The organism is Arthrobacter sp. PvP103, from assembly GCF_017833075.1.
Taxonomy (GTDB): Bacteria; Actinomycetota; Actinomycetes; order Actinomycetales; family Micrococcaceae; genus Arthrobacter.
The window spans coordinates 857,182-972,524 of record NZ_JAFIBQ010000001.1 but is presented as its reverse complement, the minus strand read 5'-3'; the positions used below and the strand labels follow the sequence as shown (position 1 = coordinate 972,524).

Below are 115,343 nucleotides of genomic sequence, written 5' to 3'. Positions count from 1 at the left end.
ATATTCGGGGACCGCGGCCGCAGATGCAGTCCTCCTGCCGGACCTGGCCGATGTGGGCAGCGACTGGGCGGATTTCCCCGGCGGCTGCGAAGGCTTCCATGACCCGAACGGCATCCGTTGCAGTAACGGCGACGTGGAGTCGCCCAAGAAGACAATCGTGGTGTGGGGAAGTTCGCACGCCGGCGTATGGGCGACCCCGGTCATGGAACTGGCCAAACGCTACAACTGGTCTGTGGTGACGTTCGTCAAGGCGCTGTGCCCGGTCACCCAAGGGGCTGATCCCGCCATCCCGGAGGATTGCGTGGATTTCAATAAAGCGGTCTCAGCCGAAATTGCCAAGATCCAACCCGATCTGATTTTCACCACCAGTACAAGAGTCAGCCACGGTGAGCCCCGGACCGAATTCATGGATCCAGGCTGGGCCGGGATGCTGGAAGCCGCTGCTGGTCCCAACATTCCCGTCGTATCCGTCCGCGACACGCCACGGTTTACCGGCTCGGTTCCCGAATGCCTGACCCAGCACGGCGACGACGAAGCCGCCTGCGCGATGCCGCGGACGGAAGCCTACCCCGGCGAGTCTCCGGCCAACGCCTACCCGAGCGTGAAGAATCTGGACTTTTCGGACTACTTCTGCCCGATGGACACGTGTCCGGCAGTGATCGGAAACATCATTGCCTACCTGGACGATAATCACCCGACCGCCACCTACATGAAGACCCTCACACCGATATTCGAGGAACGTTTCATGGCGGTGACGGGCTGGAAGGAACAATGACGAGCCACGCACTGAGGGGATCCACGCACACCAGCCCGAACAAGGCGGCCAGGAAGGGGTACCGCCCCGAGGTCCAAGGCCTCCGGGCACTCGCAGTACTGATGGTGGTCACGTACCACGTCTGGCTGGGCCGGGTATCCGGCGGCGTGGACATCTTCCTGCTCATCTCCGCGTTCCTGCTCACCCTCTCCTTGGTGCGGAAAGTGGAAAGCGGCAGCCCGCTCAAGCTGGTAAGCCACTGGCTGCACCTGTTCAAGCGGCTGCTGCCTGCCGCCGTCGTCGTTATCCTGGGTGTGCTGGCCGGCACCTGGGCACTTCTTCCGCAAAGCCGCTGGCCGGATGTCCTGGACCAGGCGTGGGCCGCACTGCTCTACCGGCAGAACTGGCTGCTTGCGGACTCGGCCGTTGACTACTACGCGCAGGACCACTCCGGCGCGAGCCCGCTGCAGCATTTCTGGTCACTGTCCATCCAGGGGCAGGTCTTTATCCTGTGGCCCCTGGTGTTTGCGGGAATCGCCCTGCTGCACCGGGTCCTGCGCCGGCCCGGGATCAGTTACCGCATGCTTTTGGCTGTGGCCTTCGGCGTGATTTTTGCGGCGTCGCTGGCCTTTTCCATTGACCAGACGGCCACCAACCAGGCCTACGCCTACTTTGATACCAGGACCAGGCTGTGGGAGTTTGCATTGGGCTCCCTGCTGGCTCTCGCACTTCCTTACCTGAAGCCGGGAAAGGTCCTTCGGATCATCCTGGGCTGGGCGGGCGTGGTGGCCATGGTGTCCTGCGGCCTGCTGCTGACAGTAGACCGGTCCTTCCCGGGTTTCGTGGCGCTCTGGCCCACGCTGTCGGCGGCGGCAATCATTGTGGCCGGCCAGAGCGGCAGCCGCTTTGGTGCCGACCGCCTCCTGAGCTGGAAACCCCTCGTGTCACTCGGTGACAACTCCTACGCGCTGTACTTGTGGCACTGGCCGCTGCTGGTCCTGGCCCTCGCGGGCACGGGTGTTGTCTCGCCGAACCTCGTCCAGGGCCTTGCCATCGTGGCAGCCTCCGTGGCGATGGCAGTCCTCACCACCCGGTTCGTGGAAAAACCGCTGCGCGAATGGCACTGGCCGCAACGGCGGATCTGGCGGAACGCCGTCGTAATCGTGGCGTGCGGAGCCCTGCTCGCGGGCCCGGTGTCACTGTGGCAGACCAAACTGACGGCCGAGGAAGCAGCCGCCGCGGCGCAGCCCAGGGAACTGACGCCGGGTGCCGCCGCACTGACTCCCGAAAACGCGGGAAAGCCGACGCCGGAAGCCAGGATCATTCCGGCGCCGGCTGCCATGAAGAACGAGTGGGCGGATATCGACGGCCTCTGCACCGACGGCAATGTGCCCAGTGACCCGCTGCTCTCGGGCTGTCTGCAGAACAGCAAGCCGGACGTTGTCACCAAGCGGATCGTGGTGCTGGGCGACTCGCACGCGCAGCAGTACATGGCCGCGCTGGGTCCGATCGCCAAGGAGCACGGCTGGGAGGTGGTCACGCTCCTCAAGGGCAGCTGCCGCTTCGGCGCGGAGTCGGCCGAGCGTGATGCTGAGTGCAATGCCTTCAATAAGGCCAGCGCTGCATATGTGCTTGAGCACAAGCCGGACGCCGTGTTCACCGTTGCATCCCTGACGCATGTCGAAGCGCCGTTCGAAACGGAAGTGCCTGGTTACCTGGAGGGCATCAAGCCGTTCACGGACGCCGGGATGGACGTCGTGGGCGTCCGCGACAATCCGCGGTTTGGGTTCAACATGCCGGAGTGCGTGCAAAAGAGGGGGGCCGCCGCGGAGGAGTGCAATCCGCCGCTCGGTGAAGCGCTCGCCGACTCGTCACCGCTGGGCCAGTACCGCGGCAAGGTGGCCGGCCTCCACCTGATGGACATGAGCGACTTTATCTGCGCCGACGGAATCTGCCCGGCAGTGGTGGGCAACATCTACGTCTACAAGGACGACAACCACCTGACGAAAACGTATGTGCAGAGCATGATTCCCATGTTCGAACAGCGGCTGCTGGCCGCCACCGGCTGGACCTGAGCCGGCGTGACCTGCGGGCACGTGCGGTTGCTCACATTACCGCCGCGGAATATGGGGATCGCCGCAGAGGTTCTAGAATTTATTCAACACTTCCGCACCAAGGCACCACCATCTGCACAGGCCAGTCCCGTAATGACGGGCTGGTCATCAGCTGCAACCCCTACCCGTGAACCCCGGAATTAAGGTAAGAGGCGCACTCATGACCCAGCCCGAACACAACCCGTTCGGCTTTATCGGCCTGACCTACGACGACGTCCTGCTCCTGCCCGGGCACACCGACGTCATCCCGTCAGAAGCAGACACGTCCTCACGTATCTCCAAGCGCATCACCGTCCAGACGCCGCTGTTGTCAGCTGCCATGGACACCGTCACCGAGTCCCGCATGGCTATCGCCATGGCCCGCCAGGGCGGCCTGGGCGTGGTCCACCGCAACCTGTCCATCCAGGACCAGGCCGACCAGGTGGACCGTGTGAAGCGCAGCGAATCCGGGATGATCACCAACCCGCTGACCATCGGGCCGGAAGCTACCCTGGCTGAACTGGACGAGATCTGCTCGCACTACCGCGTGTCCGGCCTGCCGGTGGTGGACGAGGGCATGCGGCTCCTCGGTATTGTCACCAACCGCGACACCCGCTTCGTGCCGGAAGCGGATTTCCCCATCCGCCTTGTCAGCGACGTTATGACCAAGATGCCCCTGGTCACCGGGCATGTGGGCATCAGCCGCGAGGAAGCGTCGCACAAGCTCGCCACCAACAAGATCGAAAAGCTTCCGCTGGTTGACGACCAGGGCCGGCTCAAGGGCCTCATCACCACCAAGGACTTCACGAAGGCCGAGCAATACCCGCTTGCCACCAAGGACGACGAAGGCCGGCTGCGCGTCGGGGCCGCCATCGGATTCTTCGGTGACGGCTGGGAGCGTGCCATGACCCTCGTTGACGCCGGTGTGGACGCTTTGTTCGTTGACACCGCCAACGGACACTCCCAGGGTGTGCTGGACATGATCCGCCGGCTGAAGTCCGATCCCGTGGCCGCGCATGTGGACATCATCGGCGGGCAGGCTGCCACCCGCGAAGGCGCCCAGGCGCTCATCGACGCCGGCGCCGACGGCATCAAGGTGGGCGTTGGACCGGGCTCCATTTGCACCACGCGTGTTGTGGCCGGCGTCGGAGTTCCGCAGATCACCGCCATTTACGAGTCCGCGAAGGCGGCCATCCCGGCCGGCGTCCCGCTGATTGCCGACGGCGGCCTGCAGTACTCGGGCGACATCGGCAAGGCGCTGGTTGCCGGCGCCGACACCGTGATGCTCGGTTCGCTGCTGGCCGGTTGTGACGAATCACCGGGCGAGCTCATCTTCGTGAACGGCAAGCAGTTCAAGAGCTACCGCGGCATGGGTTCCCTTGGGGCCATGCAGACCCGCGGAAAGAACACGTCCTACTCCAAGGACCGCTACTTCCAGGCCGACGTCTCCGGCGACGACAAGCTGATTCCGGAAGGCATCGAAGGCCGCGTGGCCTACCGCGGCCCGCTGGCGTCCGTTGCGTACCAGCTGGTGGGCGGCCTCCGCCAGACCATGTTCTACACCGGTGCTCCCACGGTTGCCGAGCTGAAGGCACGGGGCAAGTTCGTCCGCATCACGCCGGCCGGCCTGAAGGAATCCCACCCGCACGACATCCAGATGACGGTGGAAGCCCCGAACTACGGCTCACGCTAAGTCCGCCGGTCCGAAGGGGATGGGGAGTCTTCCCCATCCCCTTCGGGCTGCCGAGTCTGTATATTCGATGGAGTAAATACTTCACCGGCCTTGGGGGATGGTTTGGCAGGCGGATTCCACGGGGCCGATGTGGCGCAGCTGAGGCAGCTCGCCGCCACGATGCGGTCGGCCGGTCGAATGCTGGACGGGCAGCGGCTTTCCTTCAATGCCGGCGTGGCCGGAACCCCGTGGCCCGGCCCTGATGCAGAGAGGTTCCGCCAGGACTGGAGAGGAACCCATAGCCGCTCGATGAGGGCAGCAGCCCTTTTCCTTGACCAGGCCGCGGACACGCTGCTGCACCAGGCAAACGAGCAGGAATCGGCTAGCTCGGCCGCCGGAGGTGCGGCTGTGTCCGGGCCGTCCGGCGGCAGCTCCGGAACGCCCGGCCCGGGGAATATCGCCGGCAAGTCCGCCCCCGAGGTCCGGGACTGGTGGCTGAGCCTCACCGACGCCCAGCATCACGACTTCATCCGGGACCACCCGGACCTGGCAGGGAACACGAACGGCATACCGTTCAATGTGCGGGTCGAGGCCAACCGACTGAACGCCCAGGAACGGATTGCCTGGCTCCAAACAAAGGATCCGGAACCGGAATTCAACCCCTGGAACATGGATTCGACCTATCCGGTGCGTTTCGCCGCCGAGCACGAGGCCTGGCGGGAACGGCAGTCCGGACTGGCGTATCTCCAGCGGGCGGTCGACGGGAAAATCCAGCTCGCCGCCTATGATCCCGGTGAACAGTCCATCGTGGAACTCATCGGCAGCTATGACGGGCACACGACGTCGATGATCACGTATGTTCCCGGCACCACCACCAACGAAGCGTCGTTCTATGGCGGCGGCCCGCAACAGCTGGCCAACCGCTTGGTTGAGGCGGACAAGTCGGGCGGGACCGCGGCGTTTGTGTACAAGGGATCGGAGTTTCCCGACGGTGGCTTTGTTGAGGCATTCCTGGTGGAGGCCAAGAGCGATGAGTTCGTGGCCGATTCGGCTCCAGTCCTGCGGGCCTTCCAGGCCGCTGTCGACCTTGAGTTGCCGTCCGGGGCCCAGTCGGTGGGCATGGGCCACAGCTGGGGACTTCGGAACCTCACCGGGGCGGAGATCGAAGGAGCCCACTTTGACAAGCTCGTAGCCCTGTCCGGCGCTGCCATGCCTCCTGGCTGGGAGCCTGACCCCGGCACCGACTATTCCAGTTTCACCTACCCCGATATCCTGCTGACCGCCGAAGCAAACGGGCTTGTAGGGGAGAATTACCCGATGAAGGAGCCCGCCTTTGAAAAGCACGTTTATGAGCCGCCGGGGGGCTTCGAATGGACACAGGCCTACAGCATCGACAACCACAGCCTCATCGCCACCACGGATCCCTGGAATGAAAAGGCCATCAACGACGTCCGTACGGAACTCCGTGATCGGTAGGGCCGGACACGGGTGGACAACCGCCTGGCGGGTAGCCGGGGCAATAGCACTCACTGCAATGGTGGCCTCATGCGGGCAGGCCGGAAACGGAAAAGACATGGACATCAGCCTCGAATCAGCCAAATCCAAGGTCATGTCGATGGAAAAGGAAATCGTGGCGCTGCTGCCCGAAGACGCGGTCGTGTCAACGTGGGCAAACGACACCTCAAGCCTGCTGCGTTGCGACGGCGAGCGGAAGAAATGGGCCGGTGATGCCGAAGCCGAATTGATGCCGGGAGTGGACCGCGACGGGTTCCTGGATGAGGTGGCCGCTGCAGTGTCCGGCCGGGCAGGGTGGAAGGTTTCAGAAGACAAGACCCTCAACGGGGATCGGTCGCTCGATCTCCTGCACGAGGACGGCACCCACCTGTTGGTCTCTTTCGAGGAGCCACCGGAAACGCTTCGGATTGCGGGCTACAGTGCATGCTTTGATCTCCCTGAATACCAGTACGGTGAGAAGTACTGACCCTGCCGCCAGGCCGGTTCCGCAGCACTAGGCTGGATGCATGTCCCAACCACGCCATCCCGCCGAACTGAACCCAAAAAGGGACCCTCAGCGGCGGCTTGCCGTGCGGCCGTACGCGCGGGCTGTGGCGCAGGTTCTGCGGGTCAGCTTCCGGGCCTCTCCTGCCGCCGTCGTGATGAAGGTGGTCGGCTCGCTGATCTCGGCGCTGCTGCCCCTGGTCACCACCTACTTTGCCGCCCTGACCACCACGGCCTTGGCGGCCGCGTACGCCGGCGACGCCGCCGAGGGCCAGCGGGCGATCGTCTACGTCATCATCACCGCCGCGCTGGGTCTGTTCTGGGGTGCCTTCAGCAGTGTGGACCGCTACATCCAGCAGCTCATGAGCTTCAGGGTGGGGGCCATCGTGGGGGACCTCATGTACGAGCGGTTCCTGGCCCTCGATTTCTGGCGCTATGACGACAAGGAGACGGTGGACCTGTACGACCGCGCCAAGCGGTTCTCCGATTCCTATGCCCGGGTCCTGGACCGGATCGCCGCGATCTTTACCCAGCTGGTCTCCGTGATCCTGGCCGTGGGAGCCCTTCTGCTTGTGAGCTGGTGGATCGCCGTGATCGTCCTGGTGGCCATCGTTCCCAGCGTGTACCTGCAATTCAAGCTGTCCCGGGAACAGATCGCCCACTGGAATACGCAGGTGGATTCCCGCCGGCAACGCCGGATGATCGAAACCAACCTGCTGCGGCCGCAGCACATTGCCGAGATGCGGCTGTACGGAATCGTCGGCTACCTCATGGGGTTGCGCTCCCGGCTCCGGGACGCCGACGAGAAGCGGCGGCTTGATTTCCAGAAGCGCTACATTCCCAAGCAGCTGGCAGCGGACGCCCTGCAGTACGGCGCCGAGGTTGTTTCGCTGATCTGGGTGGTGGGCCAGATCATCGCCCGTGCCCAGCCGGTGGGCCAGTTCCTGTACGTCCAGCAGATCGTCAGCCGGGCGCTGTCCACGGCCAACAACCTCGTCTCTTCGCTCAGCTCCATCGACGAGGACCTGGCGAACCTTAAGGACTACGAGCTATTCATGGCGCTGCCCGTGCACTCCGAGCACGCTCCGCCGCTCCTGCAGGCTCCGAAGACCGTGGAGTTGAGGGACATCCGGTTCACGTACACGGGCAGCGACATCGAGGTTATCCGCGGCATCACCATGACCATCCGCGAGGGCCAGCACATCGCCATCGTGGGGGAGAACGGCGCCGGGAAGTCCACCCTGATCCGGATTCTCGCCGGCCTCTACCGCCCCGATTCGGGGCAGGTGATGCTCGACGGCGTCGACCTCGCCGCCGTCGACGTCAAGTCCTGGCACCGCCATCTGGCGGTGCTGAGCCAAGAATTCCTCAAATATGAGTTCGCCACGGCAGCGGAGAATATTCTCTTTGGCGACGTCGATTCGCCGCGGGACGATGAGCGGATCCGGCGTGCGGCCTCCGATGCCGAGGCCCTCGAATTCATCAACAAACTGCCCAACGGCCTGGACAACCACGTCAGCAACTGGATGGAAGACCCGCGCGGGCGCAAGGGCAGCGGACTGAGCGGCGGCCAGTGGCAGCGGCTCGCCATGGCACGGAATTTCTACCGGAACGCCTCTTTCATGGTGATGGACGAGCCGACGTCGGCGATCGACGCGCTCGCCGAACACCGGATCTTCACCCGCCTCTTCGCCGACCGAAGCAGCACCATCATCGCCATCAGCCACCGGCTCGCAACGATCGAGAAGGCGGACATCGTTTACATGCTGGAAGACGGCAGGGTCGTGGAACAGGGAACCCACCGCGAACTGGTGGCTCTCCGTGGCCGGTACTTCAGGATGTTCGAATCGCAGCTCACGGTGGACGAGGCCGAGGGGATCTGACCTTTCCGCCGGGGCGTAGTCGGCGGTGTTCGAGCTTTGTCCAAGGACCGGACCGCCGGCCGCGCAGGAGCGCGCGGCCGGCGGTTCGGTCTTTATTGGAGTGGAGAGCTAGGACGTGGTCACGGACGTGTCATCAAGGTAGAAGTACGTCGACAGCGATGAATCCTCGACACCCAGGAAGCGCAGGGTCACGCTCTTGCCCTTGTAGGCGGAAAGATCCAGCTGCTTCTGCACGTAGCCCGTGGACTCGTTGAGGTTGGAGTACGTGGCCAGCGTGGTGGTGGTGCCGCCGCTGATCATCTGGACTTTGAGGGTGTCATAGGCCGAGCTGGCAGTCGTTTCGTCGGACTGCACTTTCAAGTAGAAGGACAGCGACGCGGCGGACACGGTGGAGGGGACTGCGAAAGCCTGGTCCAGCTTGTAGGACGTCGCCTGGCCCCAGCCGTTGAGTCCGGCGAAGCGGGAACCGGTCCGGGCATTTGTACCGGTTTCGAAGGTATCGGCGTGGTCAGAGGTCCATGAGGCGGCGCCCTCTTCGAAGCCGGGGTTCAGGAGGAGGTTGCCTGACGGCGGGGGAGTGGTCCCGCCCAGCAGTCCCATGGTCTTGGTGGCGTCAGAGAGGCCGGCGCCGCAGCCGGTGGTGCAGCCGCCCGGCATCGCGCGGGTTCCCTGCTTGAGCGTGGACTCGACCTGGGCCGGGGTGAGGGAGGAGGTTTTGGATTTCATAAGTGCAGCTAGCCCGGCCACGTGCGGGGCCGCCATGGATGTCCCTTGGTAGTTGGCGTAGCCCGCCGAAGACGGCGTGGTGGTGCCGGTATTGATGGTGGAGAGGATCCCGCCGCCGGTCACCCTGACGTCTCCGCCCGGTGCGGTCAGGTCAACCGTGGCGCCGTAGTTGGAGTAGTAGGAGAGGCTGCCGCCCGGGTTGCTCGCGGCCACACTCACAACGTTGTTGCAGTTCGCCGGGCGGAAACCGGAAGCATCCTGGTTGCTGTTGCCGGCGGCAACCACCACGGTGGCTCCCCGCGAAACTGCGGAATCGATGGCCGCTTGGTAGGTGGTGCCGCAGGAGCCGGATCCGCCCAGGCTCATGTTGATGACCTTTGCCGGGTTGGCGTTGGCCGGGATGCCCGAGACGGTTCCGCCGGCTGACCAGATGATCGCGTCGGCGATGTCGGACAGGGAACCGCCGCACTTGGCGAGGACGCGGACCGGGACCACTTTGGCATTGGGTGCCACGCCGGCCACTCCGGTCGCGTTGCCGGTCACGGCTGCCACGGTGCCGGCCACGTGGGTGCCGTGCCAGGAGCTGTTGCCGGCCGTCGTCTGGCCGCACTCGCCGGCGGCGTACCAGTCGCCCTGGTCCTGCGCGTTGGCATCGCGGCCGTTGCCGTCCCGTGCAGCGGTGGCGTCCGAGACAAAGTCGTAACCGGGGAGCACGTTGGCGTCCAGGTCGGGGTGGGCAGTGATGCCGGTGTCGATGACGGCCACTGTCACGCCGGTGCCGGTGGCGACGTCCCACGCACCGGGAATCCGCATGCCGTTCGTGGCGGTGAAGTCCCACTGCTCGCCATAGCGCGGGTCGTTGGGTGTGAGCGCCACTGTCATCCGCGCGTCGGGCTCTACGGATTCGACCGACCCCGAGACCGCAATCCCGGCCATGAAGTCCTTGGCCGCCTGCCCGGCCAGGGCCTTGTCCGCCTCGATCAGCGTTCCGCCGGTGGCCAGGGTGCGGACTTCCTTGACTGTCACGCCCTGCGCGTTGGCTGCCTTGCCCCAGGCGTTGGCGCGGCCGTTAGGCGTGGAGTTGGCCGCACTTTCCTTGTAGTCCACGATGAACTTTGTATAGGCCTCGCCTGCGGCCACAGCCTGCCCCTGGGGGCTCTGGGCCGCGGCGGCTCCTGGGGAGGAACCGTCTCCGGTTCCAGTGGTGGCGAAGACCGGTGAACTCGCGAAGGCCAGGGTGCCGACTGCTGCCGCGAGCGACAGCGCCAATATGCGATGGCGCCTGATTGGTGCACTTGCTGCTTTTGCCAAAAGGAGCTTCTTTCTCGGATCGGGCATAGGTGTGGCCCGGATGGTGGGGTGATGGACGGTCACGTGGTGTATCAGGTGGTAACCGAGAGTAAACGTAAAGGTATTTTCACAACTTGTAAATGGTTGACAAATCGTGTCAATAAAGTGTGGACTATCAGTTTTCCTGGCGACGGCGGGGAGTCGCCCCGCCGTATCCGGCGTGGTCAAGTAAAGTGGTCACGTGACTTATGAGATTGAGCTTGGCCGTGGCAAGCGTGGGCGTCGTGCCTACTCCCTGGATGACATCGCGATCGTCCCCAACCGTCGGACGCGTGATCCCAAGGACGTTTCGGTCTCGTGGCAGATAGATGCCTACAAGTTCGACATGCCGGTCATCGCGGCGCCCATGGATTCAGCGATGTCCCCCGAGACCGCCATTGCCCTGGGCCGCCTTGGCGGACTGGGCGTGCTCGACCTCGAGGGACTGTGGACCCGCTATGAGGACCCCCAGTCGGTACTCGACCAGATCGGGGCGCTGGATGACGAGACCAACAGTCCCGCCGTCACCCGCCGGATGCAGGAGCTCTACCAGGCTCCCATCCAGCCGGAACTGATCACGTCCCGCCTGGCCGAAATCCGTGCCGCCGGTGTGACCGTTGCCGGCTCGCTGACTCCGCAGCGCACCCAGGAACACTACAAGACCGTCGTCGCCGCCGGCGTGGACATCTTCGTGATCCGCGGAACCACGGTGTCCGCCGAGCACGTCTCCAAGGACCATGAACCGCTGAACCTCAAGCAGTTCATCTACGAACTCGATGTTCCGGTGATCGTGGGCGGCGCGGCCGGCTACACGCCTGCCCTGCACCTCATGCGCACCGGCGCCGCCGGCGTTCTGGTGGGATTCGGTGGCGGTGCGACCACCACAACCCGGCGTGCCCTGGGAATCCACTCGCCCATGGCTTCGGCGATTTCCGACGTCGCCGCCGCACGCCGCGACTACATGGACGAGTCCGGCGGCCGTTACGTTCACGTGATAGCCGACGGCGGCATGGGATCCTCCGGCGATATCGTCAAGGCCATCGCCATGGGCGCTGACGCCGTGATGCTCGGCAGTGCGCTGGCGCGCGCCGAAGAAGCGCCGGGCAAGGGCTGGCACTGGGGCCAGGAGGCGCACCACCTGGAGCTGCCGCGTGGCGACAGGGTCAACGTCGGCACCGTGGGTCCGCTGGAGGAGGTCCTCTTCGGCCCCGGGCACCACACCAACGGCACGTCCAACCTGATCGGCGCCCTCCGCCGCTCCATGGCGACCACTGGCTATTCGGACCTGAAAGAGTTCCAGCGGGTCGACGTCGTCGTTTCCCCGTACTCCGGAAACTGACGGGCACCCTGAACTAAGCCGGTCCCGGCCCCCGGGACCGGCAGAAATTGAGCCCTGCCCATCCGCATGCCTAGGAAGTAGTCTGTTCACCTACGAGGTTTGATGCGGATGGAGGCGTGAAATGAACAGTTCTTCCGGAGGTTCGTCCTTTCAACAGGGGGCACTCGGCCCCGCCGCGAGGGAAGCGTCGCTGGCGGCCCTCAAGGCGACAATGGAGCCTGGCAAGGAACTCGACATCCTTATTGTCGGCGGTGGCATCGTAGGCACCGGCGCTGCCCTGGACGCTGTGACCCGCGGCCTGAGCGTGGGCATCGTGGAGGCCAATGACTGGGCGGCAGGTACGTCCTCACGCTCCTCCAAGCTCATTCACGGCGGACTTCGCTACCTTGAAATGCTCGATTTCGGGCTGGTGAAGGAAGCGCTTCACGAACGCGGACTGCTTCTTTCGGAGATCGCACCCCACCTGGCCCGGCCCGTTCCCTTCCTCTACCCACTGACCAAGCCTTTCTTCGAACGGCCCTATGTCGGCGCGGGAATTGCCCTCTACGACGTCATGTCCATTTCCAGCGGCCACCAGCGGGGCGTTCCGTTCCACAAGCACCTGTCCCGCCGCGGCACGCTGCGGGCTGCGCCAAGCCTGAAAGACGACGCCTTCGTCGGGGCCATCCGCTACTACGACGGCCAGGTGGACGACGCCAAGTATGTGGCCAATCTGATCCGCACGGCCGCGTACTACGGGGCCCATGCAGTCAACCAAACGGCCGTGGTGGACTTCCTGCGCGAAGGCGAGCGGGTGGTCGGCGCCAAGGTGGTCAACCGCGAGGACGGCTCCACGTTCAGCATCCGGGCCAAGCAGGTTATCAACGCAACCGGGGTCTGGACCGACGAAACGCAAGCCATGGTGACGGACCGCGGGCAGCTGAAGGTGCGCGCCTCCAAGGGCATCCACCTCGTGGTGCCGCGCGACCGGTTCCAGTCAACCGTCGGCCTGATTCTGCGGACTGAAAAATCAGTGCTGTTCGTCATTCCGTGGGGCCGACACTGGATCATCGGCACCACGGACACTGACTGGCATCTGGACAAAGCTCATCCGGCAGCGTCCAGCAAGGACATCGACTACATCCTTGAACACGTCAACAAGGTGCTCAAGCGGCCCCTGACCAGGGAGGACGTCGAGGGCGTCTACGCCGGGCTCCGTCCACTCCTGGCGGGAGAGAACGACTCCACGGCCAAGCTTTCGCGTGAACACGTGGTGGCCCACCCGGTGCCGGGCCTCGTGGTGGTGGCCGGCGGAAAATGGACCACCTACCGGGTCATGGCCAAGGACGCCGTCGATGAAGCGACGCGCAGCATGGACGAGCGGGTGGCGCCCAGCTGTACGGATTCCATTCCCCTGCTGGGAGCCAGCGGGTTCAAAGCGGCTTGGAACCGGCGTAACCGGACCGCTGAAGAGTCCGGCGTGCACGTAGCCCGGATTGAGCACCTGCTCAACCGGTACGGGTCGATGGCCACGGAGGTCCTGGCGCTCATCAAGGAGAACCCGGCCCTGGCCGAACCGCTGCCGGGCGCCGACGACTACCTTCAAGCCGAGGCGGTTTACGCGGCCACCCACGAAGGCGCACGTCACGTACACGACGTATTGACGCGCAGAACCCGGATTTCCATCGAGTCCTGGGACCGTGGTGTGTCCGCTGTCCCGGTAGTCGCTAAGCTGATGGGAGAAATTCTTGGCTGGAGCGACGCGCAGCGCGAAAGCGAAATCAAGCACTACCTTGCCCGGGTGGAAGCCGAACGGCTGAGCCAGGAGCAGCCGGACGATGAATCTGCCGACGCCGCACGCCTGGGCGTCGAGGACATCGTTCCGTTGCGCTGAGGCAAGGCGGATGCCTGACGCGCACCTCCTGCCTCACTGAAGGGACAACTCTTGGCGGAACCACTGGACCGGTACGATGCCGAACTCACCACGCCGGAAATGGTGATTCTTGAACTTGATGCCAAGGACAAGACCGACGCGGCGACCCAGTTGGCTGAACGGCTCTATGCGGCGGGGCGGGTCTCGGACCTCGAAGGCTTCCTGAAGCACGTCAACGCCCGGGAGCACCAGCTGGCCACCGGCCTGCCCGGGGGAGTCGGGCTGCCGCACGCCCGCAGTGAGTTCGTTTCGCGGACGTCAATTGCGGTGGGGATCACCAAGTACGGCAAGGCCCTGGACTTCGGGGCAGCTGACGGTCCGGCGACGGTCATTATCCTGATTGCGACGCCGGCAAGTTCATTTTCGGACCACCTCGAAGTCCTTGCCACCCTGGCCCGTTCGCTGTCAAAGGAATCGTTCAGGGAGTCCCTTCGCCGGGCCTACGACCCCGAAGTGATCGCTGAGCTCATCAACTCCAGCCTGGTGTTCTTCGACCACTAGGGACAGCGCCCGTTTCGTTGTTCTACGCGAGGACGAAGTACGGTTAAGGTGTGTTGAAAACTGCCCTCAAACCCCGCTGGATCGCAGGACTGGTGTTTGCGATCGTCATTTCCGGGGTTTTTGTGCTGCTCAGCCAATGGCAGTTCGGGCGCTCCACCCAGCCGGAAGCACCGGTTTCGTCCGGCACGGAAGACACCAAGCCGCTGGTCAAAGTGCTGCAGCCGGGTGAATTCTTCCATGGCTCCGTGGCGGACCAGATGGTCACCGCCAAGGGATCCTACGATCCCGACAAGCAGGTGCTGGTCCCGGGCCGCCTTCATGATGGTGCCACCGGGTTCTGGGTCGTATCTGCGTTTTCGGTTCAGGACGCTCCTGTCCTCAGCGGCGTCGGAGCGACGCCCCGGACATGGATTCCGGTCGCCCGCGGATGGGTGGCCGACGCCGCGAAAGCCACTGCGCCGCCGTCGGGCACCATTGAACTCACCGGACGGCTCCTGCCGTCCGAAGCCCCGCTGCCCGGCATTGCTCCCGAACCCGGTCGCGCCACGGCAGTGTCCGTGGCGGAACTGATCAACGCCTGGGAAGTCAGCAGCTACCCGGGATTCGTGGCGGCAACCTCCGAAATGGCCGCCGGTACCGACGTCAGCGCCGCGGCCGTCAACGGTAACCTGAAGCCCCTGAACATCGGCCCGCAGCCCCCGGCCCAGCAGGTGAACTGGCTCAATCTCTTCTACTCGGTGGAGTGGATAGTCTTCGCCGGTTTCGCGCTGTTCATCTGGTGGCGGATGGTGAAGGACGACTACCGCCGGGACCTCGAGGACGAGCTCGACGACGAACACGACGAAAACGGTGCACACCGCGAAGGCGCAGCAGAACCTCCGCATGCCGGACCGCACCCCGGCTCATCAGAAACCCCCAGCCCGACCGAACAAAAGGTACAGCCATGATCGATCCCAAGCCGGCCATCCAGCCCCAGCCGTCCCAGACCGGTGGATCGGGCACCGTCAAGAAGCGCAGGTTCGGCGGGACTGAAGCCCAGATCCGGTCCGCCCTGAAGTTCTACAAAGTCATGGCATACCTGACGGGCGGAATGCTCCTCCTGCTCTGCGCCGAACTGGTTGCGCGCTACGCCTTCGGCCAGTACCTGTTCGCAGGCGGCACCAACGCGGTGACAGGCCAGCCGTTTGGCTTCGGGTTCGCAGACGCCGAGCCGCAGGGCGTCCTCGGGGGAGTGAACGTCTCCGTCACGGTGCTGATTGTGCACGGCTGGATGTATGTCGTGTACCTGATGTCCAACTTCCGGCTGTGGTCGCTGATGCGGTGGCCGTTCGCCAAACTGATCCTCCTGGCCCTGGGCGGTGTGATCCCGTTCCTGTCCTTCATCGTGGAGAAGAAGTTCCACGCCGAGGTGGAGGCGGAACTCGCCGCGAATCCGCAGGCGTCCAAGCGCTACTGAGCGGGCGGTTCGCGTCCTGTGAGTTCGCTTACCCGGAGCTTCTCAATGTGCGGCCGGACGGCGGTGCCAAGTAGGCTAGTACGGTGACTACTCCCACTGCATCCCAGACTTCCCAGAAGCCGGTGCTGGTTGTTGACTACGGTGCCCAGTACGCGCAGCTGATTGCCCGCCGCGTCCGGGAAGCAAATGTGTATTCGGAAGTGGTTCCGCATACCTACAGCACCGAACAACTGCTGGCCAAGAACCCCGCCGCCATCATCCTTTCGGGTGGCCCTTCCAGCGTGTACGCGGAAGGTGCACCGAGTGTGGGTGCCGACCTCTTTGAAGCCGGGATCCCGGTCTTCGGCATCTGCTACGGCTTCCAGGCGATGGCCAACGCACTGGGCGGCACGGTCGCCCAGACAGGCCTGCGCGAATACGGCGCCACGGAAGCCACCACAGTGGGGGAGGCCCGGTCCATCCTGGACGGCCTGCCGCACCACCAGAACACCTGGATGAGCCATGGCGATTCCGTGCAGGAAGCACCGGAAGGCTTTGAAGTCCTGGCTACCACCGCCGGTGCTCCCGTGGCGGCATTCGCCAACGAGGAGAAGTGCCTTTACGGCGTGCAGTGGCACCCGGAGGTAAAACACTCCGCGTACGGCCAGCAGGTGCTCGAGAACTTCCTGTTCAAGGGCGCCAAGCTCGAACCCAACTGGACCACGGGGAACATCCTCGAGGAACAGGTGGACCGCATCCGCAAGCAGATCGGAGACGCCAGGGTCATTTGCGGCCTTTCCGGCGGAGTCGACTCTGCGGTTGCGGCTGCCCTGGTCCAGCGCGCCGTGGGCGATCAGCTGACCTGTGTGTTCGTGGACCACGGACTGCTCCGCGAAGGCGAGGCGGAGCAGGTTGAACGCGACTTCGTGGCAGCCACGGGCGTCAAGCTGTACGTTGCCAACGAGCAGGAGAGGTTCCAGGCGGCACTGGCCGGGGTCAGCGATCCCGAGACCAAGCGCAAGATCATCGGCCGCGAATTCATCCGTGCATTCGAGGAAGCGGAGCTTGCCATCATCGCCGAGGCGGCTGCCCACGGTGAGAAGATCAAGTTCCTGGTCCAGGGGACCCTGTACCCGGACGTCGTCGAATCCGGCGGCGGCGAAGGTGCGGCCAACATCAAGAGCCACCACAACGTGGGCGGCCTGCCGGAGGACCTGCAGTTCGAACTCGTCGAGCCGCTTCGTGCGCTGTTCAAGGACGAAGTCCGTGCGGTGGGCGCCCAGCTGGGGCTGCCGCAGGAGATCGTGGGCCGCCAGCCCTTCCCGGGGCCAGGCCTCGGCATCCGCATCGTCGGCGAAGTGACCAAGGAACGCCTGGACCTGCTCCGCAAGGCCGACGCGATAGCCCGTGCCGAGCTCACTGCGGCCGGCCTGGACAACGAGGTGTGGCAGATGCCGGTCGTGCTGCTGGCGGATGTCCGCAGCGTCGGTGTCCAGGGTGATGGCCGGACCTACGGCCATCCGATCGTCCTGCGTCCCGTTTCGTCCGAGGACGCCATGACCGCCGACTGGTCACGGCTTCCGTACGAGTTGCTGGCAAAGATCTCCAACCGCATCACCAATGAGGTGGAAGGCGTCAACCGGGTGGTGCTGGACGTGACCAGCAAGCCGCCGGGAACCATCGAGTGGGAATAGCACTTTGAGTGGCCGGCCTCAGCGATGAGGCCGGCCACTTTGTTTTATTCTCCCCAAATCCGGCGCAATTTTGGCCCGCTCCAGTGTTGCGGTCTCTCACTGGGCCCCGATACGGGCTACGCTCGAAAGTATGCCGGTATGGTCCAGGGCGTCACGTGCAAACGCAGAAAAGAAGGCAGAAGTGTCAGTTGTTCAAGGCCTCCCAGAGGGCTCCGAGGAGCTCAGGAAGTGGCTGTCGGGGCTTAAGCCGGTCACCGGAGCAGACACAATGCTGCGTTTCACCAAAACGCCGGAAGGTTCCATCGACATCACGCATGCGCATCCGTCCGGATTGGCGCAGCTTATGGCGGGGCGGCGCACGCGCCTGTCCACGCTGATCCGCGACCACGATCAGTACGTCGTTGCGGCGAGGGCTTCGCGCAACCTCCGCTCCAAGATTTTTGAGCTCAGCAACGACCGCGGCATCGACGCCGGGTATTTTTCGGCCGGAACGGTGTCTTGGACGTCCGCTGTGGGCGGAAAGCCCCAGCGCGTGTCTGCGCCGGTAATGCTGACCGCCATTTCCCTCACCGTCCGTCCTGGCGAGGACGACTACGAACTCCAGCTGACGGAGCAGGCCCAGATCAATCCTGCTCTTATCAGGCACCTGAAGACCATCCACGGCATAGTTTTCGATGTCAACGCTGTGACCCGGATGGCCTACAGCACGGCACGGTTCGATCCCCAGCCCGTCCTGGACCGCCTGGGGACGCTCATCAAGCCCATCCACGGCGCCGAGGTGGAGCACAACCTCCTCGTTTCCACGTTCGCGGACCTTTCCGGCAACCTCGATGATCCGTGGATCAACCAGAACAACCCCATCGTGGCGGCCCTGGCCCGTGCTGCGGCCGGGGATGCCGTGGAAGTGGCCCAGCTCGCCGAGGACCGCTTCCAGGATATTGACCAGCGGGACCCCGCTGATGAGCTCTTGCTTCTCGACGCCGACGCCGACCAGCAGTATGTGGTGGACGCCGTGCGCGCCGGCGACTCCCTCGTCGTCAGCAGCCCGCCAGGCACAGGGCAGACCCAGACTGCCATCAACACCATCGGGGCCCTGGTGGACGAAGGAAAGACCGTGCTGGTGGTGGGCGACCGCCGGGCAAGCCTCAGCGAGATCGGGGGCCAGCTGGAGACGCTGGGCCTGGAGTCCATCTTGTTTGCGCTCTCCGGTACGGCGACGCCTCTGCAGCTCAAGGGCCAGCTGGTGCGCGCCATTGTCCGGAATGAGAAGTCGCTTCAGCCCCAGCTCGACAACCTGCACACCACGCTGGCGGAGCACCGGCATGCCCTCATGGACCACGTGGCGTCGCTCCACAACGTCCGCCAGCGGTGGGGCTGCTCGCCCTATCAGGCCATGCAGTCGCTGGCCGAGCTGACCTCCATCCAGCCGACGCCGCCCGCCACCACTGTGCGCCTGAAGCGTAGTGTGCTGGACAATATCCGCGACCGCGAGGAACTGGCCGGACGCCTTCGCCGTGCAGCCGAACTGGGCAGTTTCAGCCGGGCTTCCACGGCCAGCCCCTGGCACGGCGCGCGGCTCCTGACCCGCAAGGAGACCGAAGAGGCGCAGGACGTTGCGCGCTCGGTTGAGAAGAACCTGCCAGTGCTGCGCCACCGCATGAACGAAGTAGCCGAGCACGCCCAGATCCGCCTTGGTACCACCTTCCACGAATGGGGTGCCCAGCTCGAGTTGCTGATGGCAGTCAGGGAGAGCCTGGACAAGTTCACCCCGGACATCTTCGACCGGCCGGTCCACGACCTCATCTCCGCGACAGCCACCTCCCCGTGGCGCCGCGAACGCAACATCGACATGCCATCCATGCAGCGGTCCCGGCTGCGCCGCGTGGCGAAGGAATACGTCCGTCCCGGCGTGCACATCGCCGACCTCCACAGTTCGCTGGTGCTCGTCCAGGAGCAGCGGGCTCTGTGGGCGGACTACGCCACAACGCAGCGGCACCCCGCAGTGCCGTCCGGCCTGGGCGAAGTGAACGTGATGTACCGCAGCCTGGACCGTGAACTTGCCCAGCTGGGTGCGGCCATTAAGCACACCGAGGCGGGCGGAGACCTTCAGCACACGCCCTACGAGGAACTGATGGAACGCCTGGAGCGGCTGGTTGCCGACACCCGGACGCTCAAGACGCTACCGGAGCGGACGCTTCTTATCGAGAACATGCGTGAGCACGGACTCGGGGAACTGCTCGCGGACCTGGCGGAGCGGGAAGTGCCCGCCGAATCAGTCGCGGCAGAGCTGGATCTTGCCTGGTGGCAGTCAGCCCTTGAAGCGATGATCAGCGGGGACGACTACCTGGCGATGTCCGACGGCGATGCCCTGCGCCAGCTCGAAGCCGAATACCGCCTGGCTGACAACGCCCACATCGCCAGCGGCGCGGCACGGCTGCGGTGGACACTGTCCGAACGGTGGCGTGCCGGCATTGCCGAGAACCCGCGGCAGGCGGACCTGCTCCGGAGCCTCCTGAAGGACGGCCGGGTTACCCTTGCCGCCCTGACGGCGCAGGCGCCGGCGCTGGTCCCCATGCTGGTGCCGGTGTGGTCGGTGAGCCCCTACCTCATGACCGGCCTGCTGCCGGCTGAGCAGAAGTTCGATGCCGTAGTTATCCTCGACGCCGAAGCGACCTCCCTGCAGGCAGTCCTTCCGGCCATTGCCCGGGCCAGGCAGGTGATCGCCTTCGGCGACGACAAGATCGCCAGCCCCCGCACGTTTACGGTCGGCGTCGAGCGGTTGGCTGCCGGCGAGACCGCCCACCAAAGCGTGGAGAGTGCCTACACGGCACTGTCCTCGGTGTTGCCGACGCGGCGCCTGACTTGCGCGTACCGGGCAGTCGACGAGGACCTCGTGCTGCAGCTGAGCAAGAGTTTCTATGACGGCCAACTGCACCGGCTCCCCGAGGGGCAGACCGCCACCGGGCTGGACCGTGCCCTGCTGGTGGAATACCTGCCGGACGGCACCGGTCTGCCGAGCGCCGACCAGGAAGGCGTGGAGTCCGCCGTGGCCGAGGTCAACCGGGTGGTTGAGCTCGTGTTCGAGCATGCCCGTCTGCGGCCAAGAACCTCCCTCGCCGTGGTCACGGCCAGCCTCCGCCACGCCGCACGCATCGGCGAGGCCATTCGGTTGCAGCTGCCTAACTACCCGCTGCTGGCAAGTTTCTTCACAGCCGGCCCCGAATCCTTCCGGGTGGTTGACCTGGAACGGGCCCAGGGCCTGGTCCGCGACCATGTGATCTTCTCCCCGGGTTACGGCCGCACGCCGCACGGCCGCGCGCTACACAACTTCGGGCCGCTGTCCGCCGAAGGCGGCCGGGCGAAGTTTGCGCTGGCCATGACCCGTGCCCGGCGTTCGCTGCATGTGCTCAGCTGCTTTAAACCCGAAGACCTGGACGTCAGCCGCCTCAGCCAGGGCGCCCTCGACTTCTATGAACTGCTCGACCGCGAGATTGCCGGCAACACCGACCTGGGCACGCCCGCGTCCCGCGCCGCGGCGAGCGAGCAGGCGCTTGGGGCCGACCCCCTCGTGGCAGACCTGGCTGACAGGCTGCGTGCCCGCGGAGCCCGGGTCTGGCATCAGTATGACGGCGTGCTTGACGTTGCCGCTGCCGCCGATCCGGTGAATTCAATTGGCCATGATGACGCCGAAATCCCCCGGCCCGTGGCAATCGAGTCCGACGGAACTGAGCAGTACCGGCGCATGAGCGTCCGGGAACGGAGCAGGCTCCGGCCACAACTGCTGGAACGGCTTGGCTGGCGCTACATGCCGCTGTGGACGATCGAGGTCTTCACCGACCCGTCCGCCTGCGCCGACCGCATCGGCGGATACCTCGGGCTGGAGAAGCCGGTTGTCACCGGCTACTCGTCCACCTCACAGGCGTTCTTCGAGGACGACGTCGACAACCTGACGCTGAACAGCGCCGACCGTGGCAACAACGGGTCAATCGGAGGAGCCGAATCCGAAAGTGGCGACTCCGGCAGTGTGGCTGACGGGGACACGCACTCGGTATCCTTGGAGCAGCGCGACGCATCGCCGGATAAGCCCCGCGGCGGCGGCACTGAAGCATCGGAAGGCATCAACGAAAACGTCATGGATACAAACAGCAGTGCAGCGGACCGGCAGGAGGCCCCCCACAGCGGGGCTGACGATTCAGCCGCGGACAGGTCCCGTCAGCCGGCCAGTGTCGGCGCTCCATCAGGAGTGCTGCCGAACAAGGCCGCCGAGGATGACCCGAAGCGCTGGGGCGATCACGCTTCTGACTACGACCACGACGCCTGGCTTCAGGAGCAGAAGCCGCCGCACTGGGGCTGAGCAGCCCGCAGCGGGATGGCGACGGGGCGGCCGGGCAATCAAGCCAGGTGCCCCTAGCCCGGTGACCCCACCAGCACAAAAAAGAGCTTTCCCTGGGTTGAGGAGCCGGCGAGGCGGCGCGCCTGGTCCGGATCCGCTGCGACCACTATGAGCCCCTCGGTTTCTCCGGTTCCCAGCCATTGTCCGGTTTGGCCGCCCTGACCCGAGGTCCAGAGGACCGGCACGGCAGCTGCGAGTACTTGCGATTCCGCAGTCTTGCCAAAGCCGGTTCCGTTGGTCATCACGATGTTGACCAGCTGGCCCGGCGCCACGAGCTGGATGGACGACGGATCCGCCATCCTCAGGGGCACCGCTGCAGACCCGGGTTTCGTGCCTGCGAGCAGCCCCGGTCCGAGTAGCTGCGTGTCGGAGATCAACTGGCCCTTGCGCAGCGGGGCTGCCAGCTGTTTGCCCTGGATGGAGGAGACGTCCGCGACGGCTCCGGAGGGCACCATTCCCGGCGGCACCTTCACCTGTACCACCTCATTGCCCGACAGCGCAGTTCCGGCGGCAAGGTCTCGGGCAGTGGCCAGGGCAGTGACGGTGTGGGCCGGCGCCGGTGTCAGTTGCTGCACGGCGATGCCCGCGGCAGCACACAGCAACAGCGCGACGACGAGCCTCCGGTTGCGGTTAAGCCACGATGAAAAGCGCCGCACGCCGGATGGCCCCGGGCGGACCGGGCGTCCGGTCCCAAAGCTCTGCCGGGGCGAGGAAGGTGCGTTGGCGCGAAGGATGGAGGGCATACCGACAGGCTACGGAGGCCCCGCATGGCGGGAAAGCACAGCCAGGTCCTATGTGGAAAACCGGCCATGGCAGGGCACAGCCCTGTTACCGCTACTTCGCTGGAGGAACCTGACTGGAACCGGAAACGCCGGCGTTATTTCAGTTGGCGGCGGCAGTGGCAGGCGCCGGGGCGGCTGCCGGGGCAGGTGAAACACTGCTGCCCTTGGCATCGCGGGAGTCCGTCCGGTAGAAGCCCGAACCCTTGAAGACGACGCCTACGCTGTTGAACTTCTTGCGCAAGGTCCCCTCGCACTCAGGGCAGGAAGTGAGGGAGCTGTCGGTGAACGACTGCACGATCTCGAAGGCGTGGCTGCAGTCCTTGCAGGCATATGCATACGTGGGCACTGGAAATCCTCCTCTGGGACAAACGAGCAGGTCCCGTGCTGCCTGGGGGAAATCACCGCCGAGGTGTCTCGGCAGGTTTCGTCCTTTAGCAGTCGCAGGGCCTGAGTGCTAATTCTATCATCCGCAACGGGCGGGCTTCACATTAGCTGCATGAGGCGTGACGGGGTGACTGCAACCGGGACCTTACGGTCAAAGGACTCTGCTGGGATGGTGCCGGCGGTCAGGATTTCGCCGTCGAAGACCACCGCGGCGGCAGGGACGGGCCGGCCCGCAGCCTCCAGTCCGGCGAGGAACTTGTCATAGTAGCCCCCGCCCTGCCCGATCCTGTTCCCCGACAAGTCGACGGCCGTGGCAGGGACAAAGATCCCGGCAACTCCGTCCATCGCCTCACTGCCGTGCTGTTCCCCCACGGGTTCCTCGATGGGTGCATAACTGCTGCGGACGAATTCGGTTGCCGGAGTCCAGTAGACCCAGGAGAGGGTCCGGTCAGGTCCGCAGACCGGCAACAGCACGCGATGCCCGGTGCCGTGCAACGCGGTAATGAGGGGCAGGGTCGGGGGTTCGAAGCCCACCCCCAAGTACACCGCAAAGGTACTTCGCTCACCGGCTGCAACCATGGCGGCCCACTGGAGTCCGTGCCGGGCGATGCCGGCGCCGGCAGCATCCAGGGCAGCGGGAGAGAAGGTGGCACGCTGGCTTCTGTGGGCCGAGCGGATCTCTTCCTTCGATGGCATCGATGCCGTCCTTCCAAGTCAAGAGGCCGTGACCGGAGGCCCCGTGCGGGGCCAGCCATGGCGGTTCAGGCAATTACCCAATGTTTGGTCCCTGACGTTAGATTAGTCCAGTGACTACCACCAATACCTCCGTCCGCAAGGCTGTCATTCCCGCTGCCGGCCTCGGCACCCGGTTCCTTCCGGCGACCAAGGCCATGCCCAAGGAAATGCTGCCGGTTGTGGACAAGCCCGCGATCCAGTATGTCGTCGAAGAAGCCGTTAACGTAGGCCTCACCGACATCCTGATGATCACCGGCCGGAACAAGCGCGCCCTCGAAGACCACTTCGACCGGGTCCCTTCGCTGGAGGCCACCCTTGAAGCCAAGGGGGACACCGCCAAGCTCGAAGCGATCCAGGCCGCGAGCAACCTCGGCGACATCCACTACGTTCGCCAGGGCGACCCCATGGGCCTCGGCCACGCCGTGCTGCGCGCGAAGCAGCACGTCGGCCATGAGCCCTTTGCGGTGCTGCTTGGCGATGACCTCATCGACGCGCGCGACGAACTGCTAAGCAAGATGATCGAAGTGCAGGCCAAGACCGGTGGCTCCGTGGTGGCACTCATCGAGGTGGAGCCTTCCCAGATCAGTGCCTATGGCTGCGCGGACATCGACGAGACCGACATGAACGGCTTCGTGCGGATCAGGAAGCTCGTGGAAAAGCCGGACGCCGCGGAGGCGCCGTCCAACCTGGCCGTGATCGGCCGCTATGTTCTCCACCCCGCGGTCTTCGATGTCCTCGAACGAACCGAACCGGGCAGGGGCGGGGAAATTCAGCTGACGGACGCCCTCCAGGAACTTGCTGCAGGGGAGGGCGAAGGGTATGGCGTTTACGGCGTTGTGTTCCGCGGCCGCCGCTACGACACCGGCGACAAGCTCAGCTACCTTAAGGCCTGCGTCCAGCTGGCCTGCGACAGCGACGACCTCGGCCCCGGGCTGCGGGAGTGGCTGCCGGAATTCACCTCCTCCCTGGCCAAGTAACGTCCGATGCGGGGCAGCATCTGGCCGGTGACGCTGGAATGCGGCGACATTGTTCTGCGCCCCATCCGTTACCGTGACCGCAAGGAATGGATGGCCGTCCGGTCCCGCAATTCCGAATGGCTGGCACCATGGGAGGCCTCGAACCCGGCCCCGGGAGGGGCGCTGCCGGACTACCGGCAAATGGTCAGGTCCCTCAACGCGCAGGCTGCTCAGGCCACGGCACTGCCCTTTGTGATCACGGAGCGCATGCCGGCACGGCGCGACCCCGTCATCGTTGGGCAGCTCACAGTGTCATCCATCGTCTGGGGCTCGGCGATGATGGCGACGCTTGGATACTGGGTGGACAAGTCCTGTGCCGGCAGGGGGATCGCACCCACGGCTGTGGCCATGGCCACTGATTACTGCTTCGGCACCCTCGGGTTGCACCGGATGGAGATCAACATCAGGCCGGAAAACGGGCCCAGCCTGCGGGTGGTGGAAAAACTCGGATTCCGGGACGAAGGCTACCGGCCGCGGTTCCTGCATATCAACGGCGAATGGGCGGACCACCGGTCTTTCGCCTTGACGTCCGAGGAAGTTCCCGAAGGGCTGCTGGCCAGGTGGCTGCGAAGCCGCCCGGCCTGACCTGCGGCCGGGCTTCGCGGCCACGCCCCGGGTTTCCAATGGTGTGTCTTCCGTCATAAATCCATTGATTTGCCACCAGCCCTGCGACACACCGGAGCTAATGCCAGAGCTGTCGGCCAATTGCTCATACGGTTTTGATTGTGGACTTCCCCCTTAGCAGCTCAGTGATCCTTGTTGTCGCTGTTGCGCTCTGGATTGTGTGGGTGGCCCCTTATGTACTCAGGAACCGCCGTCATCAGCTTCAACCCGCAGCCGAACTGATGGCCGAAATAAACTTTGCCGAACCCGCAGACCCCCAAGCCGGAAACGTCATGAAAATGGCCGCCCAGCAGGAGAAATCAATGGTAACCAAGCAGGCCACCGGATCCGCCCAGGGGTCCGTGACAACCGCAGTCGGCTCCGGGCCGGCGACGGCGCGACCGGGTGCACTGAGGATCCGATACGGACGGTGCGCGATCGCACTCGTTGGAGTGGCAGCCCTGCTCACCGGGGTGGTGGCCGGCATCTTCCGCGCTTTCGGTATGGGCTCATCCTGGTTGCCCGTTGGTTCATTCCTCGCAGCTGTCGCGGCCGTCGCTTTGCTGCGACGGCTGGCAGTGCGTGACCGGCGAGCCAAAATGAACGCTGCATTCCGTGCTGCCATGACGGCACCGGACCGGCAGATGCGCGCTGCGGTGCCGCGTCCCAACCGGGAACCGGCCGTGGATGCCCCGGATATACCCCTCTTTGACGCCGAAGCGGGAAACAAACCCCAGGTAAAGCCGTTGACGGCCCAGGAGCTGCGTGAAGCGGCCCTCGCAGAGGCAAAAGCCTCCGGAGACACTGCGCTCCGCACCGCCACCGCCCCAGGCTCAGCCGCTGGCGCGGACTCCAGCTGGGAACCCGTCGACGTGCCCAAACCGACCTATGTGGAAGCTGCCAAGGCGGAACGTGCCGCTCCTGATCCGCTTGACCTGCCCGAAGCTCCGAAAGCTGTAGGCAAGCCGTCCCTCAAGCAAGGTCCGGCAGCGGCGCCGGCAGCCGGCGGTGCCGCCCCCAAGCCCCTGACCAAGGCACAGAGTGCCTTGAGCAACCTGGACGACGTATTGCAGCGCCGCCGGGCCTGAGCCTGTAGCCTCTGGAGCATGACCCGCATCTGTGTTGCCGGCGGAACCGGCCAGGTTGGCCGTGAGGTTGTCCGCCAGGCCCTGCAATTGGGCCACGAAGTTTCCGTTGTCAGCCGCAACCCGCCCGCCCCCGGTGCCGAAGGGGCGGACGACGGCGCGGAGTACTACCGCGCGGACGTCACCACGGGTGAAGGGCTGGCCGCCGCCCTGGCCGGTGCCGCCGTCGTGATTGACTGCCTGGAGGGCAGATCTGGAAGGGCCCTCAGAGACTTTGCCGACGGCGGTGCCCGCCTTCTCAGCGCCGCGCACGCCGCGGGTGTACGCAAGGCTGTCCTGCTGTCCATCATCAACTGCGACCAGGTGCCCCTGCGCTTTTACCGGTCGAAGGCGGCTAAGGAAGGCCGCTATGCGGCGTCGGCCCTGGAGACCGTCACGGTGCGCGCCACCCAGTTTCACAGCCTTCTGGTACAGCTGTTCGCAGCCGGTGCGAAGGTGGGACTCGTCCCGGTGATCAAGGGCGCGCGGTTTCAAACCATCGCGCCGGGCGAGGCTGCCTCGGCACTGCTCGAAGCAGCCTTCGAAGAGCCCTCGCAGGAGCTGCACCGGCTCCGGACTGTAGGCGGGCCGGAAGTCAACGGAATGGTGGAACTGGCCGAAACCTGGAAGCGCCTTAGCGGATCCCGTGCGCGCCTGGTCCGGTTGCCCTTGCCCGGAGCCGTCGGCAAATACCTGCGGGAAGGCGGGAACCTGGTCCCGGAACACCGGTACGGAAGTGAGACATTCGGAAGCTGGCTGGCGAAGCATTAGAGTGCAGCCAGCCGCCTCAACGTTCTCCGGTCGGCGGCGTTGCCGTGTACGGCCGGGGCCAGGGACCGCCCGCCTGCTGCCACTGCGGGTAGCTCATGAGGATGTCCTGCCCGTCCGGCGCCCGGTAGTAGATGTTCCCGGAGTTCACAGGTTTCCAGTAGAAGGAAAAGGGCACGTATTCGTCGACGACAGGAGTGGGTAACTGGGCCGCTGACCATTCCGCGTAGTTGATTGGCCGGCTGCCTTCGACCTTCACATTGGCGTTGTAGTAGACGGTTCCCATCCACGAGGTCTTGAAATATCCGCTGACCAGCCTACTAGGCGCAGGGCGGCCGGCCGCAGACCACTCGTCGAAGGTGAGTTTGTGCAGCACGCCGTCTTCGCCGCGGGCAAAAACCTCGCTGGAGTACTGGTGCTGGTAATAAGAGGTCCCTTGGATAAACCCCGCGATCCGCGCCGCTGGCTGCCCCAGCTGGAGCCAATCAGCGTAGCTGAGCCGTTTCCACAGCCAGGCCGGGCTGGCGAACTCCACTGAATAGATTGAACTCGACCAGGGATACCGGACGAAGCTGCCGGCGGTCCGTTCCGGTTGCCTGAATCCCATGTCCTGCCATTCGCGGGAGGTCAGCAGGTGGGTCACGCCGTCCGGGGACATGGCATAGATTTCCGGTGCCGGGGCAAAGGTAAACACCCTCGTGCCCGCGATCCAGCCAGCCAGGCGGGGCCGGGGGAAACCAGCGGCCTCCCAGTCGGCATAGCTCAGCTTTTTCCAGATCATCCCGCTCGGTGCATAACTGACGGAGAAGATGGCAGGCGACCACGAGTAGTTCACATAGTCCGTGGGGTAGGCTGTGGCGGACTTCTCAACGAGCACTTCGTACACGTACAGGTTCAACCCGGTCCGGAGGGCAGCGATGCCCACCTGGCCGTACTTCGGGTCACGCATGGTTACGGCGTTGGCGGAGCCGTAGTTGCTGACGAGCTTGGCATGGAGCTGCTGAACAGTGGGCCCCGTGGGGGAGTACATTGTTTCGGCGATCCGGCCGTAAGCAGCCCCGGCTGGCAGTGCATCTTCCGGGACCGGCGTCGCGGAAGGGAAGTCCAGCTGGGCAAGCGCCCACTGCTGCGCCGCCGCGCTGACGGTCGGATCCAACGTGACGGCGGGTGCCCCCTGCGACTGGCGGTATTCGTTCAGCAGCGTGAAGAACCCGTTGATTTCCTGCGCCGAGACCGGTTCCAAGGCTTCAAGGGCCGGCCCCGGAAGCGGGCTGGAGGGTTCCGGCGTCGTTGTCGCTGTTGCTGACGGTGCTGCGCTCGGCTCCGGCGCCGGCTCCGGGGACACTGAGGGCGCCGCTGTTGCTGCCGGGGACGCTGACGGCGTAAAGCTCGGCTCCGGGACTGTGGCCACCGCCGCAGTGGGAAGTGACAGCATCGCCGCCATCATGAGCACCAAGCCTGCGCTGAGCTGCCGGGCAATCGGATTATTCATCGACGTTCTTTCGGGAAATGGCCAGGGAACCGCGTGGGCGCGTGAACCGGTGGACAGCCAGGGCGGTGCCGCCGAGAATGAGCAGCAAGAGAGCGGGCAGCAGCGGCGAAACGATGGCGCCGGTGTCCGCCATGGGCTGTTCGTTTGGCACGGCGGCCAGATTGCCTGCAGGACCAAGGGGCTCGGGCGGAAGCGGCGCCGCAGTCAGGATTGAGACAGATATGTCGTCGCTGGTCGCAGTGCCAAACGTATTCGCGGCCACCGCATAGTAGCGGGCGCCATTAGTGACGGCGTCCGGACCGATAACCAGCGTGGTATCCGTTTCTCCGGCCACTTCCGCCCAGGGCGCGCCCGGGGCCTGCTGCCGGAACCAGGTGACGGCGGGCCGGGGTGACCCGGTCACCGTTACGCGAAGGTCAATGGGTTGGCCGGCAACCGCTGCGGCGTGGGCGGCTGACGCGGAGACGGCAGGGGCCGCGCCCGCGTTGACAGTGGCTGCGCTGCTGAAGACGCGCGCTCCCAGCGCATTGCTTGCCACGATTCGGAACTGCTCGGAAGGGAGCGCGGATCCTTCACTGAAGGAGACCGCCAGCTCGCTCGTAGTGGCTCCGGCAACGTTCCGCCAGCTCAGGCCGCCGTCGGTGCTGCTTTGCCATTGGAGGCGTTTGCCGGCGCCGGTCACGGCTGCCGCCAGTTTCCCCCGGTCGTGCCCGGGCAACGCCAGGTACAGGTCCTCCGGTTGGCTGGTGACGGCCAGCGGTTCCTTCCTGACTGTGAGCGTCGCAGCGGGGGAGACGTTCACTTGCTCGGAACCAGCGGAGACGGTTACGGCCCGGAAACGGTCGCCGTCGTCGGCAGCCTGTGCCGACGGGACCGTCAGGGTGGTTCCAATGGCGCCGGAAACGTCCTGGAATGTTGCTCCCGCGTCGTCGCTGCGCTGCCACTGGAGCCGGTGCCCCGGCCACCCCGGTGCTGTCGCGGTGAACGTGGCAGGGTTCCCCTGGTCGACCGTCCGGTCTTCGGGGGCACCGGGCGCCGTGTTGCCCGGCCCGAAAACCTCCACTTCCGAGAGGGACAGGGAATTGTCGGGACCGTTGTCGTCGGTGGCAACCCTGAGGAACCTGGCGTCCACGGGGCTAAAGGAGACAATTAGCGGTGAACCGGCAACGCCGCTCCGCTGGGCGATGGCACCCGGTGTGGTCCACTTCGCTCCGTCAATGGAGACCTGCGCTCTCGGAGCGGAGGGCATTCCGGCACCCGCTTTGACCGGTTCCTCGCCGGCCGGTGTGGTCAAGGGATGGAGGTACACCGTGCCGAGGCTCCGCTCCTCCCCAAGATCCAGCTGGATCCACTGGGTGCCGGCCATTTCCGATCGGTATCCGCGGTGCAAAGCGGTGCTGAACGCCGCGGAGTCCACCAGGTTCGCCGCGCTCCAGCCGCCGGTCTCCAGCGAGGTGCTGGCTGAAACGGCGGCGCCGGCCGCGAGATTCCGGCCGCCGTGGCCGTACTCCAGCTTCACAGCGTCCAGGAAGAAGCCGGCTGCATCGGCCGTGGCAGCGGTCGTACGAATACCGACCCGCAGCTCCGACAGGTTGTTGAGGCCGTCCTCCACGGTGGGGAGGACCAGCTGGTTCCACGATCCTGGGGCAAGCCGGTGAACGGACTCCGCGGTGTGCCCCGCGCCGTCACTCGCCCAGAGCTTTGCTTCGTAAGCGGCGCCTGGCACGGGATCGGCCAGTTGGAGGGAGGCCATGAGCGCGGCGCCGTCACCGGTGCTGACGGGTTTCGGCAGCGAATAGGTGACTTCGCGCCATTGTGCCGAAGCTGCAGGCCGGACAGCCTTAACCCGTAGCGCCGCTGCCCCGAGGAACGAGCCGGTCCCGGCGTCGCCGGGCAGGGCGCCTGCGTCGACGCTGGCGCCCTGCCCGGCAATCCACCCGGTTGGCGCTCCGCCTTCGAAGTTTGCCAGGACCAGGCTGCTTTGTGGCAGGCACGATTCTCCGGTGGTGTCGGCCGTGCAGTCGGAGCTTCCACGTACCCTGGCCAGGGATTGCGTTTTTGCCAGGACGGTGCCGGCAGTAGCATCGGTCACTGACAGTTCCAGTGTCCCCCCGCGGGCGGTGGCTGATGCCGAGACGGGAACCAATACTGTGGTCTGTCCGCCGGCCGGAACGACGGCCTGAACCGCGCGCTGTTCCTGCCAGCCCGCCGGCAGGCCGGTTGCCGCGACCTGCACGTGGCGGTCGGCGGACGTTTGGAGGTTGCTGAGTGTGACCGCCGCGAAGCCGGTGCCGCCGGGCTCAAGGATCTGCGGCGTCAGGCCGCCGCTGGCAGCCGTGAGGTCGGTTCCCACCCCGATGGTGAAGCCGCTGCTCAGCGTAGCCGTGTCCTCACCGCGGGTGAAGGACACGGAGCCGCGGGCCGGGTAACTCGCCGCAGGGCTGCCGGCCGGGGCCGTCACGCTGTAGATGGCACGTGCCTCTCCGCCAGGTTCCACGTGCTCCGGGAGGCGGGCTGTGGGCCTGGTCGACCAGCCCTGCGGAAGCTCGATCGCCGGGCTCAGCCGGCCAAGGGCGGTAAGGCCTGTGTTCTTCACCGTTACTGTGACGTCCATGCTGCCGCCGGGTGCCAGGTGCTCTTCGGCGGCGGCCGCCGAGACGACCACACCTCCGGCGTCAACTGCTGCGGATAGCTGGTGGACAGCTGAGGCAGCGTGCAGGGCCAGGTCGCCTGCAGTGGCCGGAGCCAGGCCTTCGCCGCGGGCCAGGGAGACCTCCGCGGTGAAGGAACGGGCCGCCGTGATGGCACTGCGCAGTTCATCGGGTGCCCTGCCCTCCTGCTGCAGGTAGGTGCGGAGCGCCTGGCTGGTGCCGGATTCCATGGCGGCTGCCGTTTCCCGCAGGGCTGCAAGCCTGGGCGTGGAAGCTCCGAGGGCGGTAACAGCGGTACTGATGGTCGCGGACGTGTTCGAGGCTGCCACAAGTTCGGTGAGTGCGGGGTCCGACGTGAAATGGTAGGTGCCCGATCCCAGCGTAAGCAGGGTGTCGGGGCCGCCCGCGCTGACTGATTTGATCCCGTTTCCAGCCGCAGCCAGCTGTCCTGATTCAGAGACAGCGGAGGGTGCGGTGTCCCGCAGCGTGACCTTACCGGTGGATCCCACGGGAACGGTGATGTTGTAGGTGATCCTCCTGTCCGCCACTTTCCAGTCAATTCGGGCCTCGCCGAAGGGTGTGTGGACGCTTCCGGCGGCGGAGGGGAGGCTAGGCGTGGTGCGGGGGTCGAAGATGATCTCGCGGTAGCCGCCCGCCTCCGACGGTGAAATACCGGCCACTGATTTGTACAGCCAGTTGTCAATGAAAGTGAACATGGGGTGGTTCAGGGACGGGGAGCCCTGCCACTCTTCCCAGATGGAGCCCGGCCCGTGCGTCAGCATGTACGCCCAGCCCGGACTGTCAGTGCGGGACACCACAATGTTGACGATGTCGGAGCGGTCCATCAGCTCGAGCGCGTCGACGATGTATTTTGCTCCGGGCAGGCCGCCCCGGACATGTCCTCCGCCGATGACCATGACCTGGTTAACGAGGGTCTCTGTGACGTCGCCGGCCCTGCCTTCGGGGACAATGCCCAGAGTCAGGGGCAGCGCGTTCGAGAACTGGCTGTTGCCGTAGCTTGCCTTGCCCGCATCGAAGTAGCGTGCGTTGAAGGCACTGGCAATGTTGTTTGAGAGGGTTTTGTACTTTTCCGCCGGGCCGGCCTTACCCAGTTCGGCTGACATCTCCGCCATCAGTTTGGCAGTGAGGTAATAGAACCCGGATTGGAAGAGCTTGCTGTCCGTGTCCTCTGACGCCACCCAGTCCTGCCCCCACGTATAACTGGGCCGGGTGATCAGGTAGCCGTCGGTGACGGTGGCGGTGTAGCTCATCCAGCGGTCCATCGAACTGTAATGGCGGCTGAGGAGCCTTTCGTCGCCGTAGGCTTTCCAGACGTAGTAGGGGATGAGCACGGTTGCCGCTGACCAGGCGGGGTCGGACTGCTGGCTCCAGAACGGGTTGTGTTCGACGGGCACGATATCGGGCACGAAACCGGTGGGCTTTTGTGCATCCTCCATGTCCTGGACGAACTTGGTATAGAAGGCAGCCACGTCGTAATTGTTGATCGTTGCCTCCGCCGCGAGGTGCGCATCGGCCATCCAACCGCGTTTCTCGCGGGTGGGGGTGTCCTCAGGGATGCCGTGCATCCCGTTGACCTGAGTCTGCCGGTTGGCCTCGTGCAGGGAGTTCAAAAGCGGCGTCGAGGCCGTGAAGGTTCCTGCGTTGCCCACGTCGTTGCGGATTTCCTGGGCCACCATGGATCCATTGGCGGGCAGGGCATCCAGTCCGGAGATTTCCGCCCACCGGAACCCGGCGTAGGCGAACCGGGAACTGAACAGGGAGGTTTTGCCGTCTCCGATGAACGTGCTGGTCTGTGCGGCCATGATGACGGAGTTGTTGACGCGGCCGTTGAGCAGCCGCTCACCGTGCTTGATGGTCACGGTCCTGCCGGCCGGGATCACCTGGGACAAGGACACCGTCCCGGAGATGTTTTTGCCAAAGTCGGCCACGAACACTGCCGGAGCGGGCTGGGTCACCTTGACCGGAGTGAACCTGTCCACCACACGCATGGGCTCATTCGGTGATGCGCTCAGGGTGCCGCGGGTGGTGTTGGCTCGAACCGGGCTCCAGCCCACGTTGCTGATCGGAGCGGTGTCCCAGCCGGAAATCTGTTTGCGGGCATCGAAGGTCTCGCCATGGAACCTGTGTGCGCGGGTGACCGGGCCGGGCCGGGAAGTCCATGTGCTGTCCGTGGTCACAACGGTGGCCGGGCCGGAGGGCCATTCGACCTGGATCTGGAGGATGACATCGGAATCTTCGCCAATGAGGAATCCGACGGCGTTGTCCCCCGCCTTGAGCAGGGATGTCACGTCCCAGGTCCGGTACAGGGACCTCACCCGGCTGTCGGTCGGCTGTGCCTCGAGTTCGGCGTCGCCCACCTTCTTCCCGTTGGCGGTCAATTCATAAATGCCCCTGGCCAGCGTTGCCGTCTGGAGGCAGCAGTAACCCTGATAGTCCGGGGTGCGCTCGAAGGTGCCCCGGCCTGAAACGAAGGCCGTCGCGCGGAGCGGCTTTTCGGGCAGGCTGAACGATTTCCTGAGATAAGAGCCGCCGGCATCTGTGGACGCCGGGCTGATCCAGTCAGCCTTCCAGTCGTCCGGAGCTAGCAGGCCTGTGGTCCAGGTGGCGATGGAGCTCCAGGCGGATTCCGTGCCGGCTTCGTCCCACACCCGGACTCGCCAGTAGTACGGCGTCGCGGAGGACAGCGGCGGTCCGGCGTATGCCACGAGGGACTGGGCGTCGCCGGAGACGCGGGCGCTGTCCCAGACATCGGGAGCATCAGCGGCCAGCGAGTCACCGTTTCGGGACACCTGTATCTGGTAGGCGGTCTGCGCCTTGTCCCTGCTTCCCGACGCCAGTTGCCAGCTCAGCCGGGGCTGCGCCGCTTCCACCCCCAGGGGATTGCTGAGATGCTCGACGCTCAGGGACGCGACGCTCAGTCCGTATCCCGGGACCGCATCCGACGGCTGTGCCTCAGCGCGGACCGATGACGGCGGTGCCTGGGCTGCCGTCGCGTCCGGAATGGCCGGCTGCAGGAACGGAGTTTGAACAGCGGCGTTGCCCGCCGGCGTGCTCGCCGCAAAGGACGCGTGTACCGGAGCGGGGGCAAGAAGGCTGACGGCGAGGCTCGCCACGAGCACGGTGATAACAGATCGGCAACGCTGCAGAAGGCACGCCAAGAAATTCCCCCAGGTCTTAAAGAAACAGGGATCCGTATCGGCAAGAATTTACGGCCGATGTGCGCGGCGGTGAACGGTGCAGGACGTGCTCCCGGTTCAGAGGGTACCAGTACCGGATGCGGTGTCCGACTTAGCGGTGGCAGTGCGTGGCGCCCCCGGTTTTTGAAACACGGGCCGATGCGGTTAGCCTATGAATGGTCGGGGGCTATAGCTCAGTTGGTAGAGCGCTTCGTTCGCATCGAAGAGGTCAGGGGTTCGAATCCCCTTAGCTCCACAAGAACAAGCTCCCTCATCCGGTGCCAGCATCGGGTGGGGGAGCTTTTTCGTTGCCGGTCCGGTAAACGGCCACGAACCACCCCTCGAGAGGACAGCAGCAATGAGCCTTGTCCGGCTGCAAGACGTCAGCGTGCGATTCGACAACACCCAGATTCTGCGGGAGGCGTTCTTCCGCCTCGAACCGGGCGACAGGGTGGGGCTCATCGGGAAGAACGGCTCCGGCAAAACCACCATGCTCCAGTTGATCCTTGACCGGATTACCCCGGACTCCGGAACGGTCACAGTGGATCCGGGAACACGGATCGGCTACTTTTCCCAGTTCTCCGAACTCAACGGGGCATCAACCATTACGGACGTCCTCGACGGGCTGTTTTCCGGGATCAAGGCCGTCGAAGCAGAACTGGCGTCCATAGACACAGCCATTGCCGGGGGCCCTGCGGGTGCAGAACTTGACCGGTTGATCGCCCGCCAGGCCGAACTGTTCGAGGAGATGGACCGCCTCGACGGCTGGGACTACCCCCGGCGGATCGACAAGGTCCTGACGACGCTGGGTTTCAGCGACGCCCACCGCGTGTGCGCCATTGACGAACTGTCCGGCGGCTGGCGCAACCGGGCCGCGCTGGCAAAGATCCTCCTGGAAGACCCGGACGTGTTGCTCCTGGACGAGCCCACCAACTTCCTGGACGTTGCCGGCGTTGAATGGCTCGAGAGCTGGTTCCGTGACTTCAAGGGCGCCGCGATCATCGTCTCGCACGACCGGAAGTTCCTCGACGCCGTCGTCACCCGGATCATTGAAGTGGAGAACTTCCACCTGCACGAGTACCCCGGAAACTTCGGCGAATACATCGTGCAAAAGCAGTTCCGCCTCAAGTCCCTCGAGCAGCAGTTTGTGCACGAATCCGAACTGCTGGCGTTTGAGGCTGAAGGGATCGCCGACCGCCGTGAAGCCGCCAAGGCCGCAAGCCGCGGTCTGGGAAACCAGCTGGCCAAAATCAAGAAGTCCCGCACACCCCGTCCGGTGGACCAGATCGTCACCGAGATCTACGGCGGCCTGCACGTCAAGGACGTCCTCTGCCGCGTCGAGGGACTGGGCAAGTCGTACGGGGACAAGGCGCTCTTCACCGGACTTGGCTTCGAGATCAGGCGCGGCAACCGGATCGTGGTCCTGGGAGCCAACGGCAGCGGCAAGTCCACACTTTTGAAGGTGTTGACCGGGGAAGAGGAAGCAGACGCCGGCGTCGTCTCCTGGGCCAAGGGGCCCGGCTTCGTGTCGTACAACCGGATGCTTGAGGAGCTCGACGACGCCGACACCGTTTCGCATGCAGTCAACGCGCTGCCGGACAGCCTGGCCTTTAGCGCCACCCGGAAGTCAGTCAACAGGTTCCTGGCGATGTTCCAGTTCTCCGAAGCGGACCTCAAACAGAAAATCGGAAACCTCTCCGGCGGCCAAAAAGCGCGCGTGGCCATGGCACAGTGCCTGCTGTCCGGCGCGTCGGTCCTGTTGCTGGACGAGCCCACCAACCACCTTGACTTGTCCAGCACGCAGGTCATGGAACGGGCGCTTATGCACTTCCCTGGGGCCGTGGTAGTGGTCAGCCACGACAGGTTCTTCAGTGAGAAGATCGCTAACCGATACCTGGTCTTCGGTGCCGATGCGGCCCTGCCCGGTGAGGTCGAGGTACGCGCCGCCTGACCGCCGGCGCCTGGCCGCTGACCGCCGGCGCCCTGCCGCTGCCCGGGACCTGCCCGCCTGCATGCAACATGCCTTGACGGCCGCACGCGCGGAGGAGCAGAGTTATGGTGCTGCGACTGGGGGGCAGATGTGTGATCCCCGGGAACCTGGCACGTCATGGTTCCTCCACCACATCCGCGATATATCTTCAGGCAATGATGAGGAGCACCCTCATGCGCAAAAGAATCCCCCCGCAGACCACGGCCCGCACCGGAGAAGGAATCTCCTCACGCTTCGGGCGCCGGCGCCGGCGATTAATGTCGCCGCTGCTGTCGGCGCTCTTCGCGGCAGTCCTTGCGGCATCCTCAGCCGCTCCGGCCCTGGCCGTCTATAACGGGGGCAGGGCGGACTCCGACGAGTACGCGTGGGCCGTCAGGCTGGAACTGGCCTACCCGGAAGGAGTTGCTTCCTGCACCGGATCTTTGATCGCGGAAGACACTGTGGTCACGGCGGCGCACTGCATCCGCAACAACGGACGCAGCCCGTCCGCCATCGCCGTGACATTCCACTATGGCCAGAAACGCTCCGAGTACACCGTCGGGGTGGCGACAGCCGTTCCCATGCCGCACTACGACCCCGCCAGGATCAAGGACGATATAGCCTTGCTCTTCCTCGAGTCGGCCGTGTCCGAGCCCACCATCGAGTTGGCGTCCAAGCCGGCTCCCGTCGGGGCAGAGGTCACCGTGGCCGGTTATGGCTGTACAGGCGACCCGTTCAACCTCGCGGTACAGTGCGATCCCGCGCCCCGGCTGGTTGAAACCACCCTCACAGCAGTCCCTGCTGAGGCGTGCCCGGATATCGCCGGACCCTGGCAGTTCTGCACGTATTCGCCGCACACGTCAGCGAACCGCGGCGACAGCGGCGGCCCCGTCATCTGGTCAGACCACGGCGACCAGAAGCTGATCGGGGTGACGAATGCGATAGAGCTGCCGCCGGCCCCCACCTACCTGAACCTGTCGGCTTCCGTTCCCTACGAACTGGAGTGGATCAGGGCTACCGCCGGCTTGCGGTGACCGCCTTGAGCACGCCGCGAACGGACATTCCCACGGCGCACACCACCGGGACCAGCCCCGCCAGAACCGCCAGCGTATTGGCGCGGAACACCACCCGGCCCTGCCCGTTCGTCAGGTAGGCGCCGAGCGGAAGCACGAAGCCCCCGCCCCCGCCGCCTTCCGCGGACGCGTTTGCGCCCTCCGGACCGGAGTCACCCCCGCCGCCGAAGCCGAAGGAGACCAGCGCCACGGGAATCAATTCCTCGCCCCCGATCTGCACCGGGGCGCCGTAAGCCCGCGCCACACCCACGTTCCTGAACGTCTCCACGAGGGAGGAAAATGCGTCAGCCATGGGACCCACACTAGGGACCCGGGCGTGGTGGCGGAAGGGTCTTAGGACAGGTCCGGCACTGGAAAAACCCGGCGTGGCCTGATGCCGGCGCGCGTGCCAGTATGTTGTGAATCAGGGGCTGCCGGGAAGGCCCGGCCGGATAGGAGGCACCGCGGTCATGGTTTACATCAATGATTTCAGCGAGGTCGGCCGGGAGGACGTCGCGACGGCGGGCGGCAAGGGTGCCGGGCTGGGCGAACTCGTTCGGGCGGGCGCGCCGGTACCCCCCGGATTCCTGATCAACACCGGTGCCTACGAGCTGTTCGTCCGGGACAACCAGCTGGCCGGGCGCATCCAGGAGTACGCCGCCTTGCCGGCGGCCGCCACGTCCCGCGACTACGAGGAAGCTTCCGGGCAGATCCGCGCACTCTTTGTTGCTGGCACAATGCCGGAGGCGGTAGCCGCCGAAACTCGGGATGCATACCGCCGGCTGGGCTCAGTCGCGGGCACCGGTCCTGGTCCAGGCACGGAGACAGCTGTGGCGGTGCGCTCCTCCGCCACCGCCGAAGACCTTGCCTCGGCCAGCTTCGCGGGCCAGCAGGACACCTACCTCAACGTCCGTGGCGCCGAGGCCCTCCTGGATGCGGTCATCAACTGCTGGGGCTCCCTCTGGACCTCCCGGGCGATGGCCTACCGTGCCCGGGAGGGTATCCGCCCGGACCAGGTCCGGCTGGCAGTGGTGGTCCAGCACATGGTGGCCGCGGACGCCGCCGGAGTTATGTTCACCGCCAACCCGGCCTCCGGCCGCCGCGACCAGATTGTCCTCGCTGCCGCATGGGGGCTTGGCGAATCCGTGGTCAGCGGAGCTGTGTCCACCGACGACGTCGTGGTCGAGGCTGCCACCGGTAAGGTGGTTTCCCGCCGGACAGCCGACAAAGCGGTCATGACGGCCTACGCTGACCGGGGCACGCGCGAGGAACCCGTCCCCGAATCCCGCAGGCATCAACCCGTGCTGGACGACGCTGCGGCGGCAACGCTGGCCGGCTATGGAACCCGCATCGCCCGGCACTTTGGCTCCCCGCAGGACATCGAGTGGGCACGGGCCGGCGGCGAATTCTTCATCCTGCAGTCACGACCCATCACTGCATTGCCCGAGCCCGCGGGGGAAACCCCGCGCGACTGGAGCGTGCCGTACCCCAAGGGGATGTACTTCCGGGCCAGCATCGTGGAGCAACTTCCCGATCCGCTTTCACCCTTGTTTGCCGACCTCATTGACGGTTCGGTGTCGCGGTCCCTGAACGCCCTGATGGACCAGGCGTTCGGTAAAAGCAGCCTCCGGGACGGCGATCTCGGCCTGCCTGCCATCAACGGATACGCCTATTACTACTACCGCACGGCTGCGTTGTGGCGGCTGATGGGAAAGACGCCCGCCGCTGTCCGCGCCCTCATCCGGGGCGAAGCGCACATGGGGGTCAAGGGCTGGCGGGACTATTCGCATCCGCGCTATGTGTACGTGGTGGAATCCTGGTCGGCGAAGCCGGTGACAGACCTGACCGGAGAGGAGCTTCTGGAGGGGGTGTCTGCCCTGCTCGATGCCGGCACGGTGTACTACACCGCCGTCCAGTCGATCATTCCGGTCGCGACGTCGAGCGAACTCGCCTTCCAGAAGTTCTATGACAAGTTTGTCCGGCAGGACGGCGACCCGCCGGCTGCCACGTTCCTGCTCGGCTATGAAAGCGAACCGATCCGGGCGGAAAAATCCCTCTTCGACCTGGCCGGGTGGTCCCGCGGAATCCCGGGACTCGCCGAGGCCATCCTGGCGACGCCGACAGAATCGCTGGCCCGGGCCCAGCTGTCAGGGACGCTTCCGAACGGGATGGATCAAAGCTTGTGGCAGCAGTGGGAACACCGGTTCCAGCTCCACCTGGACCGCTTCGGCCACACCGTATACAACCTGGACTTCATTAATCCCGTGCCGGCAGACGACCCGTCCCCGCTGCTGGACACGCTGAAGTTCTACCTGCGCGGGCAGGGCAACGACCCGCACCGGCGGCAGGAGCTTGCTGCCGCCCGCCGTGAGGACGCCACCGCCAAGGTACTGGCCCGGCTGCACCCGGCCCGCAGGGCGGCCTTTACGCGTCTGCTCCGGTGGGCGCAGGACCCGGCGCCGATCCGCGAAGACGCGCTCGCCGACGTCGGGCTCGGGTGGCCCCTCATGCGGCGGATGCTGCGAGAACTGGGCGAGCGGCTGCTCGCGGCCGGACTCATCGCGGACTCCAGCGATGTGTTCTGGCTTCGACACCAGGAAATCAGCAGCGCCGTCGAATTCGGCCTTGCGGCCCCGAACGGTCCGGCGGCAATTACAGGTGCCGGCCGGCCGGTCCTGGCGGAGGCAGTCGCTGAGCGACAGTTGCGCTGGCGGGGCCAGCGCAACGCCACCGCCCCGCAGATGCTGCCGGAGATCCGGTGGCTCCAGCGGGCGCTCGCCGGAATGATGCCGGAGGGGTCCCAGGACCAGCAGGGGAACACGATCAAGGGAGTGGGCGCCAGCCAGGGACGGGTCAGTGCGCCGGCCCGGGTGCTGTCCGGTCCCGAGGACTTCTACCGGATGCAGCCGGGGGAGGTGCTGGTGGCCCGCATCACCACTCCCGCGTGGACACCGCTGTTCGCCATGGCGTCGGCCGTGGTCACTGATGTTGGCGGCCCGCTGAGCCACGGCTCCATTGTGGCCAGGGAATACGGCATCCCCGCGGTGCTGGGCACCGGCGTGGCGACGCGCCGGATCGCGAGCGGGCAGCGGGTAGAGGTCGACGGCGCCGCCGGCACTGTAACCATTCTCCAGTCAGGGCGGGACTAGCATCCGGACCTGTGCTCCGCCGGAAGCTCTTCGTCGGATTCAACACGGAGCAATCGGGATAACGGGCTCTCCCGGCCGAACTCCGGCAGTGCCGGACCGATGACGAACAAGGTGACGTCCGCGGCAAACAGCAGGTCCACGACGTCCAGGAACTGCTGCCACTCCGGATAACCGGTGGCACCGGACCGGGACGGGAGCCCGTCCACCACCCACTCCCTGTACCGGCCGGCCAGGGAGGCGAAGTCCCGGGCGGGCGCTGCTGTGCCGGTGAGTTCGCGGAAACCTACCCACAAAAGGTCTCCTTCGGCGCTTTTGACCTCCAACGGCCTTCCGGCCACGTCCACGGTCCGTCGCTGGCCGGGGGCCGGGGCGAACAATCCGAACGTACCAAGCTGCCGGGCGGTGCCGGGGGTGATGATCCGGCCCGGCCGGAGGGGCCGCTGCGGACCGCCGGGCAGGGAAGCAGCCATGCCGGCGGCTCCTAGAGCCAGCCCTTCCGCTTGAAGATGGTGTACATCAGTGCTGCCGTCGCGGCCATCATGGCAATCGCCAGCGGATAGCCGAAAGCCCAGTGCAGTTCAGGCATGTGGTCGAAATTCATGCCGTAGACCCCGGCTACGAAGGACGGGGCGAAGAAGATGGCCGCCCAGGAGGAGATCTTCTTGACCTGCTCGTTCTGCTCGGCGCTCGCCTCGTTCTGCCGGTTGGCGGTAAGGGTGCCGTCGAGGGTGAGCGCATTCTGGAGGATGTCGCGGAAAGAGTCGGCGCGGGAGATCAGCCGCTCCACATGGTCTTCGACGTCACGGAGGTGGTGTTGCAGGTCCGTGTCCACATCGTATTTGTCGAAGCCGCGCTTGAGCAGCTGCATCATTCCAGGCAGCGGATGGATGGCGCGCTGGAACTGGATCACTTCGCGGGCCAGCTCATAAATCCGGCGCGAGACCGCGGAATCCCCGCTGAACAGCTGGTCTTCGATTTCATCGATGTCGTTTTCGAGGCCGGCAACAACCGGCACATAGTCGTCCACCACCTGGTCCATCAGGGCATAGAGCACGGCTTCGGGGCCGTGGCGCAGGAGTTCGGGGCGGCCTTCCAGCCGCTGACGTACCTGTGCCACGCCGGCTGTCTCCGCGTGCCGGACAGTGACCACGAAGTTCGTGCCGGTGAAGACGTGCAGTTCGCCGAACTCCACCGTTTCCGTTTCGTCCAAGTACCGGGCCGGTCGCAGCACGGTGAAGAGGACGTCGTCGTAGCGTTCCAGCTTGGGCCGCTGGTGGGCCGAGATGGCGTCCTCCACCGCCAGGAGGTGGAGTCCGAACTCCCGGGCCACTGCCGACATTTCAGCCTCGGTTGGCCGGTACAGCCCGATCCAGGCCATGCCGCCGTGGTCCGCGAGGGTCTCAAAGGTCTGCTCAAGATTGTGCGGTTCGGCGGTCCGGCGGCCGTTCACGTACACGGCGTTGTCGATAATGGTCACGCGCCATTATCCCAGTCTCTGGCGTGTTGCCGTCGGCGCCCCGCCTTGGGCTAGCCGGCTGATGAGCGGCTCGGTGCGGTAGGGGATGTGCGTGTGCAGCGCGAGGACAGTCTCCGTCCGGATGACGCCCTTGATCCTGAGGATTGATCGCAGGGCGGCCTGCAGGTTGTGGGTATCGGTTGCCACCACCCGGCACCAGACGTCGCCACGCCCGGAGATCTCGTGGACCTCCAGGACCTGCGGGATGAGGCGCAAGGCGCCCACCACACCGTCAAGCTCCCGGTGGCTGACCTCGATCGTCACGAAAGCGACGACGTCGTACCCCACCGCCTCGAGGTCAATTTCCCGTCCGCCGTCGTGCAGCAGGCCTGACCGGAGCATCCGGCGGATCCGTGACTGCGCGGTGTTGCGGGCGATGCCGAGCGCGTCGCTGAGTTCACCGATCTGGACCCGTGGATCCCGGATCAGTTCCAGCAGGATTTTGAGGTCCGTGTTGTCCAGGCTGTTCAAATCGTCACTCCGGTTCATATTTGCAAGGCAGCATTGACTGTTTTGCTCAATTTTGGCATGAAACTTGGGCCTTGAGGTCAGAAGTGCCCCATTCTGTTAATACCAAATTCTTTCGCTTGGCCCGCCGCGTTCCCACAAGGAACGGAAGCGGGCCGGCTCTGCAGGCAAAGGCACGCACATGACTGTCTTCAGTGAACTCCGCATGCGTCCGGCTACCGCCGGCGGCTGGGCATGGGACGCATCCACCACGGCACGGCTGGTAATGGCCGGCGTGGTGATTTTCACGCTCCTTGTCGGTGCGAACCTGGCAACCCCGCTGTACCCGCTGCTCCAGGCGAACCTGGGCATCGGGCCATTCGGAATCACTGTGGCGTTTTCCGCCTATGTCCTGGCGCTGGTGTCCACGCTCATACTGGCCGGACACTGGTCCGATCACATCGGCCGCCGGGCGGCGCTGCTCCTCGCCGTCGTCGTGGGCCTAATCGGCGGGATGATCTTTGCCAACGCGGACAGCCTGGCGATGCTGTCCGCCGGGCGCGCCCTTCAAGGCATCGCGGTGGCCCTGGCCACCGGAGCCAGCTCCGCTGCCCTGCGCGAACTGCTGCCCGCCCGCCCCGACTGGGCCTCGCGCTTCACCCTGCTGGCGTCCGCCGGGGGAGTCGCAGCCGGTCCGGCCATCGGCGGAATCCTTTCCCTCCTGCCGGGCGCAACCTCCACGCCGTACTACGTTCACTCAGTGGTTCTCATCGCCATGCTGGTTCCCCTCTACCTGCTCAAGGCGCGTCCGGCCATCACCTCCGTCGCCGGCCCGCAGCCCCTGAAAGTCCTGGCCCCCCGCCGTCCCTCCATCTCGAGTGAAGCCAGGGGTGCCTTCTGGCTGGCGTCCGCCGTCGGGTTCCTGAGCTTCACCGTCTTCGGCTTCTGCCTTTCCCTGGCCCCCGGCTACTTTGCCCAGATCGTCGGTGCCAATTCCCGCCCCCTCATCGGAGTGCTCGCCGGATTGACGCTAGGAGCTTCGGCCCTCAGCCAGTTGCTGGCCGTCCGCGGGAGGTTTGTGGTGCCTGCCGGCCTGGCCGTGCTGGCTGTATCGGTGCTCCTGATTGCCGCTGCCGCCGCCTGGAGGAGCCCGTGGCTGCTCATCGCTGCGAGCCTGGCCGCAGGTGTCGGTCAGGGAGTGTCCTTCCGGACCGTGTTCAACGATGTGGCCGGAAAAGTCGAGGCGTCGCGGCATGCGCAGATCATCAGCACCGTCTACGTGATCACCTACCTTGGCAGCGCACTACCGGTGATCGGCCTGGGAATTGCGACGGCGGTGTTCGGGCTGCAGGCGGCAGTGGCAGGATTCGTGGCGCTCTGCGCCCTCCTGGCGTTTGTTCTGGCCGCCGTGACGCTGGCCGCTGCCTTCCGCCAGCCGGCCTGAGCGGCCCCGACGCGACGTCGGCATGCCAAGAAACTATTGCAAACAAATCATTGCAAAGAAACTCTTGCAAAGGTTTCTTTGCAAGAGTAATTTTGATGCATGGATAGTTCACCGGACACCGCACCAACCCGGCCCCCTCGGGGTTCAGTGGCCGCGGCCTCCCAGGCTAAGCAGGATGCGCCATTTCCGGTTCGCCGGGTCGATACCGCGTCACTGAAGGCGCTTGCACACCCGCTGCGTGTGCAGATCCTCGAGATGCTCTCCCGCTACGGGGCGCAAACGGCCTGCAGCCTGGGCGAACTGCTTAACGAATCCAGCGGATCCACCAGCTATCACCTTCGGCAGCTGGCAAAGCATGACTTCGTCCGGGAGGTTGAAGGCAAGGGCACCGCCCGGGAGCGCTGGTGGGAACGCCCGCGCGGAGCCATCCAGATCACCTCCCCGGAACTGGCAACATCTCCGGCCACGGAGGAAGCCTCCCGGCTGGTCACCCGCGAGTTTGAACACAGCAGGCAGGCAGTCCTGGCGGACTTCATGGCACACGGCAGCGACAGCCTTGATGCCGCATGGCTCCACGCGGCCCTGATCAGCACTGCGAATGCGCGGCTCACGGCGGACCAGTTGGCGAGGTACACCACCGCCCTGGAAACCTACGGCCACCGCCTGCTGGAGGACATCAGGAATGAAGGCGAGCAGGAAGGCGCCCGCCCGGTCCAGATCCACCTGAACGCCTTTCCCATCCTCGGCGTTCCCGCATCAGCGGGAGGCCGCGCCCGCACGTCGCGGAACCCTGAACCTCAGAACACACAACCGGAAAGTCCTGAAAGGAAAGTGCCATGAGCACAGTATCCGCCACCGGATCAGCTGCCTGCAGCCTGTACCGCAGGCCCACCTTCGCCGAGTCGGCTGCGGCAGGATTGGGTACGGCGCTGGTCCGCTGGGCTGAACGCCGGCGGGTCATTCTCTCCGACTGGGCCGAACGTGAACGCGCTGCCACGCTCCGCCGGGAGCAGCTGGATGTCCTTCGCAGCGACGTCATGGGCGCCGCGCACTCGGGGCTCTACATCTGGCGCTAGCGGCGAGTTCCGCCGCCGGACCATGAAACCCGGCCGGACTGCCCGCTCGACGCGGTCAGTCGGGTAGCGGCCCGTGGTTGCCGGGGATGTGTTCGAACACCAATGTGGTTTCGGTGTGGCCCACCACGGGATCGGTCGCCAGGTTGTCCAGGACCCAGTCGCGGAGGTCCTCGGTAGTGGCCACGGCAATGTGCAGCAGGTAGTCCACTGACCCGGACGTGTGGAAGGTGGACAGTACGGCCGGGAGCCGGGGCACCCGTGACGTGAACCGGTCGATTTGTTCACGGTCGTGGGCGCGGAGCCGGACGGCGATGAGTGCCTGGACGGACCGTCCGATGGCGGACAGGCTCAGTTTCGCTTCGAAGCCCTGGATGATGCCGCGTTCGGACAGTGCGCGCGTGCGCATGAGGGCCGTGGACGGGGCAATACCCACGAGCTCGGCCAGCTGCTTGTTTGAGATCCGGGCGTCGTCCACGAGGGCTGCCAGCAACCGCTCGTCGATGGCGTCCAGCGGTTCGGTTCCCGTGCCCAGCCGAATATTCTTCGCACCGCTACTCACAGCGCCTCCTCGAATTGTTATGCGTTCATCATAAACTCCCCTTTCCGGCAGTTCCATTCGTAAGCCACATGAAACTCCGAATTATTGCCAGAGACTTGCCGGATTCTATGGCGAATAATTCAAAGGAGTCCCGTGCTTTCTCCCGATTCACTGGCTGTCCATGCAGGCCGGGCCGGCCTCACCGAACAAGGCGTGCATGCCGTGCCGATTGACCTCTCCACCACTGCGCCGCTTCCGTCGGTCCACGACGGCGGCCTGGCCTATGAACAAATGGCCACCGGCGGGATGCCCCTGGAAGGCCAGAGCACCGTCTACCAGCGTTTGTGGAATCCCACGGTGGCCCGCTTCGAGGAGGGCGTGGCCGTCCTGGAGGGTGCGCCCGAGGCGGTGGCCTTCGCCACCGGGATGGCCGCCCTTTCGGCTGTCCTGCTCGCGACTGTGGCTGCCGGCAGGAAGCACGTGGTGGCAGTCCGCCCGTTGTATGGCGGGAGTGACCACATCCTCGCCTCGGGCGTCCTGGGCACCGAAGTGACGTTCACGACGGCGGACGGTGTCCGCGATGCCCTGCGTCCGGACACGGGACTGGTGATTGTGGAGACGCCCGCCAACCCCAGCCTGGAGCTTGTGGACATTGCGCAGCTCGCCCGTGACGCTGACGGCGTCCCGCTCCTGGTGGACAACACCTTCGCAAGCCCGGTGCTCCAACAGCCCCTTGCTCACGGGGCCACGCTCGTGTTGCACAGCGCCACCAAATTCCTCGGCGGCCACGGGGATGCGATGGGCGGTGTGGTTGCGGCCCCGGTGGAGTGGACCACCAGGCTCCGCCAGGTCCGTGCCGTGACAGGCGGAATCCTGACTCCCTGGCCGGCCTATCTGCTCCACCGCGGGCTGGCCACCTTGCCGGTGCGCGTCCGGGCGCAGCAGGCAACCGCCCACAAGGTTGCTGCTGCACTGGCCGGACACGGGCTCGTGAAAGCCGTCCACTACCCGGGGCTTCCGGAGTGCGACCCGCTGGGTCTGGTGGGGACGCAGATGTCCGGCCCCGGCTCGCTGCTGGCGTTTGAACTGGCCAGCGCCGAGCACGCCGAACGGGTGCCGGCGGCGGTCCGGATGATCACCCACGCCGTGTCCCTGGGCGGCATCGATACCCTCATTCAGCACCCGGCCGGACTGACCCACCGGCCCGTTGCCGCCGGGGCCAGGCCGCGTGCGAGCCTGCTTCGATTGTCCGTGGGGCTGGAGGACGTCACGGACATTGTGGCGGACCTTCTGCAGGCAGTCGAAGGAACGCGCTAGCCGGCCGGATTCCCCTGCCCGGAGGCCTGCTGACGGGGGCCTGACGCAGGATGCACGACGGCGGTGATCACCGCCGTCGTGCATCCCAGCCCGATGACCGTCAGGGCGAGCGCCGTCCAGCCGAAGGACTGGAAGACCAGGCCGCCCGCCCACCCGATTGCACTGGAGCCAAGGTAGTAGGCAAGGTTGTACAGCGAGGCGGCCTGAGCCCGGCCGGTGGTGGCGATCCCTCCGGTCCAGCCCGCCCCGATGCTGTGCGCCGCAAAGAATCCTCCGGTGAAGACCACCAGGCCGGCCAGGATCAGGATCAGCAGTTGCGTCAATGTCAGCGCCAGGCCAATGACCATCAGCAGGATTCCGGCCAGCAGAATGGTCCGCCGTCCGAACTTAAGCGTGAGGGCGCCGGCCAGCCTGGAGGTCACCGTCCCGGACAGGTATGCCACGAAGATAAGGCTGATCACGGTGGCCGGCAGCCCGAACGGATCACCGGACAGCCGGAAGCCGAGGTAGTTGTACACGGCCACGAAGCCGCCCATGAGCAGGAACGCCTGCACATAGAGGGCCAGCAGGCGGGGACTGCGCAGGTGGCCCGCCAGTATCCTTGCGGCCCCGCCGAATCCGCTGGCTGGTGCGGGCGTGAAGCCGCGGGCCTTGGGCACCAGGACCAGGAACAGGACGGCAGCGACGGCGGCCAGGACGGAGACGGCCAATGTGGCCGCCCGCCATCCCCACAGCTCCGCGACGGGGCCCGCAACCAGCCGTCCCGCAAGGCCGCCGAGCGTGGTTCCCGCGACGTAGCTTCCGGCGGCCATGGCGGCGTGCGCCTTGTGCACTTCCTCATTCAGGTAGGCAATGGCGATCGCCGGTATCCCGCCGAGCGCCATGCCCTCGAGCAAGCGGAGCCCCAGGAGCATGGGAAACGTGGCGGCCAGGGGAACCACCAGGCCCAGGACGGTCGCGGCCGAGATGCCCAGGGTCATGGCCCGGACCCTGCCGATCCGGTCAGCCAGGAAGGACCACGGGATGACCGTGACGGCCAACCCCACCGTCGCCAGCGAGATGGTCAGCGCGGCTTCGGCCGCCGAGATCTGCAGGTCCGTGGCCATGATCGGCAGCACGGCCTGGGTGGAGTAGAGCTGGGCGAATGTCGCCACCCCGGCGAAGGCCAGCCCCGCGAGCAGCCTTCCGTAGGCGGCCGAGCCCTTCGGATGGCCCGCCCACAGTCCGGTTTGTGGCGTGTCCTGCGTTGACATCATGTGCACTAAGCCAGCGTAGATCGCCGAATGGCATGCTTCCAATGCATGATTTACATAGAACAAATGCTGAAAACGGATCAATCTCAGGGAGGCCGCGATGGATATCGAGCACAAGCAGCTGGCTCAGTTGCTGCCGTTGCTTCCCGTCCTGTCCGAACTTGGCCGGACGCAGCACGTGACGGAAACGGCGGAACTGCTGGGCATGCCCCAGTCCACCGTCAGCCGGGCTCTCGCCCGCGCCAGTGCCGTGGTGGGCACTGAACTCCTGATCCGGGACGGCAGGGGAGTGCGGCTGACACCGGCAGCCAAGGCGCTGCTGCCCTACATCGATGCGGCGCTGAACGAATTCCGGACCGGGCTGGACCTGGTGCGGCACGAATCCGAGGTGGTGCGGGGAAGGATCGCCGTGGCGTTCCAGCACACCTTTGGCGAGGCGACGCTGCCGCTCCTGATCAATGCGTTCCACCACCGCCACCCGCAGACCGCCTTCGACCTCAGCCAGGGAGCCCGGGACGGCTGCCTGGCGGAACTCGCGGCGGGAACCGCTGATCTCGCATTGACGGCGCCCGTCGCCCCCGCGGGCCGGAGCATCGGCTCGGCCGCGCTGTATCGGGAGCCCCTGAGGCTGGTGGTGCACCATGAACACCGCCTGGCCAGGCGGAAGAGCGCCCGGCTTGCGGACATCAGACAGGACCCGTTCGTGGCCATGGGGCACGGATACGGCATGCGCTCACTGACGGACGCACTGTTCCGCGAGGCCGGTTTCCGCCCGCGCATCGCCTTCGAAAGCCAGGATTCCCACACCGTCCGAGGGCTGGTATCTGCCGGACTGGGTGTCAGCATCCTCCCTCCGGGAGGCCAGGCTCCGGGCCGGACAGTGACTGAGCACACCGGCAACCTTGGCTGGGTGGAGGTGCCGTTGACATCAGGACTGGCATTCCGTGAAATCGGCCTGGCATGGCGTGAACGGCGCGGCGGCCACGAGGCCGAGGCCGATCAGGTCAGGCTGTTCAGGGAAATGGTCCTGACCGAGGGGCCGGGGCTGCTGGCGGGACTTATCCGCGCGCGTTCAGGGGGCTGATCTGATCCGCCCGCTTCCGAGGGGCCGATCAGTTCAGGAAAGGGCCGAACCCGCAAGTATCCCGTTGATGACGTCCGAGACCGGACCGCCGCCAGCCTTCCGCCATCCGGTTCCCGCCCACAGGTTCAGCCTTTCCGGATCACCCGCCGCGGCGGCTGCTGCACGGATCGGAGCGGTGAGATGGTGGAGGGCCGGGTACCCTTCCGGTGCGTCATCGTGGTCGCGGACGAACGAATTGACCAGGGCACGCGCCTGCCTGCCGGTGAACGCACGGGTCAGTCGTGTTTCCGTGAAGCTTTGGCTGGCGAGGGCGTCCTTGTGGAGCTGGCGGGCGCCGCTTTCGTCGCTGCGCAGAAAAGCCGTACCCAGCTGGGCTGCCGTTGCGCCGGCGGTCAACACCGAGTCGAGGCCGGCGGAATCCATGATTCCGCCGGCCGCCACGAGGGGTACGCCGACGGCGGTGCGCACAGCGGCGAGCAGCTCCGCCGTCGTCGCGGGGCCGGGGGAGCCCGTTGTGCTTTCCCGGGCCAGGAAGGCGGCGCTGTGGCCGCCGGCGCTGCCGTGCTGGACCACAAGGATGTCCGCTCCGCGCTCCACGGCCAGCGAGGCTTCCGCCGGGCTGGTGACCGTGGCAATGATCGTGGAACCGGCGCGCTGGAGCGCGCGCACTTCGGCCTGCTCGGGGAAACCGAACGTGAAGCTGACAAACTCCACGGGATCCGCCAGCAGGGCGTCGATCTTGCCCTGCCACTCGTCGTCGTCGTCGAGGCGCAGCCCGGGAAGGGCCACCCCGTACCGCCGGGCGTCCGGCTCGAGGCTCTGCCGGTAGTTCTCCAACTGTTCCCTGACAGCTTGCGGGGGATTGAGCTGCGTCCGGTCGGGAACGAAGAGGTTCATGCCGAAGCGCGCCCCGGCGGAGCGCACCTCGCTGATGTCGGACTGCATGGCAGCCACGGTTTTGTAGCCCGCGGCCAGGAAGCCCAACCCGCCTGCCCGGTGCGCGGCCCGCACAAACCGGGGCGTCGATGTTCCCCCTGCCATGGGTGCGGCGATGATCCGTGTACCGAAAATGGTGCCCGTCATTCCTGCTCCTTGTGGTGACTCAGTAGTCTGTTCATGTGACTAATTCTGACAACCTGCCGGCAACGGATTCTGTTCCTTCCCCCGGCGGGCTCCCCGCCGCGACGTCCGCGGCACCTCCCGCTACGATCCCCGGCGCCGTAATCGGCCTGGACATCGGCGGCACCAAAACGCGCGGCGTCCGCTTCGAGGACGGGAAGGCCGTGGCCGATGAAAGCGTTGGCAGCTCGAACGTGCAGAACGTCAGCCGTGAGGAAGCGGCACTGCACTTGGCGGAGCTGTTCGCAAAGATCGACGGAGGCGCGGTGTCCCAGGTCTACGCCGGGGCCGGCGGCATCGACACGGACGAGGACGCGGCCGCACTCTCGGCTCTGATCGCGCCCCATGTGCCCGGCGCCAGGATCACAGTGGTCCATGACTCCCGGCTGCTGCTGGCGGCCGGCGGGGCGAGCACCGGGGTAGCTGTCATCGCGGGGACCGGCTCTGCCGCCTGGGGAAAGAACGACCAGGGCGAGGAAGCGCGGGCAGGCGGCTGGGGCTACCTGCTCGGAGACGAAGGCAGCGGCTACTGGCTGGGCCGTGAAGCTGTCCGGCACAGCCTCCGCCGCATGAACCAGGGCTTGGAACCCGACGAACTCACCACTGCCCTGCTGCGGTCGTGCAACATAGACGACCCCAACAAGCTCATAGCGCTTTTCCACTCACCGGAGACCGGCCGGCGCTACTGGGCGCAACGAGCCCGGCTCGTGGTGGAGGCGGCGGACGCGGGCCACGCCGCCAGCCAGGCGCTTGTCGAGCAGGCAGGCAGGGACCTCGCCGGACTGGCCGCCCAGGCATTGCGGAAGCTGGGCATCCAGGGCCCGGTGATCCTGGGCAGCGGCCTCGGCATGAACGTGGCCAGGCTGCAGGATTCCTTTAAGCGGAGCCTGGCCGCCGATGGCGTCACGGATGTGCGGGTCCTGGAGCAGGATCCCGTCTTCGGTGTCCTGCAACTTGTGGCTGAACAGGGATAGCCCCTGCCCTCAGGGTTCAGTGCGCCAGTCAGGCGGGTCCGTCACGTGCATGGGGGCGTCACGAACGGGTGCGGGGCCGGAGCCGGACACCCGGCAGGGGAGGCGCCGGGATGCGCCCGGCCTCGACCCCCGCATCCGGTCCGTGACCGCGGACCAGTCCGAACCGGGAGCCCTCGGCTAACGCGTCCGGAAGGTCTGCCTGGTTCTCCCAGTCCTGGCGGGCCTGTGCAACCTCATCATGGGTCCTGCCCACGAAATTCCACCACATCAGCAACTCTTCCTGGAGCGGCTCCCCGCCCAGCAGGATGAAGCGCGTGTCGGGCAGGGCCTCGACTTCCAGCAGGCGGCGGCCGATCCCGAGGTAACCCAGTGGGCCGGGTGGCACATCCTGCCCGTCGAGGGTGAGGCGGCCGTCAAGGACCAGCACCGCGTGCTCGAACTCCGGGTCGAGCGGCAGGGCGACAGGCCCGGAGCAGCTGACGTCCACGCCGACAATCGGGGAATACATCGTGGCCGGTGAGGACTCTCCCGCGAAATTTCCCACCATTACCGTTGCGGTGAATCCGTCTCCGGTGACTTCCGGGAGATCGCGGTGCTGCTCGAAGGCCGGGTCCCTGTGGCGTTCGCCGTCCGGAAGGGCGACCCACAACTGGAGGCCGCGCTGAAGGGGCAGTTCCGCCCCGGCGCCGGAATCTCCCGCCGCAACGGTCCCGGCGCCGGACGGCCCGGCGCCCATCGTTTCACCGGGGGAAGGCCGGTGCGGCAGTACGGCGAACTCGGAGTGCGAGACGCCCCGGCCGGCGGTCATGATGTTGAGCTCTCCCGGACGCACGATCACATCGCTGCCCACGCTATCGCGGTGCCTGATGTTGCCGGCCAGCGGCCACGTCACAGTCTGCAGGCCGGTGTGCGGGTGCGGCAGCACGGACATGGCCACCCGGTCCGGGCCGAAGCTGTCCAGGAAGCACCAGGCGCCGACGGTGGGCAGGCCCCGTTGCGGAAGCGTCCGGAAGACGTTCATGGCCCGGACTCCGCCGAGCGGAACCTCCCGTGCGGGCCACAACTGGAGGCACGGACCGTTTCCGGCGGATCCTCCGGGCAGTCCCGGCGGGCACACTTCTTCAATGGGGCTTACTTCAAGGTTCGTCACAGACCAACTCTAGGCCGAACAACCGGTTGCCGGCAGGCGGGCAGGCAACCGTAGATGAACGCGGGACGGCCTGACCCCTAGCCAAGCCGGGCTGGACGGTTTAGCCTTGAAAAGCCGCCGGCAGATGCGCCCGGCGAAGCAGACGGCATGACATCAAGATTCATGACCGCGGACACTGGGAGGTGGAGACGATGACTGCAATAATCCTGCGCGCCAAGAGCGCCAGCAACGTCATTATTCCTGCCCCGGACACAAGCACGTCCTGACCCGCAGCAGCTGATTCAAGCAGCGGAGTCCGTGCCAACGGGGCCTCACCAGAGGTTCTTTAGTGAAAACAACTCCAGGTCACCTGCTGACCGCAAAAGATTCAACACCCACCCACTCAGTTTCAACGCTGGCCGGTCCCGTGCATTACGGTTTCACAGCTCGGACGGCAGCACTTTTCGACGCCCATCCCGCCCCCGGCGGGGAGAGCCCCGGACGGGTGGTCCGCGTTGACCGGAACCGGGTCCTTGTTGCCGGGGCTGCGGAGCTCCTGCACCTGCCCTACCCGGCCCACGGCGAGATCCCTGCCACCGGCGACTGGGTGTGGCTCGGCTCCAACACGGCGGGGGAGCCGGCCGTCATCGCTGTGCTGCCGCGTCAGTCGGCGCTGAGCCGCAAGCGCGCCTTCGAAGCGTCGTCGGAGGCCCAGGTCCTGGGCGCCAACGTCGATATGGTGGGAGTCGTGGTCCCGGTGGACCGGCCGCTCACCCACAACCGGCTGGAGCGGACGCTGGTGGCGGCCTGGGACTCGGGGGCCACCCCGCTGGTGATTGTCACCAAAGCGGACCTTGCCGACATCGCGGACGACGTCGTCGGAAAGGTCATCCTGCAGGCCGCCGGCGTAGCTGTGGTCACCACCTCGGCGGAACAGGGCGACGGCCTCGACGAACTGCTCGGACACGTGCCCGCCGGCGGGACGCTGGTCCTCCTGGGGCCCTCCGGCGCCGGGAAGTCCACGCTGATCAACGCCCTCGCCGGGCACCACGCGCAGGACGTCGGGCCCGTCCGGTCCGGCGACGGCAAAGGCAGGCACACCACCACCTCCCGCGAACTTGTCCCGCTGCCCGGGGGAGCTGTCCTCATGGACACCCCCGGCGTGCGCGGCTTCGCGCTTTTCGACGCCGACGACGGAATGGGGGAGATGTTCGGTGACCTCGAGGAGCTGTTCGGCCGGTGCCGCTTCGCCGACTGCGCTCATGATCGGGAGCCCGGCTGTGCTGTCCAGGCAGCGCTCGCCGACGGGACGCTGGAGATCCGCCGATGGGAGAGCTACCTCAAACTCCAAGGCGAACTGGCGGCGCTCAACCGCCGGCACGACGCGGCAGCCCGGCGGGCGTACCAGCGTGAATGGCACCAGAAGGTGGTAGTTGCCGGCAAGAGCCAACGGGCGGCCGAGCGCTACGGGCACGAAAAGGGCGCCGACCGCGCCGGCGGCGAGGGAAAACGGGGTAAACGGAAGCGCAGCTGACGCGCGGACGAGGGTCGACGGCGGTGCCGGGTCGCGGCGGATCGAGCAAGCCGGCGCCGCCACCCATCCAAAAGGCGCAGGTCACCGAATGCTTACGGTAGCCGCGGCACCGCTGACTTTGTCCGGGCCGCTGGTTACGCTGTGTATTACCTGCTTTACAGCCGAAAATCAGCAAGCTTATGATCTTCCGGCTTGACCGTCCGATGTTGCCGCCAACAGTTAGGTAAGCCCGGAAATGGCTGAAGCCATGATCGAATTCCAGAGCGTCACCAAGCAGTACCAGAGCGGGCAGCCGGCCGTGGACAACCTCACCATGTCCATTGACAAGGGCTCAATCACGGTCTTCGTCGGGCCCTCAGGCTGCGGCAAGACCACCTCCCTGCGGATGATCAACCGCATGGTGGAGCCCACCTCCGGCACCATCACCGTGGACGGTAAAGACGTCACCTCAGTGCCCGCCGCGCAGCTGAGGCGGTCCATGGGCTATGTCATGCAGTCCTCCGGGCTCATGCCGCACCGCTCGGTTCTGGATAACATCGCCACGGTCCCGCGGTTGAATGGCGTCCCCAAGGCCGAGGCTCGCAGGCGCGCCGAAGAACTGCTCGACGTCGTCGGGCTGGCGTCGGTGCTCGGCAGTCGCTACCCCTCACAGCTGTCCGGCGGACAGCAGCAGCGGGTCGGAGTGGCGAGGGCGCTGGCGGCTGACCCGCCCGTGCTGCTAATGGACGAACCGTTCAGCGCGGTGGACCCAGTGGTGCGGGACGAACTGCAGCAGGAGCTCCTGCGGCTGCAGCGCGACCTCGCCAAAACCATCGTTTTCGTCACCCATGACATTGACGAAGCCACCGTGCTTGGGGACAAGGTTGCTGTCTTCGCCACCGGAGGAAAACTGGCTCAGTATGCCACCCCGGAGGAGATCCTCAGGGCTCCGGCCAACGACTTTGTGGCCTCGTTCGTGGGCAAGGACCGCGGGTTTCGTCACCTGGCATTCAGCCCCTCCGACGCCGTCACCCTCCATGACGTTCCGACGGTCAGCCGCAGGGAACTGGAGGCCGGTGCTGCCGGATTGGGCGGCGACTGGCTGCTGGTACTGGATGCGGAGTCCCGCCCGCTCGGCTGGACAAGCCCCGGTGCCGGCTCCGTGCTGATACCCGGCGGTTCGCTTTTCCGGAAGGGGGACACGCTCCGGCGCGCCCTTGACGCAGCGTTGTCCTCACCCTCGGGTTTGGGCGTCGCCGTGGACGCGGACGGCAGGCTCGCCGGAGTCCTTAAGGCGGACGAGGTGCTCGCCGTCATCGAATCGGCCCGGCTGGTCCGGCAGGGTGCCCTCTGATGGAATGGTTCCTGGCCAACAGCGGACGGGTGTTCGAGCTCGCCGGCCAGCACCTCGTGCTTGCCATCGTGCCCATGGTCCTTGGCCTGGCGCTCTCGATTCCGCTGGCCCAGTTCGCCCGGCGAAACAGGACGCTGCGCTCCGTGGTGGTCACGGCCACGTCCCTGCTCTACACGGTCCCGTCCCTTGCCCTGTTCATCATTCTGCCGTCAATCCTGGGGACCAGGGTCCTTGACCCTGTCAACGTGATCGTGGCCCTCACCATCTATGCCGTGGCGCTGCTGGTGCGCGCCGCGCTCGACGCCTTCGATTCCGTGGACGAAGATCTCCGGCAGGCCGCCGTCGCCATGGGGTTCAAGCCGGGCGCGCGCTTCCTCCAGATCGATCTCCCGCTCTCCCTGCCGGTGCTGTTCGCCGGGCTGCGGGTGGTGTCCGTCAGCAACATCTCCCTGGTGAGCGTGGCGGCCCTCCTGGGAATCGGTAACCTCGGCATGCTCTTCACCTCGGGCCTCCAACGGGGCTTCATTACCGAAGTCGTGGTTGGGATCATTGCCATCCTGGTGCTGGCACTTTTGATGGACGCGCTCCTTGTGCTCCTGGAACGGCTGCTGACGCCGTGGACGAGGGCCGCCCGCAGAACGGACAAGGCTGCCCTCCCTTCGGCGGCCGAGCGGCTGTCCGACGTCCGGGCGGGAGGTGCGTCGGCATGAGCAACGTTTTCACGGACACCTTCGCCTGGCTGGGCGACCCCCTGCACTGGACTGGAAGCTCAGGCATTCCCGCAAGGCTGGCTGAGCACCTGCAGTACACGGGACTGGTGATGCTGATTGCCACCGCCATAGCCGTCCCCATCGGCCTCTATGTAGGCCACACCGGGCGCGGCCGGGTGGCGGTGGTTGCCTTGGCCGGCGCACTGCGGGCATTGCCCACCCTGGGCCTGCTGACCCTTTTCGTGCTCCTGGCCGGCATCGGCCTGATGCCTCCTATCTGGGCCCTAGTGATCCTCACGGTCCCCCCGCTGCTCGCGGGCACCTACGCCGGGATTGCCAGTGTGGACCGGAACGTCGTGGACGCAGCCCGGGCCATGGGCATGACCGAACTGCAGGTGCTGTTCCGGGCGGAATTTCCCAACGCACTGACGGTCATGTTCGGCGGATTCAGGACCGGTGTGCTCCAGGTGATCGCCACCGTCTCAGTGGTGGCCTACATCAACCTCGGGGGACTGGGCCGGTATCTCTTTGACGGACTGGTGTTGTCTGATTTTCCGCAGATGCTGGGCGGCTCGCTGCTGATAGCAGCGCTGGCCATCACCGTCGATCTGCTGCTCGCTGTTTTCCAGAGGCTGTTCCTGTTCCGGGGAGCCTCTGCCATGCCAGGCCGGAGCCAGCAGGCCCCGGTTGATCTCACAGGCCCCGTGCCCGCGGAGCCTGTTGTTCAAGGAGGTACATCATGAAGGAAACCAACCCTAGTATCCTGTGCCGCCGCGCTTTCGGCGGCCTGGCCGCCGGCGTCGGGCTGGCCCTGGCCCTGTCCGCGTGCGGCGGTGGTTCTGATCCGCTCGGAAGCGCTCCGGCCACGGGCGGTTCCGGCTCGGGTTCAGCGCTGGTGATCGGATCTGCTGACTTCCCCGAAAGCCAGATCATTGCTGAAATCTATGCCGGTGCCCTGAACGCGGCCGGCGTGACCGCAAGCACCAAGCCAAACATCGGCTCGCGCGAGGTGTACTTCAAGGCTGTCCAGGATGGCTCCGTGGACGTTATTCCCGACTACAGCGGTAACCTGCTGCTGCATGTGAACAAGGAAGCCACCGAGGTTTCGGCGGAGGACATTTACAAGGCGCTCCCGGCCAAGCTCCCGGAGGGACTGGCCGTCCTGGAAGCGTCCAAGGCCGAGGACAAGGACGCCATGGTGCTAACCAAGGCTACGGCGGAGAAGTACCAGCTCAAATCGATCGAAGACCTCGCGAAGGTCTGCAGCGAGCTTGTCGTAGGAGCTCCGGCCACCTTCGCAGAGCGCGCCTATGGCCTGCCGGGATTGAAGAAGAACTATAGCTGCGAACCCAAGAAGCTGGAACCGTTCAGCGACGGCGGCGGCCCGATCACCGTCAAGGCGCTGCTCGAGGACAAGGTGCAGGTCGCTGACATCTACACCACCACGCCGGCCATTGCCGACAACGACCTGGTGGTCCTGGATGACCCCAAGAACAACTTCATCGCCCAGCAGGTCCTGCCGCTGTACAACAAGGCCAAGATGACCGACAAGGCCAAGGAAGCGCTCAATTCCGTTTCCAAGATCCTCACCACGGAGGACCTGATCAACCTCAACCGCGCAGTCAGCGGCACGCAGAAGCAGAATCCGAAGGACGCAGCGGCGGCCTGGCTCAAGGACAAGGGCCTGGTTAAGTAGCTCAAACCAGCCAACACGAGTCCGACGGCGCCTGCCGGACCTCACAAGGTCCGGCAGGCGCCGTCGCCGTTCTCCGTGTGAGTCAAGTCTCAGCGGAAGTACATCCTCCATATGGCATATTTGATGGATGGCAGAATTCAAGCAGTCCACCAAGCTTCATAATGTCCTCTACGACATCCGTGGACCGATTCTTCAGGCCGCCCAGCAGATGGAGGCAGAGGGTCACCGGATCCTCAAACTGAACATCGGAAACCCGGCACCGTTTGGTTTTGAAGCGCCGGACGCGATCCTGGTGGACATGATCCGCCATCTGCCGCACGCCCAGGGCTACAGTGACTCCCGGGGCATATTCTCCGCCCGGACGGCAGTGTCCCAGTACTACCAGACCCGCGGTATCCAGAACATTCACGTGGACGACATCTACCTCGGCAACGGCGTCAGCGAGCTCATCACCATGTCGCTCATGGCGCTCCTCGACGACGGCGACGAGGTTCTGATCCCCACGCCCGACTACCCGCTCTGGACCGCCTCCGTCGCCCTCGCAAGCGGTCGCCCGGTGCACTACCTCTGTGATGAGGAGTCCGGCTGGCAGCCGGACCTGGAGGACCTCGAATCCAAGATCACCCCGCGAACCAAGGGAATCGTGGTGATCAACCCGAACAACCCCACCGGTGCGGTGTATCCCGAGGAGACCCTCAAGAAGATTGTGGCCCTGGCTGAGAAGCACGGCCTGGTCCTTTTTGCGGATGAAATCTACGAGAAGATCCTGTACGAGGACGCTGTCCACGTGAACCTGGCCGGACTCACCGGCGACGACGTCCTGTGCCTGACCTTCAGCGGGTTGTCCAAGGCATACCGCGTGTGCGGGTACCGGGCCGGCTGGATGGCGATCTCCGGGCCAAAGAAGGACGCGGCCGACTACCTCGAAGGCATCAGTCTCCTTGCAAACATGCGCCTGTGTGCCAACGTGCCTGCCCAGCATGCCATCCAGACGGCATTGGGCGGATACCAGAGCATCAATGATCTGATCCTGCCAGGGGGCCGCCTGCTGGAACAGCGGAACAAGGCCTACGACCTGCTCAACGCCATCCCCGGCGTCAGCACGCAGCAGGCCAGGGGAGCGCTGTACCTGTTCCCGAAACTGGACCCCGAGGTCTTCCACATCCGGGACGACGAAAAGTTCGTCCTGGACCTGCTCCGTGAGCAGAAGATCCTCGTTTCCCACGGCCGCGCCTTTAACTGGGTCCGTCCGGATCACTTCCGGATGGTCACCCTGCCCAACGTGAAGGATATAGAAGAAGCAATCGGCCGTATGGGGGACTTCCTGAGCCGGTACCAGGGGAACTAGCCTGATGGCAGCAGCGCCGCCCGGGTTTCCCGGGCGGCGGCAGCCGGACGCGGCCGCGAGGAAGCGGAGCTCCGGACTGGCGGAACATCGGCGGAAGGCTTCACATGTCAGGACTCGAAACGTTCAACGAACACCCGTCAGGAACCCTCGCGGCCGGTGACGGATTCAGGCTGTCCGACGTCGATCCGGATTCCACGCCGGGGTACCCTGGCGGCAAATCCGACGGACAGGCCCTCCTGGCCGAACTCGACGGCAAACTTGCCACCCTCCAGGAGCAGTTGTTCGCCGAAGCTAAGTTCGGCGGCACCAAGCGCGTCCTGCTGATCCTCCAGGCCATGGACACCGCAGGGAAGGGCGGCATTGTGGCTCACGTGGTCGGCGCCATGGACCCGCAGGGTGTGCAGCTCAAGGCGTTCAAGGCGCCCACCGATGAGGAAAAGTCTTACGATTTCCTCTGGCGGATCGAAAAGGAAGTACCCGCGGCCGGCATGGTGGGCGTCTTTGACCGCTCCCACTATGAAGATGTGCTCATCCACCGCGTCCACGGCTGGGCCTCCCCAGAAGAGCTGGAGCGGCGCTACACGGCGATCAACGAATTTGAAGCCAGGCTTACGGCCAGCGGAGCCCGAATAGTCAAGGTGATGTTGAACATCAGCCGGGACGAACAGAAATCCCGCTTGCTGGCCCGGCTGGACGATCCTTCGAAGCACTGGAAGTACAGCAGCGGTGACCTGAAGGAGCGTGCCTTCTGGGATGACTACATGGCCGCATACCAGGCGGCATTCGACAAGACGCATACCGAAGTGGCGCCCTGGCATGTGGTCCCGGCGAACAAAAAATGGTACGCGCGCATCGCCGTGCAACAGCTGCTGCTCCAGGCCATGGAAGACCTCCACCTTGAATGGCCCGTTGCGGAATTCGACGTCGCGCTCGAGCGCAGCCTCGTGGAAAGGTCCTGACGGACCACGCCCGGGACCCGGATCCTAGGACTCCGGACTTAGGACTCCGGACCGGCCTGGTTACGGGCGGCGGCCAGCCGTTTGCGCGCGCCTTCCAGCCACTCCTCACATCGTCTGGCAAGGGCCTCGCCCCGCTCCCACAGCGCGAGGGAGTCCTCCAGGCTGGCGCCGCCGGCTTCCAGCTTGCCCACCACGGCCACGAGCTGCTCGCGGGCCTCTTCGTAGCTCAGCGCTTCGATGTCTGCGTTCGGGTTGTGTTCTGCTGCCAATGTGTTTGCTCCCTGCTGGTGATGAGTGGATGGGCGCTGCCGGGATGTCCGGAGCTGGGCTAGTTTCAGCTATCTGAAATCCGTTGACCGCCCGTGGACCGGGCGGAAAAGGACCCGCCGGCAACCCGTACGAAAAGATCCGAGCCCTCCGGAGCCTGCGAAGGGTGCCGAACGACTGCAAGCGGCTCGTCCTCGGCCCGGGCCGCCCCCGAAACCTGCACCACGGCGTAGCCCCGATCCAGAGTCTGCTGCGGCGAGAGGGAGCGCACCTGGCTGCGGAGATGGAGGATCTGGTCAGCCCCTCTCAGAACTGCCGTGCTAATGGCTGCACGGGAGCGGCTGCTGAGCCGTGCCACGTCTTCGGCACGGGCGCTGACCATGACCTCCGGCGCGGCGAGCACGGGCCTTGAATGCAGGGAAGCCAGCCGGTCGGACTCCCGCTCCACCAGGCGGTGCACTCCGCGCCGGAGCTGGTCCCGTGCCTGCCGTACCCGGTCAAGTTCCTCCACGACGTCAGGAACAATCCTCTTGGCGGCGTCCGTGGGCGTGGAAGCCCGGAGGTCAGCGACGTCGTCGAGGATGGGACGGTCCGCTTCGTGGCCGATCGCGCTGACCACCGGCGTCGAGGCGTTGGACACTGCCCTGATCAGATCCTCATTGCTGAAGGGGAGGAGGTCCTCAAGCGCACCGCCGCCCCGGGCAATCACAATGACGTCAACATGCGGGTCGGCATCGAGGTCCCGCAACGCACCCATAATCTGGGAAACAGCGGTGTTTCCCTGCACGGCAACTTCCCGGATCTCAAATTCGACCGCGGGCCACCGGAGGGCGGCATTGCGCAGCACGTCCTTCTTGGCGTCGGAATCACGTCCGGTGATCAGACCGATCCGATGGGGGAGGAGCGGGAGGCGTTTTTTCCGGGAGTCCGCAAAGAGCCCTTCCATGGAAAGCGCGTGGCGGAGTCGCTCAATCCGCGCCAACAGGTCTCCCAGCCCCACCGGCCGGATGTCCTTCACCGACATGTTGAGGCGTCCGGTCTTCAGCCAGAACTCGGCTTTCAGGAGGGCCACAACCCTGGAACCCCGTTCCAGGGGAACGTCCTGGCGATCCAGCACATTAGACCAGATGGACGCAGGCAGCGAAATTTCGGCGTCTACGTCCCTAAGTGTCATGAACGCGCTGCCGCCGCGGCGGTTCAATTCAATGACCTGGCCTTCGACCCAGGCGGAGGGAGTCCGGTCGATGTGGGCCTTGAGCTTCTGGGACAGTAGCTGCAGGGGCCAGGGATTGTCCGGGCTCGTCTCAGCAGCCGTGGCAGGAACCGTGGTGGCCGCGGGCACGTTGTCAGGCACGGTCGGACCCTGACGGGAAGGGAGCCTTGGGCATGGGAATCCTTTGCGGGTGGCAGTGCATCAAAAACGGACTGGCATCAAACCGAATCAACTCTATCCATAGCTCTACCACTGTCGGCCGACATTTTTTCTTCCCCGCCGGCACCCCTAGGATGGCAGTACCGCCAACCACAACCGAGGACTCCCTTGCGCACCTTTGTCTCCGCTGCCGCCATTATCCTTGGGCTGCTGCTGGCCGCCGTCGCCGTTCCAGCGATCTGGGTTGACCGGAACATTGTGCAGGAGGACGGCTTCGTTTCCCTCGCCGCTCCCTTGGGCAAGGACACCGTCTTCCAGGAACGGCTGGCTTCGGCAGCAGTTGGGAGCATCGATCCGGCCGGCCGCATCCCTGAACCGTTCACGGAACTGGTCCAGCCGATCCTCGACTCTGCCGCCAAATCCCTGACGGCGCTCCCCGGCTATCCGGCAGCCTGGGAGGAGACGCTGAGGAAGAGCCACCGGCTTAATTTCCCGTCTTCCGGGGCCGCCTCGCCCGAGACGGAACCGTCCACGTCCCTCACCCTGGATGTGGCGCCCCTGGTTGGCCTGCTGACCAAACAGATCTCGGAAGCAATGAATGTTCCGTTGGACGCGCCGGATCAGACGCTGATCAACATAGGACAGCCGAGCCAGCGTCAACTCGTGGACCAGGTTTCGGCGTACGCACCGATGGGCTGGCCGGTGGCTGCAGGCTCCGCCATCGCCTTCCTGCTGGGCCTCATTGCCGCACGCCGCCGCTGGACTGTGCTGGTGGGCACGGGAGCCGGGGCGTTGGTGCTCGCGGCGGTTTGGAAACTCGGCTCGGACGCGGCCGGACTCGCGGTGGGCGGAACAGCCAGCGGTAACGAGGTGGCGGACATCTTCAAAAGCGAATTCGTGGCGGCATCCTCCGAACGGTTCGGGCAGTGGATCTTGGCGGCACTCATTGCCGGCGCAGTCCTCATCGTGGCGGGTGTCATTCTCCGCGTCGTTGCTGGTGCCGTTGTTGCGGTCGCCGGACGCGACCAGCGTTCCCGGTAGCATTGAACAATGACCACCTCTGCTGTCTCCATCCCCATGCCGTCAATTCCACGCAGGCGCCGATCGCCTGAGGACGTGCTGGCTGCGGCCCCGGTGCCCGGACCCAAAAAAGTGCTTCTCGCAGCTCCCCGCGGCTACTGCGCCGGAGTTGACCGGGCAGTCATTGCAGTTGAGAAGGCACTGGAACACTATGGTCCGCCCGTGTACGTCCGTAAGCAGATCGTCCACAACGTTCACGTCGTGAGCTCGCTTGAGGAGAAGGGCGCCATCTTCGTTGATGAGACCGATGAGGTCCCCGAAGGTGCGCTGGTCATCTTTTCGGCCCACGGGGTATCGCCCGCAGTGGTGCAGTCGGCAGAAGACCGTGGCCTGCGGACCATTGACGCCACCTGCCCGCTGGTCACCAAGGTCCACCGGGAAGCCGTCCGATTCGCCAAGGACGACTTTGACATCCTCCTCATCGGCCACGACGGCCACGAGGAAGTTGAAGGCACGGCCGGTGAAGCTCCTGAGCACATCCAGATCATCAACGGCCCGCACGAAGTGGATAAGGTAACGGTCAGGGATCCCGAGAAGGTCATCTGGCTGTCGCAGACCACACTGAGCGTGGACGAAACGATGGAAACAGTCCGGCTGCTGAAGGAACGCTTCCCGACGCTGCAGGACCCGCCCAGCGACGACATCTGCTACGCCACCACCAACCGCCAGGTGGCCATTAAGAAGATCTCCCCGCAGGCCGACCTGGTCATCGTGGTGGGTTCGGCCAATTCCTCCAACTCTGTCCGGCTAGTGGAAGTTGCACTGGAATACGGTGCCAAGGCGTCCTACCGCGTCGACTTCGCCAACGAAGTGGATGAGGCGTGGTTCGAGGGCGTCGCCACGGTTGGCGTCACCTCCGGCGCATCGGTTCCGGAGGTGCTGGTCAAGGATGTGCTCCGGCTCCTTGCGGACTACGGCTACGGCACCGTGGAGGAAGTGGTCACAGCGGAGGAAGACCTGCTCTTCTCCTTGCCCAAGGAGCTTCGCGCAACGCTCAAGAAGTCCGGCGACGTGACCCGCGCCCTTGGCGGACGAGGCGCGCGGGCCTGACGCACTCCCGGCTGGTTCCTGTCCGGCTGCCGACTAGGCGGCGGACTCCTCCGACTGGAGTTCCGGTGCTGCCACGGAGCGGGGAGTCACCTCGATCGCAGGCGGCGTCGTCAGTCCTTCGGCCTCGAGGGCGTTGAGTTTCCGTGCGGTGGGGAGGACACGGGCTTCGAGCGTTCCGACCATGGAGTTGTAGCGGTCAACGGAAGTCTTCAGCGAGGACCCCAGCTTGGTGACGTTTTCACCGAGCGTTCCCATCCGTTCGTAGAGCTGCCGTGCCAGCTCGAAGAGCTCGCGGGCACTGTCTGTCAGGACATCCTGGCGCCAGGTGAACGCCACTGACTTCAGGACGGCCAGGAGGGTGCCGGGGGACGCGAGCACCACGTTCTTGTTCAGGGCGTAGTCCAGGAGGGCGGGATCCGCCGCTAGCGCGGCTGCCAGGATGGATTCCGCCGGCAGGAAGCAGATCACGAGTTCCGGCGAGTTGCCCGGAATGTCCCAGTACTTCTTGGTGCTCAGGGCGTCCACGTGCGATTTCAATGCCTTGGCGTGTGCCGCCAGCAGCGCGTTCTGGCCGGTGAGCGCCGGCCCGGTCTGCTGTTGCCCCGCCGAGGAGCCCATGTCTTGGGCCTCCAAGTACGACGCCAGGGGCACCTTGGCGTCCACCACAAGCTGCTTCCCGCCCGGAAGCTGGACCACGAGGTCGGGCCGGACGGCGTTCCCCGCACCGGCGCTGTGCTGCTGCTCGTGGAAGTCCACATGGCGGAGCATGCCTGCGGCTTCCACGACGCGGCGGAGCTGGACTTCGCCCCACTGACCGCGGGCGCTGTTGGAGCGCAGGGCGGATTCAAGGGCGTGGGTTGAGCGAAGAAGCTGTTGGTCGGAGAGGCGGGCCTCCTGCAGCTGCTGTGCCAGCTGCCCGTATTGCTCCAGTCGGTCACGTTCAAGCAGGGACACCTGCTGCTGCACCGCCGTAAGTTTCTCTGCCACAGGCGCCAGGGCGCGAAGGACGCTGCCGTCCTGATTGCGTGACTCGCCCAGCTCCCGGTTCTGTGCCGACAAAAGGCGCCGCTCGGCGTCGGCCGCCGCGAACTGGGCGCTGACCTCCGAGAGGCGGGCGGAAACGCCGTCGAAGTCCTGCTCCAGGGCCACGCTGCGCCGCCGGAACACCACGTAGGTGCAGGCTGCGCCAATCACGGCGCCGAGAATCAGCATCAGCAGGGCTAGTATCAGTGCAAAAGCGTCCATGTGTTCACTTTGGCACGGGCCCCTGACATTTTTGGCGCAGACGCACGCGCCGGTCATGGTCCGGGGCGGTCAGGAACCAACGGACGCAGGGCTCCGGCCCGATTGCCGGTAGAATTAGTGCTCGTGGCTCTTACTATTGGCATCGTCGGACTGCCCAACGTCGGCAAATCAACTCTTTTCAACGCACTGACCCGCAACCAGGTGCTCGCGGCGAACTACCCGTTCGCCACGATCGAGCCGAACGTCGGTGTGGTCAACCTGCCGGACCCGCGGCTCGCCAAGCTGGCCGCCGTTTTCGGATCCCAGCGCCTACTGCCTGCTCCGGTGTCGTTCGTCGACATCGCCGGGATCGTCAAGGGTGCGTCGGAGGGCGAAGGCCTGGGCAACAAGTTCCTCGCCAACATCCGTGAGGCCGAGGCCATTGCCCAGGTTGTCCGCGTGTTCGATGATCCCGACGTCATCCACGTCGACGGCAAGGTGGATCCCCGCTCGGACATGGAGACGATCAACACCGAACTGATCCTGGCCGACCTTCAGACCATCGAAAATGCCATTCCGCGGATCGAAAAAGAAGTCAAGATCAAGAAGCGCGAAGCCGCCGAGCTTGCTGCCATCAAGGCGGCGCAGGCCGTACTCGAACGAGGCGACACGATCTTCTCATCGGTCAAGAGCGACAAACTCGAGATGGAACACCTCAAGGAGCTCAGCCTCCTGACCGCCAAGCCCTTCATCTACGTCTTCAATGCTGACGAAGGAATCCTCGGCAACCCCGAGAAGCAGGAAGAACTGCGGGCCATGGTTGCCCCGGCGGACGCCGTCTTCCTCGACGCAAAGCTGGAATCCGACCTCGTGGAACTGGATGAGGAAGAAGCCCGCGAGATGCTGGAAATGAACGGCCAGGACGAATCGGGCCTTGACCAGCTGGCGCGCGTCGGCTTCCACACCCTCGGGCTGCAGACCTACCTGACGGCAGGACCCAAAGAGACACGCGCCTGGACCATCCACCAGGGCGACACGGCACCGCAAGCCGCCGGTGTGATCCACTCCGACTTCCAGCGCGGCTTCATCAAGGCCGAAGTCGTCTCCTTCGACGACCTCATGGAGGCCGGTTCCATGGCCGAGGCAAAGGCCCGCGGCAAAGTCCGCATCGAAGGCAAGGAATATGTCATGGCCGACGGCGACGTGGTTGAATTTAGGTTCAATGTGTAGTTCCTGATCCCCCTGTGAGACCTTTTGCGATAGCCGCCAAGAACACGTGCTCTTGGCGGCTATGTGCTTTTTTGCGAGCCTTTTCCTGGTCAGAAGGACGCCGCCGGCATTTGCGGACTAAGGAATGACCGGCCACTGTTCGAGTGGTTCGCCGGGCGCGACACCGTCGAGCGCCAGGAAGCCCAGCCATTTCTTGGGTTACAGGGGAATGCCGGAGAGTTGCTGTGGCACGTACCCGATGAGGCGGCGAGCCTCAAGCTTGTGCCGGGCCACCTCAATGCCCATCCCCTCGATCGAGCGGATGTGAGCGGGCCGGCCCGGGCGCGGCCAATCCCCCGCAGCAGTCAGCATGTCGCGTTTTGCCGTGCTTGCCGCTGTAGCGGTCTCGTCCGCCCTTGCGGAGTGGACATCTGCGTCGGAGGGGCGTGAGACCCGCTGTCCGGGCCGTTGAGAAATGGACGGACTTAGCGGGCGGAGGATGGGCCTTGCGCCGGAACGGCGAGGCCGGAAGCTTCCGCCTTGGCGGGCTTGTGCGGGTTTCCTGCTTCCTTGGCGCAGTGGATGCAGCAGTACACGCCCGATTCACTGTCGACCGGATGCCCCACGATCCGGCAGCCGCAGTTTTCACACGCCGGCGCCATCATATGTATGGCGCATTCGAAGCTGTCGAAAGTTCCAGTCTGGTTGCCCATGGAGACGGTGAACGTCTTTCCGTCGGGGCTACCGCAAACATCGCATGCTCCCATTATCCGTCTCCTCTTTCGCGCATGGTCTAGACCCAGTTAATCGCTTGTATGAGTTTCTTGATAGGGGCGAAGGTCCTTGCAGTGCACCAGGCCCCAGCCCGCCGAGGGTCCAATGTGCCTGGGGCATCATCTCGCATCCCTCCCCAACGCAGCCAAAATGTTGGGGTCTGGTGTGAGGACACGCCCGGTCGTGGGCCGCGTGAGCGTCAAGCGGGAGAGGCTGGTGGGCTTGGGCGAGGTTCATCCCGCAGCGGTGTAGGGCCCGCTTCAGCGATTCGCTAACAGCGCCTTCGAGTCAAAGGCGGCGACAGATCGGAACAGCAATGATGGCTGACCCGAAACCCGGTGCGTCCGAGGGGGCTCAAGGCGGGGGAGCCCGGGTCAGCGCGGGAGGCGTCCCGGCGGATTCCTGCTCTACGGCCGGTGATGGCGGTTCTTGATGATGATCTTCCGGACGGTTCCGGTGTGGATGTGTGCCGGGCCGTCGCCGCGGCGGACCCTCCTATTTCGCTGTGTTCTGATGACCGGCGACGACGACGAGTCCTGCTGATTGACTCTGTCCTGGCCAGTGCGTGGGGTTGCTTGTCCAAGCTGGATGACAGCAGCGAGCATCTCAGCTGAGTCCGCCGGGTACCGGCCGGACAGACCGCTTACAGCAGTCGGTTCCTTCCAGGGCTTTTGGGTCAGGTGTCGGGGGAGCTGACCGTCCGGAGGAGACGCTCCTGCGTCTGTCGAACCGGGAAGCCTCCGTCGCCCTCGGTCTGGCCAGAGGTTGGAGCCACCGCCAGATCAGCCGGGAGATGTTTCTTGCGGAAAAGACCGTGAAGAATATGGTCGCGTCGATGCTGATGAAGCTCGGCATGGCGCGCGGGACGGAGGTCGCTGAGCTGGTCACCGGTGCGCTGAATCGTCCCGAGGTCTCCGCCTGTGCCGGTTACCGGTCCGGCCGGTCCCCGGACTGGTCGCTGAAGTCACCGCTGCCCTGGCGGACTGCACCAGCCAGGACCGCACAGGGCCGCAGACAGCCCTGCGTGCCGGCGCTGCGGCCCGGCTCGCCGCTGCCCTTGACGCGACCCGGACGCAGCCGATGGGGCATGGCTCGAGGCTGAACCGGCGCCGCGGATCGAGGCCTGGATCCGAAGGGTTCCTGCCCATCCGGTGAGCGGGGGTCCTGGGCCCGGGCGTGGAAAGCCCCAATGTTCTTTTCAGGGAAACATCGGGGCGCCGTATTGAAACCATATTTTCGGCCGTTTTCCAGGTCAAATCGTGGTGGCCGGATGCGGTGCTCCGGTGCGGCCCGCATAATTTTGGGGGCACGCCGTACCGGTTGTCGGTTCCCCCCGCACCTGTCTGCGGAGTTCGTGGTCCGGGGGAGGGGTCCACGCCTTCGGGCCCCGGACCCCGAGTGCACGCGGCCGCGGGCGCCTGCGGCCCCGACGGCTGCAGTCTGAGTTCGTCCCAACGCCGGCCCGGGCGGCCTCCTTTTCCGGTCCGCCCCGCCCTAGAGTGAATCATGGACACTTCGGCCGGACCGGACGGATCCCGGACCTCACTGTTTACTGATCACTATGAGCTGACCATGTTCCAGGCGGCGCTCCAATCCGGGGCCGCACACCGCCGGTCCGTCTTCCAGGCCTTTGCCCGCGGGCTCCCGGCCGGGCGCCGGTACGGGATCGTGGCCGGCACCGGCCGACTCCTTGAAGGCATCGTGGACTTCCGCTTTGACCAGGACGACCTCGATTTCCTGGCCGGCACCGGGGTGGTTAATCAGGACACGCTGGAACACCTGTCCGCCTTCCGGTTCTCCGGTGACATCTGGGGCTACCCGGAGGGCGAGGCCTACTTTCCGCACTCCCCCGTCTTGATCGTGGAATCGACCTTCGCCGAGGCCTGCGTCCTGGAGACCTACGTCCTGTCGGTGCTGAACCACGACAGCGCCATCGCCTCGGCCGCGTCCCGAATGACCAGCGCCGCCGGCGACAGGCCCTGCATTGAGATGGGTTCCCGCCGCACGCATGAGGAAGCCGCCGCGGCGGCGGCCCGCGCGGCCGTGATCGCGGGCTTTTCCGGCACGTCCAACCTGGCCGCCGGCCGGCGCTACGGCCTTCAGACCGTCGGCACCGCGGCCCACTCCTTCACGCTGGTCCACGACTCCGAGCGCGACGCCTTCGCGGCGCAACTAGCCTCGCTGGGGCCAGGCACCACCCTGCTCGTGGACACGTACGACGTCGAAGCGGCTGTCCGCACCGCCGTCGACCTCGCCGGCGACAAGCTCGGGGCCATCCGGCTCGACTCTGGAGACCTCGTGGCGCAGGCACGCTGGGTCCGCGAACTTCTGGACAGCCTTGGCAATGTGCACACCAGGATCGTGGTGACCTCGGACCTGGACGAGTTCTCCGTCGCCGCGCTGCGGGCAGCGCCGGCCGATTCCTACGGGATCGGCACATCGCTGGTGACGGGTTCCGGGGCGCCGACCGCCGGCATGGTCTACAAGCTGGTGAGCCGGGCCGGCGTGTCCGGCGGGCTCGTTGCCGTCGCGAAGACTTCCAAGGACAAGATCAACGTAGGCGGCCGCAAGTTCGCGGTGCGCCGCCTGGATGACCGCGGCACGGCCACCCATGAGGTCCTGGGCGTGGAGCATCCCCCAGCGGTCGGCAAGAACGGCCGACCGCTCCTGCAGCAATTCATGATGGACGGCGAACTCCTGCCCGGCTGGACCGGGCCGGACGCGGTGAGGCGGGCGCGGGAGCGGCACACGGCCTCCATGGCGGAGCTGCCCCGGGTCGTGGACCGGCTGCAGCCCGGTGAACCGGCCATCCCGACCATCTACGAGTGAAGCGTTCGACGTACCGCCCGGGATGGCGGAATACCATTTCCCGGAGGCTGATATCAGTGAGCTCGCCCAGCTCATCCACGGCACACTTTCCTCAAGCGCCGCCAGGGGCGCCGGGGCCAGATTCGACGACGCCGGCCGGCCGTTGCGTCTCGCGGCCTGGCCTGGGTGACACTGGCAGGTGTCCTGACACTGATCCAGTCCTTGTGACCCCGTCGGAACGGGAATGTGGTACCGAACGAAGAGAATAGGCTTACGGCCTGCGACCGCTGAGCAAAGGGAATTCCGTGACGGAACGTGTGGAGCTCCGCTTCAACATGTAGTAGCAGCACCCAGAAGTCAGTGATTGAGCATTAACGGTAAAGGCCCCGATTCCACAGAATCGGGGCTTTCGTTGTGATTGGACCCGCCCGCGGGCTGGTTTTCCGCTCCCGCCTTCTCTAGGAATTGAAACGGCTCTGCCTGTCCATTGTTGCAGCTCGGTAACAACCTTTACTCACGGGCAACTTTGGTCCCATGCGCATTCTTTTCGGGTCTAGGCTACTGCTCATGTGAGGCTAGCCACATTCTCACTGGGGGAATGGGCGGTCTGGCCGGCGCCTACAGCGGCGGTCTTTTCAACACCACAGAAACATAGGAGGCGGAATGCGCTTAGGTCGTATTTCCAAAGCGATAGGCGTCGCGGCTGCTGCTGCGCTAGCTCTCAGCGCCTGCGCCGGCAACAGCGGCGGGACAACCCCGTCAAGCGCTACTGCCGGCAAACAGGGTGGTTCAGCCACTGTGGTTGAAGTGAACGCGTTCAACACGTTCAACCCCAACACTGCCGACGGCAACACTGACATCAACTCGAAGATCAGCTACGCCACCCACTCGGGTTTCTACTACATCGATAACCAGCTGAACGTTGTTCGCAACGAAAAGTTCGGCAAGATGGAAAAGACTTCCGATGACCCCCTGACGGTGAAGTACACCATCAACGAGGGAGTCAAATGGTCCGACGGCACTCCGGTGACGGCAGCCGACCTCCTGCTGCAGTGGGCTGCTTTCTCGGGTTACTACGACGATGCGGACTCGGAAGCGAAGACCGGCACGTCCTACTTCTCCTACGCGGGTGATCCCACCGGACTCAAGCTCACTGACTTCCCGGAGCTGGGCGACGGCAACCGTTCCATGACCATCAAGTACTCCAAGCCTTTCGCCGACTGGGAAACCATCCTTGGCGGTCCCGGGATCGACATCGCAGCCCACGTCCTGGCCAAGAAAGCCGGACTGACCGACGCCAAGGCGCTGGTGGACTACCTGAAGGAAAAGCCGAAGGGCGATCCGAAGGCCCCGAAGCCGGCCGATGAGAAGCTGAAGGCCATGGCGGATCTTTGGAACACCGGTTTTGACACCAAGACTCTGCCGTCCGATCCGAGCCTCTTCCTCTCCAACGGCCCGTACATCGTCAAGAGCGTCACCCAGGACCAGTCCCTGACCATGGTCCGCAACAAGGACTACAACTGGGGCCCGGAGGCCAGCCTGGACGAAATCACGGTCCGCTACATCGGTTCCGCTCCGGCGCAGGTGCAGGCACTCAAGAACGGCGAAGCGGACATCATTGCGCCGCAGGCCTCGGCAGATACCATCGAGCAGCTCAAGGCGCTTGAAAGCCAGGGAGTCACCGTGGAACAGGGCAACCAGCTCTCCTACGACCACATCGACCTGAACTACTCGGGTCCGCTGGCCGAAAAGAGCGTCCGTGAGGCGTTCATGAAGACCGTTCCGCGCAAGGACATTGTGGACAAGATCGTGAAGAAGCTTGACCCGGAGGCCAAGCCGCTGGACTCGCAGCTATTCGTTCCGGCCCAAGCGGCCTACGCTGATTCGGTCAAGAACAACGGTTCTTCCGCTTACCAGGACGTGGACATCGACGGTGCCAAGGCGCTCCTCGCCGGCAAGACGCCTGAGATCCGCATCATGTACAACAAGGACAACCCCAACCGCGTTGACGCTTTCTCCCTGATCCGCGAGTCGGCCACCAAGGCCGGCTTCAAGATCGTTGACGGCGGCCTGGGCAAGTCTGACTGGGGCAAGGCCCTCGGCGACGGCAGCTACGACGCCACCATCTTCGGCTGGATCAACCCCGGTGTCGGCGTTTCCGGCGTCCCGCAGATCTTCCGCACCGGCAACGGATCCAACTTCAACCAGTTCAGCGATCCGGAAGCCGACAAGCTGATGGACGAGCTGATCGTCACCACGGACCGCAGCAAGCAGGATGAGCTGAGCAAGGAGATTGACAAGAAGATCTGGGAATCCGCTTACGGCCTTCCGCTCTTCCAGTCCGTCGGAGTGGACGCCTACAGCGACCGGATCACGGGCGTGAAGTTCATGCCGAACCAGACCGGTGTTTGGTGGAACTTCTGGGAGTGGGCTGAGAAGTAAAGCCCCGCTCAGCGAGCAACAGCAGGTGAAGGCGCCGGGACAAATGCACCAACGTCCCGGCGCCTTCTCCGGCACCACCGGCACTCGCCGGCTTTCCGCCCACCTCAATCGGAAAGCCGGACTGATTCTGCGATGGGCCCGGTCAGATCCCGGCCCGGATATCGAGGCTTTGCACCATGGTGACGTACATCGTCCGGCGACTGATTACGGCCGCACTCATACTTCTCGGGGCATCATTCCTCGTGTATCTCCTGACAGCGTCGTCAGGGGATCCGCTGGAGGAGTTCCGCGCCAGCAGCGCTCCGAACAAACAACAGCTCATGGACTCGCGCAGCCAACTCCTTGACCTGGATACCCCGGCACCCCTCAGGTACTTCAAATGGCTCAGCGGAGCAGCCAGGTGCCTGGTCCCTTTCGGCAGCTCCTGCGACCTTGGAAAGAACATCGCCGGACAGCCGATTACCGATGCGCTCGGATTTGCGCTGGTGCAAACCCTGACACTTGTCACCGGCGCCACGATTCTGGCAATCCTTATCGGCATTGCCCTGGGCATCATCACGGCGCTTCGGCAGTACAGTGCACTGGACTACGGCGTGACGTTCATGGCCTTCCTCTTCTTCTCGCTCCCTATTTTCTGGGTTGCGGTGCTGTTGAAGGAATACGGGGCCATCGGCTTCAACGACTTTCTCCGCAATCCTGAGATTCCGCTCCCGGTGGCACTCGGGATCGGTGCCGTCGCCGGCCTGATCGTTGCCGTTGCCGTCGGCGGGGCCGCCCGCCGCCGCATCGTTTCAGGCGGTACCGTGTTCCTCGCGGTCAGCCTCATCCTGGTCTATTTCTCCGTTGTCCAATGGTTCCGGAACCCCGGTCTTGGACCAGTGGTCATAGCGATTGCCGGGGTGGGCCTGGCGTTCGCCGTCACCCTCCTGGTAGCGGGGCTCAAGAACCGGAAGGCCCTGCAGGCGTCGCTGATCGTTGTGGCACTTGGAGTGGTGGCCTACTTCGCGGTCCAGCCGCTCCTGAACCAGGCGACGGCCATCATGATCGTCCTGCTGGGAATCGCGACAATCGGCGTGGGCGTAGCCGTGGGCTACCTGATGGGCGGCTACGACCGGGGCCAGTCAATGCGCGCCGCCGGCATCACTTCCTTCCTGGTGGGCGGTCTGGTGCTCATGGACCGCTTCATGCAGGCCTGGCCCAGCTACTTCAGCAACAGCAGGGTCCGGGGCAGGCCGATCGCCACCATCGGTGCAGGCACCCCCAACATTCAGGGCGACTTCTGGATCCTGACACTGGACACCTTCACCCACCTGATTCTTCCGACCATGGCCCTCATCCTCGTTTCGCTGGCAAGCTACACGCGGTTCACCCGGTCGTCCATGCTGGAGATCATGAACATGGACTACATCAGGACAGCCCGTGCCAAGGGCCTCTCCGAAAGGTCCGTGGTGATGGGGCACGCGTTCCGCAACGCACTGATTCCCATTGCCACCATCGTTGCTTTTGATATCGGGGCGCTCATAGGCGGGGCCGTCATCACGGAGACCGTGTTCTCCGTCCGGGGCATGGGGTTCCTCTTCCTGGACGGCATCATGCATACGGACCCCAACCCCGTCATGGGCGTATTCGTTTGCGTGGCAGTGACCGCGATGGTGTTCAACCTGATCGCAGACCTTGCGTATTCCGCACTCGATCCCCGCGTAAGGATTAAGGCATGAGCCAGCCAACCCAGCAGGAAGAATTCCTCGCCGAGCACTCACACCCCAGGCCGCCTGGTGCGTCCCTGGAGCCGGACGCGAAGGGGCTCAGCCAGGGACAAATAGTCCGTAAGCGGTTCCTGGGCCACAGCGGAGCCATCGCGGGCCTGTTCATTTTTGCCATCATCTTCCTGATGGCGTTCACGTCAGTGGGCTGGGCCGGGATTCCGGGCTGGTGGAAATACAACCACCTGGATGTCTCACCACTCGTCAATGACGGCGTTCCGACCGCGTCCCTGTGGCCGCCGGCCTGGGGCGAACACCCGTTCGGCCAGGACCGGATCGGACGCGACCTCTTCGCCATGACCATGCGTGGAGCCCAGCAGTCCATCATCATCATGCTCCTCATCGGGACCATCGCCGGCCTGCTCGGCACCGTGGTGGGTGGCCTGTCGGGCTATTTCCGCGGGTGGGTCGAGGCCGTGCTGATGCGGATCACCGATGTCATCATTATCATCCCCGTGCTGCTGCTCGCCGCCGTTGTCGCCCAGAGCGTCAACCGCCGGGACCAGGGAGGCTGGTTCTCGGGTTTCGCGGCCAGCAACGGAATCCTGATCCTGGGAATCTTCCTGGGCCTCGTCAGCTGGGTTGGCCTCGCCCGGCTGATGCGCGGGGAGTTCCTCACCCTGCGTGAACGGGAGTTTGTCGATGCGGCACGCATCTCGGGAGCCAGCAATTCACGGATCATCTTCAAGCACATCCTGCCCAATGCCATCGGTGTGCTGATCGTTAACGTGACCCTGACCATGTCCGCTGCCATCCTGCTGGAAACAGCCCTGAGCTACCTCGGCGTCGGTGTGAAATCACCGGACACTTCACTGGGCCTGCTTATCTCACAAAATCAGGAAGCATTTGCCACCCGGCCATGGCTGTTCTGGTTCCCAGGCCTCTTCATTGTCCTGATCTGCCTCAGCATCAACTTCATTGGCGACGGACTTCGCGATGCGTTCGATCCGAGGCAGAAGAAGTTCAACGCCAAGAAGGCCAAGGACGTGAAGCCTGCTGGGGCGCCGAATGCCCCGGCTGCAGCAGCCGACGGGTCAGCGGGCGACTGAATGCGCCCTGTCCGGGCATCCGCCCTACGGAACTGCCACGCCCCAGTAGCTGGCCGCCAGGAGCACGGCAGTGGCGGCTACGGCCGTCCAGCGGAAGGTCACCCTGACAGCCGTCGATTCGGCCTTTCCCGCATCCAGGGCGCCCGTCTCGACCAGCTCTTCCCAGCGCCCGCGAACCAGCCGGGCTGCCTGGCCGGAATCGGTGGTCTTCAGGTCCCCGGGACGCACGGACTTTCCCGGTCCGTAGGTCGCGGAAGGAAGACCCTTGAGATCCTCGGGACGGGCGTTGCGCCCGCCCCAGATGCCCGGAGCAGGCGCAGCCCACGAGACATAGTTCCGTGCGGGCGTGACCAGCGTCAGTGCGTACCGGGTGTCGACGTTCACGAGCGCGCTCCATGGGACTTCAACGGAGCGGAACGGATTCTCCAGCGTGATGCCGCCGTCGTGAATCACTACAGCGGGCATCCAGAACAGCAGCCAGCCCAGAAAGCCGATCAGCAGCAGCGGGCCTGTGCCCAGAAGCGCGGCCGGCCCTCCGGCCGCCGCAGTCACTGCAAGGCCAAGTGCTGCGACCAGCCAGGACAGCCAGGCGAACCACTTGTTGGTGCGGGCTTTGAAGACTTCAACATTTCCGGCGTGCGGCACACTGCTCATGCCCCTAATAATTCAGGATTCCAGGCCACAGCACTAATCTCCGTGCAGTCGTGGCTTGGGCGGAAGGGAACGCGTCATGACTGACAACATCACCCCGAACCAGGACACCGCCCCGGCTCAGGATCCCGCCAAAGGCGCAGTTGTCCTTGAGGTCCGCGATCTCAGCGTCGACTTCGGCGTGGACAAGAAGTGGGTGCCCGCGGCCATCGGCCTGAACTACGAGGTCAGGGCAGGCGAAGTCCTGGCCATCGTGGGGGAGTCCGGTTCCGGCAAGAGCGCCAGTTCCATGGCCCTCCTGGGCCTCCTGCCCAGCAACAGCCGGGTGTCCGGCAGCGTCCGGCTCTCCGGTAAGGAACTGCTCGGAGCCAACGCAGCCAACATACGCGAGGTCCGCGGCAAGGATGTCGCCGTGATCTTCCAGGAGCCGATGACCGCCCTCAACCCCGTGTACACCGTGGGGGCGCAGATCGTGGAGACGGTGCGGCTCCACAACGAAGTTTCACCTGAGCAGGCCAAGGAGCGTGCCCTGCGGATGCTGGAACTGGTGGAGCTCCCGGATCCGGAGAAGGCCTTCAGGTCCTACCCGCACCAGCTGTCCGGCGGCCAGCGGCAACGGGCCATGATCGCGCAGTCACTGTCCTGCGACCCCAAACTCCTGATTGCCGACGAGCCCACCACGGCCCTGGACGTGACGGTCCAGGCCGAAATCCTTGACCTCATGCGCAACCTGCGGAACAAGCTGGACAGCGCCATTGTGCTGATTACCCATGACATGGGGGTGGTGGCGGACCTTGCCGACCGGATCGCCGTGATGCGGCAGGGGCTGATTGTTGAGACCGGAACGGCCGAGCAGATCTTCCGCAACCCCCGGCATGAGTACACCCAGGCACTGCTGGCGGCCGTGCCGCACCTCGGCCAAGGAGGTGCGGAGCCGGGCGAAGGGGTGGACGTCACTGCCGCACTGGCTGCCGCGACCCATGCCGAACTGGAATCGGTGGACCACGCCGAACTGGTCAGGCGCGAACGCGAGAACGCTGCGGCGCTTGCTGCTGCTGCGGCCGCCGAACGGCCCCAGGGCGAGCCGGTCCTTGAACTGACCGATGTGGCGATCGAGTACCCCAAGCAGGGCCGTGTGCCCGCCTTCAGGGCCGTCGAAGGCGCAAGCCTCGTGATCTACCCGGGCCAGGTGGTCGGGCTGGTCGGCGAATCAGGTTCGGGCAAGACCACCATCGGGCGGGCGGCCGTGGGGCTGCTTCCGGTCGCCGCCGGCACCATGCGGGTGGTGGGCCAGGACATTTCCGCCGCCAAGAAAAACGGCAAACAGCTGCACCAGGTCCGGCGGCACATCGGGATGGTGTTCCAGGACCCGTCGTCGTCGCTGAACCCGCGTCTTCCGATCGGCGAGAGCATCGGCGAACCGATGTTCCTAGCCGGGGAAGCCAAGGGAAGCGGGCTGCAGAAGCGGATCGAGGCACTGCTTGACCAGGTTGAGCTGCCGAGGAGTTATCGCAACCGGTACCCGCATGAACTGTCCGGCGGGCAAAAGCAGCGCGTGGGCATTGCCCGGGCGCTTTCGCTCAAGCCGAAGCTGATGGTGGCGGATGAGCCGACGTCGGCTCTTGACGTCTCTGTGCAGGCCAAAGTGCTTGAACTGTTCCAAAACCTCCAAAAGGACCTCGGCTTCGCCTGCCTGTTCGTGACCCACGACCTGGCAGTGGTCGACGTATTGGCCGACCGGATCTGTGTGATGCAGCGGGGCAGGATCGTCGAGCAGGGCACCCGGGACCAGATCCTGCGCAATCCGCAGGAGCCCTACACCCAGCGGCTGCTCGCCGCGGTGCCCCTTCCCGACCCCGAAAAACAGCGTGAGCGGAGGGAGTTGCGGGCACAGCTGCTGGCGAGTGGAGTGGAGTAGCGTCCGTCACATCAGGGGTAGCATACCAGTGAGTAACATGTGACTTGAAATGCGCCAGTGTTGACGCTAGTGGTCAAATTGTGACCCGGTTACAGTTTGGCAACAGAGTTCCAATATTTGGACATTTTGAGGTTAGGCTTCTCACTTATGTATGCCACGTCACAGTACATCTCTGTGCCCGGCCTGCGGGGAAGCACAAGACTTCCCTACTCAACTCCCACAACTCATAGGAGGCGGAATGCGTTTTTCGCGCACTTCCAAAGCACTGGGCATGGTTGCCATCGCGGCCCTGGCCCTGACCGGATGCGGAGCCGGAGACGGCTCCACCACCGGTAGCGGCAGTACCGGTGGCGACACCAGCAAAGTAATCCTGGCCGACGGCTCCGAGCCCCAGCGTCCCCTCATGCCGGCCGACACCAACGAGGTCGGCGGCGGCAAGGTCATCGACATGATCTTCGCCGGCCTTGTCAGCTATGACCCCAGCGGCAAGCCCGTCAACGAACTGGCCGAGTCCATTGAAGGCAAAGACGGCCAGCACTTCACCATCAAGATCAAGAAGGACCAGAAGTTCACGAACGGCGAGGCCATCACGGCCAAGTCATTCGTCGATTCCTGGAACTTCGGGGCTGCTGCCAAGAATGCCCAGCTGAGCGGGGGCTTCTTTGAAAGCATTGCCGGCTACGACGAGGCCAGTGCAGAAGGTTCCACCGTGGAGACCATGTCCGGCCTCAAGGTCGTTGACGACCAGACGTTCACGGTTGAACTGAAGCAGCCCGAATCCGACTGGCCGCTTCGACTCGGCTACACCGCCTTCGTTCCGGTTCCCTCCGGCGCGCTGAAGGACCCGAAGGGCTTCGGCGAGAAGCCGGTCGGCAACGGCCCGTACAAGCTGGCGGACGGCGGTTGGCAGCACAACGTGCAGATCCAGCTCGTGCCGAACCCGGACTACAACGGCCCGCGCAAGGCCAAGAACGCCGGCGTGACCTTCAAGATCTTCCAGAACGACGACGCCGCGTACCAGGACCTGCTGTCCAACAACCTGGACATCCTGCAGACTATCCCCACCAGTGCCTTGAAGAACTTCAAGACCGACCTGGGTGACCGCACCATCAACAAGCCGTACGCCGGCAACCAGACCATTGCCATCCCGGAATACCTGCCGGAATGGAGCGGTGAGGCAGGCAAGCTTCGTCGCCAGGCCATCTCCATGGCCATCAACCGGGAAGAGATCACCAAGGTGATCTTCAGCGGTGCACGCCAGCCCGCCAAGGACTTCACTGCTCCCGTCCTTGACGGCTACAGCGACTCGATCACGGGTTCCGAGAACCTGACGTTCGACGCCACGAAGGCAAAAGAAGCCTGGGCCAAGGCCGACGCCATCCAGAAGTGGGACTCCAACGAGACCTTCACTATTGCCTACAACGCCGACAAGGGCGGACACAAGGCCTGGGTCGAAGCCGTAGTGAACCAGCTCAAGAACACGCTCGGCATCAAGGTTGAGGGCAAGCCGTACGCCACCTTCAAGGAAGCCCGCAACGACGCCACCGCCAAGACGCTGACCGGCTCCATCCGCGCCGGCTGGCAGGCGGATTACCCGTCGCTGTACAACTTCCTCGGACCGATCTACAAGACCGGTGCAGGCTCTAACGACGCCAAGTACGCCAACCCGACGTTCGACAAGGCCATCTCTGAAGGCCTTGCCGCTTCCTCCGTCAGCGAAGGCAACAAGGCCATGAACAAGGCCCAGGAAATCCTCCTGGCCGACCTTCCGGCCATCCCCCTGTGGTACCAGGTTGCACAGGGCGGCTGGAGCGACAAGGTCACCAACGTTGACTACGGGTGGGACGGCGTCCCGCTGTACTACAACATCACTGGCAAGTAACAACTGAACAACGGCGGGGGCTGCCTGGACTGGGCCCCCGCCATTGTCTTGCCCCCACCCCCAATTTCTAAGCACCAGCCACGGCCGGTGTACTTTGCAGCCGGGCCTCCGTGACCGCACCGGCGATGGCTGCACCCATAGTGAAAAGGTTCTTTGATGAACAACTCCGCCGCATCCTTGCACAGGATGCCTGCTGACGGGGGTGTCATTCGCTGATGGCGACTTACATCCTCAAGCGTTTCCTGCAGCTGATCCCGGTTTTCCTGGGCGCTACGCTGCTGGTCTACTTCCTGGTCTTCAGCCTGCCTGGTGACCCCATCGTGGCCCTTTTCGGCGACAAACCTGTCAATGAGGCCGTGGCGGCCCAGCTGCGTGCCCAGTACCACCTGGACCAGCCGTTCTGGATCCAGTACCTGCTCTACCTCAAGGGGATCTTCACCTTCGACCTGGGCCAGGACTTCTCCGGTCGGCCGATCGCCACTGTGCTGGGTGAAGTCTTCCCTGTCACGGCCCGGCTGGCCGTCATGGCGCTGATCTTCGAAGCCGTCTTTGGCATCATCTTCGGCCTGATTGCGGGACTCCGGAAAGGCAAGTTCTTCGACGCAACCGTCCTCATCGCCTCCCTGGTCGTGATCGGCATCCCGATCTTCGTCCTCGGCTTCCTGCTGCAGTTCACCATCGGTGTCCAGCTTGGCTGGGCCAAGCCCACCGTCAGTTCGGCCGCGACCGTCCAGGACCTTATCCTGCCAGCGATCGTCCTCGGTCTGGGCTCGTTCGCCTACGTCCTGCGCCTTACCCGGACCAGCGTCATCGAAAATATGAATGCCGACTATGTTCGCACCGCTACCGCCAAGGGGCTGTCCCGCTTTCGCGTTGTCCGCGTGCACATCCTCCGCAACTCGCTGATCCCGGTGATCACCTTCCTCGGCGCCGATCTGGGCGCCCTGATGGGCGGAGCCATCGTCACCGAGGGAATCTTCAACGTGCCCGGCGTCGGCAACCGGCTCTACCGCGCCGTTACGCAGGGTGAAGGCCCCACCGTGGTCTCGATCGTCACGGTGCTCGTGCTGATCTACGTCGTATCCAACCTGCTTGTAGACCTGCTGTACGCCTGGCTTGACCCAAGGATCCGCTATGACGCCTGAGAACATCGCATCATCACAGCTCACTGCCACGCCGGCAAAGCGACACATAGAGCACTTCGTCGCAGACTTTGCAGAAACCCCGCTGCAGACAACCGACAAGGTCAAAGAGGACCAGGCCCCGCTAAGCCTTTGGGGAGAGGCCTGGAAGAACCTGCGCAGGCAGCCGCTCTTCCTGATCTCCGCGTTCCTGATCCTTGTCGTCGTCGCTGTGTCACTTTTTCCCTCGCTCTTTTCCGGTATTGACCCGGCCTCAGAGGCCTGCCAGCTGGCCAATTCCGACGCCGGACCCGCGGCAGGACACCCGCTCGGCTTCACCCAGCAGGGCTGCGACGTGTACGCGCGCGTCATCTTCGGCACCCGCTCCTCGGTGACAGTGGGCCTTTTCACCACCATTGGGGTTCTCCTGATAGGGGGCATCATGGGGGCGCTCGCCGGCTATTACGGGGGGTGGGTGGACTCCATCCTGGCCCGTATCAACGACATCTTCTTCGCACTGCCGCTGATCCTTGGCGCCATTGTGATGATGCAGCTGCCGGTATTCCGGGCCAACCGCACGGCGTGGACGCTCGTGCTGATCCTGGTCACTTTCGGCTGGCCGCAGATCGCCCGCATCACCCGCGGCGCCGTGATCGAAGTCCGCAACGCCGACTTCGTGACCGCTGCCCGGTCGCTCGGTGTTTCCAAGTTCGGGGCACTCATGCGCCACGTGATGCCGAACTCGCTTGCCCCGATCATCGTGGTGGCCACCATTTCGCTCGGCACCTTCATCGTGGCCGAATCCACATTGTCCTTCCTCGGCATCGGCCTCCCGCCGAGCGTCATGTCCTGGGGAAACGACATCCAGGCCGCGCAGGCGTCCCTGCGCTCCAACCCGATGCCGCTGCTCTACCCGGCCATCGCGCTGTCCATCACCGTCCTGAGCTTCATCATGCTGGGCGACGCCCTGCGTGATGCGCTCGATCCCAAAGCGCGCAAGCGATGAAAGGGGACGCCATGAACGCCTCTGTCGAAATCCACGAAGCCGGCATCATTGCCGAACGCCCGCTCCTTGAAATCAAGGATCTGGCGATCAATTTCAGCACCAGCAACGGCGAGGTCAACGCCGTCCGGAACGCCCACCTCACGGTGATGCCCGGTGAGACGGTTGCCATCGTCGGCGAGTCTGGTTCGGGCAAGTCGACGACGGCGCTTGCCGCCATCGGCCTGCTTCCAGGAAACGGCCGGGTGGCGGCCGGGCAGGTCTTCTTTGACGGTGAGGACATTGCCCACGCCTCCGAGAAGCGCATGATCGAATTGCGCGGCAACAGCATCGGAATGGTGCCTCAGGACCCGATGTCCAACCTCAACCCTGTCTGGAAGATCGGTTACCAGGTCCGCGAAACACTGAAGGCGAACGGGCTGCCCAGCGGACCCGACGACGTCGCGAAGGTGCTTTCCGAAGCAGGGCTGCCCGATGCGGCGCGGCGCGCGAAGCAGTACCCGCACGAGTTTTCCGGTGGCATGCGTCAGCGTGCCCTGATCGCGATTGGCCTCTCCTGCCAGCCGCGCCTGCTGATCGCCGATGAGCCGACGTCGGCCCTGGACGTGACCGTGCAGCGGCAGATCCTGGACCACCTGGACAAGATGACCACCGAACTCGGGACGGCCGTACTGCTGATTACGCACGATCTCGGCCTCGCCGCCGAACGGGCGGACAAGGTGGTGGTGATGTACCGGGGCCAGGTGGTGGAGTCGGGTCCGTCGCTGGAGCTGCTGCAGAACCCGCAGCACCCGTACACGCAGCGCCTGGTTGCCTCGGCGCCGTCTCTCGCTTCACGCCGCATCCAGGTGGCCAAGGAGCTCGGAGTCGAATCCGATGAGCTGCTTGCCCCCACCGATGCCGTGGTTGTCGAGCCCACCCAGCCTGAGGCTGTGCTCCAGATCCAGAACCTCCGCAAGGTGTTCAAGCTCCGTTCCGGCTTCGGTAAGTCCACCGACTTCACCGCCGTGGACGACGTCTCGTTCAGCGTCAAACGCGGGACGACGACGGCGATTGTGGGGGAGTCGGGTTCCGGCAAGTCCACTGTGGCGCAGATGGTGCTTAACCTCCTGCAGCCGACGTCGGGCAAGATCGTGTTCGACGGCGTGGATACGTCCACGCTCAACAACAAGGAGATCTTCGCGTTCCGCCGCCGCGTGCAGCCGATCTTCCAGGATCCGTACAGTTCCCTCGACCCGATGTACAACATCTTCCGGACTATCGAGGAACCGCTGCGCACCCACAAGATCGGGGACAAGGCAAGCCGCGAGAAGAAAGTCCGCGAGCTTCTGGACCAGGTGGCACTGCCGCAGTCCACCATGCAGCGGTACCCGAATGAATTGTCCGGCGGTCAGCGACAGCGTGTTGCCATTGCCCGTGCACTGGCACTCGATCCGGAAGTGATCATCTGCGACGAGGCGGTCTCCGCCCTCGACGTGCTGGTCCAGGCGCAGGTGCTGAACCTGCTCGCTGAGCTCCAGTCCAGGCTGGGCCTGACCTACCTCTTTATCACGCACGACCTCGCCGTGGTCCGGCAGATTGCCGACCACGTCTGCGTGATGGAAAAGGGCAAGCTGGTTGAAACCGGTTCAACGGATGACGTCTTCGACGCGCCGCAGATGGACTACACGAAGGCACTGCTCAACGCCATTCCGGGGGCGCGGCTCATGCTGCCCCCCGAGGTTGCCTAAGCAAGCCGTCGCCTAAGCATTCGCCCATCTGCACAAAGCCAGTTGCATAAAGAAGGAGCCGGTAGCCGCCCCGCTGGGTGGATACCGGCTCCTACTTTGTTCGCTTGCGTCGTGAAGACGTGAGCTCAAGGGCGGGACGCCGCCCTAGCCAACCGGCAGCGCCGATGTGGCTGGCTGAGCCGGGGCTTCAAGGCCCAGTTCCTTCAGCCGTGCGGCCAGAATCGTGCCCAGTGCCTTGTGTCCGACGCTGTTCATGTGCACGCCGTCCGCCAGTTCCTTGGCCAGGTTGTATCTGGTCAGCCAGTCTCCAACGCTGATGAAGGGGATGGTGTGCTTGGCCGCGACGGTGCTGAGCAGTGTATCCACCTGTGACCGGCGCCCGCCTCCGTAGTTGACCCCGCGGGCCAAAGTGCCGATCATGGCGAACTTGGATCCAGGGTAGCGCTGCTTGAGCGACGCGATCAGGCGCTCGGCATTGGCCACGATCTGGGCGTCGGTTGCCCCACGTGCAGCATCGTTTCCACCGCCTTCGATGACAACCAGCGCGGGGGAGCCGTAGGGAAGCTGCCAGTCTCCGCGCTGCAGGGCGTCGATGTAGTTTCCGGTCTTGCCGTTCGAGGCAACATACCCGGTGCCACCGCGGCCGCAGAAGAAGACGTTGTAGCCCATGGCGGCCAGGCCCTGGCGCGGCCAGCCGGATTCCGGCTCGGACTGGGAATCCCCGATCAGGACGGCGGTCCGCCTGATGTTGGCCACGATGACTTCATTGCGGCCGTTCGCAGGGTTCTTGTAAACGGACCCGGGGGCCATGGTAGCCGGGTCAGGTTCCGGGGTGAGCTGTGCCTTCGATGCTGAACCAGCTGCCACGGGTTCACCCGGCGCAGCAGCCACCGGTGCGGCGGCTGACTTCCGGGGAACGGAGGCAGACTTAAGCGGAACGGCTCCGGTTGACGGCTGTGCCGCGGCGCTGGCAGCGGGACCTTTCGATTCCGCGGCGGTGTCCGGTACCTGTGATGCCTGGCCGCAGCCGGACACCAGAACGCCGACCGCGATCATAGGTGCGATGAAGCGGGGCAATGCTGAGGCAATTCGCATCTATGGTCTCCGGGCTGGGCTTGCTGTTACCTCCGCAATCATGCGGCATAGCAGTGGGAATATCCAGTAACTTTACGCACTATTCATCCCATTAAAGTGACGCTTCGGTAACGGGGGCCCGAGGGCGCCGTTTTGGGGTTTTTAGGCCAATAAATGACCTAGCGCTTAGACTTGTAGAAGGCGCCCTGTGCCAAAGGGTCTCGTCCGTCGTGCGTTCCGGTTGGAAATGTCGCGATACCACAGCTGACTTCACCACTGAATCGAGCAATAACGCATGTCTGAAACCACCACCAACACCGCGGTAGCCACTGCATCGCGCAGTGACCTGCGCAACGTCGCGATCGTGGCCCACGTTGACCACGGCAAGACCACCCTGGTCGACGCCATGCTCAAGCAGACCAACTCCTTTGCCGAGCACAACCACCTGGAAGACCGCGTCATGGACTCCGGTGACCTGGAGCGCGAAAAGGGCATCACCATCCTGGCCAAGAACACCACAGTGGCCTACAACGGACCGTCCTCCAAGGGCGAGACCATCACAATCAACGTGATCGACACCCCCGGCCACGCCGACTTCGGCGGCGAGGTGGAGCGCGGCCTGTCCATGGTTGATGGCGTTGTGCTCCTCGTCGACGCTTCTGAGGGCCCCCTGCCCCAGACCCGGTTCGTGCTCCGCAAGGCCCTCGCCGCGCACCTGCCGGTGATCCTGCTGGTCAACAAGACCGACCGCCCCGATGCGCGGATCGAAGAAGTTGTCCACGAGTCCATGGACCTGCTCCTGGGCCTGGCGTCCGACCTTGCCGACGAAGTCCCTGACCTGGACCTGGACAAGATCCTCGAAGTCCCGGTCGTCTACGCCGCCGCCAAGGTTGGCCGCGCCTCCCTCGAGCAGCCGGCCGACGGCACGGCTCCGGAGAACGAGGACCTTGAGCCGCTGTTCAAGACCATCATCGAACACATCCCGGCGCCGACGTACAACCCGAACGGTGTCCTGCAGGCGCACGTCACCAACCTGGACGCCTCCCCGTTCCTCGGCCGCCTGGCACTGCTCCGCATCTACAACGGCACGCTGCGCAAGGGCCAGACCGTGGCCTGGGCACGCGCCAACGGTGAGCTGAAGAACGTCAAGATCACCGAACTGCTGGCCACCAAGGCCCTGGACCGCGTTCCGACCGAGTCCGCAGGCCCGGGTGAGATCGTCGCCGTCGCCGGCATCGAGGAAATCACCATCGGTGAGACCCTGACCGACGCCGAGAACCCGCAGCCGCTGCCCCTGATCACCGTGGACGATCCCGCGATCTCCATGACCATCGGTATCAACACCTCGCCGCTGGCCGGCAAGGTCAAGGGCGCCAAGGTCACGGCCCGCCAGGTGAAGGACCGCCTGGACAAGGAACTGATCGGTAACGTCTCCATCAAGGTTCTCCCCACCGAGCGTCCCGACGCTTGGGAAGTCCAGGGCCGTGGCGAGCTCGCGCTCGCCATCCTCGTTGAGCAGATGCGACGCGAAGGCTTCGAGCTGACGGTCGGCAAGCCGCAGGTGGTCACCAAGACCATCGACGGCAAGATCCACGAGCCGATGGAGCACATGACCATCGACGTGCCGGAAGAGTACCTCGGCGCCGTCACGCAGCTCATGGCAGCCCGCAAGGGCCGCATGACCAACATGGCCAACCACGGCACCGGCTGGTGCCGTATGGAGTTCATCGTTCCGGCCCGTGGCCTGATCGGTTTCCGCACCAAGTTCCTCACGGACACCCGTGGCGCCGGCATCGCGGCCTCCATCTCCGAGGGCTACGAGCCCTGGGCCGGTCCGATCGAGTACCGTACCAACGGTTCGATGATCGCCGATCGCGCCGGTGTGGTAACGCCATTCGCCATGATCAACCTGCAGGAACGCGGCTCCTTCTTCGTGAAGCCCACCTCAGAGGTCTACGAGGGCATGATCGTCGGCGAGAACTCCCGCGCGGACGACATGGACGTCAACATCACTAAGGAAAAGAAGCTCACCAACATGCGTGCAGCCTCCTCCGACACCTTCGAGAACCTGACGCCGCCGCGCGACCTGACCCTCGAAGAGTCCCTCGAATTCGCCCGCGAGGACGAGTGCGTTGAGGTCACCCCGGAGTCCATCCGTATCCGCAAGGTCATTCTGGACACCAACGAACGTGCCAAGGCCAACCGCGCCCGCGCCAAGGTCTGATCCCGGCACGTTCGGGTCATCACTCTCGTGAACACTAGAGCTGCCGGCATGGCAGGCGGCATTGCCGCCGCCGTGCCGGCAGCTCTTTTTGTTGCCACGGCAGGTACGGTCCTGCACCGCCAGCAGTGGATGCTGGCCGGCGTCGTGCTTCCCTGGGGTGCAGTGGCAGCGTTGGTCCTTCTCGGATCAGTCCAGCTGCTCCTCGGGGCAGCCTTCCGCTCAGTCATCCCGACGGCGGTGTGCGGCGGCCTCGCCTATGTCCTGGCGGGCTGGCTGTCGATGCTGGAGCCCGGCAAACGGCTCATCGTCGGTGACCTTCCGGGGAACACCTGGATCTACGGCATCGCGGGAACAACCGTGCTCATGCTCCTGTGGTGCCGGCGCTACCGGAGGCAGGGGCCGCCGGCCTGACGGTTTCGTCAGCGCCGGCTCAACCGGCTGTGGGGTCCCGGTGGTGGGCGATCATCAGCGAGGTGGCCTCGCCGTCGTCGTCGGCCGGGAGCCGGACGTACTCTTCCATGACCGCTCTCAGCTTGCCGAGCATTTCCTCCCGGCGGGCGGCGTTGAATTTCACCCCGAGGCGCCACACCTCGATGTCTTCCGACGGAAGATCCCTGGTCTCCTGCAGGAACGTCTCGATCAGGATAGGAGCCACGTTGTCGACGGGCGTACGCCAGGACGTGCGGCTTGCCGTGTAGGGAACCTCGACGGCGCCCTTCTTGCCTTTCCGGCGCTCCTCAGGTACCAGGAACCCGGTCCGCACGAGAGTCCGGACGTGGTGCAGGCTTGACGCCGGGTTGAGGCCGAGGAGTTCGGCGATCTCCTTGTTGGTCCGGGACTGGTGCAGGCACATCCGCAGGATCCGAAGCCGCAGCGGCGAGCTGAGGGCACGGCCCTTGGCGGCAACGTCCGCATCAGGGCCCTGCTCCGGCCGGTTCATAGGGAAAGTGTAGCCAAGCCGGTCGGTACGGCTAGGGCTGGGGCCAGGGCGCGGTACGCGCGGCACGCCGCGCCGGTGCCGGCGGCACCGGCTTCGCCGCCACCACCATGGCCAACGGAATGACGACGTCGGTCCGCCGGGTCCGCACGGTGCATTCCGCCTGGTTGATCCCCACCAGGTCGCCCAGTGCGTCCGTCAGTCCCTCCGCTATCCTGTAACGCACCACCACCCTCGTGCCCAGGGGGGCGCCTTCAAGGAACTGCCGGGGAGGGGGGATCTGCGAATTCACCACTTCATACTAGGACGCCGGGCTTGTATGACGCAGGGCTTTGTATGACGCGCTAGGTTCGCGGGAACAGGCTGGTAGATAATAGGCTCAGAAGTCAGCAGCCCGGCGCTCAGGCCGGGAGTGATATCCGGCCGAACGCCGGAACCAACGTGGAGAGGCAAGGGACGTGACGTACGTAATCGCGCAGCCGTGTGTAGATGTCAAGGACAAGGCATGTATTGAGGAATGCCCCGTCGACTGCATCTACGAGGGTGAGCGGTCCCTCTACATTCATCCGGACGAATGCGTCGACTGCGGCGCCTGCGAGCCGGTCTGCCCCGTCGAAGCCATCTACTACGAGGATGACACCCCCGATGAGTGGGCCGACTACTACAAGGCCAACGTTGAATTCTTCGACGAGCTGGGTTCTCCCGGCGGCGCCGCTAAGGTGGGCAACACGCACACCGACCACCCGATGATTGCCGCCCTGCCGCCCCAGAACCAGGATCACTGAGGCGTCTGGCGTGACCTCCGCGGTACGCAGCTTCGGACTCAGCCTGCCCGATTACCCGTGGGAAGCCATGGCACCGTATCTTGCCAGGGCCGCGGAGTACCCCGGAGGGGCAGTCAACCTTTCCATCGGCACGCCCGTGGACCATACGCCCGCGCTGATCCAGGAGGCGCTCCAGCGGGCCGCTGACGCTCCGGGGTACCCCACGGTGCATGGAACGCCGGAACTTCGCGCAGCGATCGCCGATTGGTTCGCGCGCCGCCGCGGCGTTCCCGGGCTGGACCCCCGGGACGTGATGCCCACCGTCGGGTCGAAGGAACTTGTGGCCTGGCTGCCGTTCCTCTTGGGCCTGAAGCCCGGAGACGTCGTCGTCCGTCCTACCGTTGCTTACCCCACGTACGACATCGGGGCGTCATTCGCCGGCGCTGAACAGATTGCGGCCGACGACCTTGATGAACTGGATGACGACACACGGCAGCGCGTCCGGCTCGTCTGGGTCAACTCGCCGGCCAACCCCACGGGAAGCGTCCGTGACGCCGCATCGTTGAAGCGGATCGTGGACCAGGCCCGAGGGCTAGGCGCCGTGGTTGCGTCCGACGAATGCTATGCGGAGCTCGGCTGGGGGGAGTGGGACGTCCAGCGCGGCGGCCACCCGGTGCCCAGCATCCTGGACCCCCGCGTTGCCGGAGCATCCCATGACGGCCTGCTCGCGGTGTATTCGCTGAGCAAGCAGTCAAACCTTGCGGGCTACCGCGCCGCGTTCGTCGCGGGCGATGCGGTGATCATGGCCAACCTGGTCAACAGCCGCAAACACGCCGGCATGATCGTTCCCTACCCGGTGCAGGAAGCAATGCGGGTCGCACTCGGGGACGATGCCCACGTAGAGGCCCAGAAAGACCTTTACCGCGGACGGCGGGAACGGATAGTTCCGGCACTCGAGGCCTTCGGGCTGACAATCCACGAGTCCAGGGCCGGGCTCTACCTGTGGTGCACTGCCGGAGAGGCAACGTGGGACACCGTGGGCAGGCTGGCCGAGCTAGGAATCGTGGTGGGGCCCGGCGTCTTCTACGGCGACGCCGGCAACGGGTTCATCCGGGTGGCGCTGACTGCCGCGGACGAGCGGATCGACGCGGCAGTGGCACGGCTGACCGCCGGCACTTAGTGGCTACGGGTCCGTAACAATGATGTGACACGCAACACAACGGGGGCGTTTTAGGGGCATTTAGGCACTACCGGATTAGTGTCACCTTGCCTTGGAGCGGTACTTTTTAACTGACTATCAATGGTGGCTTTCTACAAGAAGGCAGCCCGGCCGTTGGAATCCCTGCCTTGCAGGCTCCTCGGGCGGCTCCACCGGAGGTTGGATCAAGCTTTCTACAGAGAGGCCCTGGCGCCTCATGAGGAGACTCCATGACTGAGACCACCAGCGCAACCCTGCGCCACGCGGGCGGCGAACTCGAACTCCCGCGCATCAAGGTTGTAGAAGGAAACGAAGGCTATGACGTTTCCAAACTGCTGAAGCAGACAGGCGCCGTTGCCTTTGACCCCGGTTTCATGAACACCGCGGCCACCACATCGGCCATTACCTACATCGACGGCGATGCCGGAATCCTGCGGTACCGCGGGTACCCGATCGAGCAGCTGGCCCAGCACTCCAGCTTCCTGGAAGTTTCCTACCTGCTGATCTACGGCAACCTGCCGACGCCCACCGAGCTGGACGCCTTTGACCAGCGGATCCGCCGCCACACCCTGCTGCATGAAGAGCTGAAGGGCTTCTTCGGCGGCTTCCCGCGTGACGCGCACCCGATGCCGGTACTCTCCTCTGCAGTATCCGCCCTCTCCACCTTCTACCAGGATTCCCTGGACCCCTTCAACGCCGAGCATGTGGAAGTGTCCACCTACCGGCTCCTGGCCAAAATGCCGGTCATCGCCGCCTACGCATTGAAGAAGAGCATCGGCCAGCCCATGCTCTACCCGGACAACTCCATGAACCTCGTGGAGAACTTCCTGCGCCTCAGCTTTGGCCTCCCGGCCGAGCAGTACGAGCTGGACCCGGTCATGGTCAAGGCGCTGGACCTGCTCCTGATCCTGCACGCGGACCACGAGCAGAACTGCTCCACGTCGACGGTGCGCCTGGTGGGCTCGTCCAATGCGAACCTCTTTGCCTCCGTATCTGCAGGTATCAACGCACTCTTCGGCCCTGCCCACGGCGGCGCCAACGAGGCAGTACTCAAGATGCTGCGCCAGATCCAGACCGAGGGCATCAAGCCCGAGGACTACATGGAGAAGGTCAAAAACAAGGAAGACGGCGTCCGGCTCATGGGCTTCGGGCACCGCGTCTACAAGAACTACGATCCGCGGGCCAGGATCGTCAAGGACACGGCACACGAAGTGCTCGGCAAGCTTGGCGGTAACGACGAACTGCTGGACATCGCCATGCGCCTCGAAGAGAAGGCCCTGGGTGATGACTACTTCATCCAGCGCAAGCTCTACCCGAACGTGGATTTCTACACCGGCCTGATCTACAAGGCCATGGGCTTCCCGGAGAAGATGTTCACGGTCCTCTTTGCGATCGGCCGCCTGCCGGGCTGGATTGCCCAGTGGCGCGAAATGATCAACGATCCCAGCACCAAGATCGGCCGTCCGCGCCAGCTCTACACAGGAGAGCCGGAGCGCAACTACCCGGTCAGCTAGCCGGGCCGACTATCAACCGGTGACTTAAAGGACGACGCCGGCTGCACACCTTAGGTGCGCAGTCGGCGTCGTTCGTTTTCACCAGTGGTTGAGCCTGTCGAGATCGGTTCCGACGGGCTCAACCACCGGACGGTTCTAGGAGTTGTAGCCCAAGGGGTTGTTCTTCTGCCAGCGCCAGTGGTCCTCGCACATCTGGTCCACCGTCTTGGTGGTGGACCAGCTCAGGTCGGCCAGCGCGGACGTGGCATCAGCCCAGAACGCCGGAAGGTCTCCCGCCCGGCGGCCGGTGATCTCGTAGGGGAGCTCGTGGCCCACGGCCTTTTCGAAGGAGCGCAGCACTTCCAGGACGGAAGACCCCTTGCCGGAGCCGAGGTTCCAGCGGAAGACTCCGGTACGGTCAGCTACGTGGTTGAGTGCCGCGACGTGGCCCTCGGCAAGATCCACGACATGGATGTAGTCACGCAGGCAGGTTCCGTCAGGAGTGTCGTAGTCGCCGCCGAAGACCATCAGCTTCTCGCGGCGGCCCACGGCGACCTGTGCGATGAAAGGCACCAGATTGTTGGGGATGCCCTGCGGATCTTCGCCGATCCGGCCGGACGGGTGCGCTCCCACGGGGTTGAAGTACCGCAGGAGTGCGATGTGCCAGCGGGTGTCCGCGGCCCCGAGGTCCGACAGGATGTCCTCGATTTGTTCCTTGGTCCGGCCGTAGGGATTGTTGGCGCCGATCTCCATCTTTTCGACGTAGGGGATGGGATTGTGCTCGCCGTACACGGTGGCGGAGGAGCTGAACACCAGGGAACGGACGTCATGCCGGTCCATGACGCGGATGAGGTTCAGCGTGCCTACGAGGTTGTTGTAGTAGTACTTCAGCGGCTCCCGCACGGATTCGCCCACGGCCTTGAGCCCGGCGAAGTGGATCACTGCATCGATCCGGTCCTGAGCGAAGACGGCATTCACGGCCGCCTCATCCACGAGGTCTACGTTGTGGAACACCGCCTCCTTGCCGCTGAGCTCGGCTACGCGGCGCAGCGACTCTTCGCTTGAATTAACCAGGTTGTCGATGACCACTACCTCATGGCCGGCTTCCTGCAGGGACAGAACAGTGTGGGACCCGATGTAGCCGGTGCCGCCCGTAACCAGAATTCTCATGGACTCAACGCTATCCCAATTCGCCAGGCTTCCGCCCGTGTTGCCCACACCTTGGCGGCACAACTGTGCTAAATAATAAGGGTGCCCAAAATTGTTGATGCCGCAGTCCGGCGCCGGGAAGTTGTCGAAGCCGTCTTCAGGATCATCGCGGCGGACGGACTGGAACGGGCGTCCCTGCGTGAGGTGGCTGACGAAGCCGGATTGGCGGTAGGTTCCGTCCGCCATTACTTCGCCAGCAGCGACGACTTGCTGGCCCATTCCTTTGGCGTCGTGGTTGACAGGATCACCGGCAGGTTGGATGCGGCCCGGGAACACCTCAGCCGCCAGGGCCCCGGGACCCCCGGGCACGGGGAGGGCGTGTTAACCCTGCTGGGCCAGTTCCTCCCGCTGGACGAGGAACGGGCAGTGGACGCGTGTGTCTGGATGGCGTTCAAGAATGCCGCCCGGATCAGGCCGTTCCTGGCCGCCGAGGCCGACCGCAGCCACCGCGCTGTTGCCGCCGTCGTGGGGTGGCTGATCATGGAACTCCGCGGACCCGGAGATACAGAGGACGCCGACGGGCACCAGGCCCTGGTCACTGAAGCGGAGAGGCTGCTGGCTACCTTGGACGGATTGACGATGCACGCCCTGCTGCAGCCGGAATGGATGACAGCCGAGATGTGCCGGGACGTCCTGTCATCGCATCTGCGGAGTCTGGGCTAGTCTTCAACCAGCCATTAACGTGGGTAGTCATCAGGAATACACTGGGACAGTAAACATGCCAAGGGAGGCCATTCGGATGCACCAAACAGGCGGTCCTGGCTGGCGAATCACCATGGACACCTCGGGTCCCATGCTCATCGCGCTTTATGTTCGCGACGCCGCAGGCCTCAACTCCGCCGGGCGTCCGGCGCTTAGCCATTTGGCACCGAAAATCCGTCCCGTGGACCACAGCAACCTCACATCCGAAGTAGGCGGAATCAGTGCGCTGAAGACGGAATGGGAGGCCTGGTGGGAGCAGCTGCTCAAGGCGCATCCCCAAATGACCCCGGACGTAACGCCGCCGGATTTCGAGGCCTTTGGCAACTCTCCGGCTCTCCAGCGCGTGCTGCAGGCCCACTTCGGTTCGGCTCTGACCTGGGCACGGGAGCGTCGTGCCGAATATGCGGCGCTCGAAGCCGAACGGGAGGCCAGCGGCGCCCCGCAACTCCTCGGCGACATGGTGGAGGACCGCCTGCTGGAAGTGGGCCGCGGGTCGCGTGACTTCACGCTGACCATTATTGAACTTCCGCTGACGGAACCACGGGCCTGGTACCTGGAGCCGGACAAGATCATCATGAGCAAGGAACTGCTTTCCCAGCCCGAGGTGTTCCGAAGCTACGTCCAACCCGTTGTGGAACTGCTCGTCTGATCGTCAGGGAACCCCGGACCGTCAGGGAACCCCGGCGGCGACGGTGACCGTGACCTGGCCGGACTGAGCGCCCGAGGGCTGCCATCCGTTCCTGGACGCCCGGTCCCAGCTGCGTCCGTCCACTCCGACCTCCGTGACCGAAAGGGACTTCGCGTTCGCCACAGCCCACTGCGCAACGGCCCACGCCTCGCTGCCGTCCGCCTGCAGCACGATTGTGCTGCCGTCTGCCGAACCCTGGACGTTCCCGAAGGCCGCGTTGATTTCCGCGAGAACGGCCTGGACATCACCTGCACCCTCCGGAGACTTGAGGGTGCAGTCCAGCGCAGCGGGGGACTGCCCGGTCAGGGCAGAGGCAAAGGCCCGGCCCATGTCCTCATGCTCCGCGTAAGCTGCGGGGTAAGCTGAGCGCTGGACTTGCTGCGCGGCAGCCGTGACTTCCAATGACTCGTAACCCGGGATCTTCACCAAGGCGTCGAAGAAGGCCCCGGTCGAATAATACGGGTCCATCACCTGTTCCTCGGTGCCCCAGCCCTGCGAAGGGCGCTGCTGGAACAGGCCGCGCGAATCCGGCCCGGCCTTGTCTCCGTGCTCGATGTTGCGCAGCTTGGATTCCTGCATGGCAGTGGCCAAAGCGATGCTCGCCGCCCTGGGCGGCAGCCCACGGCGCACGGCGACGGCGGTGATCAGGGCCGCGTTTGCCGCCTGGTCAGTGGCCAGGTCGGCCTTCCGTGACCCGACGGCGGCGGTGCACTTCTCGGCAATGAGCGTTTCCGAGCGCTGGATAAAGGCCACTGCCGTGTAGATGCCGCCGGCAATCAGGGCCAGGGCCAGCCCCAGCACTAGCAGGCGGCGCAGGCCGCGTCTCCGTGACACGGGGCTACTCCCTCAGGCCCTGGACGGGCCGGTTGACTTCTGCGGGCGGGCGGAATTAGTTGGCGTGGAGTGCCTCGTTGAGTTCCACGGTCTGCCCCTTGCGGGCGAGCACCTCAACAGCGCCGCTCGCGGAATTGCGGCGGAACAACAGGTTCGGCACACCGGAGAGCTCAACTGCCTTGACCACCCGGGTGGTGTCCTCGCCGTCGGCGTCCTTCGGCCCGATCACGCGGACGCGGGTCCCGGCCGTGACGTACAGGCCGGCTTCCACTACCGAGTCGTCGCCGATGCTGATGCCCACACCGGAGTTTGCGCCCAGCAGGACGCGTTCGCCGAGGGAGATCTTCTCCTTGCCGCCGCCGGACAGGGTGCCCATGATCGACGCGCCGCCGCCAACATCGGTACCGTCGCCCGTGACGACACCGGCTGAGATGCGGCCTTCAACCATGGAGGTTCCCAGGGTGCCGGCGTTGAAATTGACGAAGCCTTCGTGCATCACCGTGGTGCCCTCGGCAAGGTAGGCGCCGAGCCGGACGCGGTCGGCGTCGGCGATCCGGACACCTGCAGGCACCACGTAATCCACCATGCGGGGGAACTTGTCCACGCCGTAGACCGTCACGGCTCCGCGCTTGCGCAGCTTTGCACGGGTCAGTTCGAAGCCCTCAACGGCAGCCGGACCGAAGTTCGTCCACACGACGTTGGGGAGCTTGCCGAAGATGCCGTCCAGGTTGATGGTGTTGGGCCGGACCAGCCGGTGCGAGAGCAGGTGTAGCCGCAGGTAGGCATCCGCGGTATCGGCCGGGGCTTCGTCAAGGTGCACCTGGACGAATACAACCTGCTGTTCGGTGCCGCGGTCCGCGTCGGTGCCGGCCGCAGCGATCTCGGCCAGCACAGGATCGGCGCTTTCCACATTCCGGAGGCTGACCGCTGCGGTTCCAAGGGACGGTGCCGGGAACCAGACGTCGAGCACCGTAGCCTCGCCGTTACGGGTGGAAACGGTGGCCACACCGTAGCCGTAGGCGGAGCGGGCGTCGGCGGAGGCGGAATTGTCAGCGGGCACGGCGGAAGCGGCAGCGGTTTCAGTCATGGTCCCAGTCTATCGAGAGGCGCGGGCAGGTCTCGAACTAGACTGTCATCGTGACTGCTCAAACCGCCTCTGTCCGCCTGGATCTCCGCCAGGACGTCGCCCTCCTCACCGCTGCGCTCATCGACATCAACAGCGTCTCGGCCAACGAGAAGGAACTGGCCGACGCCGTCGAACATGCCCTGCTCAAGATTCCGCAGCTCAAGATCGTCCGGGACGGCGACTCCATCATTGCCCGTACCCAGCTGGGCCGCCCGGAGCGGGTCATCCTGGCCGGGCACCTGGATACGGTGCCCCTGCCGACCACCGAAGGGGCACTGGGCACCGTCCCATCGTTCTGGCCGTCCGGCGCGCCGGGGGAAGGGCTGCTGTACGGCCGCGGCACCACGGACATGAAGGGCGGAGTCGCGGTGCAGCTGGCACTGGCGGCAACAATGTTCGACGGCGGCGCGGAACCGAGCAAGGACGTCACCTTCGTGTTCTACGACCACGAGGAAGTGGAAGCGGTGAAGAGCGGACTCGGGCGCCTGGTCCGCAACCATGGCGAGCTCCTGAACGGCGACTTTGCCATCCTGCTGGAGCCGACACACGGCACTGTGGAGGGCGGATGCAACGGCACCATGCGCTTCGAGGCAACCACCATCGGCGAAGCCGCGCACTCCGCCCGGGCCTGGATGGGCAGCAACGCCATCCATGCTGCGGCCCCTATCCTCGCCAGGCTGGCCGCCTATGAACCGGCCACCATCAGTGTGGACGGCCTGGACTATCGCGAAAGCCTCAATGCTGTGAAGATCAACGGGGGCACGGCAGGCAATGTCATCCCCGACCGTTGCGTGGTGGAGATCAACTACCGCTTTGCCCCGGACAAGTCCCCGGAACAGGCGGAAGCTCACGTACGGGAACTTCTCGACGGCTTCGACGTCGTCAAAACGGACAGCGCCGCCGGCGCGCGGCCCGGTCTGAACCATCCGGCTGCCGCGTCCTTCGTGGCCGCGGTCGGCGCGGAACCGAAACCCAAGTACGGCTGGACTGACGTCGCACGTTTCAGCGAGCTGGGGATCCCTGCCGTTAACTTCGGCCCGGGCGATCCCCTGCTGGCGCACAAGGACGACGAACACGTCGACGCCGACGCGATCCGCGAATGCCTGCGGGCGCTTCGGACGTGGCTGGCCGACTAGGCAGGAAGACGACCCTGGTTGCGAGAAAGGCCCGGATCATGTGATCCGGGCCTTCCTGGTACATCACGTCGTGGTTGCTATGCCACTTCGGCTTCAATCGGCTCAGGCTCAGCCTTGGCCACGCCGCCGGCGGCCTTCTTGGAGCCGCGGCGTTCGATCCAGACCGCGATGCGCGAAACGCAGATGTTGATGGCAATGTAGATCGCAGCCGCCACAAAGAAGACCGGGAACAGGAACTGTGTTCCCAGGAAGTCTGCCATGACCTGGACGGCACGGAGCAGCTCACCGTAGGCGACGATGTAACCCAGGGACGTATCCTTCAGCAGTACCACGAGCTGGGCCACCAGTGAGGGCATCATCCGGCGGACTGCCTGTGGCAGTTCAATGATCATGCGGGACTGGAAGCTTGTCAGTCCAATGGTCAGGCCTGCTTCGCGCTGGCCCTTCGGCAGGGATTGGATACCGGCGCGGATGATTTCCGCGAAAACGGCCGCATTGTACAGGACAAGGCCTGCCACTACCGCGATGAACTGGTTCGTGCCAAAGACCAGCAGAACGAAAAACATCATTAGAACAACCGGCATGCCACGAAGGAATTCCAGCACGATCCGGGTGGGGATCCGGATGGCGGCGAGGTCGGAAATGCGCATCAGGCAGAGCAGCAGTCCCAAGGGGAACGCGATGACGGCGGCAACAGCTGCAGCGCTGAGCGTTGCGCCGATGCCGTTGCCGAGCAGCGCCCATACATCCGCGCGCGTGAAGATAGCCCAGCGCCGTCCCTCGAAGATGCCTTGCTGAGCCAGCGTGCTGACGATCCATGCCAGCAGGCCAAGAATGAGGAGTGAACCGACAACAGAGCCGATCAGTGAGACCCTTCGGGCTTTTGGCCCCGGGACGTCGTACAGGACTGAGCTCATCGGGCGATCGCCACCTTTCGTTCGACGGTGCTCGCCAGGATGCCCAGCGGAACAGTGATCAGCAGGTAGAAGAAAGCCACTCCGAGGAGAACGGCCAGCACAGCATCACCGTTGGCATTGGCGAGCTGGCGGCCGTAGCCGAACAATTCCAGTACGAAGAACGCGCCGGCAACGGAGGAGTTCTTCACGAGTGCAATCAGGATGTTGATCAACGGCGGGATCACCGTCCGTAAAGCCTGCGGAAGAATGATGAGGGATAGCACCTGGCCGAATTTCATGCCGATGCTGCGTGCAGCCTCGGCCTGCCCGACGGGAACGCTGTTGACGCCCGAGCGCACAGCTTCGGCGATGAAGGCGGCTGTGTAGGCGCTGAGGGCAATAATGGCGGCCACTTCGAACTGCTCAAATTTCACCCCGAGCCTGGGGAGGACGATCGCCGCAAAGAAGAAGGCAATCGTCAGGGGGGTGTTCCGCAGGATTTCCACGTAGGTCATGCTGAAGCCGCGGAGGGCAGCAACGGGGGAGACCCGGGCTGCGGCGAGCACCGTTCCCAGCACCAGGGCGATTACTCCGGATACGGCAGACAGGAACAGGGTTCGGAGAAAGCCCTCCCAGTAAAGTGGCAGGTTTTCAATGATGACGTCCATAACATCCTTCGGCTGTGTGTCGCGGACGGGAGCGAAGATGGGTGGGCGGTTGCCGGAGCCGCGGTGAGCGGACTCCGGCAACCGCCCCGAGCTACTTAGTAGCGGTCGATGGCGGGGAGTTCCGGGGCCGTCTTAATGACGGAGCCAGCGGTCGCTTCCCAGGCCTTCTTGTAAGACCCGTCCTTGCTGAACTCTTCCAGCTGGTCGTTGATCCAGTTGCGGAAAACGGTGTCGTCCTTCTTCAGGCCGATGCCGTAAGGCTCCTTGGTGAAGGTTTCATCCGAGGCCAGCTTGAAGGCTTCCGGTTCCTTGTCCACGAAGCCGGCCAGGATCACGTTGTCCGTAGTGATGGCTTCCACCTGCTTGTTGCGCAGAGGTTCCAGGCAGGCCGAGTAGGTGGCTGCGGGAACGAGTTCAGCTCCGTACTTTTCCACGATAGTGGCCGCCGGGGTGGACCCCGTTACGGAGCAGACCTTCTTGCCCTTGACGTCTTCCGGCTTCTTGATGGTGTCGTTGTCCTTGTTCACCATCAGGGCCTGTCCCGCCTCGTAATAAGGTCCGGCGAAGCTGACGACCTGCTTGCGCTTGTCGTTGATGGTGTAGGTGGCGATGACCAGATCCACCTTGCCCTGCTCGATGAAAGGTTCGCGGTTGGCCGAAACAGTCTCAGACCATTCGATCTTGTCCGCAGGGATGCCCAGCTTGGCGGCAATGAGTTTGCCCATCTCGACGTCAAAGCCGATGGGCTTGCCGTCCAGGCCAACCTGGCCGAACAACGGCTGGTCAAACTTGGTGCCGATCTTGATGGAACCGGCCTTGGAGAGCTTCTCCATTGTGCTGCCTGCCGCAAAGGTTGGCTTCTCGGCGACCGAGGGATTGCTGGTGGTTCCGCCCCCGCCGCCGCAGGCGCTCAGTGTCAGAGCGAGGGCTGCTGATGCTGCAACCACAAAGGACTTTCGTCGGGTCAAAAATGCCTTCATGACATTACCTTTCATTGGCGGCCACTGTGGTGGCCTAGGTGCGAACTGAGTTGGTGCGGTCTCGGGGGAATCAGTGAGTGAGGAGCTTGGAGAGGAAATCCTTGGCGCGGTTGCTCTGCGGGTTCGTGAAGAATTCCTCGGGCGTCGCGTCCTCGACGATCTGGCCGTCCGCCATGAACACCACGCGGTCAGCGGCTTTACGGGCGAACCCCATTTCGTGGGTAACCACGATCATGGTCATCCCTTCCTTGGCCAGCTGGATCATGACGTCAAGGACTTCGTTGATCATCTCCGGGTCAAGGGCAGAGGTGGGCTCGTCAAAGAGCATGACCTTCGGCTTCATGGCCAGGGCGCGGGCAATTGCCACGCGCTGCTGCTGGCCGCCGGAGAGCTGTGCCGGCAGCTTGGGTGCCTGGTGTCCGACGCCGACGCGTTCCAGCAGTGCCATGGCGTCCTTGTCGGCCTGCGCCTTGGGCACCCCTTTTACCTTGATCGGCCCCAGGGTGACGTTCTCGAGGATCGTCTTGTGGGCAAAGAGATTGAAGGACTGGAACACCATGCCGACGTCGGCCCGCAGCTTGGCGAGTTCCTTGCCTTCTTCCGGGAGTTCCTTACCGTCGATGGCGATCTTGCCGTCATCGATCGTCTCCAGACGGTTGATGGCCCGGCAGAGGGTCGATTTACCGGAACCGGACGGTCCGATGACCACAACAACTTCGCCCTTGCGGACGTTGAGGTTGATGTCCTTCAGTACGTGCAGCTGGCCGTAGTGCTTGTTCACGGCTTTCAGGGAGACGAGCGCATCGCCGGGCACTTGAGTAGTCATAAGAGAGAATCTAGCGAACATTAGCGGGATATGACGGCAATCACTCCAACTTCATACAGATCGTAATTCAAGAGATACCTGCAGGTCAGCGACCCGGATGCCCGCTGGTGCGGGTTCGGACGCGCCGGACGGTGGGGCTTGTCGAACCGCGCTAGCCTTGGTGGATGAGTACCGATCCGCAGCCTTCTCCAACTCCAGTACCTCCCATTGCCACCCGTCACAAGGGTCCGCTGGAGCTGCGACGCAAACAGGCGGCAGTGGAGATGTCGGACCAGCACCTGCTGGACACCAAGGGGCCGGGCCAGTTCGTCCACACCGATCCCTGGCGGGTGCTTAGGATCCAGAGTGAGTTCGTGGAAGGCTTTGGTGCCCTGGCGGACCTGGGGCCGGCCGTCAGCGTGTTTGGATCCGCCCGCACCAAACCGGGATCGGTCTACTACGAGTTGGGCGTTGAAGTGGGCCGCAAACTGGCCGAAGCGGGAGTTGCCGTCATTACCGGCGGCGGTCCGGGCTCCATGGAGGCGGCCAACAAGGGTGCCGTTCAGGGAAACGGTGTTTCCGTGGGTCTTGGCATTGAGCTGCCGTTCGAACAGGGCCTCAACCAGTGGGTGGACCTCGGGATCAACTTCCGCTATTTCTTCGCGCGGAAGACGATGTTCGTGAAGTATGCCCAGGGTTTTATTGTGCTTCCCGGCGGCCTGGGCACCCTGGACGAACTCTTCGAAGCGATGGTCCTGGTCCAGACCCGGAAGGTCACCTCGTTCCCGATCGTGCTCCTCGGCACTGCCTTCTGGGGACCCATGATCGACTGGATCAGGGGCACGCTCGTTGAAGACGGGATGATCTCCGAGAAGGACCTGAGCCTCATCCAGGTTGTGGACGAGCCTGCACATGCCGTGGACCTGGTGATCCACGGTGCCATCCGGCCGTCGCCGGAAACCAGTGCAGGCAACGGAGCGGGCGGGCCGAACGGCAACCAGCGTCCGGAATAAGGGCTGCGCCGGCGTCTGGCACGATGGATCCTGTGAGTTTCTTCCTGATATTCCTCGCCATCGCTTTGATCGGCGCCGCGCTCTTCTTCGGAGCTGATTCCGCATCGGGTATTTTTCGGCGCCGGCGGTCTGCCGAGTCCGCGCTTTTGGACGGTTTCGAGGAGCCCGTGGCATCGCTGCCCCCGGTGCTGCTTCCTGCCGAGGCAGCGCCTGCCGACGTTGACCGGATCCGTTTTGCCCTGGGACTGCGCGGTTACCGCATGGATCAGGTTGACCAAGTCCTGGACGACCTCCGGGACCAGCTTGCCGCGAAGGACGACGAAATTGAACGGCTGCGTTCCGAACTCCGCGCGCCCGCACAGCCAGGGGAGAGCGGGCCTTGAGCCAGCAGGGCACGTCAGCCGGCCGGGCGGTGCCGGAGGGGAACCAGGGGCTGAATACCCTGCTGCGCAAACGTATGGGGTCCGCTGCTGCGCGCGCCGGCATGTGGCCGTGGTGGGCGCAAGTGGCCTGCGTCTACGCTGCTGCACGGATTGTGAGCGCCTGCATCTTCATGGCGGCCGCCCTTCACCAGGGGGTCAACCCGTGGTTCCCCGCCAAGCCTGATTACTGGAACTTCATCAATATCTGGGACGCCCGCTGGTACGGCGAGGTACTCCGGAACGGCTACCCGAGCCAGCTTCCCGTGGACGACGGCGGCAACGTCCAGGAGAACGCCTGGGCTTTCTATGCCCTCTTTCCGATGCTCGGGCGCGCAGTCTCGGCCATGACGGGAATGGACCCCGCGCTGGCCCTCACATTCATCGCGATGGCTGCCGGGCTGGGTGCCGTGCTGGTGGTGTATCGCCTCTTTCGGCAGAAAGCCGCCCACCGCACGGCGATGTGGGGTGTGGTCTTCTTTTCCACCTTTCCCGTGGCCGCCGTCCTCCAGGTTCCCTATGCCGAGTCGCTGAACCTGTTGCTGCTGGCGTCGGCACTGCTCCTGGTCATGCAGAGGCGATATCTGTGGGCCATGCCGGTAGTTGTCCTGATGTGCCTTTCCCGGCCCACGGGGGTTCCGTTTGCCGCCATGGCTGGGGGGTTGCTTGCCTACCGCCTGTGGGAGCGCACCCGCCCCGCCACGCGGCGCGGCGACGAGACCCTGCCTCCCGGCGGTCGGGACCTCCTGGGCCTGGCGGCTTTGACCGCAGTCAGCGGACTCAGCGCCCTGATGTGGCCGGCCATTGCCTGGGCCGTTACCGGCGATCCCGCGGCGTACACCAAGACGGAAACCGTCTGGCGCGGCCATGACCTGGTGCCCTTTAAGCCGTGGTTCGACACCGGGATCCAGCTTTTCGGCCCAGTATTGGGGGTGCTGGCTCCATTCGTCTTTGTTGCGGCCTTCGGGCTTGTGATGACGTCTTCTCCGGTGGCCGCGCTAGGGGCGGAGCTGCGGCTCTGGTGCGTCTGCTACATGGGTTATCTGCTCGTATTCCTGCATCCCCAGACCAGCACGTTCCGGATGCTCCTGCCCCTCTTTCCGCTGGCGCTGAGCGCAGCCCTCCTGTCGCGTTCCCGCGCCTACCGCGGCACCGTGGTCACCATGTTCGTCCTGCTCCAGATTGTCTGGATCGTATGGCTCTGGGCCTGGGCGCAGCTGCCGGGTGGTGGAGACTATCCGCCGTGAGCCGGTCCGCGGAACTATGACGCACGACACAGTCGGCCACGATTTTCCAAGTGATGAAGAAAATCCATCAATTAGCTACAGCCGGGTAATTACAGGATAATAGGGGTTAAGCATGAACAAATTGCATTCACAACTGTTCAGCCATGGCGGTAGCTCCTAGGCCGCCATAGCGGCTTGATTGACGACGCGGCCACAGCCCGCCCGGGCTGGTAGGTCCTGGGACTATTGGAGGGGATTTTCCTCATGGCGGCTATGAAACCACGCACCGGCGACGGCCCTATGGAAGTAACCAAAGAGGGCCGCAGCTTGATTATGCGTGTGCCGCTCGAAGGCGGGGGGCGGCTTGTGGTCGAACTTAACGCGGCAGAGGCGGCAAACCTCAAGGAATGCCTCGTCGGCGTTACCGAATAGATTTGCTCGGGTAGGGCCTGCAGCTTGTGGCTGCGGGCCCTTCCTTATTTTTTGACCGCTACCAACAGGCCGTCACCGGTGGGCAGCATGGCCGAGGCCAGCCGTTCGTCGTCGCGAATTGCCTTGCCCACCTGGCGAAGAACCACCGTGGTTGAATCCCGGGCCGCCGGGTTGGCCACGCGGTCCTTATCCAGGGCGTCGTTGATGACCAACAGGCCGCCGCGTTTCAGCAGGCGGATGGCCTGCTCGACATACCCCGGGATGCCCGGCTTGTCCGCGTCGATGAACACCAGATCGTAAGCGCCGTCGGTCAGGCGCGGCAGGACGTCGCCGGCACGGCCGGAAATAGTGCGAGTGCGGTTTGCGGGACTTCCGGCTTCCTGGAAAGCCTCCCGCGCCGCCCTGAGGTGTTCCACGTCCACGTCGATGGTGGTCAGGACCGCCTGGGGGCCAAGGCCCCGGAGCAGGCAGACGCCGGACACGCCGGCACCCGTGCCGATTTCCACAGCAGTCTGGGCTTTCGAAGCTGCCGCCAGTACCGTCAGCACCGCTCCCACGCCCGGTCCGACCGGCGTCACGCCCAGCTCAAAGGAACGCTCCCGAGCATGCAGCAATACTTCATCCTCGGCAGGCAGATCTTCTGCATAGGACCAGCTCGTGGACTTATCGGCGCTCATGAGGATTCGCTTTCTGGGCGGCAGGGGATTGTTCCTAACAGCGTACTGTGTCCGGCGGTGCCCGGCCCGGAGGTGACGGCCCGGCAGGCTGTGGCTGCGGCCCGATGTGACGGGAACCACCATCCCTGGCGCGCCTGCCGCGCGGGATTCCGCCCAAGGCTGAAGCCCATGGATAGTCAGGAAATTCCCAGCCAACTTTGAAATGATTGTTATCCGCTCATCCAGGAGGTGATCGGCGCCGAAGCACTGGTGTCAGCACCGTCCAGGCGTTAGTACCATCCATGAGGGGAGTGGACGATGTCAGCATCAGTTGTGGCACCTGTCCCGGCAATTGAAGATTCAGTGGCCCAGTCAGAAGCGGAGTGGGTCAGGCCAACCTGGGAAGAAGTGGTGACTAACCACTCCGCCAAGGTCTACCGCCTTGCCTACCGTTTGACCGGCAACAAGTACGACGCCGAGGACCTCACCCAGGAGGTGTTCGTCCGCGTCTTCAGGTCGCTGGAGAACTTCAAGCCCGGTACCCTCGACGGCTGGCTGCACCGGATCACCACCAACCTTTTCCTGGACCAGGCGCGCCGCAAGAGCCGCATCCGCTTTGATGCCCTCGCCGAAGACGCCGAATCCCGGCTGCCCGGCCGCGAACCCGGCCCGGAACAGAGCTTTGAATTCAACAACCTCGACCTCGATGTCCAGGCCGCCCTGGAGGAACTGCCGCCGGACTTCCGCGCCGCCGTCGTCCTGTGCGACCTCGAAGGCCTGTCCTATGACGAGGTGGCCGAGGCGCTGGGAGTGAAACTCGGAACCGTGCGGTCCCGCATCCACCGCGGACGCACCATGCTCCGGGAAAAGCTGGCGCACCGCGATCCCCGCACCAGGCAGTCCCTCAAGCCACGGCTTAAGCTGCCCCGCATCGCCGGCATCCTCTGATCGGCTCCATGGGTCAGCTGAGAAACCTGCTGCGTGGCCTTGGCGGCAACTGTACGCGCGGACTCCTGCCGCGCAGCAAGCGCGGACGCGGCGCGGAACACATAAAGTCCTGCCCCGAATGCATGTCGCTGCAGTGGCGTGAACGCCAGTACCTGGAGCGCCTGCGGCGCGCCTCGATCCCGGCCGCCAGCGACGACTTCACGGCCAGGCTCCTGGCGCGGACGCAGCAGCTCGCCACGGCGCCCAATGCGGCCGAAAACACTGCTGGCCGGCAGCCCGCCCCCGGCCACGCCGCTGCAGGATCCCGGGCGCTGAGGAGCCTGGGCCTCGCAGCAGGCGGAGCCGTTGCCGCAGCCGGAGTGGTCACTGCCGCCGCATATTTCATGGCCGGTGATCCCAGGCCCGAGGCAGGCGGTGTACCCGCAACGTCGGTCCAGCAGGGGGAAGCCACCTTCGGGCTGCAGTCGTCGACGGGTTCCGCGTCCCTGGGGACGGCCGGCATGCTGACAAGCGCCGATCTTGCGCAGCTCCGCACGGAGGGATGGTCTTGCCCGGAGCTCCGGCACATGGGCTTCCACATGCTCTGGGCCCGGCGCGAAGCTGTGGCGGGGCTGGGCATCCTGGAAATGAGGCTTACCGACGGGAAGCATTTTGCCACCGTCCTGGAACAGCATCCGCAGCCAGGCCCGGCTGGCGCTGCACCATCCACCGTCCCCGTGTCATCGCCCACGAATATCCTGACGGGCCGTCCTGCAGCGGACGACGGGTTCGTGCCCGCGCCCCAAGGTGCTGCCGGCAGTCCCGCTGGCGGACCCGGGTCGCTCTGGATCAACGCATCAGCCCCGTGGCGAGCCATTTACCAGGCGCCGGGTGTGACGTTTACCTATATGTCGGACCTGCCCGCCGACACGGCCGTCGACGGCGTGGCGGAGTTGGTTCGCTCAGGTTCGGTCAAGCCGGTGCACAGTATCAAGGACGTTGCGGGGCCCGCAGCGGCCGGCAGCACCGCGGCCGCCCCGGAAGACCTGACCGCAAGGCTGCAGCGTGGACTGGGGCGCATTCTGGAGCTTTTCACGCCATGAGCGGGCTGCCCGCCGTGACTGCTATTGTGCGGCACGCGTCAGAATCGTCACCAGTGTCCCGGAGAGGGTAATCTTCCTAGGGTGTTTGGAATCAACGGTCCGGAGTTTCTTCTTCTGCTGATCATCGGCGTCCTGGTGATCGGCCCCAGCCGGCTGCCCGAATACACCCAGAAACTGGCGAACCTGGTCAAGGAAGTCCGCCGGATGGCGTCGGGCGCCCGGGAACAGATCAAGGACGAGGTCGGGATCGACATCGACGAAGTCGACTGGAAGAAATACGACCCGCGCCAGTACGATCCCCGCCGGATCATCAAGGAAGCCCTGCTCGACGACGACACCAAGCCCGTCAGCGCCGGTGCGCCGGCAACGGTTGCGGCCGTTGCCTCGGCCTCTGCCGCGTCCTACGCGGAAGAGCGCCCGGCACGCGTCATTGAACGGCTGGCCGACGGCGAGCGTGCACCGTTCGACTCCGAGGCCACCTAGGCCGGAATTTCGGCAGGCTCACTTGCCGGGCTAACGGCTCAATTGCCGAGGCGGATGTCACCAGGCTCAATCACCGGGGCTGCAGGCCCAGCTTCATTCCCGTCAGGCCCCGCGGCCTTGCTGCGAGCTTTCCCGCAATCCCCGTCAGCGCCTGGGCCGCAGGAGTCTCGGGCCTGCCGAGAACGATCGGCTGGCCGGTGTCACCGCCCTCGCGCAACAGGATGTCCAGTGGTATCTGGCCCAGGAGCGGCACGTCCGCCCCGACCGTCGCGGACAGCCGTTCGGCGAGCACAGCGCCGCCGCCGCTGCCGAACAGTTCCATCCTGCCGCCGTCGGGCATTTCAAGGAACGACATGTTCTCCACAATCCCGGCCACCGACTGGCCTGTCTGCGTGGCGATGGCGCCGGCCCGCTCGGCGACGTCGGCGGCAGCGGTCTGCGGCGTCGTCACCACCAGGATTTCGGCTTTCGGAAGCAGCTGCGCCACGGAGATGGCGATGTCCCCGGTTCCCGGGGGCAGGTCAAGGAAGAGTGCGTCCAGGTCGCCGAAGTAGACGTCGGTGAGGAACTGCTCAAGGGCCCGGTGCAGCATGGGCCCGCGCCATGCCACCGGCTGGTTGCCCTTGACGAACATGCCGATCGAAATGACTTTCACACCGTAAGCCACCGGCGGAAGGATCATGTCGTCGACCCGGGTGGGAGCCTGGTCGATGCCCATGAGGGCCGGGACCGAGAAGCCGTACACGTCGGCGTCGATGATGCCGACGCGCAGGCCCTGGGCTGCCATGGCGCACGCGAGGTTGACCGTCACGGAGGACTTGCCCACTCCGCCCTTGCCGCTGGCCACGGCAAAGACCTTCGTCAGCGACCCGGGCTGGTTGAACGGAATGCCGCGCTGGCCGCCGGGGCCGCGGAGTTGCTCTTTCAACGCGTCCCGCTGCTCCTGCGTCATGACTTTGAGCTCGACGTCGACGGCGGTCACCCCCGGGACCGCGGAGAGCGCGGCCTCGGAGTCCGCGGTGATGGTGCCGCGCAGCGGACACCCCGCAATGGTGAGCAGCACAACGAGGCGGACCCGGCCGTCGTCGTCAATGGCCACCGACTGCACCATGCCGAGTTCGGTGATGGGGCGGCGCAGTTCGGGATCGATGACAGTGGCCAGTGCAGCATCCACTGCCTGGCCCAGGGGGGTGATCATACGGTCAGTACTCAGCTTTCGGGGGTGTTGAGGTGCGCAGGGTAGCTGGGATGATCCGGCTTCACCCTGGGGATCTGCTGGGTCCGCGGGTTGCGCTGCTTGTCTCGCCGCTCCTTCAACTTCTCCTTGACTTTATCCTTGGGAGATTCGTGGCTTCCCGTACCGGACGGGTCATGCGTGCGAAGTTCTTCCTGCGCCTCCAGCATGTCCTCCAGGAGGCTGCGAAGTTCGGCACGGACGTAGTCACGGGTGGCAACTTCACGTAGTGCGATGCGCAGCGACGCTAGTTCCCTGGTGAGGTATTCGGTGTCCGAGAGATTGCGTTCGGCGCGCTGGCGGTCCTGCTGCAGCGACACGCGGTCACGGTCGTCCTGGCGGTTTTGGGCGAGCAGCAGCAGCGGGGCCGCATAGGAGGCCTGCAGGGAGAGCATCAGCGTCAGCAACGTGAAGCCGAGCTCGCGTGAATCGAACTGCCACTCCAGCGGGGCCCAGGTGTTCCAGACCAGCCAGAAAATGCAAAACACCGTCATGTAGACCAGGAACTGGGGCGTTCCCATAAAGCGGGCAAAGCCCTCGGTCGTCTGGCCGAAGGCATCCGGGTTCGGCGAGAACTTCGGGAGGATCCGCTGACGCCCGCTCAGCGGAGTGTCGAGGCTGCCTTTGCCGCCTCCTTTACCGCCCGGCCGGGCAGTGGAGGTTCTGGGTGTGCTGTTATCAGCCAACGCGGCCTCCAAGTTTCCTTATCGGGGCGTCGTCCTCGTGGGCGCGCCAGTCATCCGGGAGCAAGTGATCCAGCACGTCATCAACAGTCACCGCCCCCACAAGCCGACCGTCGCTGTTGACCACGGGGAGCGAGTTGAGGTTGTAGGTGGCCAGGGTACGGGCCACCTCGCTGATGTGCGCCTGGTCCGAGACCGGTTCCAGGGTTTTGTCCACCAGGTTTCCGAGGGGTTCCGGCGGCGGATAGCGCAGCAGCTGCTGGATGTGGACGACGCCGAGGAAACGGCCGGTCGGTGTCTCCAGCGGAGGCCGGGCGATGAAGATCGACGAGGCCAGGGCGGGGGAGAGTTCCTCGCGGCGGACGTGGGCGAGCGCCTCGGCGACGGTGGCCTCGGGCGGGAGGATGACCGGGACCGGAGTCATCAGACCGCCGGCGGTGTCCTCGTCGTACTCCAGCAGGCGGCGGACGTCTTCGGCGCCCTCGGGTTCCATGAGCTGAAGCAGTTCCTCCGCCTGGGCGCTGGGGAGTTCGGCGAGGAGGTCGGCGGCGTCGTCCGGGTCCATCTCTTCAAGGACGTCAGCGGCGCGGTTGACGTCGAGGGCGGAGAGGATTTCCACCTGGTCACCTTCGGGCATCTCCTGCAGGACGTCGGCGAGGCGCTCGTCCTGGAGTTCGCTGGCGACCTCGAAACGGCGCTTGTCGCTCATTTCCTGGAGGGCCTCGGCGAAGTCGGCAGGCTTTAGGTCCTCGTGGGTCGCAACGAACTGGGTGGCGGCCTGCGGCTCCGTCTTGGCACCCTGCTGCGCATCGGCCCAGTCGATGATCATGGTCTCGTTGCGGCGCAGCCGGCTCAACGGCGAGAGGGAGTGGCCCCGGCGGACAAAGAGCTTGCTGACAAACCAGTCGCCGGAACGGTGCTTGTCCATCGCGATGTCCTCGATGGTGGCGTCGCCGCTGCCATCGGCGAGGGTCACGCGGCGGTCGAACATCTCAGCCACCACGAGGGTTTCCGCGCCGCGCTGTTCGAAGCGGCGCAGGTTGACCAGGCCCGTGCAGATGATCTGGGTCTGGTCGATCGAGGTGATTCGGGTCATCGGCACGAAGACGCGTTTCTTACCGGGGACTTCCACGACGATGCCCACCACATGCGGGGCGCCCCGGGTGCCGCGGGAGAGCACGACGACGTCGCGCAACCTGCCGAGACGGTCGCCCAGGGGGTCGAAGACATCCAGTCCGAGGAGGCGCGCAACAAACACCCGCGAAATATTTGTGCTCACCCCTACAGGCTACCGAGTCTGCTCTCTTTTAGCTGAATTTCAGCCTGCACACAGCCGGATGGGCAAGAATGGATGTATGTCAAACATTTTTGGTGCCCCCAAGGCCGGTGTCCCGAACGGGCCGGACGAGTTCCGCACGGTTCCGGCCGGGGACACCGTCGGTTCGTATACCTCCTACCTGGACGCCCAAAAGGCGGTGGACTACCTCGCAGACCAGCAGTTCCCCGTCCAGCTGGTGTCCATCGTGGGCAACGACCTGAAGATGGTTGAGCGCGTCACCGGCCGGCTGAGCTACCCCCGGGTGGCGTTGTCGGGCGCACTGAGCGGTATGTGGTTTGGCTTATTCGTAGGCGTCATGCTGTCCTTCTTTTCGCCCACCGGCGGCTACTTCTCGATTGTGACCTCGGTGCTCATGGGCGCGGCGTTCTTTATGCTCTTTGGCATCGTGACCTACGCAATGCAACGCGGTAAGCGCGACTTCACCTCAACCAGCCAGGTGGTGGCCACCAACTACGACGTCGTGGTGGCCTTTGAGGCTTCCCATGAGGCACGGCGCATGCTGCAGCAGCTGCCCATGACCACGTCGGATGCCTCCGCCGGGGCCGCATCGTATGGCCAGACCCAGCCGTTCCAACAGCCGGGGCACCAGCCCGGACCCCAGCAGGGTCCCGGGCCTCAGCAGAGCCCTGGACCGCAGCACGGTCCCGGACCCCAGCGCCCTGCGGGCTGGGATGATCCTTACGGCCAGAGGACGCCTGAGGCAGGGAACCAGCCGTCCTACGGCGCGCATGCAGCCGCCGCGCCCGGCCACGGACCGCAGGCCGCTGCCGAGGAACAGCATCAGGCCGCGCCGAAGCCCGCAGTGCGCTACCCGGACCTCCCGGACGGCCGGCCGCAGTACGGTGTCCGCGTGACCGATACCCACAAACCGGAGGACGGACACAAGCAGGAGACCGCTGAGGGAGGCGACCGGCAGTAGTCCCCTTAAACAACAAAGGCCTCCGTCCGGTTGATCCGGACGGAGGCCTTTTGTTTAAGCGGCTTACGGCTGTGCGTGCTCTGCTTCCTGGTAGATGCCCGCCATCCAGGACTCGACGTCGTCGGCCTTGCGGGGGAGTGCGGCGCTGAGGTTGACCGGACCGTCGGCAGTCATGAGGATGTCGTCCTCGATCCGGACGCCAATGCCGCGGTATTCCGCCGGAATCGCGAGATCCTCGTTCTTGAAGTACAGGCCCGGCTCGATCGTGAACACCATTCCCGGGGTCAGGACGCCGTCCAGGTAGAGCTCACGCTTGGCCTGGGCGCAGTCGTGCACATCGAGGCCAAGGTGGTGGCTGGTGCCGTGCGGCATCCAGCGGCGGTGCTGCTGGCCCTCGGGGCTGATGGCTTCCTCGACGGACACGGGCAGCAGGCCCCATTCCGCCAGGCGCTCAGCGAGGACAGTGGTGGCGGCCGTGTGGATGTCGCGGAACTTGGTGCCGGGCTGCGCGGCGGCGAAGCCAGCGTCCGCTGCGTCCAGGACAGCCTCGTAGACCTTGCGCTGGACCTCGGTAAACGTGCCGTTGGCGGGCAGGGTACGGGTGATGTCAGCCGTATAGAGGGAATCGGCCTCAACGCCGGCATCCAGCAGCAGGAGCTCGCCGGCGTTGACCGTTCCGGTGTTCCGCGTCCAGTGCAGCACGGTGGCGTTGTTGCCCGAGGCCGCGATGGTGTCGTAGCCCAGCTCATTGCCCTCTTCCCGGGCACGGGCAAAGAAGGCTCCCTCGACGACGCGCTCGCCGCGCCGGTGGGTCAGGGCCCGGGGGAGGGCCTTGACGACCTCGGTGAACCCTTCCACGGTCGCGGCCACGGCGGTCTTCATCTGCTCGATTTCCCACGCATCCTTGAGCAGGCGGAGCTCGGAGAGGGCCTCGGTGAGCTTCTCATCAAGGGCATCCAGCACGCCCAGGTCCAGGTTGTCCGGGTCCTTGGCAGTGTTGTAGCGGGCCGTGTCCACCAGGGCGTCGATGTTCTCGTCCACCTTGCGCACCAGCCGGATGGAGATACCGCCGATTTCGGGGGCGCCCACATTCTTGGTGATAGCCAGTTCGAGCTCGTCGATGTGGGCAGTGGCGAGGCCCAGCCTGCGTTCGAATTCTGCCAGCGTGGGGCGGGCGCCGATCCAGAATTCGCCGGAGCGGGAGTCTGCATAGAACTGTTCGGTGTCCCGGCCGGCGAGGGGCCGGAAGTAAAGGGTGGCGCGGTGGTTCCCGCCGTCGTCGCCCTTTCCTTCTTCAACCGGTTCGAAAATGAGCACGGCGTCGGGCTCGTGGTCGAGGCCCAGGCCCGTCAGGTGGGCGAAACCGGAGTGGGGGCGGAAGCGGTAGTCGCAGTCGTTGGAGCGGACCTTCAGCGGGCCGGCGGGGACCACCAGGCGTTCGCCCTTGAACAGGCCGGAAATGGTGCGACGCCGGGCGGCGGCGTGATCGGCCACGGCGTCCCGATCGGGGAGCTCTTGTGCCGAGGGCGCCCAGTTGCTGGCCATGAAGGCCTTGAAGGCGTCGGAACTGGGCCGCTGCGAGCGGTTGTTGACGCGCTCTTCGAGGGGCTGGCTTACTGTATTTTCACCGTTGTAGGTGTTGTCTGCATCGTTCACCGTCCCATAGTCTCACCAGCTGCGTGGCCGGGGCCACCGAACACTGCACCGAAGACTGCACCGGCCATCTACTAGGCTGGGCAGGTGAGGATTGATCTGCATGCCCACTCGAATGTTTCCGACGGCACGGAGGCGCCCGCAGCGGTGATGGCGGCCGCCGCTGCCGCAGGCCTGGACGTAGTGGCCCTGACCGACCACGATTCCACCGACGGCTGGGCGGAAGCGTCGGCGGCGGCCCGGAGCGCGGGGATTGTCCTGGTGCCCGGCATGGAGATTTCCTGCCGTACGGAGGAGGGCATTAGCGTCCACCTGCTCAGTTACCTGCACGATCCTTCGCACCCCGGCCTGCTGGAGGAAATCACCAAGGCCAAGGACGCGCGCCTCATCCGGGCCGAACGCATGGTCACCCTCCTGGCCGAGGACTACCCGCTGACCTGGGACGACGTCATCCACCATGTGGCACCGGGCGCCACGCTGGGGCGGCCGCACATCGCCGACGCCCTGGTGGCTGCCGGGGTGGTCGCGGACCGGACTGAGGCCTTCGCCTCGATCCTGACGTCTCAGTCCCGGTACTTTGTCCAGCATTACGCCCCTGATCCGGCCGTCGCCGTGGCCCTGGTCAGGGAGGCGGGAGGCGTGCCCGTGTTCGCGCACCCGGTGGCGTCGGCCCGCGGCCGGGTGGTGGGCAGGCGCACCTACCTGGAGATGATCGACGCCGGCCTGGCAGGCCTGGAGATCGACCACCGCGACAACCCGGAGAAGGGCCGGGCCTACCTGCGTGCACTCGCCGAGGAACATGGCCTGCTGGTCACCGGCTCCTCCGACTACCACGGCACGGGCAAGCCGAACCTGCTGGGCGAGAACCTCACGGCACCCGAGGTCATGGCGAGGATCGAAGAGCAGGCCAGCGGAACCGCCGTCGTGCGTCCTTGAGCTCTGCCGTTACCTCGTGAACCGCGCCCCCGGCTGACTGGCAGTTAACGCTCTGGAAACCGCGAATGACGACGAGATATGCGGGTCAGTTGGGTGGGAACGACGTAAACGATGCCAGGGCACTGAGCCGCTTGGACATGACCTCGATGGCAGGCTGATTCTGGTCCACGCAGACGAACTTCCGGTCCAGCTTGGCGGCCACGGCTCCGAGGGTGCCGGAGCCGGCGAAAAAGTCCAGGCACCAGTCACCCGGCCGGCTGGAGGCAGCCACCACGCGGCGGATCAGGCCCTCGGGCTTCTGCGTCGGGTAGCCGGTTTTCTCCTTGCCGGTGGGGGAGACGATGGTGTGCCACCAGACGTCGGTGGGCAGCTTACCGAGCTCCCGCTTTTCCGGCGTGACCAGTCCGGGTGCCATGTACGGTTCGCGGTCCACTTCAGCGCTGTTGAAGTGGTACTTGGCAGGGTTCTTGACGTACACCAGGATGTTGTCGTGCTTCGTGGGCCAGCGGAACTTGGCGCGGGCGCCGTAGTCGTAGGCCCAGATAATCTCGTTCAGGAAGCACTCCCGGCCGAAGATGGCGTCCAGCATCACCTTGGCGTAGTGGACTTCCCGATAGTCCAGGTGGAGGTACAGGGTGCCGTCATCAGCCAGCAGCCGCCACGCTTCCACGAGCCTTGGTTCCAGGAAGGACCAGTAGTCGCTGAAGGCGTCGTCGTATTTGTGCAGGGCACCCTTGATCGTGTCGTAGGAGCGGCCCTTGAAGCCCACGCGGTCGCCGCCGCCGTCCGCGTTGCGCACCATGGTGGTCTGCTGGCGGCTCTGGGCGCGGCCCGTGTTGAACGGCGGGTCGACGTAGATGAGTGTGAAGGCGCCGTCCGGCAGCGTGGGGAGGTACTCCGCGTTGTCCGCGTGTACCACCAGGTTGCTGCCGTCCGGCGCCCAGACGGTGTCAGTCATTGAGGGGTTTAGGCCTCAGTGTTGCCGTGTTGTGCGCCGTCCTGGGCTGCGTTTCCGCCGCCCACCACTTCGCCGTTGCGGCGGCGCGTGCGGGTGCGGCGGCGGGCGCGGGTTGCCCGGTCGACCTCCGCCGGCGCTGAAGCGGGCGCTGCTGCCACGGGGGCTGCGTCGGCCGCCGGAACGGCTGCCGCAGTGTTGTCGGAAGAACGACGGCGGCGCTCACCTGAACGTGCGCCCTCGCGTCCGGAGCTGTCCCTGCTGCTCCCGGCCTCGCTGCGGCGGGAATCGCGTCCGCCGGAGCGGCCGCTGTCGCGTCCACCGCCGGTGCTTCCGCCGCGGGCGGTGTCGCGGCCGCCGTCCCGTGCGCTGCCGCGCCCGGTCTTCTTGCCGGTCTCGCCCAGGTCCTCCAGGACCTCGGCGTCGACGCCGGCGAGTACGCGCTTGTCGCGGGGCAGGCGGCCCTTGGTGCCTTCCGGAATGTCCAGCTCTTCGTAGAGGTGCGGGGACGAGGAATAGGTCTCCACCGGTTCCGGCACGCTGAGCCCCAGCGCCTTGTTGATCAGGCCCCAGCGGGGCATGTCGTCCCAGTCGACGAAGGTCACGGCGGTACCCTTGTTGCCGGCGCGGCCGGTGCGGCCCACGCGGTGCAGGTAGATCTTTTCGTCTTCGACGCACTGGTAGTTGATCACGTGCGTGACGTCGTCGACGTCGATGCCGCGGGCGGCGACGTCGGTGGCCACCAGGACGTCAACCTTGTTGTTGCGGAAGGCCCGGAGGGCCTGCTCCCGGGCACCCTGGCCAAGGTCGCCGTGAATGGCGGCCGCAGCGAACCCGCGGTCCACCAGTTCTTCGGCCACCTTGGCGGCGGTGCGCTTGGTCTTGGTGAAGATGATGGTGCGGCCACGGCCGCGTGCCTGCAGGATGCGGGCCACCACTTCGATCTTGTCCATGCTGTGGGCGCGGTAGATCAGCTGGCGGATGTCGCGCTTGGTCAGGCCCTCGTCGTCCGGATCAGCCGCCCGGATGTGCGTGGGCTGGGTCATGTAGCGGCGGGCCATGGCGATGACCGGGCCGGGCATGGTTGCCGAGAACAGCAGGGTCTGGCGGACGGCGGGGGTCCCTGCAATCAGTGTCTCGACGTCCGGCAGGAAGCCGAG

The 115,343-nt window shown here is 65.1% G+C and carries 98 protein-coding genes and 1 tRNA gene (2 of these 99 only partly in view); 64 read left to right on the top strand and 35 right to left on the bottom strand.

Going from position 1 to position 115,343, the window contains the following annotated elements; all coding sequences use genetic code 11:
- The 6 genes from JOE41_RS04420 to JOE41_RS04395 form a co-directional block, all read left to right on the top strand.
- Positions 1-775: the final stretch of an acyltransferase family protein gene (locus JOE41_RS04420; RefSeq protein ID WP_209751084.1), read on the top strand. The gene continues 1,271 nt to the left of window position 1, outside the view; only the last 775 of its 2,046 coding nucleotides appear in the window; its start codon lies off the left edge, out of view; the stop codon is at positions 773-775.
- Entirely contained in the window at positions 772-2,829 is a 2,058-nt protein-coding gene (locus JOE41_RS04415) for an acyltransferase family protein (protein WP_209751082.1), read from the top strand. The genes JOE41_RS04420 and JOE41_RS04415 overlap by 4 nt, the downstream gene beginning before the upstream one ends.
- Positions 2,830-3,028: 199 nt before the next feature.
- Entirely contained in the window at positions 3,029-4,540 is a 1,512-nt protein-coding gene (gene guaB, locus JOE41_RS04410) for an IMP dehydrogenase (protein ID WP_011692718.1), read from the top strand.
- 102 nt (positions 4,541-4,642) lie between these two features.
- The gene (locus JOE41_RS04405; protein WP_209751080.1) at positions 4,643-5,995 is read left to right on the top strand and encodes a hypothetical protein; all 1,353 of its coding nucleotides are present in this window, start codon (positions 4,643-4,645) and stop codon (positions 5,993-5,995) included.
- A 97-nt stretch (positions 5,996-6,092) separates the two neighbouring features.
- A complete protein-coding gene (locus JOE41_RS04400; protein ID WP_232223523.1) occupies positions 6,093-6,500 on the top strand; it encodes a hypothetical protein in 408 nt (135 codons plus the stop codon).
- 40 nt (positions 6,501-6,540) lie between these two features.
- Positions 6,541-8,400, top strand: coding sequence for an ABC transporter ATP-binding protein (locus JOE41_RS04395; protein ID WP_011692715.1), 1,860 nt, complete (start codon positions 6,541-6,543; stop codon positions 8,398-8,400).
- Positions 8,401-8,508: 108 nt separating this feature from the next.
- Here JOE41_RS04395 and JOE41_RS04390 read toward each other — a convergent pair whose 3' ends face one another.
- Complete coding sequence (locus JOE41_RS04390) at positions 8,509-10,395, bottom strand: S8 family serine peptidase (RefSeq protein WP_245200625.1); 1,887 nt, start codon at positions 10,393-10,395, stop codon at positions 8,509-8,511.
- Between the two features lie 262 nt (positions 10,396-10,657).
- On the opposite strand from JOE41_RS04390, the gene JOE41_RS04385 reads away from it, so the two are divergent.
- The 7 genes from JOE41_RS04385 to JOE41_RS04355 all read left to right on the top strand — a co-directional run bounded on the left by JOE41_RS04385 (position 10,658) and on the right by JOE41_RS04355 (position 21,690).
- Positions 10,658-11,794 (top strand): GuaB3 family IMP dehydrogenase-related protein, encoded by a 1,137-nt coding sequence (locus JOE41_RS04385; RefSeq protein WP_011692713.1) that lies wholly within the window; start codon positions 10,658-10,660, stop codon positions 11,792-11,794.
- Between the two features lie 121 nt (positions 11,795-11,915).
- Positions 11,916-13,667: a glycerol-3-phosphate dehydrogenase/oxidase gene (locus tag JOE41_RS04380; RefSeq protein WP_011692712.1), complete on the top strand. Its 1,752-nt coding sequence runs from the start codon at positions 11,916-11,918 to the stop codon at positions 13,665-13,667.
- 51 nt (positions 13,668-13,718) lie between these two features.
- Positions 13,719-14,207 (top strand): PTS sugar transporter subunit IIA, encoded by a 489-nt coding sequence (locus tag JOE41_RS04375; RefSeq protein WP_011692711.1) that lies wholly within the window; start codon positions 13,719-13,721, stop codon positions 14,205-14,207.
- A 50-nt stretch (positions 14,208-14,257) separates the two neighbouring features.
- Complete coding sequence (locus JOE41_RS04370; RefSeq protein WP_209751076.1) at positions 14,258-15,154, top strand: SURF1 family protein; 897 nt, start codon at positions 14,258-14,260, stop codon at positions 15,152-15,154.
- Entirely contained in the window at positions 15,151-15,663 is a 513-nt protein-coding gene (locus tag JOE41_RS04365) for a DUF3817 domain-containing protein (protein WP_011692709.1), read from the top strand. Before JOE41_RS04370 ends, JOE41_RS04365 begins: the two co-directional genes overlap by 4 nt.
- An 83-nt stretch (positions 15,664-15,746) precedes the next feature.
- Entirely contained in the window at positions 15,747-17,336 is a 1,590-nt protein-coding gene (guaA, locus tag JOE41_RS04360; protein ID WP_011692708.1) for a glutamine-hydrolyzing GMP synthase, read from the top strand.
- 130 nt (positions 17,337-17,466) lie between these two features.
- The gene (locus JOE41_RS04355) at positions 17,467-21,690 is read left to right on the top strand and encodes an AAA family ATPase (protein WP_209751074.1); all 4,224 of its coding nucleotides are present in this window, start codon (positions 17,467-17,469) and stop codon (positions 21,688-21,690) included.
- A gap of 53 nt (positions 21,691-21,743) precedes the next feature.
- Here the strand turns inward: JOE41_RS04355 and JOE41_RS04350 are convergent, their stop codons facing one another.
- From JOE41_RS04350 to JOE41_RS04340, 3 genes are all read right to left on the bottom strand, one after another.
- Positions 21,744-22,472, bottom strand: a complete 729-nt coding sequence (locus JOE41_RS04350) for a Flp pilus assembly protein CpaB (RefSeq protein WP_245200624.1) — start codon at positions 22,470-22,472, stop codon at positions 21,744-21,746.
- Positions 22,473-22,611: 139 nt separating this feature from the next.
- Complete coding sequence (locus JOE41_RS04345) at positions 22,612-22,857, bottom strand: FmdB family zinc ribbon protein (RefSeq protein WP_011692705.1); 246 nt, start codon at positions 22,855-22,857, stop codon at positions 22,612-22,614.
- 137 nt (positions 22,858-22,994) lie between these two features.
- Positions 22,995-23,591, bottom strand: a complete 597-nt coding sequence (locus JOE41_RS04340; protein WP_209751072.1) for a 5-formyltetrahydrofolate cyclo-ligase — start codon at positions 23,589-23,591, stop codon at positions 22,995-22,997.
- Positions 23,592-23,701: 110 nt separating this feature from the next.
- On the opposite strand from JOE41_RS04340, the gene galU reads away from it, so the two are divergent.
- The 4 genes from galU to JOE41_RS04320 all read left to right on the top strand — a co-directional run bounded on the left by galU (position 23,702) and on the right by JOE41_RS04320 (position 27,144).
- On the top strand, positions 23,702-24,607 hold the full coding sequence (gene galU / locus JOE41_RS04335; RefSeq protein ID WP_011692703.1) for a UTP--glucose-1-phosphate uridylyltransferase GalU: 906 nt from the start codon (positions 23,702-23,704) through the stop codon (positions 24,605-24,607).
- A gap of 6 nt (positions 24,608-24,613) precedes the next feature.
- Positions 24,614-25,231, top strand: coding sequence for a GNAT family N-acetyltransferase (locus tag JOE41_RS04330; protein WP_011692702.1), 618 nt, complete (start codon positions 24,614-24,616; stop codon positions 25,229-25,231).
- A 341-nt stretch (positions 25,232-25,572) separates the two neighbouring features.
- The gene (locus tag JOE41_RS04325; protein WP_307800659.1) at positions 25,573-26,337 is read left to right on the top strand and encodes a hypothetical protein; all 765 of its coding nucleotides are present in this window, start codon (positions 25,573-25,575) and stop codon (positions 26,335-26,337) included.
- A gap of 18 nt (positions 26,338-26,355) precedes the next feature.
- Positions 26,356-27,144, top strand: coding sequence for an SDR family oxidoreductase (locus JOE41_RS04320; protein WP_209751070.1), 789 nt, complete (start codon positions 26,356-26,358; stop codon positions 27,142-27,144).
- A 16-nt stretch (positions 27,145-27,160) separates the two neighbouring features.
- Here JOE41_RS04320 and JOE41_RS04315 read toward each other — a convergent pair whose 3' ends face one another.
- A complete protein-coding gene (locus JOE41_RS04315) occupies positions 27,161-28,633 on the bottom strand; it encodes a CAP domain-containing protein (protein WP_209751068.1) in 1,473 nt (490 codons plus the stop codon).
- Positions 28,626-34,418, bottom strand: a complete 5,793-nt coding sequence (locus JOE41_RS04310; RefSeq protein WP_209751066.1) for a family 78 glycoside hydrolase catalytic domain — start codon at positions 34,416-34,418, stop codon at positions 28,626-28,628. The genes JOE41_RS04315 and JOE41_RS04310 overlap by 8 nt, the downstream gene beginning before the upstream one ends.
- Positions 34,419-34,664: 246 nt before the next feature.
- Here JOE41_RS04310 and JOE41_RS04305 point away from each other — a divergent pair.
- The 3 genes from JOE41_RS04305 (at position 34,665) to JOE41_RS04295 (ending at position 37,484) form a co-directional block, all read left to right on the top strand.
- Positions 34,665-34,737, top strand: a tRNA-Ala gene (locus JOE41_RS04305).
- Positions 34,738-34,839: 102 nt separating this feature from the next.
- Positions 34,840-36,432, top strand: coding sequence for an ABC-F family ATP-binding cassette domain-containing protein (locus tag JOE41_RS04300; RefSeq protein ID WP_209751065.1), 1,593 nt, complete (start codon positions 34,840-34,842; stop codon positions 36,430-36,432).
- Between the two features lie 212 nt (positions 36,433-36,644).
- Positions 36,645-37,484: a trypsin-like serine protease gene (locus JOE41_RS04295; RefSeq protein ID WP_209751062.1), complete on the top strand. Its 840-nt coding sequence runs from the start codon at positions 36,645-36,647 to the stop codon at positions 37,482-37,484.
- Here the strand turns inward: JOE41_RS04295 and JOE41_RS04290 are convergent.
- On the bottom strand, positions 37,465-37,815 hold the full coding sequence (locus tag JOE41_RS04290) for a spore germination protein GerW family protein (protein ID WP_209751060.1): 351 nt from the start codon (positions 37,813-37,815) through the stop codon (positions 37,465-37,467). The two genes, JOE41_RS04295 and JOE41_RS04290, sit on opposite strands and share 20 nt — an antisense overlap.
- A gap of 157 nt (positions 37,816-37,972) precedes the next feature.
- Here JOE41_RS04290 and JOE41_RS04285 point away from each other — a divergent pair, with 157 nt between their 5' ends.
- On the top strand, positions 37,973-40,651 hold the full coding sequence (locus JOE41_RS04285) for a PEP/pyruvate-binding domain-containing protein (protein WP_209751058.1): 2,679 nt from the start codon (positions 37,973-37,975) through the stop codon (positions 40,649-40,651).
- Here the strand turns inward: JOE41_RS04285 and zapE are convergent.
- Genes zapE through JOE41_RS04270 form a run of 3 tightly spaced genes read right to left on the bottom strand, consistent with a single transcriptional unit; the run spans position 40,648 to position 42,638 of the window.
- Positions 40,648-41,121, bottom strand: a complete 474-nt coding sequence (gene zapE, locus JOE41_RS04280; RefSeq protein WP_209751056.1) for an AFG1/ZapE family ATPase — start codon at positions 41,119-41,121, stop codon at positions 40,648-40,650. The genes JOE41_RS04285 and zapE overlap by 4 nt on opposite strands.
- Positions 41,122-41,132: 11 nt before the next feature.
- Positions 41,133-42,128: a magnesium/cobalt transporter CorA gene (corA, locus tag JOE41_RS04275; protein ID WP_011692694.1), complete on the bottom strand. Its 996-nt coding sequence runs from the start codon at positions 42,126-42,128 to the stop codon at positions 41,133-41,135.
- 6 nt (positions 42,129-42,134) lie between these two features.
- Entirely contained in the window at positions 42,135-42,638 is a 504-nt protein-coding gene (locus JOE41_RS04270) for an Lrp/AsnC family transcriptional regulator (RefSeq protein ID WP_374068680.1), read from the bottom strand.
- Between the two features lie 178 nt (positions 42,639-42,816).
- Here JOE41_RS04270 and JOE41_RS04265 point away from each other — a divergent pair, with 178 nt between their 5' ends.
- From JOE41_RS04265 to JOE41_RS04255, 3 genes are all read left to right on the top strand, one after another.
- Positions 42,817-44,058 (top strand): MFS transporter, encoded by a 1,242-nt coding sequence (locus JOE41_RS04265; protein WP_209751052.1) that lies wholly within the window; start codon positions 42,817-42,819, stop codon positions 44,056-44,058.
- A 99-nt stretch (positions 44,059-44,157) separates the two neighbouring features.
- Positions 44,158-44,898 (top strand): transcriptional regulator, encoded by a 741-nt coding sequence (locus JOE41_RS04260; RefSeq protein WP_245200622.1) that lies wholly within the window; start codon positions 44,158-44,160, stop codon positions 44,896-44,898.
- On the top strand, positions 44,895-45,134 hold the full coding sequence (locus JOE41_RS04255; RefSeq protein ID WP_011692690.1) for a hypothetical protein: 240 nt from the start codon (positions 44,895-44,897) through the stop codon (positions 45,132-45,134). Before JOE41_RS04260 ends, JOE41_RS04255 begins: the two co-directional genes overlap by 4 nt.
- Positions 45,135-45,189: 55 nt before the next feature.
- Here JOE41_RS04255 and JOE41_RS04250 read toward each other — a convergent pair whose 3' ends face one another.
- Complete coding sequence (locus JOE41_RS04250; protein WP_011692689.1) at positions 45,190-45,693, bottom strand: Lrp/AsnC family transcriptional regulator; 504 nt, start codon at positions 45,691-45,693, stop codon at positions 45,190-45,192.
- A 132-nt stretch (positions 45,694-45,825) separates the two neighbouring features.
- On the opposite strand from JOE41_RS04250, the gene JOE41_RS04245 reads away from it, so the two are divergent.
- Entirely contained in the window at positions 45,826-46,989 is a 1,164-nt protein-coding gene (locus JOE41_RS04245) for a PLP-dependent aspartate aminotransferase family protein (protein ID WP_198011513.1), read from the top strand.
- Here the strand turns inward: JOE41_RS04245 and JOE41_RS04240 are convergent.
- Positions 46,986-48,245, bottom strand: a complete 1,260-nt coding sequence (locus tag JOE41_RS04240) for an MFS transporter (RefSeq protein WP_209751050.1) — start codon at positions 48,243-48,245, stop codon at positions 46,986-46,988. The genes JOE41_RS04245 and JOE41_RS04240 overlap by 4 nt on opposite strands.
- A 97-nt stretch (positions 48,246-48,342) precedes the next feature.
- On the opposite strand from JOE41_RS04240, the gene JOE41_RS04235 reads away from it, so the two are divergent.
- Positions 48,343-49,326 (top strand): LysR family transcriptional regulator, encoded by a 984-nt coding sequence (locus JOE41_RS04235; RefSeq protein WP_209751049.1) that lies wholly within the window; start codon positions 48,343-48,345, stop codon positions 49,324-49,326.
- 33 nt (positions 49,327-49,359) lie between these two features.
- Here JOE41_RS04235 and JOE41_RS04230 read toward each other — a convergent pair whose 3' ends face one another.
- Complete coding sequence (locus tag JOE41_RS04230) at positions 49,360-50,409, bottom strand: nitronate monooxygenase (RefSeq protein WP_209751046.1); 1,050 nt, start codon at positions 50,407-50,409, stop codon at positions 49,360-49,362.
- A 35-nt stretch (positions 50,410-50,444) separates the two neighbouring features.
- On the opposite strand from JOE41_RS04230, the gene JOE41_RS04225 reads away from it, so the two are divergent.
- A complete protein-coding gene (locus tag JOE41_RS04225; RefSeq protein ID WP_209751044.1) occupies positions 50,445-51,419 on the top strand; it encodes an N-acetylglucosamine kinase in 975 nt (324 codons plus the stop codon).
- 58 nt (positions 51,420-51,477) lie between these two features.
- Here the strand turns inward: JOE41_RS04225 and JOE41_RS04220 are convergent, their stop codons facing one another.
- Positions 51,478-52,569 carry a pirin family protein gene (locus JOE41_RS04220; protein WP_011692683.1) on the bottom strand — a complete coding sequence of 364 codons (1,092 nt, stop codon included), beginning with the start codon at positions 52,567-52,569 and terminating at the stop codon, positions 51,478-51,480.
- Between the two features lie 349 nt (positions 52,570-52,918).
- Between JOE41_RS04220 and rsgA the strand changes: the two genes are divergently transcribed.
- The 7 genes from rsgA (at position 52,919) to JOE41_RS04185 (ending at position 60,128) form a co-directional block, all read left to right on the top strand.
- Complete coding sequence (gene rsgA, locus JOE41_RS04215) at positions 52,919-54,082, top strand: ribosome small subunit-dependent GTPase A (protein ID WP_245200916.1); 1,164 nt, start codon at positions 52,919-52,921, stop codon at positions 54,080-54,082.
- 235 nt (positions 54,083-54,317) lie between these two features.
- The gene (locus JOE41_RS04210; RefSeq protein ID WP_280873381.1) at positions 54,318-55,415 is read left to right on the top strand and encodes an ABC transporter ATP-binding protein; all 1,098 of its coding nucleotides are present in this window, start codon (positions 54,318-54,320) and stop codon (positions 55,413-55,415) included.
- Positions 55,415-56,125, top strand: coding sequence for an ABC transporter permease (locus JOE41_RS04205; RefSeq protein WP_209751040.1), 711 nt, complete (start codon positions 55,415-55,417; stop codon positions 56,123-56,125). The genes JOE41_RS04210 and JOE41_RS04205 overlap by 1 nt, the downstream gene beginning before the upstream one ends.
- Positions 56,122-56,868, top strand: a complete 747-nt coding sequence (locus JOE41_RS04200) for an ABC transporter permease (protein WP_209751038.1) — start codon at positions 56,122-56,124, stop codon at positions 56,866-56,868. Before JOE41_RS04205 ends, JOE41_RS04200 begins: the two co-directional genes overlap by 4 nt.
- Positions 56,865-57,821, top strand: coding sequence for an ABC transporter substrate-binding protein (locus JOE41_RS04195; RefSeq protein WP_209751036.1), 957 nt, complete (start codon positions 56,865-56,867; stop codon positions 57,819-57,821). The genes JOE41_RS04200 and JOE41_RS04195 overlap by 4 nt, the downstream gene beginning before the upstream one ends.
- A 127-nt stretch (positions 57,822-57,948) precedes the next feature.
- A complete protein-coding gene (locus JOE41_RS04190) occupies positions 57,949-59,169 on the top strand; it encodes a pyridoxal phosphate-dependent aminotransferase (RefSeq protein WP_011692677.1) in 1,221 nt (406 codons plus the stop codon).
- A 104-nt stretch (positions 59,170-59,273) separates the two neighbouring features.
- Positions 59,274-60,128, top strand: coding sequence for a polyphosphate kinase 2 family protein (locus JOE41_RS04185; protein ID WP_011692676.1), 855 nt, complete (start codon positions 59,274-59,276; stop codon positions 60,126-60,128).
- Between the two features lie 38 nt (positions 60,129-60,166).
- Here the strand turns inward: JOE41_RS04185 and JOE41_RS04180 are convergent, their stop codons facing one another.
- Positions 60,167-60,397 carry an exodeoxyribonuclease VII small subunit gene (locus tag JOE41_RS04180; RefSeq protein WP_011692675.1) on the bottom strand — a complete coding sequence of 77 codons (231 nt, stop codon included), beginning with the start codon at positions 60,395-60,397 and terminating at the stop codon, positions 60,167-60,169.
- Positions 60,398-60,462: 65 nt separating this feature from the next.
- Positions 60,463-61,749, bottom strand: a complete 1,287-nt coding sequence (gene xseA / locus JOE41_RS04175) for an exodeoxyribonuclease VII large subunit (protein ID WP_209751034.1) — start codon at positions 61,747-61,749, stop codon at positions 60,463-60,465.
- Positions 61,750-61,935: 186 nt separating this feature from the next.
- Between xseA and JOE41_RS04170 the strand changes: the two genes are divergently transcribed.
- Complete coding sequence (locus JOE41_RS04170) at positions 61,936-62,808, top strand: hypothetical protein (RefSeq protein ID WP_209751032.1); 873 nt, start codon at positions 61,936-61,938, stop codon at positions 62,806-62,808.
- A 9-nt stretch (positions 62,809-62,817) separates the two neighbouring features.
- A complete protein-coding gene (locus JOE41_RS04165) occupies positions 62,818-63,897 on the top strand; it encodes a 4-hydroxy-3-methylbut-2-enyl diphosphate reductase (protein WP_011692672.1) in 1,080 nt (359 codons plus the stop codon).
- A 33-nt stretch (positions 63,898-63,930) separates the two neighbouring features.
- Here the strand turns inward: JOE41_RS04165 and JOE41_RS04160 are convergent, their stop codons facing one another.
- Complete coding sequence (locus JOE41_RS04160) at positions 63,931-65,142, bottom strand: DNA recombination protein RmuC (protein WP_209751030.1); 1,212 nt, start codon at positions 65,140-65,142, stop codon at positions 63,931-63,933.
- A gap of 123 nt (positions 65,143-65,265) precedes the next feature.
- Here JOE41_RS04160 and ychF point away from each other — a divergent pair, with 123 nt between their 5' ends.
- The 6 genes from ychF to JOE41_RS04130 all read left to right on the top strand — a co-directional run bounded on the left by ychF (position 65,266) and on the right by JOE41_RS04130 (position 75,166).
- Complete coding sequence (gene ychF, locus JOE41_RS04155) at positions 65,266-66,351, top strand: redox-regulated ATPase YchF (RefSeq protein ID WP_043430854.1); 1,086 nt, start codon at positions 65,266-65,268, stop codon at positions 66,349-66,351.
- Between the two features lie 1,363 nt (positions 66,352-67,714).
- Entirely contained in the window at positions 67,715-68,206 is a 492-nt protein-coding gene (locus tag JOE41_RS21210) for a LuxR C-terminal-related transcriptional regulator (RefSeq protein WP_209753535.1), read from the top strand.
- A 404-nt stretch (positions 68,207-68,610) separates the two neighbouring features.
- A complete protein-coding gene (locus JOE41_RS04145; protein ID WP_209751028.1) occupies positions 68,611-69,933 on the top strand; it encodes a nicotinate phosphoribosyltransferase in 1,323 nt (440 codons plus the stop codon).
- Positions 69,934-70,575: 642 nt separating this feature from the next.
- On the top strand, positions 70,576-72,354 hold the full coding sequence (locus JOE41_RS04140) for an ABC transporter family substrate-binding protein (protein WP_209751026.1): 1,779 nt from the start codon (positions 70,576-70,578) through the stop codon (positions 72,352-72,354).
- Positions 72,355-72,530: 176 nt separating this feature from the next.
- Positions 72,531-74,072 carry an ABC transporter permease gene (locus JOE41_RS04135; protein ID WP_011692665.1) on the top strand — a complete coding sequence of 514 codons (1,542 nt, stop codon included), beginning with the start codon at positions 72,531-72,533 and terminating at the stop codon, positions 74,070-74,072.
- Entirely contained in the window at positions 74,069-75,166 is a 1,098-nt protein-coding gene (locus tag JOE41_RS04130) for an ABC transporter permease (protein WP_011692664.1), read from the top strand. The genes JOE41_RS04135 and JOE41_RS04130 overlap by 4 nt, the downstream gene beginning before the upstream one ends.
- Positions 75,167-75,190: 24 nt before the next feature.
- Here JOE41_RS04130 and JOE41_RS04125 read toward each other — a convergent pair whose 3' ends face one another.
- Entirely contained in the window at positions 75,191-75,820 is a 630-nt protein-coding gene (locus JOE41_RS04125; RefSeq protein WP_043429926.1) for a PH domain-containing protein, read from the bottom strand.
- A gap of 76 nt (positions 75,821-75,896) precedes the next feature.
- Between JOE41_RS04125 and JOE41_RS04120 the strand changes: the two genes are divergently transcribed.
- From JOE41_RS04120 to JOE41_RS04100, 5 genes are all read left to right on the top strand, one after another.
- Entirely contained in the window at positions 75,897-77,735 is a 1,839-nt protein-coding gene (locus JOE41_RS04120; protein WP_043429924.1) for an ABC transporter ATP-binding protein, read from the top strand.
- Positions 77,736-77,973: 238 nt separating this feature from the next.
- Entirely contained in the window at positions 77,974-79,617 is a 1,644-nt protein-coding gene (locus JOE41_RS04115; RefSeq protein ID WP_011692661.1) for an ABC transporter substrate-binding protein, read from the top strand.
- 215 nt (positions 79,618-79,832) lie between these two features.
- Positions 79,833-80,762: an ABC transporter permease gene (locus JOE41_RS04110; RefSeq protein ID WP_011692660.1), complete on the top strand. Its 930-nt coding sequence runs from the start codon at positions 79,833-79,835 to the stop codon at positions 80,760-80,762.
- Positions 80,752-81,744, top strand: a complete 993-nt coding sequence (locus JOE41_RS04105) for an ABC transporter permease (protein ID WP_011692659.1) — start codon at positions 80,752-80,754, stop codon at positions 81,742-81,744. The genes JOE41_RS04110 and JOE41_RS04105 overlap by 11 nt, the downstream gene beginning before the upstream one ends.
- 11 nt (positions 81,745-81,755) lie before the next feature.
- On the top strand, positions 81,756-83,471 hold the full coding sequence (locus JOE41_RS04100; RefSeq protein WP_209751024.1) for an ABC transporter ATP-binding protein: 1,716 nt from the start codon (positions 81,756-81,758) through the stop codon (positions 83,469-83,471).
- A gap of 144 nt (positions 83,472-83,615) precedes the next feature.
- Here the strand turns inward: JOE41_RS04100 and JOE41_RS04095 are convergent, their stop codons facing one another.
- Positions 83,616-84,566, bottom strand: coding sequence for an SGNH/GDSL hydrolase family protein (locus tag JOE41_RS04095; protein WP_209751022.1), 951 nt, complete (start codon positions 84,564-84,566; stop codon positions 83,616-83,618).
- A gap of 274 nt (positions 84,567-84,840) precedes the next feature.
- Here JOE41_RS04095 and typA point away from each other — a divergent pair, with 274 nt between their 5' ends.
- Complete coding sequence (typA, locus tag JOE41_RS04090; protein ID WP_011692656.1) at positions 84,841-86,769, top strand: translational GTPase TypA; 1,929 nt, start codon at positions 84,841-84,843, stop codon at positions 86,767-86,769.
- Between the two features lie 48 nt (positions 86,770-86,817).
- The gene (locus tag JOE41_RS04085) at positions 86,818-87,180 is read left to right on the top strand and encodes a hypothetical protein (RefSeq protein ID WP_043429921.1); all 363 of its coding nucleotides are present in this window, start codon (positions 86,818-86,820) and stop codon (positions 87,178-87,180) included.
- Between the two features lie 19 nt (positions 87,181-87,199).
- Here JOE41_RS04085 and JOE41_RS04080 read toward each other — a convergent pair whose 3' ends face one another.
- Positions 87,200-87,709, bottom strand: a complete 510-nt coding sequence (locus tag JOE41_RS04080) for a transcriptional regulator (protein WP_209751020.1) — start codon at positions 87,707-87,709, stop codon at positions 87,200-87,202.
- 31 nt (positions 87,710-87,740) lie between these two features.
- Positions 87,741-87,998, bottom strand: coding sequence for a hypothetical protein (locus JOE41_RS04075; protein ID WP_232223521.1), 258 nt, complete (start codon positions 87,996-87,998; stop codon positions 87,741-87,743).
- A gap of 166 nt (positions 87,999-88,164) precedes the next feature.
- Here JOE41_RS04075 and fdxA point away from each other — a divergent pair, with 166 nt between their 5' ends.
- The 3 genes from fdxA to JOE41_RS04060 all read left to right on the top strand — a co-directional run bounded on the left by fdxA (position 88,165) and on the right by JOE41_RS04060 (position 91,182).
- Entirely contained in the window at positions 88,165-88,491 is a 327-nt protein-coding gene (gene fdxA, locus JOE41_RS04070; protein WP_011692652.1) for a ferredoxin, read from the top strand.
- A 10-nt stretch (positions 88,492-88,501) separates the two neighbouring features.
- Entirely contained in the window at positions 88,502-89,650 is a 1,149-nt protein-coding gene (gene dapC / locus JOE41_RS04065; RefSeq protein WP_209751018.1) for a succinyldiaminopimelate transaminase, read from the top strand.
- Between the two features lie 248 nt (positions 89,651-89,898).
- Positions 89,899-91,182: a citrate synthase gene (locus tag JOE41_RS04060; protein WP_011692650.1), complete on the top strand. Its 1,284-nt coding sequence runs from the start codon at positions 89,899-89,901 to the stop codon at positions 91,180-91,182.
- Positions 91,183-91,317: 135 nt separating this feature from the next.
- On the opposite strand, the gene galE is transcribed toward JOE41_RS04060, so the two are convergent.
- Positions 91,318-92,331 (bottom strand): UDP-glucose 4-epimerase GalE, encoded by a 1,014-nt coding sequence (galE, locus tag JOE41_RS04055; protein WP_011692649.1) that lies wholly within the window; start codon positions 92,329-92,331, stop codon positions 91,318-91,320.
- Between the two features lie 81 nt (positions 92,332-92,412).
- Between galE and JOE41_RS04050 the strand changes: the two genes are divergently transcribed.
- Positions 92,413-93,033 carry a TetR/AcrR family transcriptional regulator gene (locus JOE41_RS04050; RefSeq protein WP_209751016.1) on the top strand — a complete coding sequence of 207 codons (621 nt, stop codon included), beginning with the start codon at positions 92,413-92,415 and terminating at the stop codon, positions 93,031-93,033.
- A 76-nt stretch (positions 93,034-93,109) separates the two neighbouring features.
- A complete protein-coding gene (locus JOE41_RS04045; protein ID WP_011692647.1) occupies positions 93,110-93,721 on the top strand; it encodes a hypothetical protein in 612 nt (203 codons plus the stop codon).
- A gap of 21 nt (positions 93,722-93,742) precedes the next feature.
- Here the strand turns inward: JOE41_RS04045 and JOE41_RS04040 are convergent, their stop codons facing one another.
- Positions 93,743-94,594, bottom strand: a complete 852-nt coding sequence (locus JOE41_RS04040; RefSeq protein WP_209751014.1) for a hypothetical protein — start codon at positions 94,592-94,594, stop codon at positions 93,743-93,745.
- A gap of 55 nt (positions 94,595-94,649) precedes the next feature.
- Complete coding sequence (dapD, locus tag JOE41_RS04035; RefSeq protein ID WP_209751012.1) at positions 94,650-95,681, bottom strand: 2,3,4,5-tetrahydropyridine-2,6-dicarboxylate N-succinyltransferase; 1,032 nt, start codon at positions 95,679-95,681, stop codon at positions 94,650-94,652.
- Positions 95,682-95,731: 50 nt separating this feature from the next.
- Here dapD and dapE point away from each other — a divergent pair, with 50 nt between their 5' ends.
- A complete protein-coding gene (gene dapE, locus JOE41_RS04030) occupies positions 95,732-96,856 on the top strand; it encodes a succinyl-diaminopimelate desuccinylase (protein ID WP_011692644.1) in 1,125 nt (374 codons plus the stop codon).
- 77 nt (positions 96,857-96,933) lie between these two features.
- Here dapE and JOE41_RS04025 read toward each other — a convergent pair whose 3' ends face one another.
- From JOE41_RS04025 to JOE41_RS04010, 4 genes are all read right to left on the bottom strand, one after another.
- Positions 96,934-97,773, bottom strand: a complete 840-nt coding sequence (locus tag JOE41_RS04025) for an amino acid ABC transporter permease (protein ID WP_011692643.1) — start codon at positions 97,771-97,773, stop codon at positions 96,934-96,936.
- Positions 97,770-98,420: an amino acid ABC transporter permease gene (locus JOE41_RS04020; protein WP_011692642.1), complete on the bottom strand. Its 651-nt coding sequence runs from the start codon at positions 98,418-98,420 to the stop codon at positions 97,770-97,772. Before JOE41_RS04020 ends, JOE41_RS04025 begins: the two co-directional genes overlap by 4 nt.
- 95 nt (positions 98,421-98,515) lie before the next feature.
- Positions 98,516-99,400, bottom strand: a complete 885-nt coding sequence (locus JOE41_RS04015) for a glutamate ABC transporter substrate-binding protein (RefSeq protein WP_209751010.1) — start codon at positions 99,398-99,400, stop codon at positions 98,516-98,518.
- A 70-nt stretch (positions 99,401-99,470) separates the two neighbouring features.
- Complete coding sequence (locus JOE41_RS04010; RefSeq protein WP_043429919.1) at positions 99,471-100,226, bottom strand: amino acid ABC transporter ATP-binding protein; 756 nt, start codon at positions 100,224-100,226, stop codon at positions 99,471-99,473.
- A 164-nt stretch (positions 100,227-100,390) separates the two neighbouring features.
- Between JOE41_RS04010 and JOE41_RS04005 the strand changes: the two genes are divergently transcribed.
- From JOE41_RS04005 to JOE41_RS03990, 4 genes are all read left to right on the top strand, one after another.
- Positions 100,391-101,218 carry a TIGR00730 family Rossman fold protein gene (locus JOE41_RS04005; RefSeq protein WP_011692639.1) on the top strand — a complete coding sequence of 276 codons (828 nt, stop codon included), beginning with the start codon at positions 100,391-100,393 and terminating at the stop codon, positions 101,216-101,218.
- Between the two features lie 23 nt (positions 101,219-101,241).
- Complete coding sequence (locus tag JOE41_RS04000) at positions 101,242-101,601, top strand: DivIVA domain-containing protein (protein WP_209751008.1); 360 nt, start codon at positions 101,242-101,244, stop codon at positions 101,599-101,601.
- Positions 101,602-101,675: 74 nt separating this feature from the next.
- Positions 101,676-102,884 carry a hypothetical protein gene (locus JOE41_RS03995; RefSeq protein ID WP_245200911.1) on the top strand — a complete coding sequence of 403 codons (1,209 nt, stop codon included), beginning with the start codon at positions 101,676-101,678 and terminating at the stop codon, positions 102,882-102,884.
- A gap of 243 nt (positions 102,885-103,127) precedes the next feature.
- Positions 103,128-103,295, top strand: coding sequence for a DUF3117 domain-containing protein (locus JOE41_RS03990; RefSeq protein WP_009357720.1), 168 nt, complete (start codon positions 103,128-103,130; stop codon positions 103,293-103,295).
- A 44-nt stretch (positions 103,296-103,339) separates the two neighbouring features.
- Here JOE41_RS03990 and JOE41_RS03985 read toward each other — a convergent pair whose 3' ends face one another.
- Positions 103,340-103,972: an O-methyltransferase gene (locus JOE41_RS03985; RefSeq protein WP_011692636.1), complete on the bottom strand. Its 633-nt coding sequence runs from the start codon at positions 103,970-103,972 to the stop codon at positions 103,340-103,342.
- A 297-nt stretch (positions 103,973-104,269) separates the two neighbouring features.
- Between JOE41_RS03985 and sigE the strand changes: the two genes are divergently transcribed.
- The 3 genes from sigE to JOE41_RS03970 all read left to right on the top strand — a co-directional run bounded on the left by sigE (position 104,270) and on the right by JOE41_RS03970 (position 106,464).
- Positions 104,270-104,899, top strand: coding sequence for an RNA polymerase sigma factor SigE (sigE, locus tag JOE41_RS03980; RefSeq protein WP_011692635.1), 630 nt, complete (start codon positions 104,270-104,272; stop codon positions 104,897-104,899).
- An 8-nt stretch (positions 104,900-104,907) separates the two neighbouring features.
- Positions 104,908-105,981 carry an anti-sigma factor gene (locus JOE41_RS03975; RefSeq protein ID WP_245200619.1) on the top strand — a complete coding sequence of 358 codons (1,074 nt, stop codon included), beginning with the start codon at positions 104,908-104,910 and terminating at the stop codon, positions 105,979-105,981.
- An 81-nt stretch (positions 105,982-106,062) separates the two neighbouring features.
- Complete coding sequence (locus tag JOE41_RS03970) at positions 106,063-106,464, top strand: hypothetical protein (RefSeq protein WP_011692633.1); 402 nt, start codon at positions 106,063-106,065, stop codon at positions 106,462-106,464.
- Positions 106,465-106,534: 70 nt separating this feature from the next.
- Here JOE41_RS03970 and JOE41_RS03965 read toward each other — a convergent pair whose 3' ends face one another.
- The 3 genes from JOE41_RS03965 to JOE41_RS03955 are packed head-to-tail and all read right to left on the bottom strand — an operon-like array spanning position 106,535 to position 109,660.
- On the bottom strand, positions 106,535-107,662 hold the full coding sequence (locus tag JOE41_RS03965) for an Mrp/NBP35 family ATP-binding protein (protein WP_209751004.1): 1,128 nt from the start codon (positions 107,660-107,662) through the stop codon (positions 106,535-106,537).
- 11 nt (positions 107,663-107,673) lie between these two features.
- Positions 107,674-108,396, bottom strand: a complete 723-nt coding sequence (locus JOE41_RS03960; RefSeq protein ID WP_043429917.1) for a DUF1003 domain-containing protein — start codon at positions 108,394-108,396, stop codon at positions 107,674-107,676.
- The gene (locus JOE41_RS03955; RefSeq protein ID WP_011692630.1) at positions 108,377-109,660 is read right to left on the bottom strand and encodes a magnesium transporter MgtE N-terminal domain-containing protein; all 1,284 of its coding nucleotides are present in this window, start codon (positions 109,658-109,660) and stop codon (positions 108,377-108,379) included. Before JOE41_RS03955 ends, JOE41_RS03960 begins: the two co-directional genes overlap by 20 nt.
- Before the next feature lie 76 nt (positions 109,661-109,736).
- On the opposite strand from JOE41_RS03955, the gene JOE41_RS03950 reads away from it, so the two are divergent.
- Positions 109,737-110,639, top strand: a complete 903-nt coding sequence (locus JOE41_RS03950) for a general stress protein (protein ID WP_011692629.1) — start codon at positions 109,737-109,739, stop codon at positions 110,637-110,639.
- Positions 110,640-110,702: 63 nt separating this feature from the next.
- Here JOE41_RS03950 and JOE41_RS03945 read toward each other — a convergent pair whose 3' ends face one another.
- The gene (locus JOE41_RS03945; RefSeq protein WP_209751002.1) at positions 110,703-112,295 is read right to left on the bottom strand and encodes an aminopeptidase P family protein; all 1,593 of its coding nucleotides are present in this window, start codon (positions 112,293-112,295) and stop codon (positions 110,703-110,705) included.
- 84 nt (positions 112,296-112,379) lie between these two features.
- Between JOE41_RS03945 and JOE41_RS03940 the strand changes: the two genes are divergently transcribed.
- Positions 112,380-113,228 (top strand): PHP domain-containing protein, encoded by an 849-nt coding sequence (locus JOE41_RS03940; protein WP_011692627.1) that lies wholly within the window; start codon positions 112,380-112,382, stop codon positions 113,226-113,228.
- 85 nt (positions 113,229-113,313) lie between these two features.
- On the opposite strand, the gene JOE41_RS03935 is transcribed toward JOE41_RS03940, so the two are convergent.
- Both JOE41_RS03935 and JOE41_RS03930 read right to left on the bottom strand, forming a co-directional pair.
- Positions 113,314-114,186, bottom strand: coding sequence for a site-specific DNA-methyltransferase (locus JOE41_RS03935; protein WP_011692626.1), 873 nt, complete (start codon positions 114,184-114,186; stop codon positions 113,314-113,316).
- A gap of 8 nt (positions 114,187-114,194) precedes the next feature.
- Positions 114,195-115,343: the 3' portion of a DEAD/DEAH box helicase gene (locus JOE41_RS03930; protein WP_011692625.1), read on the bottom strand. Its footprint extends 609 nt past the window's final position; 1,149 of the gene's 1,758 nt are visible here — the last part of the coding sequence; its start codon lies beyond the right edge, outside the window — the gene reads right to left on this strand; its stop codon occupies positions 114,195-114,197.

What these genes read in the sequence shown, in the direction of transcription:
- JOE41_RS04415 (WP_209751082.1), top strand. Translation starts at nt 772, where the DNA reads ATGACGAGCCACGCACTGAGGGGATCCACGCACACCAGCCCGAACAAG.
- guaB (WP_011692718.1), top strand. Translation starts at nt 3,029, where the DNA reads ATGACCCAGCCCGAACACAACCCGTTCGGCTTTATCGGCCTGACCTAC.
- JOE41_RS04400 (WP_232223523.1), top strand. Translation starts at nt 6,093, where the DNA reads ATGGACATCAGCCTCGAATCAGCCAAATCCAAGGTCATGTCGATGGAA.
- JOE41_RS04395 (WP_011692715.1), top strand. Translation starts at nt 6,541, where the DNA reads ATGTCCCAACCACGCCATCCCGCCGAACTGAACCCAAAAAGGGACCCT.
- JOE41_RS04380 (WP_011692712.1), top strand. Translation starts at nt 11,916, where the DNA reads ATGAACAGTTCTTCCGGAGGTTCGTCCTTTCAACAGGGGGCACTCGGC.
- JOE41_RS04365 (WP_011692709.1), top strand. Translation starts at nt 15,151, where the DNA reads ATGATCGATCCCAAGCCGGCCATCCAGCCCCAGCCGTCCCAGACCGGT.
- JOE41_RS04355 (WP_209751074.1), top strand. Translation starts at nt 17,467, where the DNA reads ATGCCGGTATGGTCCAGGGCGTCACGTGCAAACGCAGAAAAGAAGGCA.
- JOE41_RS04350 (WP_245200624.1), bottom strand. Translation starts at nt 22,472, where the DNA reads ATGCCCTCCATCCTTCGCGCCAACGCACCTTCCTCGCCCCGGCAGAGC.
- JOE41_RS04340 (WP_209751072.1), bottom strand. Translation starts at nt 23,591, where the DNA reads ATGCCATCGAAGGAAGAGATCCGCTCGGCCCACAGAAGCCAGCGTGCC.
- JOE41_RS04330 (WP_011692702.1), top strand. Translation starts at nt 24,614, where the DNA reads ATGCGGGGCAGCATCTGGCCGGTGACGCTGGAATGCGGCGACATTGTT.
- JOE41_RS04325 (WP_307800659.1), top strand. Translation starts at nt 25,573, where the DNA reads ATGGTAACCAAGCAGGCCACCGGATCCGCCCAGGGGTCCGTGACAACC.
- JOE41_RS04320 (WP_209751070.1), top strand. Translation starts at nt 26,356, where the DNA reads ATGACCCGCATCTGTGTTGCCGGCGGAACCGGCCAGGTTGGCCGTGAG.
- JOE41_RS04315 (WP_209751068.1), bottom strand. Translation starts at nt 28,633, where the DNA reads ATGAATAATCCGATTGCCCGGCAGCTCAGCGCAGGCTTGGTGCTCATG.
- JOE41_RS04300 (WP_209751065.1), top strand. Translation starts at nt 34,840, where the DNA reads ATGAGCCTTGTCCGGCTGCAAGACGTCAGCGTGCGATTCGACAACACC.
- JOE41_RS04295 (WP_209751062.1), top strand. Translation starts at nt 36,645, where the DNA reads ATGCGCAAAAGAATCCCCCCGCAGACCACGGCCCGCACCGGAGAAGGA.
- JOE41_RS04290 (WP_209751060.1), bottom strand. Translation starts at nt 37,815, where the DNA reads ATGGCTGACGCATTTTCCTCCCTCGTGGAGACGTTCAGGAACGTGGGT.
- JOE41_RS04285 (WP_209751058.1), top strand. Translation starts at nt 37,973, where the DNA reads ATGGTTTACATCAATGATTTCAGCGAGGTCGGCCGGGAGGACGTCGCG.
- zapE (WP_209751056.1), bottom strand. Translation starts at nt 41,121, where the DNA reads ATGGCTGCTTCCCTGCCCGGCGGTCCGCAGCGGCCCCTCCGGCCGGGC.
- JOE41_RS04265 (WP_209751052.1), top strand. Translation starts at nt 42,817, where the DNA reads ATGACTGTCTTCAGTGAACTCCGCATGCGTCCGGCTACCGCCGGCGGC.
- JOE41_RS04260 (WP_245200622.1), top strand. Translation starts at nt 44,158, where the DNA reads ATGGATAGTTCACCGGACACCGCACCAACCCGGCCCCCTCGGGGTTCA.
- JOE41_RS04255 (WP_011692690.1), top strand. Translation starts at nt 44,895, where the DNA reads ATGAGCACAGTATCCGCCACCGGATCAGCTGCCTGCAGCCTGTACCGC.
- JOE41_RS04240 (WP_209751050.1), bottom strand. Translation starts at nt 48,245, where the DNA reads ATGATGTCAACGCAGGACACGCCACAAACCGGACTGTGGGCGGGCCAT.
- JOE41_RS04235 (WP_209751049.1), top strand. Translation starts at nt 48,343, where the DNA reads ATGGATATCGAGCACAAGCAGCTGGCTCAGTTGCTGCCGTTGCTTCCC.
- JOE41_RS04230 (WP_209751046.1), bottom strand. Translation starts at nt 50,409, where the DNA reads ATGACGGGCACCATTTTCGGTACACGGATCATCGCCGCACCCATGGCA.
- JOE41_RS04210 (WP_280873381.1), top strand. Translation starts at nt 54,318, where the DNA reads ATGGCTGAAGCCATGATCGAATTCCAGAGCGTCACCAAGCAGTACCAG.
- JOE41_RS04205 (WP_209751040.1), top strand. Translation starts at nt 55,415, where the DNA reads ATGGAATGGTTCCTGGCCAACAGCGGACGGGTGTTCGAGCTCGCCGGC.
- JOE41_RS04200 (WP_209751038.1), top strand. Translation starts at nt 56,122, where the DNA reads ATGAGCAACGTTTTCACGGACACCTTCGCCTGGCTGGGCGACCCCCTG.
- JOE41_RS04195 (WP_209751036.1), top strand. Translation starts at nt 56,865, where the DNA reads ATGAAGGAAACCAACCCTAGTATCCTGTGCCGCCGCGCTTTCGGCGGC.
- JOE41_RS04190 (WP_011692677.1), top strand. Translation starts at nt 57,949, where the DNA reads ATGGCAGAATTCAAGCAGTCCACCAAGCTTCATAATGTCCTCTACGAC.
- JOE41_RS04185 (WP_011692676.1), top strand. Translation starts at nt 59,274, where the DNA reads ATGTCAGGACTCGAAACGTTCAACGAACACCCGTCAGGAACCCTCGCG.
- JOE41_RS04165 (WP_011692672.1), top strand. Translation starts at nt 62,818, where the DNA reads ATGACCACCTCTGCTGTCTCCATCCCCATGCCGTCAATTCCACGCAGG.
- JOE41_RS04160 (WP_209751030.1), bottom strand. Translation starts at nt 65,142, where the DNA reads ATGGACGCTTTTGCACTGATACTAGCCCTGCTGATGCTGATTCTCGGC.
- JOE41_RS04145 (WP_209751028.1), top strand. Translation starts at nt 68,611, where the DNA reads ATGGACACTTCGGCCGGACCGGACGGATCCCGGACCTCACTGTTTACT.
- JOE41_RS04140 (WP_209751026.1), top strand. Translation starts at nt 70,576, where the DNA reads ATGCGCTTAGGTCGTATTTCCAAAGCGATAGGCGTCGCGGCTGCTGCT.
- JOE41_RS04135 (WP_011692665.1), top strand. Translation starts at nt 72,531, where the DNA reads ATGGTGACGTACATCGTCCGGCGACTGATTACGGCCGCACTCATACTT.
- JOE41_RS04130 (WP_011692664.1), top strand. Translation starts at nt 74,069, where the DNA reads ATGAGCCAGCCAACCCAGCAGGAAGAATTCCTCGCCGAGCACTCACAC.
- JOE41_RS04125 (WP_043429926.1), bottom strand. Translation starts at nt 75,820, where the DNA reads ATGAGCAGTGTGCCGCACGCCGGAAATGTTGAAGTCTTCAAAGCCCGC.
- JOE41_RS04120 (WP_043429924.1), top strand. Translation starts at nt 75,897, where the DNA reads ATGACTGACAACATCACCCCGAACCAGGACACCGCCCCGGCTCAGGAT.
- JOE41_RS04115 (WP_011692661.1), top strand. Translation starts at nt 77,974, where the DNA reads ATGCGTTTTTCGCGCACTTCCAAAGCACTGGGCATGGTTGCCATCGCG.
- JOE41_RS04110 (WP_011692660.1), top strand. Translation starts at nt 79,833, where the DNA reads ATGGCGACTTACATCCTCAAGCGTTTCCTGCAGCTGATCCCGGTTTTC.
- JOE41_RS04105 (WP_011692659.1), top strand. Translation starts at nt 80,752, where the DNA reads ATGACGCCTGAGAACATCGCATCATCACAGCTCACTGCCACGCCGGCA.
- JOE41_RS04100 (WP_209751024.1), top strand. Translation starts at nt 81,756, where the DNA reads ATGAACGCCTCTGTCGAAATCCACGAAGCCGGCATCATTGCCGAACGC.
- JOE41_RS04095 (WP_209751022.1), bottom strand. Translation starts at nt 84,566, where the DNA reads ATGCGAATTGCCTCAGCATTGCCCCGCTTCATCGCACCTATGATCGCG.
- typA (WP_011692656.1), top strand. Translation starts at nt 84,841, where the DNA reads ATGTCTGAAACCACCACCAACACCGCGGTAGCCACTGCATCGCGCAGT.
- JOE41_RS04085 (WP_043429921.1), top strand. Translation starts at nt 86,818, where the DNA reads ATGGCAGGCGGCATTGCCGCCGCCGTGCCGGCAGCTCTTTTTGTTGCC.
- JOE41_RS04080 (WP_209751020.1), bottom strand. Translation starts at nt 87,709, where the DNA reads ATGAACCGGCCGGAGCAGGGCCCTGATGCGGACGTTGCCGCCAAGGGC.
- JOE41_RS04060 (WP_011692650.1), top strand. Translation starts at nt 89,899, where the DNA reads ATGACTGAGACCACCAGCGCAACCCTGCGCCACGCGGGCGGCGAACTC.
- galE (WP_011692649.1), bottom strand. Translation starts at nt 92,331, where the DNA reads ATGAGAATTCTGGTTACGGGCGGCACCGGCTACATCGGGTCCCACACT.
- JOE41_RS04045 (WP_011692647.1), top strand. Translation starts at nt 93,110, where the DNA reads ATGCACCAAACAGGCGGTCCTGGCTGGCGAATCACCATGGACACCTCG.
- dapD (WP_209751012.1), bottom strand. Translation starts at nt 95,681, where the DNA reads ATGACTGAAACCGCTGCCGCTTCCGCCGTGCCCGCTGACAATTCCGCC.
- JOE41_RS04025 (WP_011692643.1), bottom strand. Translation starts at nt 97,773, where the DNA reads ATGAGCTCAGTCCTGTACGACGTCCCGGGGCCAAAAGCCCGAAGGGTC.
- JOE41_RS04020 (WP_011692642.1), bottom strand. Translation starts at nt 98,420, where the DNA reads ATGGACGTCATCATTGAAAACCTGCCACTTTACTGGGAGGGCTTTCTC.
- JOE41_RS04015 (WP_209751010.1), bottom strand. Translation starts at nt 99,400, where the DNA reads ATGAAGGCATTTTTGACCCGACGAAAGTCCTTTGTGGTTGCAGCATCA.
- JOE41_RS04010 (WP_043429919.1), bottom strand. Translation starts at nt 100,226, where the DNA reads ATGACTACTCAAGTGCCCGGCGATGCGCTCGTCTCCCTGAAAGCCGTG.
- JOE41_RS04005 (WP_011692639.1), top strand. Translation starts at nt 100,391, where the DNA reads ATGAGTACCGATCCGCAGCCTTCTCCAACTCCAGTACCTCCCATTGCC.
- JOE41_RS04000 (WP_209751008.1), top strand. Translation starts at nt 101,242, where the DNA reads ATGGATCCTGTGAGTTTCTTCCTGATATTCCTCGCCATCGCTTTGATC.
- JOE41_RS03995 (WP_245200911.1), top strand. Translation starts at nt 101,676, where the DNA reads ATGGGGTCCGCTGCTGCGCGCGCCGGCATGTGGCCGTGGTGGGCGCAA.
- JOE41_RS03990 (WP_009357720.1), top strand. Translation starts at nt 103,128, where the DNA reads ATGGCGGCTATGAAACCACGCACCGGCGACGGCCCTATGGAAGTAACC.
- JOE41_RS03985 (WP_011692636.1), bottom strand. Translation starts at nt 103,972, where the DNA reads ATGAGCGCCGATAAGTCCACGAGCTGGTCCTATGCAGAAGATCTGCCT.
- sigE (WP_011692635.1), top strand. Translation starts at nt 104,270, where the DNA reads ATGTCAGCATCAGTTGTGGCACCTGTCCCGGCAATTGAAGATTCAGTG.
- JOE41_RS03975 (WP_245200619.1), top strand. Translation starts at nt 104,908, where the DNA reads ATGGGTCAGCTGAGAAACCTGCTGCGTGGCCTTGGCGGCAACTGTACG.
- JOE41_RS03965 (WP_209751004.1), bottom strand. Translation starts at nt 107,662, where the DNA reads ATGATCACCCCCCTGGGCCAGGCAGTGGATGCTGCACTGGCCACTGTC.
- JOE41_RS03950 (WP_011692629.1), top strand. Translation starts at nt 109,737, where the DNA reads ATGTCAAACATTTTTGGTGCCCCCAAGGCCGGTGTCCCGAACGGGCCG.
- JOE41_RS03935 (WP_011692626.1), bottom strand. Translation starts at nt 114,186, where the DNA reads ATGACTGACACCGTCTGGGCGCCGGACGGCAGCAACCTGGTGGTACAC.